Source organism: Sedimentitalea xiamensis (assembly GCF_030164465.1).
Classification (GTDB): Bacteria; Pseudomonadota; Alphaproteobacteria; order Rhodobacterales; family Rhodobacteraceae; genus Sedimentitalea; species Sedimentitalea xiamensis.
Window position 1 is genome coordinate 1 of sequence record NZ_JASNJE010000001.1, and the last position, 115,343, is coordinate 115,343.

Sequence of the window (115,343 nt, forward strand, 5' to 3'; positions counted from 1 at the left end):
GACGGCAAGATCGAGATCGACCCGATGATCACCCACACCATGGCGCTCGAGGACATCAACAAGGGCTTCGACCTCATGCACGAAGGCAAATCCATCCGCGCCGTCGTCGAGTTTTGAGGCGGCGGCCCTGGGCCGGGATGCCAGCCCGACACGGGTTTCGGCCCGGCCCCCAACTATTCTCCAAGCAGCCGCCGGCCCCTGCGGCGGCTGCAAATCGCGAAATCCGGATTCGGACCCGATACCGCCAACCAACTCCGGTTGAGTTCCTTTTTCCGGTAACGTAGAAAATCCGGGATCAAACGTCGCCTCAAGGAGGTTTCCCATGCCGAACCGCGCAACGCTCACCCTCATGGCGATTGCCCTGGCCTATTTCAGTGCGACCTTTCCGGCGCTCGCCCATACCGGCGAGGGATATGGCGGAGGCTTCGTTGCCGGTTTTACCCATCCCATCCTCGGCTGGGATCATGTCGCGGCGATGGTGGCCGTGGGTCTCTGGGGCGCATTCCTCGGAGCGCCCGCAATCTGGATCCTGCCGGTCGTCTTCCCGCTTGTCATGGCATTCGGCGCCGTCGCCGGTATCATCGGCATTCCCGTGCCCGCGATCGAAACCGGCATCGCGCTGTCCGCCGTCGTGCTGGGTCTGATGATTGTCTTCGCCCTGAAACCGCCGATCTGGATGTCCGCCGTGATCGTCGGCGCGTTCGCAATCTTTCACGGCTATGCCCATGGCACCGAGCTTCCGGCGACGGTCAACCCCTTCGCCTATGCGGTCGGCTTCGTGATATCGACCGGGTTGCTGCATCTTGCCGGTATCGCCTTTGGCCTGCTCATCCGGTGGCCGGCAGGGCGTGTGGCGGTCCGGGGCGCGGGTGGACTGATTGCCTTTGCCGGGATCGCCTTCCTCAGCGGCGTCGCCTGACGTGATCAAAGCCTGGCGTCTGGCCTGGCTTCCATTCGTCCTGGCGGCCGGCCCGGCCCATGCGCATAGCCCGATCCCCGGAATCAAGGGGTTCTATACCGGGCTTCTGCACCCGTTCTCGACGCCCTCGCAAGTGTTGTTGACGATCGGCCTGGGACTTCTCGCAGGCGGATTTGCCACCGAGACGGAAAGATATCGCCTCGTCGTCTTCCCGATCTCCGGCATTGTGGGGCTCGTCGTCGCTCCGGATATCGCGGAGCTTGATGCGGCGATGTTCGCGGCAGCCTTCGCGGCCTGTGCGCTGGCCGCGCTCGTGCCGGGCAGGCTCCATGTCCTGGCGGTCGTCCTGGTTGCGGCAGGAGGCTTTCTGATCGGCGTCGCCTCGATCCCGGACGATGGGCCGGTTCGGGATCGGCTGTTCACCATGTCCGGGTCGATCGTTGGCGCAAGTATCGGTTTGCTGTACCTCGCCGGGATCAGCCTGGCGATCAGAGAGCGCTATACATGGCCCTGGGTCGGAATCGCGTTCAGGGTGCTGTCGGCCTGGCTCGGGGCGATTTCGCTCTTGATGTTCTCTCTGGGGCTTGCCGCCGGGGAAACCTAGCCGCAACCGGAAAACAGGGAGATCGGTCCCGCATCGCGTGACATCCCCGCCTGATTTCACAAACCCCACGAAAGCCCGGCCTTCCCCCGCGATCTGCGGCGCGACCGCCCGCAGGCCGGGGCTTCGGCCTCCACCTGCGGACAAGGCGCGTTCCCGCCATATGATCGACATTCTTGCATCGCGGCGCGCATTGGCGAACACTCGGGCGAAACAGCCAGGGGGCAGGATTGAGCGGCACTCGGAACAAGCTGCGCGGGCTCTACGAGGGAGAGAGCGACCGGGCCTACCGGTTCCGCTACGCGATCCTGATCTTCGGCATCGTGACGATCCTCTTCGTGATGACCGGGCTGGTCCGTGCCACCCAGCATCTCGTCAATCCCGACATCCGGAACTATGCCGACGCGCTCTATTTCACCGTCACCGCGCTGACCACCACCGGGTTCGGCGACATCACCCTGCCGGGCACCACCGGCCGCCTGATCTCGGTGGTGGTGATGATCTTCGGCGTCACCCTGTTCCTGCGGCTGATCCAGGTGCTGTTCCGCCCCGACAAGCTGCGCCAGCCCTGCCTCCATTGCGGGCTGGTGCTGCACGAGGCCGAAGCGGTGCATTGCAAGCATTGCGGCGAGGTGATCCATATCGAGACGGAGGGGCTGAGTTGACCCTGATCCTGCGCCCGGCCCTGCGCGGCGCCGACGACGACGCGCTCTGGGCCATGCTCCGCCCGGTGTTCCGGGCAGGCGACACCTATGCGATCGACCCGGACATCGGCCGCGAGGACGCGCTCGCCTACTGGTGCGGCGCCGATCACGGCACCTTTCTCGCCGGGGAGGACGGCACCCCGCTCGGCAGCTACTACCTCAAGACCAACCAGCCCGGCGGTGGTGCCCATGTCTGCAACTGCGGCTTCGTCACCGCCCCCGCCGCACGCGGCAAGGGCGTGGCGCGGGCGATGCTCGACCACGCCCTGACCACGGCCCGCGCGGCGGGCTTCCGCGCCATGCAGTTCAACTTCGTCGTCGCCACCAACACCCGCGCCATCGACACCTGGACCCGCGCGGGCTTTGCCACCGTGGGCCGCCTGCCGGGCGCCTTCCGCCACCCGCAAAAGGGCTATGTCGACGCGCTGGTGATGTATCGCCGCTTGTGACGCGCCCGCCACTCGGATAGGCAGACTCATGACCAACCCCACCAAACCCCCGCTCCTCGCCGTCCTGATCGACGCAGATAACATCTCGGCCAAATTCGCCGAGGCGATGTTCGAGGAAATCGCCTCCCTCGGCGAGGCCAGCATCCGCCGCATCTACGGCGATTTCGCCGGCGGCGGCCCGCAGGGCTGGAGCAAGGACAAGCTCGCCCAGCTCGCCATCGTGCCGCACCAGCAATTCGCCAACACCACCGGCAAGAACGCGTCCGACATCGCGCTGGTGATCGACGCCATGGACATCCTGCATTCCGGGCGCTTCGACGGCTTCGTGCTGATCTCCTCGGACAGCGATTTCACCCGGCTCGCCAGCCGCATCCGCGAACAGGGGCTCGACGTGTTCGGCATGGGCATGCGCAAGACGCCGGCCGCCTTCGTCAAGGCCTGCAAGCGCTTCATCTATGTCGAGAACCTGGTCGCCGAGCCGCAGAAACAGAAGCCGAAACCGGCCAGACCCGATGAGTCCGGCGACGCCCCCGCCCCGCTCGAAGACCCGTCCAAGCTGGTGATCCGCGCCATGGACGCGATCGAGCAGGACGACGAATGGTTCACCTTGGGCCAGATCGGCCAGTACATCACCGCCGCCAACCCCGATTTCGACACGCGCAGCTACGGCAAACGCAAGCTCAGCGACCTGATCGGTACCCTGAAACTCTTCGAAACCAAGCGCGGCGAAGGCAACCAGATCCTCGTCCGCCGGTTGGATTAGGCCACGATCCAACCATCCCAGCGCCGCACCAGCCACTCACTCCAAAGGCACGGAATCAAGGGCCGCCGTTCCGGCGCTGGCACGGCTCGGATGGGCGGATTATCGTCGTTCGCCGCAGGTGCGACAGCACGTTCGGACCACTGCGGAAGCGGACATTCAGCCGGGAATCCACAGCGTCACCCGCTTGACCTACGGGAGAACACGCACCAGCTGGCTCGATAAAGCACTACTCCCGACGGCCTTGCTACTCGCCCCAATTAGAAGTTACATCCAAGGAATGTAGCGGGATTGCTGCGGCTTAGGGATTAGGGCTCAGGTGCTACGTGCACAGACACAGGGTCGGCCAGACGCTGCGGAATTGTCGCTTCAGTTCGAATAGTCTCTAATCAAGAAAGAATCAGGATCGACAGATGCGTGTTCCCTCGGCGATTGAAGAGCAGCTTGGCAGCAGCAATATTTTCGATACCATTTTCTTGGCAGTGGTAGCAATTATTGTTATCTTTGGCATATATCGTGCGTTCGCCTCGCGAAATCGGTAATGCGCAAATGGTGCATACACTGCAAATGGCCCGAGGGCATCGGAGCATGAGCGCAGCAGACAGTATTCGTGAAATCGCTCAGAGGCGTGGTATCACGAAGCTCCTTCACTTCACAGCATTGGAGAACGTAGAATCAATCGTCCAGCATGGGCTTCTGTCGCGAGCTGACATGGCTATCCGGAGCATAGCGACTCGAATAAGCGCTTCAGAGAGGATTGATAGACTTCGTGAGGCTATTTCATTGTCTATCGAGCAGCCCAACTTCGAGATGATGAAAGCCAAATATCGCCGTCTATCAGGGGATGTTGCATGGGTCCTGCTTCATTTGAGTCCAGAGATACTTTGGAACAATCGTTGTCGGTTTGCATACACCAACGCTGCCAAGACCGAAATTCTTCGGGGTGGAGCGCTGTCTGATGATCAGGCTTTTGAGGACATGTTTACCCGCCGTGGGCGTCACGTTCCGTATATCATTAGTGACAACCGGCCGCCGAGCCATCCGCTTGATCCGCACGCTGAGGTGCAGGTCTTGGAACGTATTGCTCCGCATCACATAACCGGAGCCGAAGTCTGGGGTTACAAGATTGCCGTAGTGGTGGACGACGCACTTAAATCCCTGCCTGGCGAGGAGCGAAATGTAGAATCTCAGTCAGATCGCATGTGTGACTACCAACCCTACGACTACGACCCTCCTGGCTATATTTGGAGACCCGGCCCGGACGGATCACTCAGTTACTCCAAGATTGATTGACCCGGAATTCGATAAGGCAATATCAGCATTGTCCCGATGGCGCAACCAGCCCGTCATCGTGAGACAGCCGGAAAATTCCAGCTTTCGGCGGCCCAAGGTTGGGGAACAGTGCAATTGTGAAAAAATTATCTGCGCAAGCCGACCCGGAACTAACGGCAACTTGGTTGCATCGGCTGGAAAAAGAATATCAACGCGTTGCCAATACCGGCTGGGGCTATGGCGACGAACTTGGAGGCTACCTTGAAGACCTCAGATCTTCGCAAGCATAGTTCCTATCCGGCCCGCTCAGTGCGGCGTCAATAGTGTCCACCCAGTACGACACAGATTTGTTCACCGCCCGGATTTGTGGCTGAGTTGAATGACCGGAACGACGGGCGGCAGCGCAGCATCAGGGTCGGTGGCAGTTGTCCGGAAAGGGCCGCTTTGACTCCACAAGAAGGCGCGCTACGCCTCCAATCACATTTTGCAACATCAACCCCGCCTCAACCTTTGCACCGCCCCTTGTGTTAACACCCGTCCCACCCACAAGCGGCGTGCATCGTCTGTGCACGGGATGTGTACGGCGTATGTACGCATGGCACACCCCGATTCGCCTGTAATCCAAGGGCGTTAACCTCTCGAATCGGGTCAGTCGAACATCGGGCACAAGATGTCGGGGGCGGCCTCACACCCCGTAGCGGGCGAGGAAGGTGTCCACGGCGTTCTCCACCACGTCGTCGATCTCCGCCTGCGTGAAACGCGTCTGGATGCCGAACACCGCCCGCACCCACAGCTTGGCCTTGCACAGTTCCGAGAACTGCTCCGCCGCCATTTCCAGATCGTCGATCGCCAGTTCGCCCCGCGCCTTCGCCTCGGTCATATAGGCCATCAGGCGGTTGCACCCCATTTCCGGCCCGCTGGCGAAAAAGGCGCGGCCCAGTTCGGGAAACCGTTCCCGTTCGGCCACGCAGATGCGGAACACCTGCTGCGCGAAATCGGACAGCAGGAAGGGGACGATCTGCCCCGCGGCGATGGTCAGCACCTCGCGTGGCGGCTTGCTCTGGTCGATCAGGTCCAGCGCCCGGTCCGCCATCCGGGTGCATTCCGTCGTCGCCACTTCGATGAACAGCAGCCTCTTGTCGGGAAAATAGCTGTAGAGCGTCGCCTTGGACACGCCCGCGGCCTTCGCGATGTCATCGACGCTCGCGCCTTCGAATCCATCCGTCATGAACACTTCGCGCGCACCGACCAGCACCTGGTCGAATTTGCGCCCGGTGCGCAGGATGGTCCCCGGATGGCTCATCTTGTCTCCCTGCGGATTGGTCCGCACCCAACATAAACCGATTGGTTCAGTTTCAACAACACCCGTCATGTCGCCGCTTGTCATTCCCGGCGCCATGGATATGTTTAGAATAGTTCTAAGTGAGGATGCTCATGCGATTCATGGCTCAACGCAAACGCTTTCGGGATCTGTCGGAACAGGAGATCCTTGCCCTGGCGATTTCCTCGGAAGAAGACGACGCCCGCATCTACCGGGGCTACGCGGAAAACCTGCGCGCGGATTATCCGGCCAGCGCGAAACTGTTCGACGGCATGGCCGCCGAGGAAGACGAGCACCGCGCCCGGCTGATCGACCTGCACACGCGCCGCTTCGGCAAGACCATCCCCCTGATCCGCCGCGAACACGTGGCCGGGTATTACAACCGCAGGCCGGTCTGGCTGGTGGAAAACCTCGGGCTGGACAGGATTCGCGAGGAGGCCGAGGCGATGGAGCGCGACGCGGAACGGTTCTACCTGTCGGCCGCCGCCCGCACGTCAGACGCGGCGACGCGCAAGCTGCTGGGCGATCTGGCCGCCGCCGAGGCGGGTCATCAGGCCACCGCCGGCGAACTGGCGGATGCGCATCTCGACGCGGCCACGCGCGACGACGAGGACATGGCCGCCCATCGCCAGTTCGTCCTGACCTGGGTCCAGCCGGGGCTTGCCGGGCTGATGGACGGGTCGGTTTCGACGCTGGCGCCGATCTTCGCCACGGCCTTTGCCACGCAGGACACCTGGACCACCTTTCTGGTCGGCGTCGCCGCCTCGGTCGGGGCCGGTATCTCGATGGGGTTCACCGAAGCGGCATCGGACGACGGCGAACTGTCGGGGCGCGGCTCGCCGGTCAAGCGCGGTCTGGCTTCGGGCGTGATGACCACGCTGGGCGGGCTGGGCCATGCCCTGCCCTACCTGATCCCCGAATTCTGGACCGCCACCGCCATCGCCTTCGCCATCGTGTTCTTCGAACTCTGGGCGATCGCGTGGATCCAGAACAGATACATGGACACCCCGTTCTTTCGCGCCGTCTTTCAGGTGGTTCTGGGCGGGTCTCTGGTTCTTGCCGCCGGCATCCTGATCGGCAGCGGCTAGGGCGTGAGGCCGCACATCCGGTCGAATCCCCGGCTCGGCGGCCCGATTCCCGGTCCCGCTCGATCTCTCCGGTTCCCGGCAAGAATCTGGCAGGACTGCAACGAACCCCGACATCGCCGCCGCGCCATCTTGCGGCCCGCCACGCGGCCCGTTAACCCTGCCCCATGCTCGAAATCTTCCTGCGAACGCTGCCGTTCTTTGCCATCATCGGACTGGGGTATTGGGCCGGTCGCACACGGTTCTTCAGCGAAGAGGCGACCGCCTACCTGACCAAGTTCGTCTTCTATTTCGCCTTGTCGGCGATGCTGTTCCGCTTTGCCGCGAACCTCCGGTTGGCCGAGGTCTTCGACGGCCGGCTGATCGCCGGCTATCTCTGGGGCACCGCCTTCGTCTACGGGATCGCCACCATCGTCGGCTTCCTGCGCAGGCTCGACCTGTCCACCGCCGCGATCGAGGCGCAATGCGCGGTGATCGGCAATGTCGGATTCCTGGGCCTGCCGATGTTCGTGCTGCTGTTCGGAGAGGACTCCATCGGCCCGCTGATGCTGGTTCTGGCCACCGACCTGATCGTGTTCTCCAGCCTGATCGTGATCCTGATCAGCGGCGCGCGCGACGGGCGCATCAGCTGGTCGATCGGGCGCACCATCGCGCTGGGCCTGGTGAAGAACCCGATGATCGTCTCGGTCGTTCTGGGCCTCTCGTGGTCGGCCCTGGCCCTGCCGATCCCGGACCCGATGAACGATTTCCTCGCCATCCTGGGCGGCGCGGCCACCCCCGGCGCGCTTTTCGCCATCGGCGCGTCGCTGGCCAGCAAATCCGCCGAGCGGCTCTATATCGCGGGCTGGCTCACCTTCTGCAAACTCATCCTGCACCCGCTTTTCGTCGGCGCCGCCGTCCTGTTCCTGTTCCCGCTGGACCCGTTTTCCGCGACCGTCGTGATCGCCGCCGCCGCCATGCCCGTGGCCGGAAACGTCTACATGCTGGCGCAGCATTACGGCATCGCCCCGCACCGGGTGTCCGCGGCCATTCTCGTATCCACCGCCGTCAGCATCCTGACCTTCCCGGCCATCGTGGCCTGGGTCACGGGGTCCTGATGCCGCCGCATCGGGCTCCCGGCCTTTACGCCGGGCCAAACCGCCGCTAGCTGACATGGAAACCCGGCAGAAAGGACTTGCCCATCATGAAAACGATCTCGGAAAACACCTGTTTTGACGGCGTTCAGGGCGTCTACAGCCATGCCTCAGCCGCCTGCCAGTGCGACATGACCTTCGGCCTGTTCCTCCCGCGCGAGGCCAGGGACGGCCCGGTGCCGCTGCTCTGGTATCTCTCGGGCCTCACCTGCACCCATGAAAACGCCATGACCAAGGCGGGCGCGCAGGCCTGGGCCGCGGATCAGGGCATCGCCCTCGTCTTTCCCGACACTTCGCCGCGCGGTCCGGGCGTGGCCGATGACGAGGCCTACGATCTCGGGCAGGGCGCCGGTTTCTACGTCAACGCGACGCAGGACCCCTGGTCGCCGCATTTCCGCATGTGGGACTACGTCAGCCGGGACCTGCCCGACCTGCTGACCGAAAACTTCGCCATCGACCCCGACCGCCAGTCGATCACCGGCCATTCCATGGGCGGGCATGGCGCCCTGACGCTGGCGATGAACCTGCCGGGCCGCTTCCGGTCCGTCTCGGCCTTCTCGCCGATCTGCAATCCGACCGGGGCCGACTGGGGCCGCAAGCAGCTTTCGGCCTATCTGGGCGACGACGAAACGGCCTGGGAAAAACACGACGCCAGCCTGATGATGTGCAAGGCCGGGTTTGACGGTCCGATCCTGATCGACACCGGCAGCGACGACCAGTTCATCGACCTGCTGCGCCCGGAAACGCTCGCCGCCGCCATCGCCGAACGCCGCCAGCCCGCGACATTCCGCCTGCAGCCGGGCTACGATCACAGCTATTTCTTCGTCTCCTCCTTCATGGAAGACCACATCGCCTTTCACGCCCAGGCGCTCTGGGCCTGATCCCTTGGCGGCGCTTTACATCGACGCCGACGCCTGCCCGGTCAAGACAGAGGCCGAGCGCGTCGCGACCCGTCACGGGTTGCGCATGTTCGTCGTGTCCAACGGCGGGTTGCGCCCCTCGGCCAATCCGCTGGTCGAGACCGTGATCGTGCCCGACGGCCCGGACGTGGCCGACATGTGGATCGCCGACCGCTGCGGGCCGGGGGACGTGGTGGTGACAGGAGACATCCCGCTGGCCGCGAAATGCGTCGCCGCCGGCGCGCAGGTGCTGCGCCACAATGGCGAGGCTTTCACGGCCGCGAATATCGGCCAGCAGCTTGCGATGCGGGACCTCATGGCCGACCTGCGCGCCGCCAATCCGCTGGGCGCGGGCGGGTCGGGCAAGGGCTTTACAAAGGCGGACCGCTCCCGTTTCCTTGACGCGCTGGAACGCGCAATCCGGGCCGCGGCCCGAAACGGATAGGACCAATCACCATGCCCACGCAGGCCGTCGTTTTCGACATCGGCAATGTTCTCATCGAATGGCAACCTGAACGGTTCTATGATCGCGCCATCGGCGCGGAGCGCCGCCGCGCCATGTTCGACAGGGTCGACCTGCACGGCATGAACGACCGCGTCGACCTGGGCGGGCATTTCACCGACACGATCTATGCCACCGCCGACGCCTATCCCGATTGGCGGGCCGAGATCCGCATGTGGCACGATCACTGGATCGAACTGGCGCAACCGGAGATCGCGCGGTCGGTCCGCCTGCTGCGGGCCCTGCGCGCCAGGGGCGTGCCGGTCTATTCGCTCACGAATTTCGGCGTCCAGAGCTTTGACTACGCCGCCACCCACTATCCGTTCCTGCGCGAATTCGACCGGCAGTATATTTCCGGCCACCTGAAGGTCATCAAGCCCGACCCGAAAATCTACGAGATCGTCGAAACCGACAGCGGCATCGCGCCGGACGCGCTGCTGTTCACCGACGACCGGCCCGACAATATCGCCATGGCCGCCAGCCGCGGCTGGCAGACCCACCTCTTCGAAGGCCCCGATGGTCTGGCCGCGCGGCTGGTGGCCGAAGGCCTGCTGAACGAAAAGGAAGCCGCATGACCGTTCCATTCATCCCTTTCGACGAGGGCGAGGCCCTGCTGGACTGGACCGGGCTGGCCGAAGCGATCGCCCGCGGCCACGATCTTCCCAAGGCCGCGATCGGCGACACGTTTCTCTACCGGGACCCGGACACGCTCCTGTCGCGCGCCGCCTGGATCGACGGCATGGGCATGGCCGTCAAGACGGCGACGATCTTTCCGGGCAATCCCGAACGCGGCGACCCGATGGTCAACGGCGCCGTCTGCCTCTATTCCGACCGCGACGGCACCATCGAAGCACTTGTCGACTTTCACCTCGTCACGAAATGGAAGACCGTGGGCGACAGCCTGCTGGCCGCGACACGGCTGGCCCGGCCCGACAGCGGGCGCATCCTGATCGTCGGCGCCGGAACCGTCGGCACCGGTCTCTGCGACGCCTTTTCCGCCGGGTTCCCCGATGCCGGGATCACGCTCTGGAACCGCACCCGCGCCAAGGCGGATGAACTGGCCGCAACCCTGCCGGGCGTCGCCGTCGCGGAGGATCTGGAACAGGCGGTGCGGGCCAGCGACATCATCGTGACCGCGACCATGTCCTCGACCCCGGTGATCCGGGGCGACTGGCTGCGCCCCGGCCAGCATCTCAACCTGATCGGGGCCTACCGCCCCGACATGCGCGAAGCGGACGACACCGCATTGACGCGCGGGCGGATCTTCGTGGACAGTTTCGACACCACCATCGGCCATATCGGCGAAATCCAGATCCCGTTGGATCAGGGAGTCATCTCGAAAGACGACCTGGTCGCCGATTTCTACGACCTCGCCGCCTTCACCCGGAACGGTCCTGACGACATCACGGTGTTCAAGAACGGCGGCGGCGCGCATCTGGACCTGATGACCAGCCGCTACATCCTTGAAAGATGGCAAGCGGCGCTGTGATCTGGGCGATCCTTCTGGCGGGCGTGGCCTTGCTCGCCGCATTGCCGGTCTGGCGGGAAACCCGGCGTCGGAAAATCGACGCCGCGGCCCGCACGGACGCGCCGGGCCGGTTCGCGGTTCTGTCGCAGGGCGTGACCCACTATCGCTGGACCGGGCCGGAAAAGGGACCGGTCGTCGTCTGCGTGCACGGGCTGACCACCCCGTCCTTCGTGTGGAACGGGTGCGCGGCGGCGCTGGCGGAACTCGGCTACCGGGTTCTGACCTTCGACCTTTACGGTCGCGGCTATTCCGACAATGCGCCGGGGGTTCAGGATGCCGCGTTCTTTCTGCGGCAAGTGCAGGATCTGCTGGACGACCAGAAGATCACCAGCGATTTCGTGCTCGTCGGCCATTCCATGGGCGGAGCCATCGCGGCCTGTTATGCCGCCGCGCATCCGGATCGGGTTCGTCATCTGGTACTGATCACGCCGGCGGGAATGGCGTTGCAAGCCAATGCCCTCACCCGCTTCATCGCCAAGACGCCGATCATCGGCGACTGGCTGATGCTGGCCTTCTATCCGCGCCAGCACCGTCTCCACACCAAAACCGAACGCGCCCTGCCGACATCGGTTCCGGGAATCGTCGATCTGCAACAGCGCGAACTGGACCGCCGCGGGTTCATCCCGGCGGTTCTGTCCAGCCTGCGCGGCATCCTGCGCGGGACATCGCGGGGCGAACACGAGCGCCTGCGCGACGCGGGCGTTCCCGTGCTGGCGATCTGGGGCGGCCGCGACCCGGTCATCCCCGCATCGGCCGGGGAAAGGCTGGCCGCATGGAATCCCGAGACCCGCCAGGAGGTGATCGCCACTGGCGGTCACGGCCTGCCCTACACCGACACCGGCGCGGTCGTCGCCCTTGTCCGGGACGCGCTCGGGCGGTGATCAGGCCATCGCCGCCGTCATCGGGCGCTCGCGGATCGGCAGATGGACCAGCGCGCTGAACGCGCCGACCGCCACCCCGATCCACCAGACCAGCGTGTAGTCGCCATGGATGTCATAGAGCCGCCCGCCGAGCCAGACGCCGAGGAAACTGCCGACCTGGTGGCTGAAGAACACCAGCCCATAGAGCGTGCCCATGTAGCGCAGCCCGTAGATATGGGCGACCAGACCCGAGGTCAGCGGAACCGTCGCCAGCCACAGCGCCCCCATTGACACCGAAAACAGCACCACCGACAGGGGGGTGATCGGCAGCAGGATGAACGCCGCCGCGACAATCGTGCGGCCGGTATAGATGCCCGCCAGCAGGTATTTCTTGGAGTACCGGTTGCCGGCCCAGCCGGCGATCAGGGTGCCGGCGACATTGGCGGCCCCGATCAGGGATATCGCCACTGCGCCCAGGGCCGAGGTGGTGGTGATGCCGATGCCGTGCAGGAGGCCGCCGGGCTGGATCGGGCCGCAGAGCTCGGTCACGAAGGCGGGGAAATGCGCGGTGATGAAGCCGAGCTGGTAGCCGCAGCTGAAGAAGCCGAGAAAGATCATCATGAAGGACGGGTCGCGCAGCGCCTGAACCAGGGCCTGGCCCATGCGCTGATCGATCTGCCCGGTATCGGGGCGGGCCGGGGCGCGCATCAGGGGCAGGGTGAAGATCATCGCGAGGATGGCGACGGCGAAGACCACGAAGACCTGTTGCCAGGGCAGGAAGGTCAGCATCCATTCGGCCAGCGGCGCCCCGACGATCTGCCCGCCGCTGCCGGCCGCGGTGACAAGCGCCAGCGACATCGAGCGGTTCTCGTCGCTGGCGGCCCGCGCCACCACCGCGAGGATGACCCCGAACCCGGTGCCGGCGATGCCGAATCCCACCAGCCAGGAATAGGCCTGGTGCTCGAACGGCGTGACCGACTGCGCCGACAACAGCAGCCCGAGAGCGTAGATGACCGCGCCCGCGATGATGGATTTGCGATCCCCGATCTTTTCGGCCAGCGCCCCGAAGATCGGCTGCCCGATGCCCCAGGCCAGGTTCTGGATCGCGATGGCCAGCGAGAATTCGGTGCGCAGCCAGCCGAACTCCTCGGCGATCGGGATCTGGAACACACCGTAGGAGCCGCGAATCGCGAAATTGACCAGGATGATGGCACAGCCAACAAGCAGGACCGGGGTGAAAAGGCGCGCATTCTGATCCATCGTGACCCTCCGGTGGAAATGGTTCACTGGTTAAGATATTTTCGACCGACGTCAATTCAGAAGATTTGTCCCGTCGCTTCACCGGCACTGATGCAATCCCGCCGGGGGCGCTTTCCAAGCCTTTCCGCCCGCGCTATGGCTTGCCAATGTCAAACGCCACGGCCCTCTATACCGCGCGGATCGCAGACGGCGCATTGCACCACGACCCGGTCCAGGAAGCGGTCCTTCCCGAATTCGACCGGATCTCGGCGGCGCTGGAAGCGCCGCGGAAACGCAAGCTGTTCCGCAAGACCAGCGGCCCGGTGATACCCGGTCTCTATCTCTGGGGCGGCGTGGGACGCGGGAAATCCATGCTGATGGATCTGTTCGTGGAGTCCCTGGGAGACATCCCGAACCGGCGTGTCCATTTCCACGCCTTCATGCAGGAAATCCATGCCGGGTTGCACGCCGCCCGCAAGGCCGGCCACGAAGACGCGCTGGGTCCGGTGGCGGAAGACGTGATCGCCTCGTCCCGCGTTCTGGCCTTCGACGAGATGCAGATCACCGACATCACCGACGCGATGATCGTCGGCCGTCTCTTCGAAAAACTCTTCGACGCCGGGATCGTCGTCGTCACGACTTCCAACCGGGTGCCGGACGATCTCTACAGGAACGGGCTGAACAGGCAGCTTTTCCTGCCCTTCATCGACCTCATCAAGACCCGCATGGTCGTGCACGAACTCGCCAGCCCGACGGATTACCGGCAGAACCGTTTGCAGGGCGCGCAGGTCTATTTCACCCCCATCGGCCCCGAAGCCCGGTCCGAAATCGGCGCGATATGGCAGGATCTCGGGGGCGACGATGCGGAACCGCTGACCCTGCACGTCAACAAGCGCGAGGTCACGATCCCGCGGTTCGTCAACGGCGTCGCCCGCGCCACGTTCTACGATCTGTGCGGCGCGGCGCTCGGCCCCGCGGACTACCTTGCACTCGCCGCCGCGGTCCGGGTCCTGATCCTCGAAGACATCCCGCGCCTGTCCCGTCAGAACTTCAACGAAGCCAAACGCTTCGTCACCCTGATCGACGCGCTTTACGAAGCGCGCGTGCGCCTGATCGCCTCCGCCGCCGATCAGCCGGAAATGCTCTATGTCGAAGGCGAAGGCACTTTCGAATTCGAACGCACCGCATCCCGGTTGCGGGAAATGCAATCCGCCGGCTGGGCGCTCTGAACCGGCGGTTCAGCCGTTGTCGCGCAGCACCCCGCCCGCCAGATAGAGCGACCCGCAGATCAGCACCCGCGCCTGCGGCGCCTGTTCCGCGATCCGCCGCAGCGCCTCGGCCACGCTCTCCGCCTCGTCGGCGCGCATCCCCACCGAACGGGCCGCGCGGGCCGTCGCCTCTGACGGCAGTGTGTTGGACTCGCCCGGAATGGATACCGCGGTCAGGCCCTCGACCTCTGCCGCGAGCGGGCGCAGATAGCCGGTGACATCCTTGGTGTTGAGCATGCCGCAGATCAGGTAGGTCGGCCGTTTCGGAAGCTCGGACAGGACCTTTTGCAGGGCGATGCCGGCAGCGGCGTTGTGCCCGCCATCCAGCCAGAGTTCCACCTCCGGCGCCGACCGGGCCAGCGGCCCGCGCACGATCCGCTGCATCCGCGCGGGCCACTCGGCCCGTGTGACCGCCGCCTCGTAGGCGTCATCGCCAAGGCCGAGATGCCGCAGCGCCGCCAGCGCGGCCCCGGCATTGAAAACCTGATGCTCCCCCAGCAGGTTCGGCAACGGCAGGTCGCGCAATCCGGTTTCGTCCTGATACACCAGCCGCCCGCGTTCCCGCGCGACATGCCAGTGCTGTCCATGGCACAGGAGCGGCGCACCGACCCGCGCGGCCACGTCCTCGATCGCGTCCTGCGCTTCCGGCTCCTGCGGCCCGACGATGCAGGGAACGCCGCGCTTGAGAATACCGGCCTTTTCGAACGCGATCCTTGCCAGCGTGTCGCCGAGGTATTGTTCGTGGTCCATGGACACCGGCGTGATCACCGTGAGCGCCGGGACCGGACAGACATTGGTCGCATCCAGCCGCCCGCCCAGCCCGACCTCCAGCAGGGTGAAATCCGCCGGCGTCCGGGTAAAGGCCAGCAGGGCGGCGCAGGTCGTGATCTCGAAATAGGTGATCGGATCGCCGCCATTGGCGGTGTAGCATTCATCTAGGACCGCCGTCAGTTCCGCTTCGCCGATCAGCGTTCCGGCCACCCGGATCCGTTCGTGAAACCGGGCCAGATGCGGGCTGGTATAGGCATGGGCGGACAGGCCCGCCCCTTCGATCCCGGCCCGGATCATCGCCAGCGTCGATCCCTTGCCGTTGGTGCCCGCGACATGGATGACCGGCGGCATCGCGTCCTGCGGGTTGCCCAGGGCCGCGAGCAGACGCCAGACCCGATCCAGCGTCAGGTCGATGATCTTGGGGTGCAGGGCCATCATCCGTTCGAGGATGACGTCCGATCCGGCCGCGGTCATGGCGTCTTGTCGGACTTTGGAGACGCGGGCGGAACGGATTCGGGCGCCGCCTGCTTCGTTTCCGGTTCGGGCGCGGGGGCGGCGGGGGCCGGCAGATCGCCGCGCACCGCCGGCGGCAGCCCCATCAGCAGGCGAACGATCTGGATCAGTTCGTCGCGCATCCTGGTGCGCGGCGTCACGCGGTCGAGCATGCCGTGATCCAGCAGGTATTCCGCGCGCTGGAACCCGTCCGGCAGGCGCTCTCCCAGCGTCTGCTCGATCACCCGCGGCCCGGCGAAACAGATCAGCGCATTGGGTTCGGCGATCTGCACGTCGCCGAGCATCGCGTAGCTGGCCGTCACCCCGCCGGTGGTCGGATGGGTCAGCACGACGATATAGGGCAGACCGGCTTCCTTCAGCATCTGCACCGCGACCGTGGTGCGCGGCATCTGCATCAGCGACAGGATTCCTTCCTGCATCCGCGCGCCCCCGGCGGCGGAAAACAGGATGAGCGGCCGTTTCAGTTTCACCGCCTCCTGCGCCGCGGCGATGATGGCGTTGCCGACATACATGCCCATCGACCCGCCCATGAAACTGAAATCCTGCGCCACGGCGATGATCGGCGTGCGCCCGAGTTCCCCGGAGGCGACCAGCATCGCCTCTTTTTCGCCGGTCGATTTCTGCGCCGCCTTCAGGCGCTCGGGATATTTCTTCTGGTCACGAAACAGCAGCGGGTCGGCGATCGGATCGGGCACGGGGATTTCCGCGAACACGCCGCCGTCGAACAGGTTCTGGAACCTGGCCCGCGGCGCAATCACCATGTGATGCCCGCAGCTTGTGCAGACGTTCAGGTTGTCGCTCAGTTCCCGATGGAACAGCATGGTGCCGCATTCATCGCATTTCTGCCACAGGTTCTCCGGCATTTCGCGCCGCGAAAAGATCGAATTGATCCTCGGGCGGACGTAGTTGGTGATCCAGTTCATCGCGTTGCCCCTGCTGGCGGATACTCGCGCCCAGATAAGCGCCCTGTCAGTGAAATGCAATCAGCGCCGGATCGCAACCCGTGCCGCCAGCCAGCCGACGATCAGCAGGGCGAAATCCACCGCCAGCCAGCTGCGCAGGGCTCCGGTGTCCGACATGGAATACGGCAGGGTGTAAAGCGCAAGCCCGCTCAGGCTGTCCGGCAGGGCAACGAACAGCAGCGCCGTGACATTGTTGAAGAGATGCAGCGCGATGGCCGGCCCCAGCGTGCCGGACCGGGCCGTCAGATCCGCCGCGAAAAGCCCGAAGGCACCGGACCACAGCGCGATCAGAACCGCGTTTTCCCCGGCTTCGGCAGGCAGGTAGTGGCCCAGCGCGAAAAGCGCCGACGGCAGCGCCATCCAGACCAGCGGGCTCTTGAAACGCGCGGCAAGGCTCTGCTGCACATAGCCCCGGAACAGGATCTCCTCCGCCGAGGTCTGGATGAGAACCGCCGCCAGCGACAGCGGCAGGAGCTGGACCCAGACCTGCGGCGGCAGGTTCGTCCGCAGTTCCGCCCCCATGTCGTAGGGCGGCAGCAGGGCGACGGTCAGGGCCAGGAGCAGCAGCCAGCGCGACACCTGCCAGAACTGCCGCAGGGCCAGCGGAAACGGCCCGATGACGCCCAGCGGCGGGCGACGCTGCACGATCCGCGCGGCGATCATCACGCCAAGGCTCACGAACCCGAAACTGCCCAGAAGCACCAGCAGCGACACCGGCGTGTTGCCGTCCTGAAACGCCTGCGGGGATTGCATCAGCCCCGGCGCCAGACCGAACAGGACCGCCTGCGCGCCCCGGCTGAAGGCGATGGCGACCGCCGCCACCAGCAACAATCCGACGATCAGCCGCCAGACCTCCGGGTGCCGCCGCGCCGGCGCGACCAGCCGTTCATGCGGTGCGTAGGGCGATCTATCCATCCAGTTCATCCATGACCTGATCCAGCGCCTCCGGGATGTCTCCGCCGCTGACCAGGTCGCGATAATCGATCTTGGCGTTGGACAGAACCTCGGACACTTTCACCAGGTTCCCGGCGACCGCTTCCAGAAGGCGCAGCGCCACCGAAGCATCGCTTTCGATCACATCGCGGAATTCATCGGCGCCGATACGCAGGAAGCGGGACTTGCCGACGGAAACGAGATCGAGCTGCCGGGTCTGGTGGGTGATGATCGACAGGTCGCCGATCAGCCTGCCCGGCTCCACGATCGAGATCGGCGGTTCGTCCCTGGGCCGGCCCGGCCAGCGCAGTTCGGCGGTGCCTTCCAGGCAAAGATAGGCGGCGTCGGGCGGCTGGCCATGGGCAAAGATCACCTGCCCCGGCCGGGATTCGAACCACTGTGCGCCGAAGGCCAGCAGACGCTGGTTGCGCGCATCCAGACCGGCGAACAGATCGGCAGAGGCGATGGCCTTCTGCTTGCGGCGCAGGTCTTTCGTTCCGGCACCGTCGGGATCGTCCGCCACCGACCGGGCGACGCCGTCGATCCGGCCGCCCTTGATCTCGACGAACATGTCATAGGAATCCGGATGGCTGAACCGGTCTTCCATGAAGATCATGGTCGTATCGGGCAACAGGTTGCGCAGGCTCATCCGGGTCTTGTGACGGCTTTCGCTGTCATGGCTCGCCAGGATCTTGTCGAGGATCAGGATATCCGGCCGCTTGATCGACGCCCGGCTGAACGCGGCGCGTTCCTGAAAGACGGTCGGCAGATTGGCCCCGCCCAGCCCCGTGGGCAGGTCGTACATGATCGCCGTGACCTTCTGGCGCAAACCGTGCCCGGCGAATATCTCGGCCACCACGTTCTCGATCTCTTCGGCCCTGGCCCCGGCCATCATGGCGACGCGCCCGTAAAGGGCGTTTTCCAACACCGTCAGACGCGGCACATAGACATCCGGCGTCACCGCCACGAACATGTCGCCCACGTGGCTGCGCAATTCCTCGGCCTTGGTCTTGCGCAGCGCCACGATCTCTTCCTTGAACCGGTCCGGGAAGCTCGGCCCGATCTGTTCCGCGGTCAGCAGGAACGGCACCGTCAGCAGCAGCGCCAGTTCCTCCTCGTTCAGGGCCTCGTCGCCGCGGTCACGGCGCTTGCGGGCGATATCGGACAGACGCAGGTACATCTCGTCCTCCATGCCCAGACGCCGGAACAGGGGGTGGTCGATCCCGTCGCGGCCAAAGGTCTGATCCAGGATGTCCATCACCGCCTGGCTGATCGTCAGGCCTTCCTTGGCCAGGCCCTGTTCATGCAGCATGCGGATGAACGCCCGGTTTCCGGCCAGCACCTCCTGGCTGATCCTGCGCGCGGGGGCCGCGAACAAAAGGTTGCCGCCCAGCGGGATCGACGGGTTGAACCGGTCCGGTTCAAAGCGGTGCACGCACTCGTCAAGTCCCTTTTCCTTCAGCTTCTCGTGCACCTCTTCGCGCAGGTCCACGATCTCGCCGGCCAGCCTGGGATGCTGAAGCGGGTCGAACCGCGACCGAAGGGTGCGGCGGAACATCGCCTCGTCGATCCCCATCGCGCCGACAAGCTGGAACCACCAGTCGCGAATGTCCTCGCCATCCTTCAGCCCGGCCAGTCCCGGATCGACCCAGTCGGCGTCCAGCACATCAAGGCTGTTGCCGGATTTCCGGGCCTCTCTCGCGGCCCGGTTCCGCTCCTTCGGGTCGCAGGATACCGGCTGAGGCTTGATCTTGAGCGGCATCAGAAGATTGTCGCCCAGCGTCCCGCCAAACAGGTAGGGGCGGGAATGGGCATAGCCGATCCGCGCCGCGATCACCGCCTGGTGCATCTCCGCCAGATCCTGCCCTGCCAGCGTCACATGGCCCCGGACCGGCAGGACCTCGCGGATCAGCAGATGCGCAAAGGCGGCACGTTCGACGGTGCTGGAACATTGGATCGCCACGCGGGCCCCCGGCGGAATCGTCAGGTCGATGTCTTCCAGAACGGTGTTGCCTTCGGCATCGCGCACCGTCACGTTCTTCAGTTCGATTTCACCCTTCAGATGCGGGATCTCCGCCGGCTCGCCTTCGAACAGCCCTTCGTCGATCATGCCCCGCGGCGCGAACCGTTCGGTCACGACCTCCCAGCGCAGGCTCATGTCCTGCACCTGGTTGTAATAGGTCAGAAGCTCTTTCCACGGGCTCGACAGGTCCTTGTAGGCCGCGATCGCCGCCACCAGCGCCCCGACCGTGATGTCGCCCCGGATCGCGAGATAGCCGCCCACCAGATAGAACGCGAAGGGCGTCATCTGCGTGATCGTGTTGTTCAGGAACTTCATGAAGAATTTCTTCTGATAGATCTGAAAGCGGATCTCGAACAGCCGCCCCAGCCGGTCGGTCAGCATCGCCAGCCGGTAACGCCAGCCGCCGTTCGCCCGCAGATCGCTGATGCCGGCGGCGCTTTCGCCGATCTCGCTGGACAGGTGGCGGATCTCCTGAATGCGGTCCTTGTTCAGCAGGTTGATCTGGCGTTGCAGCTTCGGGATCAGCCAGGCCTGCAACGGGATCAGGGCAATGGACGCCAGCCCGAACCAGAAGCTCTGCATGAACAGGAAGAACACGATGGTCATCATCTGGCCGAACTGGAACGCGGGCTGCGCCACCGCGTCGCCCATCAACCCGCCCATCGGCTCCGCTTCGGAGGTGATCATCGACACCAGTTCGCCCTGGCTGGTGTTCTGGAAATAAGGGCGCGGAAACCGCATCATCCGGCTGATCAGAAGATAGCGCAGCCGCCGGAGCAAGCGTTCGCTCAGCACGCCCTTCATCGTGTTGACCCGCATCTTCAACAGACCGGCGGCGAGCACCGTGCCGAGAAAGGCCAGGCACAGGACGAGCAGATACTGCACCTGCGATATCTCGTATCCCCACAGCCCGACCGTCGGCAACGTGGATCCGATCGCGTCGTTGATGATCATCTTCGGCAGTTCGAGCGACGCGTAGATGAACGGGAAGGTGATCAGCGTCATCAGCAACAGGACAAGTTGCTGGCGCTTCGAATACTTCCAGATAAAGGAAAACAGTGTGGGTTCCATCACCCGGTCCTCGGCGCTGCGCTACATCTCTTCGTCACAGGAACGCCCGGTCCCGGCGGCTGACTGACTGACGGTATACACGCGCCCGGCCGATTTCAAGGATTGGTCCTGCGCGGTCCGCCTTCGCTCTTGTGCCTTTACGGGTGCGCAGCTATTCCCGAGGGCAGCCAATCTTACCGGAGACCCGCCATGCTCAAGCGTCCGTTCGACAAGACGAAACTGCCCAGCCGCCACGTGACCGAAGGCCCCGAGCGCGCGCCGCACCGGTCCTATCTCTATGCGATGGGCATCAGCGACGAGGAAATCCACCAGCCGCTGGTCGGCGTCGCCACCTGCTGGAACGAGGCCGCGCCCTGCAACATCTCGCTGAACCGGCAGGCCCAGGCGGTCAAGCTGGGGGTCAAGGCGGCAGCGGGCACGCCGCGCGAATTCACCACCATCACCGTCACCGACGGCATCGCCATGGGCCACGAGGGCATGCGCAGCAGCCTCGCCAGCCGCGAGGCCATCGCCGACACCGTCGAACTCACCATGCGCGGGCATTGCTATGACGCGCTGGTCGGGCTGGCGGGCTGCGACAAATCCCTGCCCGGCATGATGATGGCGATGGTGCGGCTGAACACGCCCTCCGTGTTCATCTACGGCGGCTCGATCCTGCCGGGCAAGGCGCCGCAGGTCGCTGAAATCCCCGAAGATTTCCGCACCCGCGACCTCACCGTGCAGGACATGTTCGAAGCCGTGGGCCGGCACCAGAACGGCACCCTGTCCGACGCCGCGCTCGACATGCTGGAACGGGTCGCCTGCCCCAGCGCCGGCGCCTGCGGCGGCCAGTTCACCGCCAACACCATGGCCTGCGTCTCCGAGGCGATCGGCCTCGCTCTGATGAACAGCTCGGGCATGCCCGCGCCCTATGAATCCCGCGATCAATATGCCGAAGCCTCGGGCCAGGCGGTGATGAACCTCCTGGAAAAGAACATCCGCGCCCGCGACGTGGTCACCCGCCAGAGCCTTGAAAACGCCGCCCGTGTGGTGGCCTGCACCGGCGGCTCCACCAACGCCGGGCTGCACCTGCCCGCCATCGCGCACGAGGCCGGGATCAATTTCTTCCTGGAAGACGTCTGCGACATCTTCCGCGACACCCCCTATTTCGTCGACCTGAAACCGGGCGGCCAGTTCGTCGCCAAGGATCTCTACGACGCCGGCGGCATCCCCGTCGTGATGAAGGAACTGCGCAAGGCGGGCCTGATCCACGAAGACTGCATGACCGCGACGGGCCGCTCCATCGGCGAGGAACTCGACCGGATCGACCGCGAGGCCGACGGGCGCGTGATCTACCCGATCGACACGCCGATCACCAAGACTGGTGGCGTCGTCGGCCTCAAGGGCAACCTCGCCCCCGAAGGCGCCATCGTCAAGGTCGCGGGCATCGCCCCGGAAAACCAGGTCTTCACCGGTCCGGCGCGCGTCTTCGAATGCGAGGAAGACGCCTTCGAAGCCGTGAAGGCCCGCGCCTACAAGGAAGGCGAGGTCATCGTCATCCGCAACGAAGGCCCCGCCGGCGGCCCCGGCATGCGCGAGATGCTGGCCACCACCGCCGCGCTCTCGGGCCAAGGCATGGGCAAGAAACTGGCGCTGATCACCGATGGCCGGTTCTCCGGCGCGACCCGCGGCTTCTGCGTCGGCCATGTCGGCCCCGAAGCGGCGCAGGGCGGCCCCATCGCCCTGCTGAAGGATGGCGACATCATCACCATCGACGCGCCAAACGGCGAGATCAGCGTCAATCTGACCGACGAGGAACTCGCCGCCCGCAAGGCCCACTGGAAAGGCCCGCGCGACACGATCTACGCTTCCGGCGCGCTGTGGAAATACGCCCAGCTGGTCGGCGCCACCTACAAGGGCGCGGTGACCCATCCCGGCGGCGACGAGGAAAAGCACATCTACATGGACCTGTAGAACCATCGCGGCCAGGGCGCGACGCCCTGGCCGCCACCGGCACCGCGATGGCCGCACCACGGCAGGGAAATGCCCGCCGCCCGGACTTCCGGGTTTAACTGTCGATCAACCTTTCGCTACATACTGACCAGACGCCGACGCTTCGCGGACCGCGATGGGATGACTGATGGGCAAAACCTGGGATCGACTGTTGCAGACACTGGCCTTGCGCCGGTGGAAACGCCTGGCCGGGACCGCGGAACAGGCATCGCTTCCGGATCTGCGCGCACATCGGACAGAGGCCCGCGCCCTGCGCAACAGTCTTGACCGGCTGATCCACGCGGCGGACGGGCGGCTGGCATTGCCGGCCATCGGCTCTTCGCATTTTTTCCGCCCGCACGGCACCGACTGGTCCTGGCGTCCGGCCCCCTGGCGGGGTCCCTTGCCGATACCGGGGATTTCCCCGATCCCGGACAAGTTCAGCCTGAGCGATGACGTCAAGCTGTTCCACGACTCCGCTAACCCGGAACTGACCCTGCGCCAGGTGCGGAACCGGAGCGAACGGGACCTCGCCCCCTTCGGCCTGCGGCTCGACGCGTTTCACTTTGACGGATCGTTCCTCTCGCTGGTGGTCGATCTTCCGAAGGAAGCATGCGACGGGCTGAGCCTGTTCCATCTCGTCCGCGTGGACACGGTCATCGAACAGGAACGGCCCTCGGCGGTTCTCGCCCGCCTCAACATCGCGCACGGCCCGAACGTCGAACAGCTGGTTCTCGGAATTCCCGAAAGGAAACGGGACGCCTCGCTCGAATTCGACCTCGCCTGTTCGCGGATCAACGACAGGCGCATCAATGGCATCTGGCTCGACCTGATCCTCGAAACACCGCGGATGAACCAGATCATCCTGCGCGATCTGACCTTCGCCCGGTATCCGCGCGCCGCTCTCTGACAGGAAACAGCCATGACCCTGACGAAAATTCGATTTCTCAACGGCGTCTGGCACGGCCGCCTCGCCAGTGGCCGGAGCGCAGGCACCCCGCCGGAGGTGCGGGTCCGTTACAGGGACGGGCCGCTTCCGGGCGTGACCGTTTCCCCCGCCGATGCCTCGGGACAATGGGACATCTTCATTCCGGTCCCATCCGACGCCATCGCGGACGGGGTTCATACCTTCGTCGTTCAGGATGCGGAAACCGGCGGGAAGCTGGGGGACTTCACCCTGATCGCCGGTGACGCCGCGGCGGACGACCTGCGGGCCGAACTCGATCTGCTGCGGGCCGAACTCGATCTGCTGAAGCGCGCCTTTCGCCAGCATTGCCGGGATACCGGCGCCTCTTGACGGGCGCGGCCCGCGCCCCTATCTGGCGCGCAGGGTCATGGGCACCCGCCGCTCGCAGGCACAGCCACGGTGAAGCTCATACAGACAGGATCAACCGACTTCAGTTCTGCGGTCCGTTGGCAACGCGAGCACCAGCACAATTCCGCATCAGAACATGAAAGAGGTTTTTGATGTCCCATCCCACGCTCTCCCTCGCCGATCTCAAGATCCAGGCGAAAGCGCTGCGAACCGCGCTCGCCGGGTCCGGCCACGCGGTGTCGCACAGCCAGTCGCTCGAACTCCTGGCCCGCCAGCTGGGACACCGCGACTGGAACACCCTGCACGCCAGCATCGGCAACGCGCCGCCGGTTCCGTTCCATCTCGACCAGCGGGTCAGCGGCACCTATCTTGGCCAGCGGTTCCAGGGCGACATCATCGGCCTGCGCGAAATGGCGGGCGGGACTCACTACCGGATCACCCTCCGGTTCGAAACCCCGGTCGATGTGATCCGGTTCGAAGGCATGTCCAACTTCCGCACCCAGGTCTCGGCGGTCATCGACCGCAGAGGCCGGACAGTGGAAAAGACCTCGGACGGCCAGCCGCATCTGGTGCTCGACCCGGCCTGACACCGGGACCCGCGGCGCGCGTTCATCCTTTGGTGACGAAAGGCCGCGCGCGCGCCGTTAACCCGGCCTCGGGGCCGGATATGAGGCCCCGCGTATGCACGCCGTATGCACGCGGTCTGCACGCCCTGCACAGCCCGGTTTCGCCAGGATCCCCAGGGTTAACGGGCGATTCGCGCCCCCGGCGGGAAAACACCGCGCGCCCCGTTGCGCGACCCGGCCACGAAAAAGGCCGCGCCTCCGGGGGCGCGGCCTTGTCATCCGATCCGTCGCAACGCGCGGCAGGTCAGTCGTTCGGACCCAGTGCCGACAGACCTTTCAGGATGTCGATCGCATAGGCCAGCTGGTAATCCTCTTCCCGCAGTTCCGCGGCCTTCTCCGCCTTGGCGCGGTCTTCCTCGATCTGGCGCACTTCGTCCTCGGACAGGCTGTCGTTGTTCAAACGACCGCGCAGGTCGGCTTCCGAACGCATCCGTGCCGCGGTGGTGGGATCTTCTTCCTCCTCGGCGTCGGGCTTGCGGCGCGGCTGCGCCACGACGATGTCCGGCGACACCCCGAGCGCCTGGATCGACCGGCCCGACGGCGTGTAATAGCGCGCCGTGGTCAGGCGCATCGCGCCGTCGCCGCGCAGCGGCATCACGGTCTGAACAGACCCCTTGCCGAAACTCTTGGTGCCGACGACGATGGCGCGCCGGTGGTCCTGCAACGCCCCGGCCACGATTTCCGAAGCCGATGCGGACCCGCCGTTGACCAGCACCACGATCGGCTTGCCCTGGACGAGATCCCCCGGCGTGGCATTGAACCGCTCGCCATCTTCCACGTTGCGGCCGCGCGTGCTGACGATCTCGCCCTCCTCGAGGAACGCATCCGCAACGCTGATCGCCTGGGTCAGCAGCCCGCCGGGGTTGTTGCGCAGGTCCAGCACGATACCGTTGATGTTGTCTATACCGCCGGCGGCGTCGATCTGTTCCTTCAGGCCCGCTTCGAGGTTCGGCGTCGTCTGGTCGTTGAAGGTCGTGATCCGCAGAACGACGCTTTCGCCTTCCGTCCGTGTCCGCACGGCGGTCAGCTTGATCGTATCGCGGACGATGGACACGTCGAAAGGTTCGGTTTCGCCTTCGCGCACGACGGTGATGACGATCTCGGATCCGACCGGCCCGCGCATCATCTCGACCGCCTTGTCCAGCGTCAGGCCCAGCAGGCTTTCGCCGTCCACATGGGTGATGAAATCCCCGGCTTCCATGCCGGCTTCGTCCGCCGGGGTCCCGTCGATGGGCGAAACGACCTTGACGAAACCTTCCTCCTGCGTCACCTCGATGCCGAGACCGCCGAATTCGCCCCGCGTCTGCACCCGCATCTGCTCTGCGTCATCCGGAGACAGGTAGCTGGAATGCGGATCCAGCGACGTCAGCATGCCGTCGATCGCCGCCTCGATCAGTTCCGACGCTTCGACCTCTTCGACGTATTGCGCCCGGATGCGTTCGAAAATGTCACCGAACAGATCCAGCTGTTCATAGACATTCCCGCCTTTGGAGCCTTCCTGAGCCAGCAAGGGTCCGGCAATCTGAGTCGTCGCCACGATCCCCGCCACCGTGCCGCCCAACGCAGCCATCACGAATTTCTTCATTTTCGTTTATCCATCCTTTTCGGTTCGGAACCAGGTTTCCGGGTCCACCGGGCGTCCGCTCTCTCTCACTTCCATATAGAGCGTTTCTGAACGGTCAGTTCCAGTGCCATCACCGCTTGTTGACAGAATTGCCCCTATTTCAGGCGTTTCACCCCCCATCAGACCGACCGGAGAGCCAGCGGGAACCACCTGCCCGGCTTCGCCAAAGACGGTGTCCAGACCCGACAGCACGAAAAGCACGTCGGGCTGGGGTTCGAGAATCATCACGATACCCATGTCCAGCAGCGGCCCGCGGTAGCGAACCGTGGCCGCGACGGGCGTGGTGACGAGCGCGCGGGGCCGGGTCGCAAGGACCAGTCCGCCGCGCCGGATCCCCGCGGCGTCCGGTTCGCCGGCGCGCCGCAGAACGACGCCCTGCACCGGCAGGTCCAACTTGCCTTTCAGGTCGGTGACATCCGCCGACATCGGTGCGATTTCGTCTTCGGTCATCTTGGACAGGTCTTTGGCAAACCCTTCCAGCGTTTCCACCGAAGAGGTCAGGATCGCCGTGCGCACCGGATCCTCGGTGAAACGGCGCGGCAGATCGGTGCGCTCGGCGATGGCCTGTCCGAGATCGGCGCGGGCCTGCCGGACCCCGTCCAACCCGTTTTCCAGCACGGCGACAGCCGCTTCGCGGGCGCTTCGCAACTCCCGAACCTCGGTCAGATCCGCCCGCAACTGGTCGGCCCCTGCCTGAAGGGCGGGTGTGATCCCGACCAGCAACATGGCGGATCGGGCGGTTCCCAACGGACCGGCCGGATGCACGAGCAGGACCGGCGGCGAAGCCGTTTCCATGACTTGCAGCACGCCAAGAAGGTCGGAAATCTCGTCCTCGCGGGCCTTCAGGCTGCGGGACAGTTGCGCCTCGCGCTCTGAAATCCCGCGCAATCCGTCGCGCATCGCCTCCAGCCCGGACTCATGGGCCAATATGGTCGCGGTCAGGGCCTGCACGCGATCCCGCGCGCCATCGGCCCGTTGCAGGGACTCCGTCGCCGCCTGCATCTGGCGGACCGCAGCGGCCGCCATCTCGGCCGGCGTGGCCTGGGCCAGGGCCGCAGCGCCAGCAGACAGCCAAAACAGAACCGCAAGGCGCAGGATCATGAGATCAGGCTTTCCCCCGTCATTTCCGGCGGCTTGGGAAGCCCCATGAGGTCCAGCAGGGTGGGCGCCAGGTCCGACAGCCTGCCCTCGCGCAGCGTCGCGCCCTCGGGGCCGCCGACCAGGGCCACCGGCACCGGATTGAGCGTATGGGCCGTGTGCGGCCCGCCGGTTTCCGGGTCGGTCATCATCTCGCAATTGCCGTGATCGGCGGTGACGATCATGGCCCCGCCAACCTCGCGCAGGGCCGCGACCACGCGCGTCAGCCCACGGTCCACCGCCTCGCAGGCCTTGATCGCCGCGCCCAGGTCGCCGGTATGGCCCACCATGTCCGGGTTGGCGTAATTGACCACGATCAGATCGTACCCGGCCCCGATCGCCTCGACGAACCTGTCCGTCACCGCGTCGGCGGACATTTCCGGTTGCAGATCATAGGTCGCCACCTTGGGGGATTGCGGCATGAACCGGTCTTCGCCCGGTTCCGGGTCTTCCTTGCCACCGTTCAGGAAGAACGTGACATGCGGGTATTTTTCCGTCTCGGCAAGGCGGAACTGACGCTTTCCATGCGCCGCGACCCAGCCACCCAGCGTGTTGACGATCTCGGCCTTGGGATAGGCCGTGGTCATGTAGGTCGAATGGAGGTCGGAATAATTCACCATCCCCAGGAGTCCGGACAGCCGCGGCCGCGCCCCGGTATCGAACCCGTCGAAATCCGGCTGCCCGATCGCCGCCAGGATTTCGCGGGCGCGGTCTGCACGGAAATTCAGGCAGAAGACACCGTCCCCATCCCGAACCCCTGCAAAATCCCCGATGACCGTGGGGGTTATGAACTCATCCGTCTCGCTGCGATTGTAGGCGGCGGTGATCGCCGCATGCGCGGTGCCCGCCCGCTGGCCCCGGCCCCGTATCATCGCGTCATAGGCTTCGCCGATCCGGTCCCAGCGGTTGTCGCGGTCCATCGCGAAATAGCGCCCCGACAGTGTCGCGATCACGACGCCATCGGGCAGCTGGTCCCGCATCTCTTCGAGATAGCCGTAGGCCGATTGGGGCGCGACATCGCGGCCGTCGGTTATGACGTGCAGGGCCACCGGCACGCCGGCCCCGGCGATGGCGGTGGCCGCGGCGACGATATGATTCATGTGGCCATGGACGCCGCCGTCCGACATCAGCCCGATCAGATGCGCGGTGCCGCCGCTGCCCCTGAGCTTGTCAATGAAGTCCAGAAAGGCCGGGTTCTCGAAAAAGCTGCCGTCCTCGATCGCCAGATCGATCTGCCCGAGATCCATGGCCACGACGCGGCCCGCGCCGATGTTGGTGTGCCCGACCTCGGAATTGCCCATCTGCCCGCTGGGAAGCCCCACATCCGGACCGTGAGTGATCAGCCGGGCATGGGGTCCGGCCTGCATGATCGCATCGAAGGTCGGGGTCGCGGCCAGAAAGGGCGCGTTTGCGCTGGTGTCGTCGGACAGTCCCCACCCATCTAGAATGCACAGAACGACTGGTTTGGGGACGGTCATTGTCGGATTCCTTGGGCGGATTGGCCGCCTTCTAACCGCTGCACCCGCCGGGGTGAACCGGTTTCGCTCGGTCCGTGGCGTCTTTTGGCCGAAAAAGCGAAGTCCCGGCCCACGAACCCGCGCGAACAGTGGCAACGGGACCGCCCCCGCAATCGCCTTGGCCCGCCACAGCGCATCGCGGCGGGTCAGGCCAAGGCCGGCGAAGGCGTCCGCTGCGGTCAGGCGTTCGATCACCGCCGCACCCAGCCCGGCAATCTTGCGGAACCCGGCGCGCTCCAAGAAGAAGAGTCAGGTTCTGTTGTCGGCGTGAGACCTGGTCAGAGCCAGGAACACGTCCTCGAGATCAGCCTCTTCGGTGCGGACATCGCGAATCGTGATGCCCGCCCGGCGCACGGCCGACAGGACCTGATCGGCGCTGGTCTGACGGCTGCGGTAACGCAACACGAGCGCGCCGTCCGCGCGCAGCTGCGCTTCGACCCCATCGACGTCAGGCGGCAGATCGCGGATCGGCGTTTCGGGCAAGATCACCATGCTGCGCGCATCCAGCCGCCCAAGCAGGTTCGCGGTGCTGTCGCGCGCCACGACCTGCCCCTGATCCACGATTGCGATTTCATCGCACATTTCCTGCGCTTCTTCCAGGTAATGCGTCGTGAGGATGATCGTCATGCCATTCCGGTTGAGCTTGCGCACGTTGGCCCAGAGCATCTGCCGCAGTTCGATATCGACCCCGGCGGTGGGTTCGTCCAGCACCAGCACATGCGGATGGTGAACCAGAGCCTTGCCCAGCAGCAACCGGCGCCGCATCCCGCCCGACAGCGACCGCGCATAGGCGTCTGCCTTGTCGGTGAGACCGACCATCGCGAGGATGTCATCGCTCCTCCGGAGGGATTTCGGCACACCGTAGAGGCCGGCCTGCACTTCGAGAGCCCCCCGCGGGGTGAAAAACGGATCGAGATTCAGTTCCTGCGGCATCACCCCGATGGCGGCACGGGACTGGCGCGGATTGCGGTCCTGATCGAAGCCCCAGATCGTCACCTGTCCCGCCGTCTTTGTCACCAGCCCCGCCAGGATATTGATCAGGGTCGATTTTCCGGCGCCGTTCGGGCCCAGCAGCCCGAAGACGGCGCCACGCGGAACGGTGAGATCGACACCCTTCAAGGCCTGTTTCTCCGGTTGCCTGCGGACGCCGCGATAGGTTTTTTCAAGACCTTTCAGTTCGATCGCGAATTCGGACATTGCACCCCTGCCAGCCAGACATTGTTCCCTGCAAGCCGCGCGAGATCGCGGCCCGGCATCCGACCCGGATACGCGCAGAGAGCGATATGGGCAAGACATCCCAGCTGGCAGGCCGGGCGGCGCTCGCATCCGGCATGCGGGTCAGGCCCTGTCACAGCCGGGCTTCCGTCGCCGCCATGGGCCGAAAAAGATTTGTGGAACATGGGGTTAAGCTGTGATACTTTTGACTGATCACAATTGCCCTTTCTGTTCCTACCGGTTTGCAAACAGCTTTTTGATTTCCCATTTCGAAAAGGAGTCATCTTGTGAATGTTGTGACGCGCGGGATTTCGACGATAGAGCGTCTGATCGGCACATTGATCTCGAGCGCCTATCTTTTTTTCCTCTATGCGGTGACGCTTTGGCTCGTCGTCGGCTCGCTCAGCGCCATTCAGGTGCGCGACAGCTACAGCGACAGGCAACTGCCCTTCACCTTCGGACCGGAAGATACCGCAACGGCGCAGGATTACCTGTTCAAGGCAAAAACGCGCATTTCGGATGCGCTCTATTTCGGCGAGTTCTCCGATCGCGAACGCCGGATGTGGGTTCTGATCGACAGTATCACCTCGGCGTTTCCGGAAGTGATCGGACCGAACCAGGAATTCGGCCTGTCCGACTTTGTAAGTTCGTTCCGGTTCCGGGAACTCGAAAACGCCTGTGGCACAACCGAAGCCAAACGCGAATGCTCCGACGTGCGGCAGTTGCGGCAGGAATTCTCCGAATTCGAACGCATGAAGCAAAGCGGCGACATTCCGACCGAAGCGGAGTCGGAAGCCGCAGCGTTGAAGGAACTCGAAAGCCTGCGCAGATTTACCGAATTCGTCGAGTTGAACTATTTCTTCGAGAACCTGAACTACACCGTTTTCCTGAATGCCCCGCGCGAAGTCCTGGTCATGATCCTGACCATGGTGATGGGCGTTCTCGGCAGCGTCGTCACGATGACCTGGTCCTTTGTCCGCCAGGATACCGGATATTCGCTAAGGCGCATGCTGCTGTTGCCCTTTGTCGGCGGCATGAGCGCCTTTGTCATCCTCGTGTTCCTGAAGGCCGGCCAACTGACACTGACAGCGGGTGAATCCAACGATCCGCTCAGCCCGTTCGTCCTGTCCTTCGTCGGCATCGTATCGGGTCTGCTGTCAGAACGCGCCTATGCGCGCATGTCCGAAGTCGGCAGCAACTTTTTCGCGGTGAACGAGGACGTGCCGCGCTGGGGCATTCGCCTGGAGAGCGTGCTGGCAGCGCAGGACATGCAATATCAGGATGTTGCGCGATACTTGCAGACCGATGCGGTCAAGGCCAAGGACATCATCGACGGAAATGCGCCGGCCACACTGGCCGAGCAAAGGCTGATCGCCGCTTGCCTGCGGGCCGATCCGAGGGAAATTTTCACGGACCAGCCGCCCCGCGCCGGCCTTGCGGGCGACCATCCCGCCACGCCGGGCTGATATTTCGCACCACCGCGACGTGCTGGTCACTTGCCCCGGAAATGACCATGTCCCATAAACGCGTCGGGGCCATGGGGCCGAGGCCGAAAAGCAGAAGGACCGCACGACAATGACCATTCACGCGCCGGAAAGCAAGATCGTGGACACCTATCGCGTTGCCTGCGACGGCGGCGAAGGCGCGCTGGGGCATCCGCGGGTCTGGCTGCAGATTCCCAGGGACACCGGCTGGGTCGAATGCGGGTATTGCGATTGCAGGTTCATCCACAAGGATCACCAGACGGCAGAGTGACGGCGAGGCGCGCTGCCGTCGAAACCAAGCAGCCCCTGCCGATCGGCGCGGACATCGGCGGCACCCGGATCTTCAGGGTCCGGCTGGCATAAGACGGGTATGCGTTCATTCCCCGGTGCAATGCGTGACTTTGCGGGCAGACCGTTCCGAGCGTGAACGGATAGCCCCTAATGCGCCTCGGCCCAGTTCGCGCCCTGTCCGGCGTCCACGGTCAGCTTGACGTCCAGGCGCACTGCCGGATGGGCGGCGCCCTCCATCACCTCGCGGGCGCGGGCGATTACCTCGTCCACGGTGTCCTCGGCGACCTCGAACAGCAGTTCGTCATGCACCTGCAACAGCATCTTCGCGTTCAGGTCTTCGATGACGGGCGGCATCCGCACCATCGCGCGTCGGATCACATCCGCCGCTGTGCCCTGGATCGGCGCGTTGATCGCGGCACGCTGGGCGAAACCGGCGCGCGGTCCCTTGGCGCTGATCTCGGGCGTGTGGATGCGCCGCCCGAACAGGGTCTCGACATAGCCGTGTTCCCTGGCAAAACCCTTGGTATCGTCCATATAGGCGCGGATGCCGGGGAAGCGTTCGAAATAGCGGTCGATGAAGCCCTGCGCCTCGGCCCGCGGAATGCGCAGGTTGCGCGCGAGTCCGAAGCCTGAAATCCCGTAGATCACGCCGAAATTGATCGCCTTGGCCTTGCGCCGCACATCGGGCGTCATCTTGTCCATCGGCACGTCGAACATTTCACTCGCAGTCATCGCGTGGATGTCCAGCCCCTCGGCAAAGGCTTGTTTCAACGCCGGAATATCCGCGATATGGGCGAGAATGCGCAATTCGATCTGGGAATAGTCCAGACTGACCAGCAGATTGCCCGGTTCGGCGACAAAGGCTTCGCGGATGCGGCGGCCTTCCTCGGTGCGTACCGGGATATTTTGCAGGTTGGGATCGGTCGAAGCGAGCCGCCCGGTGCTTGCCCCGGCGATGGAATAGGAGGTGTGCACCCGCCCCGTGTCCGGGTTGATATGGGTTTGAAGTGCATCCGTATAGGTCGACTTCAGCTTGCTGACCTGCCGCCAGTCCAGCACGCGGGCAGGCAGGTCATGTTCGGTCGCGAGGTCTTCCAGCACGTCGACCCCGGTGGCATAGGCCCCGGTCTTGCCGCGCTTGCCGCCTTCGAGCCCCATCTTGTCAAACAGGATCTCGCCCAGTTGCTTGGGGCTGCCGACGTTGAAACTTTCCCCGGCCAACTCGTGGATTTCGGCCTCAAGTCCGGCCATCTTCTGCGCAAACGCGTTGGACATCCGGCTCAGCGTGTCGCGGTCCACCTTGATTCCGTTGCGTTCCATCTGCGCCAGCACCGGCACCAGCGGCCGCTCCAGCGTTTCATAGACCGTGGTCACGCGGCTCCGGTGCAGGAGCGGTTTGAACGTCTGCCACAGCCGCAGGGTGACGTCGGCGTCTTCCGCCGCATAGGGCACCGCGTCGTCGATCGGCACCCGGTCGAAGGTGATCGCCGATTTTCCGGTGCCCAGCAGCGGCTTGATCGGAATCGGCGTATGCGCGAGATAACGTTCGCTCAGCGTGTCCATGCCGTGCCCGTGAAGCCCGCCATGCAGCGCATAGGACATCAGCATCGTGTCGTCGATCGGGGCCACATCGATGCCGTAGCGGGCAAAGATCTTGGCATCGTATTTCATGTTCTGCCCGATCTTCAGGATCGCCGGGTCTTCCAGCACCGGTTTCAGCAGGTCCAGCGCATCCTGCACCGCCATCTGCCCCTCGGCCAGATCGTCGCTGCCGAAAAGGTCGCCGGTCGCGCCGGCCTTGTGGATCAGCGGGATGTAGCAGGCATGCCCCGGCTCCACGCACAGCGATATGCCGACGAGATCGGCGGTCATCTCGTTCAGCCCGGTGGTTTCGGTGTCCACCGCCACCCAGCCGCGTTCCTCGATCTGCGCGATCCAGCTTCGCAGGCTGTCGGCATCGCGCACGCACTCGTGGACCGCCGCATCAAACGACGGCATCTCCGGTGTCTCCACGGCGGTATCGGCGGGTGCGGGGACATCTGCGATCACCGGGGCCTCGACGCCCAGTTTCTCGGCAATCCGCCTGGACAGGGTGCGGAACTCCATCTCGGCGAGAAACGGCATCAGCACCTCGGGGTCCGGGTCGCGCACCTCGAGGTCGTCCAGACTGAAATCCAGCGGCGTGTCGCAATCCAGTTGCACCAGCTTCTTGCTCAGCTCGATCTGCTCGCGCATGTCGATCAGGGTCTGCCGCCGCTTGGGTTGCTTGATCTCTTCGGCCCGGTCCAGCAGGTTTTCGAGATCGCCGAATTCGTTGATGAGCAGCGCCGCCGTCTTGATCCCGATCCCCGGCGCGCCCGGCACGTTGTCGACGGAATCGCCCGCCAGCGCCTGCACATCGACCACGCGCTCGGGCGGCACGCCGAACTTCTCCATCACGCCCTCTCGGTCGATCCGGCGGTTCTTCATCGCGTCGAGCATTTCGACGCCGCCGCCCACCAGCTGCATCAGGTCCTTGTCGGAACTGATGATCGTCACCCGCCCCCCGGCCTCGCGCGCCTGGCAGGCGAGCGTCGCGATGATGTCGTCAGCCTCGTAGCCTTCCAGTTCCTTGCAGGCGATGTTGAACGCTTCGGTCGCCACGCGGGTCAGCGGGATCTGCGGGCGCAGTTCCTCGGGCATTGCCTCGCGGTTGGCCTTGTACTGGTCGTAAAGATCGTTGCGGAACGTGTGGCTGCCCTTGTCGAAGATCACCGCCACATGGGTCGGCGCATCCGGGCCGTGGTTGTCTTCCACATAGCGCTGAATCATGTTGCAGAACCCCGCGACCGCGCCGATCGGCAGGCCATCCGATTTCCGCGTCAGCGGCGGCAGCGCGTGGAAGGCCCGGAAGATATAGGCCGACCCGTCGATCAGGTGCAGGTGACACCCTTTTCCGAATGTGCTCATGGCCCGCTCTCCCTGTTTCCGGCTCTGCCCCGTCCTGCCATGAACCGGGGCCGGTTTCCAGTGGCTGCGCGCGCCGGGTGCCACGCACCGCGTCGCGCGGTCACTTCGGCGATGGTGCTTAACATGGCAATCAGGTAGGACGGCGACAGTCCGGCGAGTCGCACCGGAGGGAACCTGTCATGTCGTCAACCAACCAAGATACCGGGCGCGGATTTGCCTTCGCCGTCACCGCCTATGTCCTGTGGGGGTTCCTGCCGATCTACATGAAGGCGCTGGCGCATATGACGCCGACCGAGGTGATCGCGCACCGGGTGATCTGGTCGGTGCCGGTCGCCGGTCTCGTGCTTTGGGCGACGGGGCGCACGGCGGACCTTCGGGTTGCACTGTGCACGCCCCGGATGCTGGGCATGGCGGCGGTGACGGCGGCGCTGATCTCGGTGAACTGGGGCATCTACGTCTGGTCGATCGCATCCGGTCATGCGCTGGATGCGGCGCTCGGATACTACATCAATCCGCTGTTCAGCGTCTTCCTCGGGGCGGTGCTCTTGGGCGAACGGATGAACCGGGCGCAGATGGCGGCCGTCGCGCTCGCGGCGGCGGCGGTGGTGATCCTGACCTGGCAGGCGGGGCAGCTGCCGGTGGCGGCGATCGGGCTGACCTTGACCTGGGGCGCCTATGCGTTCCTGAAGAAGTCCCTGCCCATCGGCCCCAACCAGGGCTTCACGCTGGAAGTGCTGCTGCTTTTGCCCTTCGCGCTGGCCTATGTCGGCTGGCTGGTCGCGACCGGCGGGAACCATCTGTTCGCGGGCGACGCCTCCGACACCTGGCTGTTGCTCGGCAGCGGCCTGATCACCGCCGCGCCGCTGATGATCTATGCGAACGGAGCCAAGCTGTTGCGCCTGTCGACCATCGGCATCCTGCAATATATCGCGCCGACGATGATCTTCCTGACCGCCGTTTTCGTGTTCGGGGAAGACTTCGGGCGGGCGCGGATGATCGCCTTTCCGATGATCTGGCTGGCGCTGGTGATCTACACCGTGTCTCTTGTGAACCATGCCAGGCGGCTGCGGCGCGCCACCAGGATGCCCGACATCGTCTGACCGGCGATCAGGCGTCGGATTTCACCAGCACCGAAACCATGCGCCGCGTCACCGGGGCCACCACGAGAACGACCGGAAAGGCGATGGCCCAGCTGAAGGCCCAGGACGACATCCATTCGCCGAAGAACCCTTCGACCGCACCGAGAGCGCGCGCGGTGGCGATGCCCGAAACCATGCAGGACATCAGGCCCGACAGGATGAAGCCGAAAGCGACGGGGGCGAAACGGGAGGGAATCATGGCGCTGGCTCCAATCTTGGTCGCGCCTCATATGCACAACTATGAAACGGACATCCAGTGCAGGCTGTCTTCGGTGCGCCGGGTGGTCGGGTTGTATTCGGCGCTGACCCAACCGGCATAGCCATCGGCATCCAGGGTCCGGAACAGGGCCGGAAAATCAATCGGCCCCTCAGCGGGTTCGCTGCGGCCGGGCGCAGCGCCGATCTGGACATGGACGGCCCGCGCGCCGTGATCCTTCCAGACCTGCGCCGCGTCGCCATGGATCACCTGCGCATGGTAGGTGTCGTATTGCAGCCCGACATTGGGCCGGTCCACCGCGTCCAGAACCTCGGCCGCCAGATCGTAGTCGTCCATGAAATAGCCGGGCTGATCGCCGGGGTTCAGCGGTTCGATGGTGAATGTCTGTGCCGGAGCCAGATCGGCGGCCCATTGCAGGTTGCGCACGAACGTGGCCTTGGCGGCAGGATCCTTGGTGTAGCCGGACATCACATGCAGCAGACCGGGCTTCAGGCTCTCCGCATAGCGCAAGGACCGGCGGATATCGTGTTCGAACCGCCCCTCGCCGCCGGGAACCGCGCCGTAGCCGGGGGTGCCGCCGGTGTAGTTGGGCGGCGGCGCGTTCATCAAAACCAGTTCCAGACCGTTGCTCAGCAGGGCGCGATGGGTCTGTTTGGCGGGCACGTCATAGGGAAACAGGATTTCAACCGCCGCAAACCCGGCCCGAGCCGCGGCGTCAAAGCGGTCGAGATAAGGCAGTTCGGCAAAAAGCAGGGAAATATTCGCGGCAAATCTTGGCATCGGGATACTCGGAAAACGGGTCCGGCAAGTTTAGACCGCAATGCGGCGCGCTGCCAAGGCATGGAAATCCGTTGCGATTGTAAAAGTTTAGGGAATTCGCCCGCGCCGGTCAGGCGTCGCGCAGTTCGTCAGAGGGCGCCAAGCGAAAGAATGCCCCGGAGGACCAGAGCCCGAACCAGCCATCATGATGAACCCCCAGGTCGGCAACGCGGTAAAAGCTCTTGCGGTCGATCAACGCTTCGAGATTGGCGCGGATCAGCACATAGGGCAAAGGTTCACCGGTGTCCGGGTCGCGTTCCACGCGGATCGGGTGCTCCGGCCCCGCAACCGCCCTGTCGCCAACATGCGTGACGAAGGTCAGGACCTGTTCCGTCCCGTCACCGGCTGCATCAAAATCCACCGCGACGAAGGGGGCGTCTTCCACCGTGATTCCGACCTTTTCCACCGGCGTGACGAGGAAATACCTTCCCTCTTCCTTCTTGATGATCGACGAGAACAGCTTGACAAGCCCGACCCGTTCAATCGGCGAGCCAAGATAGAACCAGGTTCCGTCCCGCGCGATCCGCATGTCCAGATCCCCGGAAAACGGCGGATTCCACAGGTGAACCGGGGGCAGACCCTTGTCTTTCGCCACCTTGACCGACGCCGCGATGCTTTCCGGAGAAGGAGTAACAGCTTTTTGTCCGCTCATAGCTTTTGCCATTTCATCCGCGCGCGATACACTTACAGTCGGAACTATAAGCCCTGTGAAAGGAAAGTCATGTCCGACGCTGCCGATCTGGTCGCCGAAATCGAGGCGCTGGAGGTCAAACTGGCCGAAGCCAAGAGTTCGATCACACGCCGTTTCATCGGGCAGGAACGGGTGGTGGACCTGACCCTAACCGCGCTTCTCTGCGGCGGGCACGGTCTCCTGATCGGCCTGCCGGGGCTGGGCAAGACACGGCTGATCGAAACCCTGTCCACGGTGATGGGGCTGCATGGCAACCGCATCCAGTTCACCCCGGACCTGATGCCGGCCGACATCCTTGGCTCGGAGGTGCTGGACACGGCAGCGGATGGGAGCCGCACGTTCCGGTTCATTCCGGGGCCGATTTTCTGCCAGCTTCTGATGGCGGACGAGATCAACCGCGCCAGTCCGCGCACGCAATCGGCGCTTTTGCAGGCGATGCAGGAACGCACCGTGACCGTCGCGGGCGAAGACCGCCCGCTGGACGCGCCGTTCCACGTGCTCGCCACGCAGAACCCGATCGAACAGGAAGGCACCTATCCCCTGCCCGAAGCGCAACTGGACCGGTTCCTCGTGCAGATCGACGTGAATTACCCCGACCGCGCCACCGAACGCGACATCCTGATCGCCACCACGGGCGTCCAGGAAGATCAGGCGACACAGGTGTTCACGCGCGAGTCGCTGCTTGCGGCACAGACCCTGCTGCGGCGGATGCCGGTGGGCGAATCGGTGGTCGAGATGATTCTCGATCTTGTGCGCGCATTCCGGCCCGATGAACCCGAAGCCTCCGACCGGGTCCGGGAGACCGTCGCCTGGGGACCCGGACCGCGGGCCGCGCAGGCGCTGATGCTCACGGTGCGGGCACGGGCCTTGCTGGAGGGCCGACTGGCGCCCAATGCCGATGACGTGATAGATATGGCGCGCCCGGTGCTGAGTCACCGGATGGCGCTGAATTTCGCCGCCAGGGCGCGCGGCGACAGCCTTGCGGACCTGATCGAAACCACCGCCGCGGGCCTGACCCGAAGTCAGGCCGCCGCGTGAACCAACCCAACGCCCTTCGCGAACGTTCCGAAAACGAAGCCAGCCGGTTGCCGCCGCTGCTGGCGCGGGCGGAGCACCTGGCGGGAACGGTTCTCCTGGGAGATCACGGACGGCGCCGCGCGGGGCTTGGCGACGATTTCTGGCAATACCGCCCTGCGCAGTCGGGGGACAGCCGGCGCATGATCGACCACCGGCGTTCGGCCCGCGGCGACCAGCAGTTCGTGCGCGAACGCGAATGGCAGATCGCGCAGTCGGTCATGTTCTGGGTCGATCAGGGCGCTTCGATGCGCTTTGCTTCGCATGACAACCTCCCGACCAAGGCCGACCGGGCGCGGCTGCTGGTGCTGGCCACCGCGATCGTGCTGGTGCGCGGGGGCGAACGTGTCGGGCTGACCGGAACGGCACTGCCGCCCCGGCGCGGAAACCCGCAGATCCTGCGGCTGGCCGAAGCGTTTTCGAAAGATGCACCGCAGGACTACGCCGCCCCGGAACACCGGGCGATGATCCCGCACGCGCGGGCGGTGTTCATTTCCGATTTCCTGGGAGACATGGCCGAGGTCGAACTCGCCTTGACCAAGGCCGCCGACCGCGGTGTGCGCGGCGTGGTCTTGCAGGTGCTCGACCCCAGCGAGGAACTGTTTCCGTTCCGGGGCCGCACCATTTTCGAAAGCGTCGGCGGCACACTACGCCACGAAACGCTCAAGGCGGGCGACCTGCGGGACCGCTATCTGGATCGGCTGGCCGAACGCAAGGAACGGCTGGCGCAGCTCTGCCGCACGACCGGCTGGCATCTGGGGCTGCATCACACCGGCGACAGCGCGCAGTCGGCGCTGCTGTGGCTTTATCGCGCACTGGATCGGGGCACCGCATGACCATTCTGGCGGGCATCGGCTTCACGTCGCCCTGGCTCTTGCTGGGCCTGCTGGCGCTGCCGATCCTGTGGCTGATCCTGCGCGCGATTCCGCCCGCGCCGATCCGGCGCCGGTTTCCCGGCGTCGCGTTGTTGCTGGGCCTGACGGACGACGAAAGCGTCACCGATCGCACGCCCTTGTGGCTCCTGCTGTTGCGAATGCTGGCGGTGGCCGCCGTGATCGCGGGACTGGCCGGTCCGGTGCTGAACCCGCAGCAGGACCGCGGCGGCAGCGGTCCGCTTCTCATCCTGCTGGACGCAAGCTGGGCCGGGGCGACACGATGGCCCGAAAAGATCGACCTGATCGACGCACAGCTGACCGATGCGGGGCGCACCGGGCGCCCGGTGTCGATCCTGCGGCTGACCGCCCCGGAAGAGCCGGCGTTCCAGTCGGCGGATATCTGGGCCAGCCGCCTCGCCGGCCTTGCGCCGGCGCCCTGGCAGCCGGACTCCCGCCAGATCGACGCGACGCTGGCCGCGATCTCGACCGTCGATGGCGGCTTTGAGACGCTGTGGCTGAGCGACGGCCTGGCCCACGACGGGCGCGAGACCCTGCTGGCGGCGCTGGAGGACCGGGGCGCGGTGCGCGTGTTCGAGACCGGCCGCGAGGTCCTGGGACTCGCCCCGGCACGGTTCGAGGACGGCGCGGTGCAACTGACCCTGCGCCGCTCGCTCGGCGGGCCGGAACGGGAAGTGACCGTTCTGGCGCAGGGTCTGGACCCGGCGGGCACCGCGCGGATTCTGGCCACTGCAACCGCCGGGTTCGCCGAAGGCGGGACAGAAGCCCAGGCGGCCCTGTCGCTGCCGTCCGAATTGCGCGCCCGCATCACCCGGTTCGAGATACAGGGACAGCGGTCCGCCGGGGCGCTGACCCTGACCGACGACAGCCTGCGGCGGCGCGAGGTCGCGCTGATCGCCGGGCGGGAAGACCGCGAAGGACTCGAACTGCTGTCACCGCTCCACTATCTCAACCAGGCGCTGGCGCCGACGGCGGATCTGCTGGATGGCGCACTGCTCGACATCCTGCCCGCCAATCCGGATGCCATCGTCCTGGCCGACGTGGCCACCCTGTCCACCGCCGAGGAAGAAGCCCTGACCGACTGGATCGACGGCGGCGGGATGCTCCTGCGCTTCGCCGGGCCACGGCTGGCGGCCAGCGACATCAGCCGCGCGGACGAACACCCGCTGATGCCGGTGCGGCTGCGCGCGGGCGGGCGCAGCGTCGGCGGCGCGATGAGCTGGGGCGAGCCCAAGGCGCTGGCGCCCTTCGCCGAAGGTTCGCCGTTCTTCGGCCTGGCGGTGCCCGAGGATGTCACCGTTTCGGCGCAGGTCATGGCACAACCGGATCCGACGCTGGCGGATCGGGTGATCGCTGCGCTCAGCGATGGCACGCCTCTTGTCACGCGCAAGCCGCTGGGACAGGGCCAGGTGATTCTGTTCCACGTCACTGCGAATGCCGAATGGTCGAGCCTGCCGCTGTCCGGTCTCTTCGTCGAGATGCTGGAGCGTCTCGCCGTCTCGTCGTCGTCCAGAACGCCGCAGGCGGAGGATCTTGAAGGCACGACCTGGAGACCCCTTCAGGTGATGGACGGGTTCGGCAAGCTTTCGGATGCCGGCACCCTGCCCGGCGTTGACGGTGCCGAACTGGTTTCGGCCCCTGTCGGACCGGATCTCAGGCCGGGGCTCTATGCCAGCGAGGACCGGCGTCTGGCCCGCAATGTCCTCGCCGACGACAGCATGCTGACCGCGGCGGTCTGGCCCGACCGTATCCCGGTCGAAGGCCTGTCGGTGCGGAAGGAACTGCCGCTGGGCGGCGGCCTTCTGGGACTCGCCGTCGTGCTTCTGGCGCTGGATGCGATTGCTTCGCTGGCCCTGTCCGGACGGCTGGTCGCGACGCGGGCGACCGCAGCCATTCTGCTGACCGCCTTGTGGCTGGCGCAGCCGCAGCCGCTGCACGCCCAAGACGAATCCCGGACCCAGGAGCAGGCCGAAGCCGATGCCTTTGCCCTGGCCGCGACGGCGGAACTGGTTCTGGCGCATGTTCTGACCGGGGACGAGGATCTGGACCAGATCGCGCAGGCCGGGCTGCGCGGCCTGTCGGACACGCTGTTCTACCGCACCTCGGTGGAACCCGCCGCGCCGGTCGGGATCGACCTGGAACGGGATGAACTGGCGTTTTTCCCGATGCTCTACTGGCCGATCACGCCGAACCAGCCGACCCCGTCGGCGGAAGCCTATGGCAAGCTGAACGCCTATCTCCGGTCCGGAGGGTTGATCCTCTTCGACACAAGGGACGCCGATATCGCCCGTCTCGGCGGCACCAGCCCCAACGGCCGCAAGCTTCAGCAACTGGCGGCGCCGCTGGACATTCCGCCGCTGGAGCCGCTCCCGGCGGACCATGTCCTGACCCGCACCTTCTACCTGTTGCAGGACTTTCCCGGCCGCCACACCGCGCGCGAAATCTGGGTCGAAGCCGCGCCGCCCGATGCCCAGCAGATCGAAGGGATGCCGTTCCGCAACCTGAACGACGGCGTGACGCCGGTGGTGATCGGCGGCAACGATTGGGCCGGGGCATGGGCCGTGGACGGCAATGGCCGTCCGCTGCTGCCTGTCGGACGCGGCTTTGCCGGGGAACGGCAGCGCGAACTTGCCTATCGGTTCGGCATCAACCTTGTGATGCATGTGCTGACCGGGAACTACAAATCCGACCAGGTGCATGTTCCCGCCCTGCTGGACAGGCTCGGCCAATGACCGGAACCGTGATCTTCGATCCGCTGATCCCCTGGCCGCTGATCGGCGGGCTCGCAGCCGTCGCCGCGGCGGGCGTCGGCCTGGCGCTGTGGCGCGGTCTGTCGGGATGGGCGCTGCGCGGCCTTGCGGCGCTGGTGCTGCTGGGCGCGCTGAGCGGACCCGCCTACCAGGTCGAGAACCGATCGCCGCTCAGCGATATCGTGGTCCTGCTGGAAGACCGAAGCGCCAGCCAGTCCCTATCGGATCGTCCGGGGCAGATGGCGCAGGCGGCGGAAGCCCTGGCCGCCGAGATCGGCGCGCGCCCGAACACCGAATTGCGGCGCGTCACCGTGCCCGATGGCGCGGGCGACGCCGGCACGGAACTGATGACCGCGCTGGCCGCCGCGCTGGCCGAGGAACCCCGCGCCCGCATCGCCGGGATCATCGCGCTCAGCGACGGGCAGGTGCATGACATGGCCCGCGCCCAGGATCTGCCCGCACCCATGCATCTGCTGATGACCGGACGCGAAACCGACTGGGACCGCCGCCTGATCGTGCGCAATGCGCCGGCCTTCGCGATCATCGGCGAGCCCGTCACCCTGACCCTGCGCATCGAGGACAGTGGCGCGGCCCCTGAAACCGGCCCGCGCGCACCGCTGGAAATATCCGTCGACGGAGGCGAGCCGCAGAGTTTCGACGTGCCGATCGGACAGGACATCGAACTGCCGGTGTCGCTGCCCCATGGCGGACGCAACGTGATCCAGTTCACGGTTCCGATGGCGGCCGGCGAAATCACCGACCGCAACAACACCGCGCTAATCCAGATGAATGGCGTGCGCGACCGTCTGCGGGTTCTGCTGGTGTCAGGCGAACCGCATCCCGGCGGGCGCACCTGGCGCAACCTGCTGAAGTCGGACAGCTCGGTGGACCTCGTGCATTTCACCATCCTGCGCCCGCCTGAAAAGCAGGACGGGGTTCCGGTCGGCGAACTGTCCCTGATCGCCTTTCCGACGCGCGAACTGTTCCTGGAGAAGATCGAGGATTTCGATCTCATCATCTTCGACCGCTACAAGCGGCGGGGCATCCTGCCGGCGATCTATCTCGACAACGTGGCCAATTATGTTGACAACGGCGGCGCGGTGCTGGTGGCGGCCGGGCCCGATTTCGCGGGGGCCGACAGCATCTACCGTTCGCCGCTGGCGCGAATTCTGCCAGCCGAACCCAGCGCGCGGGTGATCGACCGGAAATACCGGCCGATCGTGACGGACCTTGGCCAGCGCCACCCGGTGACGGCGGATTTCCCGCGGGCCGAAACATGGGGATCGTGGCTGCGTCAGATCGACGTGGAAGCCCAGTCCGGGTCCGTCGTGATGACCGGCTATGACGAACGCCCGCTGCTGATCCTTGACCGGGTCGGGGAAGGCCGGGTCGCGCTGCTGGCCTCGGACCATGCCTGGCTCTGGAACCGGGGCTACGAGGGCGGCGGACCACAGCTTGAACTGCTGCGGCGCCTCGCCCACTGGACGATGAAGGAACCGGAACTGGAAGAAGAAGCGCTCTGGGCCGAAGCGACCGGGCAGACGATGCGGATCATCCGCCGCTCCCTGAGCGACGACATGGGGCCTGTCACCGTGACCCGGCCCGACGGGTCCAGCCTGGATCTCGAACTGACCGAAGTCTCGCCAGGCCGGTTCGAAGCGCTCTATGACGGGCCGGAGATCGGGCTTTACCGGCTGACCGAAGGCACTCACCAGGCCGTGATCGGCCTCGGCCCCGCGGCGCCGCGCGAGTTCGAGCAGACCATCGCTTCGCCTGACGTACTGGAGCCGGTCCTGACGGCGACACGCGGTGGCGCACTGCGGCTGGAAGACGGGCTGCCGGACATCCGCGACGTGCGCGAAGGCCGCCCGGCCGCCGGGCGCGGCTGGATCGGCCTGACCCCGCGCGACGCTTACGAGACCCTTGATGTCCGGCAATCGCCCCTGCTTCCGGCCTGGCTGGTGCTGCTGATGGCCACCGCGCTGATCGTTGGCGGCTGGCTGCGCGAGGGCCGCCGCTAGGTCCGGAAACGCTGCCTGCGACCCGTCAGTCCAGACGCACGGTGACACGATCCGACAGACCGTTGCGATCCACGATGACGAAGGTCGAAAAACCGGGGCCGGGGCTGGGCACCTGAATTTCCGCGTCGCGCACCTGCCGCGCCACGGGAACGCCGTTTGCCATCACCAGGAACGGGGCCTGTCCGCCCGCCAGCTTCAGTGGAACGGATCCCTCCAAGGCCGGCAGAACCGCACCTTCAGGCGGAAAAACCAATCGTGGCGCCTGCCCCGGACCGGCCGTCCGGGCGTCCTGCGGGCGGAACCTTTTCAGCGGTTCCGGCAGGTCCGCCGCGGCGACGATCAGGGTTGCGGGCGGCGGCGGGGGCAGAGGATCGAAGGCCGTTTTCAACCGGCCGAAGGCTTCGAACAGGACCGGCGCGGCAAGATCGCCGCCAAAAGCGCCCGGCACCGGCGTGCCGTCCGCACGTCCCATCCAGACACCGATCACATGCCGCCCGTCGAACCCGACGGCCCAGGCATCCCTGTGGCCGTAGGATGTTCCGGTCTTGTAGGCAAGCACCCGGTCGGGTGCGCCCGGCGGCGGCGCAAGGCCCGAGAGGATATCCCCCACCTGCCAGCTGGCCACGTCCGACATCAGCCGCTCCCCCGTCCGCGGCGCATCAGAAAGCGACGATCTCAGCAACATGCCCTGCCCGCCCCGCGCCAGCGCCCCGTAGCCTTGAACAAGGTCGTGCAGGCTGATCCCGACTCCGCCGAGGGCGATGGCCAGACCCGGCGCGCCGCCCGGCAGCTGCACTTCGGCGCCGGACCGTTCCAGAGCCGCCATCACCCGCGCCGGTCCAAGCGCCTGCGCCAGCTTTACGACCGGAATGTTCAGAGACAGCTGCAATGCCGCGCGGATACGGACATCGCCGCGGAACTGGCCGTCGAAGTTCCGCGGCGCATAGGTGCCGAAACTGACCGGCCCGTCATGGATCAGGGTTTCCGGGTGCACCAGCCCCCGATCGAAAGCAAGGCCGTAGATCAACGGTTTCAGGGTCGATCCGGGCGAACGGATCGCGCGGGTCATATCGACGAAGCCCTGGCGTCCGTCGCCGGCGTCATAGGCGGGCGAGCCGACCGATGCGACGATCTCTCCGGTCCGATGATCCACCGCGACCAGCGCTGCCGACAGGTTCCGTCCGGCCTGCCGCGCCGCCGCGCCGACCAGCCGCTCCATGGCGGCCTGGACACGGGCGTCCAGCGTCAGGTCATGGCGGCGGGCTTCGGGACGATCCGCCACCACCCGGTCGGCCAGATGCGGCGCGAGGCGGGGAAACGGCTGCATCCGCGTCGGCAGGGCCACGGTGCTCGCGGAGGCGGCTTCGGAACCTGCCAGCACCCCCTGCGCCCGCAGACGGCTCAGAACCCTGTCGCGCACGACCCGCGCCTGTTCCGGATGGCGGTCCGGCCTGCGGGTTTCCGGCGATTGCGGCAGCGCGACCAGCAGCGCGGATTCCGCCGGAGTCAGGCGGCGGGGCTCCTTCCCGAACCAGGCCAGGGCCGCGGCGCGGATGCCTTCGAGATTGCCGCCATAGGGTGCATGGGTCAGGTAGATCGTCAGGATCTCCTGCTTGTCCAGGTGCCGTTCCAATGCCAGCGCAAGGCGGATCTGGCGCAGCTTTCCAGCCCATTTGCCGGTGCTGCCATCTTCCAGCAACCGCGCCACCTGCATGGTGAGGGTGGACCCGCCGGACACCGCCCGCCCGTTGCCGACCGCCTGCCCGGCCGCGCGCAGCATCGCCAGCGGGTCGATGCCCGCATGGCTCCAGAACCGTTTGTCCTCGTAGCGCACCAGCATCCGGACGAACTCCGGATCGACGTCCGGCAGGCGCGGGCGCAACCGCCAGATGCCGTTCCCGACCATGAAGACCCGCAGCATGCCGCCATTGCGGTCCCGCACTTCGACCGAGGTCTCCGCCAGCGTCGGCGGCAGAACCGTCGCATCGATCCAGCGGTCCACGCCGTCCCGCGCCATGGCCCCCAGAAACAGGGACACGGCGAGGAACAGGATGGGCATTCGCCTCATCGGGTGACGACCAGCCGCCCGCTGTCCGTGCGCGCGCGGAACGCGGGGCGGTACATGTCCTCGACCGACGCCGCCGGGTGATGGAATCCGCCCGGTGTCACCGCGCGCGCCACATAGGCAAGCGTCACCGGCGCGCCCGCCCGCATGTCGACGGCGGCCAGGAAACGGTCGGAGCGGAATTCGACATGTTCCGCCTCGGACGGTTTCAGCCAGTCCAGCGCCCTTATGTCGCCGCTGCGCAACAGGCTCGGATTGTCGATCTCGACACCCGCGGGCAGCGGATCGTTCACCATCAGCCGGGCACCGGAGCGTTCAAAGGCCGTCACCTGCAACACGGTCACGAACCGGTCTCCGACGGCCAGGTCAGGCCGTTCGATCCGGGTTCCGTCCATCGTGTAAAGGCTGCGCGTGATGGCATAGCCCGTGCCGCCGGCCGCTGGCGGCGTTTCCGGCACACCGGTCGTGGTCAGGGTCACGTCGACGGCGCGACCCTCGGCGGCGGTAAGCCTCACCTCGCGCATGGCGTCATCGTCGTCGATCACTTCGACGAACGGTCCCTGCGCCGGAACGCCGTCGACAAGCAACCCGGCGGCTTCGGGGTTCTTGATCAGCGCCTGTGCGGCCAGGAGGCTCCAGGCCGATTCCTGGGTCGAGAACGGTGCGTCGGCCCGCGTTATCCGGGCGGCGAGCCCTTCCGCGTTCACGGCGGCGCTGCCAGCCTCTGTCGCCAGCGCCAGGACGCCGGCGGCATCGCGCAACGCAGTGCCGTAATCCGCCCGCCATTCCAACGGGTCGGGCGTGGCGGTGTCGGCCATCCGCGCGGCGCGGGCGAACATGGCGTCGGCGCGGGTCTGATCGCCATAGGCGGCCAGCGCCGCGCCCACTTGCGCTGCGGCCAGCGGGGTCGCGAAATCCGCGCCCTTGACATCCGCGTAATAGCGCAGATCGCCGATATCCGCCGTGCCGTCGCGGGCCAGCACCATCAGTGCATATGCGATGTCCTCGCCGCCGTTCTCGAAGTCGGGGGCATAGTTGATCCGGTTGCGAAGGTTGTCCATCGCCAGACGGAAGGCACGGTCCGGCACCGGATACCCCTGCGTCCGCGCGCGGCTCAGGACATCGGAAACATAGGCGTCGAGCCAGAAATCCCCGGTGTCTGCCCGCCACAGGCCGAAGGCCCCGTTGCCCGCCTGGCGCGTCAGGATGCGGGTGATCGCCGCCTCGACCTGCGCCCGGATCGCCGCGCCGTCGCCGAGTCCCGCGGATTGCGCCACGGAGGACAGGTAGAGCAGCGGCAGCACCTGCGACGCCACCTGTTCGGTGCAGCCATACGGGTAGCGGTTCAGAGACGACAGCAACCCCGGCACATCGAATGCCGCGAGCGGCCCCGCAGACAGGATTGCCCGGCCGGTGCCCGCGCGGAAGTCCGAGAATATGTCCGACGTGACCGCAAGCTCCTGCCCCGCGTCCAGCGTCAGCCGGCGGGTGCGGGCCACAACGGGATCGTTGGCGCGCACCGGCAGTGTCAGGGACTGGCGCAGATCCTGCCCGTCCGGCGTGGTCAGGACCATGTCGATCCGGGCATCGCCAGCGGTGAGCGCAGCAAGCGGAACCTCGAACGTGGCCTTGCCCTCCGGCGCCAGATCGAACGCACCGGGGGCCGGACCCGGTTTCAGCGAGGACCCTGCGGCGGTCAGTTCCAGCATCATCTGTCCCGCCGGTCCGTCGGCATGCGCCACGTCCAGACGGATCCGGCTTTCATCTCCCGGCGCGAGAAAGTTCGGCAGGCTGGCCGTGACGACCACCGGGTCGCGCACATGCATGTCTGCCGCGTCCTGGCCGACGGCCGTTCGCGACCAGGCCACGGCCATCAGCCGCACCGTCCCGTCGAAAGCGGGAAGATCGATGTTCACCGTTGCCGTCCCGTCCGGTCCGACCTGAACCGGACCGCTGAACGCGGCCATCAGGTCCTGGGTCGGCGGCGGAGACTGCATCCGCATGCCGGCGCCGTTGTCGCCTCCGGACCGGACCGTGCCCAGCGCGCCGTTCATGCCGTCGATCAGCCGACCATAGAGGTCGCGCATCTCGACGCCAAGCCGCCGCTGCCCGAAGTAATAGGTTTCCGGATCAGGAGACTTGAATCCGGTCAGATTCAGGATGCCCAGGTCGACCGCCGCCAGCGACAGCCAGACCGTTTCCCCCTGCGCCGCGCCATCAACTGTCACGCGCACGGGCTGTTCCTGCCGGGGCCGGACCACGTCCGGAACGTCGATGGCGACCTGAAGCACCTTGCCCGCCGGTTCGACCATGGCATGAGCCAGACCAAGCGCCCGCGCGGGGTTCTGCCCGGCGGCCACGTCCATCGGCCGGATCACGGTGGCGCTGACATAGGCGCCTGCGCCCCAATCCTCGGTCACGGTCAGCGGAATGATTGTTTCCCCGGCATCGACGGCAATCGTTTCCCTGTGAATGACGCGATCCGACAGGACCGCGATCTCGGCCAAACCGGCGGCGTTCGGAACGATGCGCAGACGGGCGGTGTCACCGGGCCGGTAACTGCCCCGGTCAAGCGACAGTTCCAGCCGGTCTGGCGTCTCCACGGCGTCTCCGGACCCATACCAGCCGGCCTTGAACCCGACAGACGCGGCGGCGTAGTCGCCTTCCGTGCGTTCCACCACCAGTTCATAATCGCCCCACGCGACCGGTTGCGAAATCGTCAGCGGGCCGTCCAGCATGGCGTCGCCGGTGGCGATGCGGGTGCGCCGCGTTGTGGGCTCCCAGTTCCAGTTGCCGTAAAGTTGATACCACTGGTAGCGCGTTTCGACCCGGTTCAGGGTCCAGCGCACCGGCATCGGCATCGGGGTCAGGTCAGGGGCGAGTCCGACCACGTCGAACATGGCGGTGCCGTCTTCGGCGATCACATCGTCGAACAGGGGTTTGATCCCGATGACCGGCGTGCCGGGTTGCACCGGCGCGCTGATCCGGCGTTCCACCGGACGGGCCGAACCATCGGCAAGCCGGGCGGTGACGGTCAGGTCGAGCGGCTGCCCCGAGACGGCGGGAACCGGCAGGTCAAACGCGATCGTCGCCTGCCCCTGCGCATCGGTCCGTCCGCCGCCGATCACCTCGCTGACGGGCTGGGGCCGCGCCGTATGGCGGCCAAAGCGATATCCGGGCCAGGCGGCCACCGTTTCCGCCGGCGCCAGCGTGGTCTGCCCATCTATGATCAGATCCGATCCCGGCGCACCGAACAGATAGCGTGCGTCGATCCTCAGGGTCGGACTGCTGCCGATGCGGATGGGTGCGTCCGGCAAGGCCAGATCGAAGTCGATCCGCTCCGGCAGGAAATCCTCGACCAGCAGCGTCTGGCTGGCCAGCGCGGGCGCGTCCGGATCGCCCAGGATGTCGAGCCGCCAGGTACCGCGCGGGGCGCTGGCCGCGACCGGCAGGGAAAACACATGGCCGCCCATGACTCCGCCATCCGAAACAAGCCGCGTGTATTCCACGCCATCGGGGCGTCTGAGCACGGCGATCAGCGGCAGGCCCTCGATCGCCTCGGCGGTGGGAGTCCGCGACAGAACCGTCGCATGAACCGTTTCCCCCGCCCGATAGGCGCCGCGCTCCGTGGTCAGGAACACATCGACCGGACCGGCGGCGGCCCGACCTTCGACTCCGCGGTCCGACAGGTCGAAGGCCGGATCGGACAGCGACAGGAACGCCGCGTCGGTTTCTCCCTGTTCCGCCAGGATCAGCGCCGGAGCCGCTCCGCCGCCGCCCCGCAGAAGGCCCGGATCGAACCTTGTCCGTCCATCGGCATCGGTCACGCGACGGGCCAGAACCACGTTCGCCCGCGATACCAGCGTCACCTCGACATTGGCGCGCGGCGCGGCATCCGACAGGCTCCGGACCGTGACGTCCAGCCCCCCGGTGCCCGACAGAGTCGCGATGCCCAGATCGGAGAGCACGAACCACTGCGTCGCGCCCGGATCGTCATAGGGGTCCGCACCCGGCACCCGCGCGGTCAGCGCATAGATTCCGGCAGGCTGGTCCGCGATCGCCGCCCCCATCGGCAGGCGGGTGGTCATGTCGCGGTTCAGCGTGTTTGCCACCTCGGCGGTGCCGGACCAGATATCCTCGGCGATCTCGCCGGCAAAGGTTTCGTCCTGCCATTGCGTCAAGGGACGGCCGAAATAGCCGTCCTGCATCGCGCGCAGCAGGTTGCGCTCGCTGATCCGGCGCAGTTGCAGATCCACGGTGCCCAGGTTGACCGTCTCGATCGGCAAGGCTGAATCGGCGGATTTCGGCAGGACGTAGGACCGCCCCGGAAACCGCAGGCCGGGGCTGCGGTCACGCACGTAATGCGTCAGTTCCACGTCCTTTTGCAGCAACTCGCCGTCAGCCGCAGGCAGCCCGGCCCGGAACGTCACGCGGTAGCGTTCGCCGTGACGGACCCCGTCGACGCAGAGTTGCGATCCTTCGGGCTGCACCACCAGCGCCGGGTCCGGCAGGCGCACGAAAGTGTCGTAATCGACGCCGGCAGGCACGAGCGGGCTGGAAAATTCGGCGCAGATGCGCGGTGCGGCGGAGTCGCTTTCCACCGTGCTGTCGACGATGCGGAATCCGAACATGCCGATCACGCGATCGAGGGCCCTGTCGATCTCCGCGCCCGGCAGCAGGCCTTGCGCCAGACGCAGCGCGGGGATCGCGACCGCGCCCTGCCCGGTGCGTTCGAGCGCCTCGGCCAGAGCGCCGAGAGCCGCCGCCCGGTCCGCGACCGTATCCGCGCGCAGGTAGCCGTTGATCGCGGCGCTGCGCGCCCGCTCCGCGAAGTCCCGCTTCGCGGTGCTGTTCTTGGCCTCGATACCGAGCAGCTGGCGGGCATAGTCCACCCAAAGGTCGGCGCGGTCGCTCAGCGATACGGCAAGCCCGGTCCAGGCCATCGCCTGCACCCGATCGCCCGAGTCGCGGCGCGCCTGGGCCGCGGACAGCACCGAATCGAGATCAAGCTCGGCATCGCTGCCGGCAGGGTGACGCAGGCCAAGATCCCGCGCATTGGCCGCCGCCTGCGTCAGATCCGCCCCGGACAGGAAACCGAGGCTTCCCCGCCGATCCGCCGCGCCGGACAGCACCGACGGTTCCGTCAGCATCTTGATCGCGGAAACAGCGCCGTCATAAGGCGTTTTCCGGCTGACCGCGCTTTTGGGGAAACAGGCGTTCGACCGGCGGTTGAAGGTGAAAGCGGCACAAGCCTTCTGAGCGGCGCAGGCCCGCACGCAACTGTCCAGATCGCTGTCAAACAGCGGTTCCAGGTCCGATCCATAGAAATCGACGCCCTGGGTGGCCACGAAGCGGAATTCCGGCACCGCCTCCTGCGCTGTCGCAGGTGCCGCAAGGACCGTCATTGCCGCAATGAAAGCTCGTGCCAAATTCCGCATATCTTTCTCCTGTTTTGCATTCAGGGTGGCACGTCCGGACCCCGGCTTGCAAGGATTCCGCCGAAGGGTTTCGCAGAGTCGCCTTTAAGGTCTTATTCACCGGGTTGTCCGATGCTGGCGACTTGAAATGCCCGTCCGGGCCAGTTGCGGAGCCTGCAAGCATGAGCCTTGCCAACAAACTCGCCGAAGAACGGCGCTCGCGCCTTGCCGCGGAGCGATTGCTGGAACTCAAGCAGGCCGAACTGTCCGCCGCGAATCGCAAACTGGGGCGCCACGCGCTGGCCCTGACCAAACAGATCGACGAAACCCAAGCCGAGGTGGCGACGGTCCGCGACGAGAACGAGAAGGTCAAATCCGACCTCACCGTCGCCAACGCGAAGATCGAAGTCGCGGAACGGCGCCTCTGGCATTCGATCCAGACGATCCAGGACGGATTCGCCTTCTTTGACGGCGACAGCAACCTGATCGGGGCCAATACCGCCTACCTGAACGCCTTTGACGGGCTGGAAGAGGTCGCGCCCGGCGTCAACTACATCCGAATCCTTCAGATCCTGACCGACGAAGGGCTGGTGAATACTGGCCGCCAGACCCCCGACGAATGGCGCGCCATGATGACGGAGCGGTGGTTGCAGCCCAATCCCGAACCTGTGGTCATGCGGATGTGGAACAATGTCTATGTCAAGCTGATCGACCAGCGGGGCCTGGGCGGCGATGTGGTCAGCCTGGCCCTGAACATCACCTCGACCGTCCAGTACGAGGCGCAGCTGAAGAAAGCGAGATCCAAGGCAGAGGCCGCCAGCCGCGCGAAATCCGCATTCCTCGCTAACATGAGTCACGAGATCCGGACCCCGATGAACGGCGTCGTGGGGATGGCGGACCTGCTGAACGACACGCCGCTGGACGAAGAACAACGGCTCTATGTCAACACCATCAAGAGTTCGGGCGAAGCGCTTCTCGTCATCATCAACGATGTGCTGGATTATTCCAAGATCGAAGCGGAAAAGGTGGTGCTGCACCCGGAACCCTTCGATCTGGAACGCTGCGTGCAGGAAATCGTCCTTCTGCTTCAGCCCATCGCGCGCGACAAGGGCTTGCCGCTGATCGTCGACTACGACGTCTTCCTACCGACCCGCTTCGTCGGCGATCCGGGGCGGATCAGGCAGGTGCTGACCAACCTCGTCGGCAATGCGCTGAAATTCACGCTGAAAGGCCACGTGATGATCCGCGTCACTGGTGTGCCCGACGATGGGGAGGGCGCCAGTTCCGTGTATATCTCGATCGAAGATACCGGCATCGGGATTCCGGCGGACAAGATCGATCACATTTTCGGCGAATTCAACCAGGTCGAAGACGAACAGAACCGGCAGTTCGAAGGCACCGGGCTGGGGCTGGCGATCACGAAGCGGCTGGTCGAGATGATGGGCGGCAGCATCTGGGTGGAAAGCGAGTCCGGCAAGGGGTCATGCTTCGGCCTGCAGGTGAACCTGGACCGGGCCGGCGACGAACGCCCCGGACCGCCGAGCCTGCCCGAAGGGCTGCGCCACGCGCTAGTCGTCGACGATCAGCCCGAAAACCGCGCGGTGCTGGAAAAAAAGTTGATCCAGCTTGGCCTGACAGTCACCAGTTGCGGGTCGGGTGCCGAAGCGCTTGACGCCATGTCCGACGACATCGACCTCGTCCTGAGCGACCACAACATGCCGGAAATGGACGGTCTCGAACTGGTCGGCGCGTTGCGCGCGAAAGGATGGTCAGACGTGCCGTTCCTGCTGCTGACGTCGAATGCCGGATTTGCCCAGAACGCTCCGTCGTTTGCCCTTGTGCAGGGTCTCTTGCAGAAACCGTTTCCCCGGCACGAACTGTTGGCGCGGCTGGCCGAGATCGGAACCCGGATCCGGCAAGGCCCGCGCCCCGGACACGTCGATGCGCCGGAGCCGGGACCGGCAGAGGAGGTCGAAACCGGGGCCCCCGAGTCCCTTGCGCCGGTTGCGTTCCGCCACACGTCCCTGCTCCCCATGAACGCGCCCCCGGACGAGGCCGAGATGGCAAAAGGCGCAAGCGCGCCGGAACCTGAAGCGCCGGTCGAACAGACAGAGATTTCAATCGCGGCGAATTCCCCCGCCTCACCCGCGAAACCGCCTCTGGACACCGATGCGGGGCTTGCCGGTGTTGGAAGCGATACACCGGCAGAGCCGCTGCGCCTGATGCGGGTGCTCGCCGCCGAAGACAACAAGACCAACCAGCTTGTGCTGCGCAAGATGCTGAAGGACCTGAACATCGATCTGCGCTTCGCCAACAACGGGTTCGAAACCGTCGCGGCCTTTTCCGATTTCAAACCCGACATGATCTTCATGGATATCTCCATGCCCAAGATGGACGGCAAGGAAGCCACCCGCGAGATCCGCAAGCTGGAAAAATCAACCGGAGGCCATATCCCGATCGTCGCCCTGACCGCACATGCCATGGACGGAGATTCCGAAGGGATTCTTGCAGCGGGGCTGGATCGCTACATGACCAAACCGTTGCGCAAGGCCGCGATCCATGAGCGGGTCGCCGAATATTGCCCGCCTGGCGTTCAGGATGTGCTGCCTCAGACCGAGGATACCCGCAGTTGAGCGCGTCAGGCCGTGTAGGGGCGCAGGAACACCGGGCGGTCCGGTTCCGACAAGTCGGTCGCGTAGGCATAGCCGCCGCTGTCGAAGTCGGTCAGGCCCGACGGATCGGTCAATCGTTTCTGGACAATGAATCGCGCCATCGCCCCGCGCGCCTTCTTGGCGAAGAAGCTGACGATCCTGGGTGTGCCGCCCTTGTCTTCCATGAAGACCGGGGTAATGACCCTCAGTTTCAGCGTCTTGCGGGCCACGGCGCCGAAATACTCCTGGCTGGCGCAATTCACCAGAATGCCGGTGCCGACGGCCTCTGCCTGTTCATTCAGCGCCTTGGACAGATCGTCCCGCCAATAGTCATAGAGCGACCCGCCGCGGCGCGTCTTCAGCCGGCTTCCCATTTCCAGCCGGTAGGGCTGGATCGCGTCGAGCGGGCGCAGCAATCCATAAAGCCCGGACAGGATGCGCAGGTGATCCTGCGCCCAGCCCAGTTCGTCGCGCTCCAGCGATGCCGCTTCCAGCCCCTGGTAGGTGTCCCCGGCAAAGGCCAGCGCCGCAGGACGGGTGGCTTCGGCATCCGGCGCGCCGGAAAAATCGCGGAACCTGTCTCGGTTAAGCCGGGCGAGGTCCGGGCTGATGTCCATCAGCTTCTGAAGATCGCCAAGGGTCAGGTTGCGGGCCGTCCTGGCCAGCCGGATCGCGTCGTCCCGAAATGCGGGTTCGGTCGTCGCCATGTCCCGCTCCGCCCAGTCCAGCCTCTTGGCCGGAGAAATCACCACCAGCATGTCACCCTCGCCTTGATCGTTCCATCGGGTCTATCCCGCGCTGCGCAGAACGTCCAGAAACGCGGCGCCGAAGCGCTCGGCCCGCCGGTCGCCCAGAAGCCGGTTCAGCCCCTGCGCGTCGTCGGGGCGAAGCTGCGCCACCCTGGCCAGTTGCGACGCCGAACAGCTCAGCGGCTTGTCGATACCGTCGCTTCCCCGCGCCAGGTCGGCCTGAACCGCGAGCAGCCGGTCATAGACACCGCCCGCATCGCGCCCCGCCAGCTTGCGGCGCACCGGGTGCAGGTCTTCCGCCGCACCGGTGATGACTTCGAGAAACGTGGCCCCGTAGCGGTCCAGCTTCTTGGCCCCGACGCCACCGATCCTGGCCATGTCATCCAGTGTCGCAGGTCGTGATTCCGCCATTTCGATCAGCGTCTTGTCGGTGAAGATCACATAGGCCGGAACACGCGCCGCCTCGGCCAAGGCGCGGCGCTTGGCTTTCAGCGCGCTCAGCAGCGGCGCGTCTTCGTCGGAGACCAGCGCCCGGACCGCCGGTCCGCGGACCGCCTTGCGGATGGTATCGCGGCGCAACTCGATGCTGGCTTCGCCGCGCAGGATCGGGCGCGCGGCCTCGGTCATGCGGAGCGCCCCGTGCCGGTCCGGGTCCGGGCGTACGAGGTCGCGGCCCATCATCTGCCGGAACACCGCCTGCCACTGGCGCTTGTCGTATTCCGTGCCGACGCCATAGGTCGGCAACCGGTCGTGGCCGCGCGCCCTGATCTTGTCGGTATCGGCCCCCAGCAAGATGTCGATCAGGTGGCCGGATCCGAACCATTCCTCGGTGCGCAGGATCGCCGACAGCGCCTTGCGTACCGCGGTCGTGGCGTCAAACACATCCGGCGGGGTGTCGCAGAGATCGCAATTGCCGCAATCCTCCGCGTCCTCTCCGAAATAACCCAGGAGCGCCTTGCGGCGGCAGCCCAGCGACTCCGCCAGCCCCAGCAGCGCGTTCAGGCGGGCGTGATCCGCCACCCGCCGCTCCGGCGGCGCCAGACCCTCGTCGATCTGGCTGCGGCGCAGGCGGATATCTTCGGGGCCGAACAGGGTCAGGGTTTCGGCCGGGGCGCCATCGCGTCCGGCGCGCCCGATCTCCTGGTAATAGCTTTCGATGCTCTTGGGCAGGTCGGCATGGGCGACCCAGCGCACGTCGGGCTTGTCGATCCCCATGCCAAAGGCCACCGTCGCGACCACGATCAGGCCGTCCTCGCGGCTGAACCGGGTTTCGACGATGCGTCGGTCCTCGGCCTCCATCCCGCCGTGATAGTGGCAGGCGCTGTGACCATCGTCCTGCAACGCCCTGGACAGCGTTTCCGTCTTGGCGCGGGTGCCGCAGTAGACGATGCCGGACTGTCCCCGCCGCGCGCCAGCGAAATCGAGGATCTGGCGGCGCGGGCCGTCCTTGGCCGCAAAGGCCAGATGGATGTTGGGCCGGTCGAACCCGTGCAGAAAGCTGCGCGGCACCATACCGTCGAAAAGCTTCTGGACGATTTCCTCGCGTGTTTCCTGATCCGCGGTGGCGGTGAAGGCGGCCAGCGGCACGTTCAGCGCCTTTCGCAGAGCCCCGATGCGCAGGTAGTCCGGGCGGAAATCGTGCCCCCACTGGCTGACGCAATGGGCTTCGTCCACGGCGATCAGACGGACGCCGACGCGCCGCAGCATCCCAATGGCGGACCCGGCGGCCAGCCGTTCCGGCGCCATGTAGAGCAGTTTCAGTTCGCCCCGCTCCAGGGCGGCCCAGACCGCATCGGTTTCTTCGGGCGTGTTGCCCGATGTCAGCGCGCCGGCGCAGACGCCGGCCTCCTGCAAGGCACGCACCTGGTCGCGCATCAGCGCGATCAGGGGGGAAATCACCACGGTCACGCCGTCGCGCATCAGTGCCGGCAGCTGGAAACACAGCGATTTGCCGCCGCCGGTCGGCATGATCGCCAGGACGTTCTCGCCGGCAGAGACGGCTTCCACGATCTCGGCCTGTCCGGGCCGGAAGGCGTCAAATCCAAAGATGTCGCGCAATAGCGGCGCAGCGTCCAACATGCCTCGGGCCTCGTGTGTTTCTTGTCTGTCTGCTCTTGCGCAGCACAGTCTCACACTCCGATTCCGTGGACAAGGCTGGCGTCAGTAAAACGCCGCCGCGTTGTTGACGAGGATGATCCGCAGCGCGAAAACGCCCAGCAGGACGACCAGAGGCGCCAGGTCCAGCCCCTGCATCGGCGGCAGGATCCGCCGGACCGGACCATAGAGAGGCTCCAGCAGCCGCTGCAACGTGTTCCAGATCTGCGCCACGAAGGGCTGGCGCAGGTTCAGCACCTGGAAACTGATCAGCCAGCTCATGATCACATGGGCGATGATGAAGAACCATACGACATCCAGGATCAGCATCAGGATTTGAAACAGCGATTGCATGGGAAACCTCGTTTGTGACCGCTTTCACCTAAGCGCCCGCGCAACAAAGGGCAAGACGCGCGGCAAAGGTCAGGCTTGATCGTAAGGGCAATCGCCTGTCTTATCCCGAAAACCCGAAGGCGGAGCAGGCATGGCCGATATTTCAACGCGCAAGCGCATCTGGGGCTGGTATTTCTTCGACTGGGCCAGCCAGCCCTATCACACGCTGCTGGTGACGTTCATCTTCGGGCCCTATTTCGCCGGCGTGGCCGCGCAGTATTACCTGTCCCTGGGCCTGAGCGAAGCCGCGGCCGACGCCAGGGCGCAAAGCGTCTGGGCCCTGTGCCTGACGATCACCGGCCTGATCATCGGATTCGGCGCGCCGTTGATGGGCGCGCTCGCGGACAGTTCGGGGCGGCGCGTTCCCTGGGTTTTCGGATTTTCCTGCATGTATGTGCTGGGCTCCGCGGCCCTGTGGTTCACCCTGCCCGATGGGTCGAACATGTGGGCGATGCTGATCGCCTTCGGGTTCGGGTTCATCGGGGCCGAATACGCGCTGATCTTCACCAATTCGCAACTGCCCGGCCTTGGCAGCGACGAGGAAATCGGCAGCATATCCGGATCGGGCTTTGCGTTCGGCTATGCCGGCGGGTTCGTCGCGCTTGCGATCCTTTTGCTGTTCTTCGCCGAACAGGGCAACGGCAAGACGCTGATCGGACTCGATCCGGCCTTTGGACTCGACCCGTCGCTGATGGAAGGGACCCGCGCCGTCGGACCGATCTGCGCGATCTGGTTCGCGGTCTTCATGGTGCCCTATTTCCTTTGGGTGCGCGACGAGCCGATGTCGGGAAAGCGCGCCAGCTTCGGCGGCGCGGTCGCCATGCTGCGCGATCTTGTCAAAAGCCTGTGGAAACGCCTGAGCCTGTCGGCCTATCTCGGGTCCTCGATGTTCTACCGGGACGCGCTGAACGGGCTTTACGGCTTTGGCGGGGTCTATGCGGGGCTGGTCCTGAACTGGGAGATCACCCAGATCGGCATTTTCGGAATAGTCGCGCTGATCTCCTCCGTCATCTTCAGCTGGCTTGGCGGCCGGGTTGACCGCCGGATCGGTCCCAAGCCGGTGATCAAGGGGGCGATCTGGGTTCTGATGGCGGTCTGCATCGTGATCGTTTCAATGTCGCGCACCCAGATCATGGGTATCCCGCTTGCGCCGGGATCGACGCTGCCCGATCTGGTGTTCTTTGGCTGCGGCGTTCTGATCGGCGGCATGGGCGGCGTCGTGCAATCGGCCAGCCGCAGCCTGATGGTGCGCCATTCGGACCCGGCCTCGCCCACGGAATATTTCGGACTCTACGGTCTTTCGGGCCGCGCGACCGCGTTTATCGCGCCGTCGCTGATCGGCGCGGTCACGGCGGCCACCGGCAGCGCCCGGCTGGGAATTTCTCCGGTGATCGGGCTTTTCGCGCTCGGTCTCTTTCTGCTAATCTGGGTGAAACCAGAAGGAGACCGGTCCTGATGAACCCCATGCGCCTTGTCCTTGTCCTGATTGGCCTCGCCCTCGCGGCGCCCGCCCCCGCCGAGCCGCTAGCAAAGTCGCTTTTCGGCGCGGAATCCACCGCGTCGCCCCATGCTCCGTCCCCCTTCGGCAGCTACTCCAAGGGATGCGTGGCCGGGGCCCGGCAGCTGCCCGAAACCGGCCCGACATGGCAGGCGATGCGCCTGTCGCGGAACCGGAACTGGGGCCATCCGGATACCATCGACTTCATCAAGGACCTGAGCGCCTTCGCCGCACGGCAGCCGGGCTGGAACGGGCTTTACATCGGCGACATCAGCCAGCCGCGCGGTGGGCCGATGCTGTCCGGACATGCCAGCCACCAGATCGGTCTTGATGTGGACATCTGGATGCTTCCCACATCCCGGATCAACCTGTCCCGCAACCAGCGCGAGAGTATCTCGTCGATATCGACCCGCCGGGCAGAGGGCGCTTTCGTCAATGGCAACTGGAGCCGGGCGCATCACGAGATCATCCGCGAGGCCGCCAAGGACCGGCGCGTCGCGCGGATTTTCGTGTTTCCCGGCGCCAAGGTGCAGATGTGCAAAGATGAGAAAGGCAATCGGAAATACCTGCGCAAGATCCGCCCCTGGTATGGGCATCACTATCATTTCCACGTGAGGCTGGCCTGTCCGCACGGTGAAAAAGGCTGCATCAACCAGGACGCCCCGCCTCGTGGCGACGGCTGCGCCGAGGCCCAACAATGGGTCAACAACATCCTGAACCCGCCGCCGCCGAAGAAAGCCGATCCCAACGCCCCGAAACCGAAGCCGCGCCGGGAATACGTGCTGGCGGACCTGCCCAGCCAATGCGCCTCGGTTCTGCGCTCCAACTGATCCTCGCCCTGACCTTCGGTTCGACCGCGGCCCTTGCGGAAAACACCCAGGCCCGGTTCCTGGGCAGTTTTCACTGGCAGATGCCGCAGCGCTGGTTCGGAGGCTTCTCGGGGTTGGAACTGTCCGCCGACGGGCGGCAGATGACTGCGATCACCGACCGCGGGCGCCTTGTTCTTGCGCGCATCCGGCGCGCGGGCGGTGCGATCGAGGGCATCGACGTTCGGCGCTCCTTTCCCTTGCGCGGTCACGGCGGCGCGCCGCTGATCGGCCAGATCGTCGATGCCGAAGGACTGGCAGAAGCGTCGGGCGGAACCGTCTTCGTTTCCTTTGAACGCATTCACCGCGTGGCCGGGTATCCGGAACCGTCAGCGCCGGCACAGGCGTTGCCCCGTCCGCAGTCGTTTCGCGACTTGCCCTGGAACGGCGGTTTCGAGGCGCTTGCCATCGACGGGTCCGGGCGTTTGTTCGCCCTGCCGGAAGACGTCCTGAGCCCTGACGGCGAAATCCCGGTTCATCGCTGGGCCGACGGATCTTGGTCGCAGCCCTTCGGGCTGCCCGGCGACGGCGATTTTCTGCCGGTGGGCGCGGATTTCGGCCCGGACGGGCGGTTCTATCTTCTGGAGCGCGCGGTCGGCCTTCTGGGGTTTCGGTCCCGCGTTCGCAGCTGGATCCTGACCGATACCGGCGGTCTGGACGAACGCCTGCATCTGCAGACCGACCGCCGCGACCACGACAATCTCGAAGGTCTCGCCGTCTGGCGCGATCCGGAGGGACGTATCCGCCTGACCATGATTTCGGATGATAATTTCCTGTTCTTCCAGCGCACGGAAGTGGTGGAATACGCGATCCCCTGACGAAAATCCGCCAAAAGGCTTGCGCGGCCGGTCCCGAACCGCTAGCAGCACGCTGCCCGTCCGAACGGCGGGACAAGTCGCCGCAACCTTGCAAAAAACGGGCACCCGAAATGACACGCGCACATCTTCCCGGCATTGTCGCGATGGCCGCCATCGTCGTGACGTCGAACATCCTCGTCCAGTTCCTGTTCGGCCAATGGCTGACCTGGGGCGCGTTCACCTATCCGCTGGCGTTCCTGGTCACGGACCTGATGAACCGGATCTATGGCGCCGGACCGGCCCGCACGGTCGTCTTCACGGGTTTCCTCGTCGGGGTCTTCTGTTCGCTCGTCGGCACGCAGATCATGGGAGAGTTCGGGCCGTTGGTGACGCTGCGGATCGCCATCGGGTCCGGGGTCGCGTTCCTGACCGCGCAATTGCTGGATGTCGCAATCTTTTCCCTGCTGCGCCGCGAAACCTGGTGGAAAGCGCCGCTGGCGTCGACCCTGATCGGATCGTCGGTGGACACGGTGCTGTTCTTTTCCATCGCCTTTTCGGCCAGCCTCGCCTGGCTGGAGCCGGCCAATGACACCGGCTGGGCCAACGAAGCCCTGCCGCTTCTCGGGATCGGACCGGTTGTTCCGCTTTGGGTCTCGCTTGCGATAGCGGATTGGAGCGTCAAGCTGGGCCTCGCCCTGATCGCCCTGATTCCGTTTCGCCTGATTGTCGGGCACTTGGATCCCCGATCTGTCCGGTAGTGAAGATTTTTCTTGGCGAAATCCGAAACCCGTGCGAGTCTGTGGATAACGTCAACAACGGAAAAGGAGGTGATCCAGTGTCGAGAAAGGTGTTGGAGCGAGGTGTCGGAACAACTTGGGAGGTTGCCCGCTAAGGCAGCCCTTGGCGGACAAGCCGCCCAAGGCGATCAGGTGATGGTCTGACCGACCCAGCCTCCGAATGACTTTCGAAGGGCCGTCCGGGCAATCGGGCGGCCCTTTCTGATCCCGCCGTCAGGCTGTATGGAACGCCCATGTTGCGCATCACCCAAGATATCGCCCTTCAGGACTGGGAACTGACCGAAAGCTTCGTCCGCGCCTCCGGCCCCGGCGGGCAGAACGTGAACAAGGTGGCGACGGCGGTGGAACTGCGTTTTGAAGCGGCCCGTTCGCCATCCTTGCCGGCGCCGGTCAAGACCCGGTTGAAACGCCTGGCCGGACGGCGCTGGACAAAGGACGGCGCGGTCGTGATCCAGTGCGACGAGACCCGCAGCCAGGCGCGCAACCGCGACATCGCCCGCCACCGGCTGGCGGAACTGGTCGCAAAGGCGCTCATCGCGCCCAAACGCCGGATCGCCACCAAGCCCACGAAAGGTTCGGTGCGCCGCAGGCTGGAGGCCAAGAAGGTGCGCGGCGAAATCAAGTCCCTGCGCGGTGCCGTCCGCGACGATTGAACCGCCCCTCGCGGCGGACCGTCCCGTCGGGCGATAAGACCCGTCATTTCGATTCAATTCCGAAACAAAGTGTCCTAACCTGCCCCGGATACAGAGCGCTTCGAGGGGGATTTTCATGCGACTGGACGGCAAGACGGCAATCGTGACAGGCGGTGCCTCCGGATTCGGGGCCGGCATCGTGCGCAAGTTCGTCGCCGAAGGCGCGCGCGTGATGATCGCCGACATCAACGGCGATGCGGCCCGCGCCATGGCGTCGGACATGGGCGATGGCGTCTTGGCGCAGACCGTGGACGTGGGCGATGGCGCATCGGTTCAGGCGATGGCCGACGCCGCTCTGTCGGCCTTCGGCGGGCTGGACATCCTCGTCAACAATGCCGGCGTCACCCATCTGCCAACGCCGATGGAAGAGGTCAGCGAAGACGAATTCGACCGGGTTGTCCGGGTCAACATGAAGTCGGTCTATCTCACCGCGCGCGCCCTGGTGCCGCATATGAAATCCCGTGGGACCGGGGCGATCCTGAACATCGCCTCCACGGCCGGCGTGTCCCCGCGGCCGCGGCTGAACTGGTATAACGCGTCAAAGGGCTGGATGATCACCGCCACCCGGACCATGGCGGTGGAACTCGCCCCGGACGGCGTCCGCGTCAACGCATTGAACCCGGTGGCCGGAGAAACGCCGCTGCTGAAATCCTTCCTCGGCGAAGACACCCCGGAGATGCGCGCCAAGTTCCTTGCCACGATCCCGCTGGGCCGGTTTTCCCAGCCCGAAGATCTCGGCAACGCGGCCTGCTTCCTCTGCTCGGACGAGGCCAGCATGATCACCGGCGTCGCGATGGAGGTCGATGGCGGCCGTTGCATCTGAGCGCGCGACCCGTTGCTTTCCGGTTCCACATACCGGCGTGCGCCCGGACCGGGTGCAAGCCGAACCGACTGCGTGCAAGGCACGCTCCATTAAACAGGACTGGCGCATGAGACCCGGCCCCCGCAACCTGATCACCGACGTGCCCGGCCTGCTGGTCGGCAATGCCCAGGACACAAGACTCAAATCCGGCACCACCGTGCTGCTCGGGCAGGACCGGCTCACCGCGTCCTATTCGGTGATGGGCGGTGCGCCGGGCACCCGCGAAACCGATCTGATGGAACCCGACAAGTCCGTTGCCCAGATCGACGCGCTGGTGCTGTCCGGCGGTTCGACCTACGGGCTCGACGCGGCCTCGGGCGTGGTGGCGGGCCTGCGCGACCGGGGCAGAGGTCTGCCGCTCCTGCACCTGCGCATCCCGCTGGTCCCGGCGGCGATCATCTTCGACCTGCTTAATGGCGGCGAAAAGGATTGGGGCGAAAACCCTTATCCGGCCCTGGGCCGCGCCGCGCTGGAAAACGCCCGCGCCGATTTCGAGATCGGCAGCGTTGGCGCCGGGACGGGGGCGCTGACCGGCATGCAAAAGGGCGGGCTGGGATCGGCGTCGCTGGTGCTCGAAAGCGGCGTGACGGTCGGGGCGCTGATCGCCGCGAACCCGGTGGGCAGCGTCACCACCCCTGGCGAGCGGCATTTCTGGGCCGCGCCGCTCGAGATCGACGCCGAATTCGGCGGCCTCGGTCCTGATCCGCGCGCTGGACTTGGCCGGACGTTCGAAAGCCGCAAGGCCGGGGCCTTCGCGCAGATGGCCAACACCGCCATCGGAATCGTGGCCACCGACGCCGGACTGACCAAGGCCCAGGCGAAACGGGTGGCGACCGTGGCGCATGACGGTATCGCCCGCGCGATCGTGCCGTCGCACATGCCCAATGACGGCGACCTGATATTTGCGGTCTCGACCAACGGCCGCCAGATGCGCGCACCCGAAAGCGACATCCGTGACATCGGCCATGCCGCCGCGCTCTGTATCGCCCGCGCGGTCGCCCGCGCGGTTTACCACGCCCGCCCGGCCCCCGGCGATCTGTTGCCCTGCTGGGCGGATACGGCGCCATGACCGGCAAGATCCCCGCATGGGTGGACGGCGTGCTGACCCCGGTGGACAAGCTCGCTGTCCACAGGACCGGCCTGCGGCACAAGGCGGTTTCGGTTTTCGTGATCCGCGACCGGTCGATCCTGATGCAACGCCGCGCGCTGGGAAAATACCATACGCCGGGGCTTTGGGCGAACAGCTGTTGCACCCACCCGGACTGGGATGAAACCGCCGCCGATTGCGCGGTCCGGCGGCTGCGCGAGGAACTGGGTATCTCGGGGCTGAGTCCCGAACACCGGCAATTGCTGGAATACCGGGCCGAGGTGGGCGGCGGCATGGTCGAACACGAAGTGGTGGATGTCTTCGTCGCCACCGCGCCGACGGAACTGACGATAACACCCGATCCCGGCGAGGTGATGGACACCCGCTGGACCGCCTATGCCGATTTGCTGGAAGACGTAGCCCGGCGCCCGGACCGATACACGCCATGGCTCAGGATCTATCTCGGGCAGCATTCCGATGCGATCTTCGGCAAGGACTGGACGGAAAAATGACGGGACAGCGCATATGACCGTTCTCATCGCCGGAGCCGGCATCGCCGGTCTTTCGCTTGGCCTGACGCTGCACCAGATCGGGGTGCCTTTCCGCATTTTCGAGGCGACCCGCGCGATCAGGCCGCTGGGCGTCGGTATCAACCTGCAACCCAATGCGGTGCGCGAGCTGTTCGACCTGGGGCTGGAACAGGACCTTGAAACCATCGGAATCAGAACCCGGCAATACGGGTTCTACAGCAAGCACGGGCTGCGCATATGGGAAGAACCGCGCGGAACATGGGCCGGTTACAACTGGCCACAGTATTCCGTGCATCGCGGCAGGCTTCAGATGCTGCTCTACGATGCGCTGGTGGCCCGCGCGAGCGCGGAATGCGTCGTCACCGGCGCGCGCGCCGCCGGGTTCGAAACCCACAAGGATCATGCGGTTCTGATCCTCGACTCCGGCGACAGGATCACCGGCGACCTCGTCATCGCCGCCGATGGCATCCACTCCGCCCTGCGCGCCCGGATGTATCCGGACGAAGGCGCTCCGATCTGGAATGGCCGGGTTCTCTGGCGCGCCACGACGCAAGCCGAAGCCTTTTTCGGGGGCGGCGCGATGGTGATGATCGGCCACGACGACCTGCGCATCGTCGCCTATCCGATTTCCGACCCGGACCCGGACACCGGCCAGGTCACGATGAACTGGATCGCCGAGAAGCGCTTTGACCCGGCGATCGGCTGGAAACGCGAAGACTGGAACAGGCCCGCGAACATCGAGGATTTCCTGCCTGATTTTGCCGGCTGGACCTTTGACTGGATCGACGTTCCGGCCCTGATCACCGGGGCCGCGCAGGTGTTCGAATATCCGATGGTCGATCGCGACCCGCTGCCGGGCTGGACCGTCGGTCGCGTGACCCTCATGGGCGATGCCGCGCATCCGACCTATCCGGTCGGATCCAACGGGGCGAGCCAGGCCATCATCGACGCCCGCATGATCGGAGCGGCCCTGGTGAGACATGGCATCGGCCCGGACGCGCTGACGGCATACGAAGCGGAGGTGCGCCCGGTCACGACAGGCGTCGGGCTGGCCAACCGCGGCAGCGGACCGGACGCGATTCTCCAGCGGGTCGAAGATCTCTGCGGCGGCCGGTTCGACGACATCACCGAGGTGATCCCGTTGGCCGATCTCGCCGCCCATTCCGAGCGCTACAAGACGCTGGCCGGATTCTCGGTCGAAGCGCTGAACGCCAAGCCCCCGATCCTGCCGCGAGACGCACGGATCGGCTGACAAAATCTCCTTGTATAACCCGGCGTCTCTGACAAGACTGAGGCCGGACCGAACCGTCAAACGGCATGATCTGACCGACAGGGAGACGCAACATGATCGATCTGAAGAAACTGGCGTTCGCCAGCACCATCGCGCTTGCCGCCGGGATCGGGGCCGCGCAGGCGCAGGGCGACCTGACCGTCGCGGTGCAACTGGAACCGCCGCATCTGGACCCGACCAGTGCCGCGGCGGGTGCCATTGACGATGTGGTCTATTCGAACATCTTCGAGGGTCTCACCCGGTTCATGAGCGATGGCACCGTCGTGCCCGGACTGGCGGAAAGCTGGGAAATTTCGGATGACGGATTGGTCTATACGTTCAAGCTGCGCGAAGGCGTGACCTTCCACGACGGCACCGCGATGGACGCCGAAGACGTCAAGTTCAGCCTGGACCGCGCGCGGGCCGAGGACAGCGTGAATGCGCAGAAGGCGCTGTTCACCAGCATTTCCGACGTTGCCATCATCGATCCGCTGACCGTGCGGGTCACGCTCAGCGAACCCAACGGGCTGTTCCTCTTCAACATGGCCTGGGGTGACGCGGTGATCGTCGCGCCCGAAAGCATCGACACCATCAAGACCAACCCCATCGGCACCGGCGCGTTCAGGTTCGTGAACTGGGTGCAGGGCGACCGGATCGACATCGAGAAGAACCCCGAATACTGGGGCACGCCGGCCAGGCTCGACAATGCCACGTTCAAGTTCATCAGCGACCCGACCGCCGCCTTCGCCGCGGTCATGGCCGAAGATGTGGATATGTTCAGCACCTTCCCGTCGCCCGAGAACCTGCCACAATTCGAAGCCGATCCGCGGTTCCAGGTTCTCGTCGGGTCCACCGAAGGCGAAACCATCCTGGCCATCAACAACAAGCTCCCGCCGTTTGACAACGTGAAGGTGCGCGAGGCGGTAGCCCATGCGATCGACCGCCAGGCGATCATCGACGGGGCCATGTTCGGACTGGGCACGCCCATCGGCACCCATTTCGCGCCGCATCACCCGGCCTATGTCGATCTGACCGCGAATTCCGCCCACGACCCGGACAAAGCCAGGGCGCTGCTGGCCGAGGCGGGATTCCCCGACGGGTTTGAAACCACGCTGCACCTGCCGCCGCCCTCTTATGCCCGTCGGGGCGGCGAGATCATCGCCGCGCAACTGGCCGCGGTCGGCATCAAGGCGGAAATCACCAACGTCGAATGGGCACAGTGGCTGGAAACCGTTTTCAAGGGCAAGAATTTCGGCCTCACCATCGTGAGCCACACCGAGCCGATGGATATCGGCATCTACGCAAGGCCCGACTATTATTTCCAGTATGACAACAAGGCATTCCAGGATCTGATCGCCGAGTTAAACAAGACGACGGACCCGAACGAGCGCACGGCATTGCTGCAACAGGCGCAAACCGTCATCGCCAACGACTTCGTCAACGGCTTTCTGTTCCAGCTTGCCAAACCTGTCGTCGCCAAGATCGGGCTCGAGGGATTCTGGGTCAATGCGCCCACCCAGGCCGTGGATCTGACCGCCGTAGGCTGGACCGAATGATCGGCCCAAGACATTCACCTGAGAGGAGACATTCGATGAGATCCCTAATCCTGAGCGCCGGTCTTCTGGCGCTCGCAGGCAGTGCGCAGGCCCGCGACGCGGCAGAATGCGAAGCGCTGCACAACACGGCCCTGCAAGGCGGTTTCGTGAGTTCGGCCCGCGTGGTCGAGGCGAGCGAGTCCCTGCCCGCCTATTGCGAGGTGCGCGCCACGGCGCTGCCGGCCATTTCCATCGAGGTGCGCCTGCCGATGGAGAACTGGAACGGCAAATACTACCAGGCCGGCTGCGGCGGTTTCTGCGGCATCCTGGGCCGGGCCGATGCGGCGGCGGGCTGGGTCAACGCGATGAAACCCGGTCTGGAACGCGGCTATGCCACGGCCACGTCCGACAGCGGCCACCATGCCCTGTCGGTGGTCGATGCGGGCTGGGCCGACGCCAACCCCCATGCGGAACGTGACTGGGGCTGGCGGTCGATCGGGGAAACCCACCGGGTTGCGCAGGCAATGATCGAACGGTTCTATGGCGGCGGGTCCGAACAGGCGATCTTCCAGGGCTGTTCCACCGGCGGGCGCATGGCGCATGTGGCGGCGCTGCGCTATCCGGATATGTTCGACGGGATCATCTCCGGCGCCCCGGCGATGGATTATCCCGGCCTCGTGGCCACCGCCTCCTCCTGGCTCGTCCAGTCAAACACCGATGCCGATGGCAACACCATTCTCAAACCCGGCAAGGACAAGCTGATCGGCGATGCGGTGATGGCGCAATGCGACGGGCTCGACGGGGCCGAGGACGGGCTGATCTCGGACCCGCGGCAATGTCCGGCCGATCTTGCGGCGCTGCAATGCGACGGCACGCAGGCCGAAGACACCTGCCTGACCCCGGACGAACTCGGCGTCATCGCCAAATGGCGCCAGGGTCCGGTCAACAAGGCGGGCGAACAACTCTACCCAGGCGGCATCCCGGCGGGCTCCGAACCGTTCTGGTGGCTCTGGCTGACCGGCAAGGATGAAAACTCCGGCGGCCTTATCCCGGCCTTCGCCACCGGCTTTGGCCGCTACATGGCGTTCGATGACGATCCGGGCGAAAACTGGACTCCGCTCGATTTCGATTTCGACCGCGATCCGGACCGGATGAGCTTCGCCTATGCCAATTACAACGGCGACAACCCGGACATCTCCGCCTTCCGCGAGGCGGGCGGCAAGATGATCGTCTGGCACGGCTGGGCCGACGCGATCGTGCCGCCCTTGAAGACCGTGGACTGGTATGAAAAGGCCGCGGAAACAGCCGGCGGCGAAGACGCGCTGAAGGAAGACGTCGCGCTGTTCATGATCCCCGGACTCGATCATTGTGGCCTGCTGCCGGGGCCGGGCGGCGTCTCGCAGAACAGCCTGGACCCGATGACCCCGCTCGAAGCCTGGCTGAACGACGGGGTCCGGCCGGAGTCGATCGCGGTCTCCCAATGATCCGGCGCGGGGTGGCCCGACGGGCCGCCCCGCACGACCCATTCAAGCGCGGGTTGGAAATGGCTTCCGGATTCGCGTTGGATTCGAATTCGTTGCCTGAATCCGTTCAGATCGGCATGATCCCTGTCACGGATACCCAAGCGGGACATGCCGGCTGAAAGGACATTCCATGGACCTGAAAAATTACGACGCGCCTTCGATCATATTGAAAAAATGCACAGGCGAAACCAAGATCGAGTCTTTCAAGAAGATATCGGAGCGGATGGACAAGGCCGCGGACGAGATCGACCGCGAGGCCGACAAGCTGGACAAGGCGATCAAACAGATCAATCCGCATACCGACAAGTTGCAGGCGCAGTTCAACAAGTTCTACATGCAGATGAGCAAAGCTGCCAATGCCGGATCGGATACTGCCAAGGCTATGGCGACCGCGGCCTCCACATTACGCGACGTGACCAAAACCTATACAAGGGAGCTTCGCGATGCCACCGAGACGTTGAGCGCCTTGCAGAACATGTACACGACGCTCGCCAAGGCCATCGCCAAGGCTGACAAATCCGGGAGTTCTGCTGACAAGATGAAAGCGGAAATCGCGGCCAAGGCCTATGAAAAGGCCTGCAAGGCCGGGGAAAAGAAGCTCTATATTCTCTCGTCGACGAACAAGTTTGCGCAGAAAGGCCAGGAAAAGTCGGCGAAATTTCTGAAGAACAATTATCTGAGTTCGGCCGAGACGATGGATCGGATCCTGACCCGCATGAAGGATTACCTCCTGAAGGATGAAGGGCTGGCCGGTAGCACCAGAGGCGAATTGGAAAACGCCCAGCGGGAATTGGCCTGGGTCAAGGACCTGTCGAAATAGCTTTCCCGCCGGTTTCTTCCCGATTGTGAACGGGCCTGACCGACCGTCCGGCCTGCTGTCCGGGAATGATCGGCAGGAGTCGATGGGTCCAGGCAAATGGCAGGACGCATGGCCCTCGCGGGGCGGTCTGACCCGCGCTCCCGCGCGATGGGCGCTGGACGCTGTCAACGGCCCGCCCTAACGTGGCCGCGATGCTGCGCTATGCTCTCAAACGTCTCCTGTCCTTGCTCCTCAGCCTGGCCGTGGCCTCGCTGGTCATCTTCTTCGTCATCGAAGTCGCGCCGGGGGATCCGGCGAGCTTCATGCTCGGCATTAACGCCCAGCCTGAAACGGTCGCCGCCCTGCGCTCCGAACTCGGACTCGATGTTGCGAAATGGCAAAGGTATCTCGATTGGACCGGCGGCATGCTCACCGGGGATTTCGGCACCTCCTATACCTACCGCACCCCGGTCGCCGAGATGATCCGAGACAGGCTCTGGGTGTCCCTGCCGCTGGCGCTCTATGCGCTGACCCTGTCGACGGCCATCGCCTTTCCGGCCGGGATCTACGCCGCGTCGCGCCGGGGCAAGCCGGGCGATATCGCGGTCATGGGGGCGACGCAGATTGGCGTCGCCGTGCCGAATTTCTGGTTCGCGATGATGCTGGTCCTGATTTTCGCCGTCAACCTGCGCTGGTTCAGCGCCGGAGGCTTCGCCGGGTGGGACACGGGCGTCTGGACCGGCATCAGATCCCTGACGCTGCCGGCGATTTCCCTGGCCTTGCCGCAGGCGGCGATCCTTGCGCGGGTCATGCGATCGTCGCTGCTCGACATCCTGGGCGAAGATTTCATGCGCACCGCCCGCGCCAAGGGACTGTCGCGCCGCCAGGCCCTTTGGCGGCACGGGATGCGCAACGCCCTGATCCCCGTCCTGACCATCATCGGATTGCAATTTTCCTTCTTGCTGGCCGGATCGATCATCATCGAACAGGTGTTCTACCTGCCGGGGCTCGGACGCCTCGTATTCCAGTCGATCAGTTCACGGGACCTGATCGTCGTGGAAAGCGTCGTCATGCTGCTGGTGTTCTCGGTAATCCTTGTGAACTTTCTGGTCGATCTCGCCTATGCGCTGGTCGATCCGCGGCTGAGGGCGCGGACATGAACCGCAACCTGATCATCGGCGGGTTGCTGTCCTCGCTCTTCGTGCTGGCGGCGCTCCTGTCTTTTGTCTGGACGCCGTTCGACCACGCCGCGATGGATATCCCGGCCAAGCTGAAACTACCGGGCGCACCGCACTGGTTCGGAACCGATCATTTCGGGCGCGACATGTTCAGCATGATCATGGTCGGCGCGCGCACATCCATCGCCGTCGCCCTGGTCGCGGTCGGTATCGGAATGGCCTTGGGCGTACCCCTGGGTCTGACCGCGGCGGCCCGCAAGGGCAGTTGGCTGGACGAACTGATCATGCGCGGCAACGACCTGGTTTTCGCCTTCCCGTCGCTGGTGATCGCCATTCTCATCACCGCGGTGTTCGGCGCCGGCGCGCTCAACGCGATCATCGCCATAGGCATCTTCAACATTCCCGTCTTCGCCCGGATCACCCGCAGCGCCGCGCTTTCGCTATGGGAACGCGATTTCATCCTGACTGCCCGCGTCTCGGGCAAATCCAGCGCCCGCATATCCTTCGAACATATCCTGCCCAACGTCATGAACCTCCTGATCGTGCAGGGCACGATCCAGTTCAGCCTCGGCATTCTGGCCGAAGCCGGCCTGTCCTATGTCGGGCTGGGCGCGCAACCGCCGACGCCAAGCTGGGGGCGAATGCTGGCGGATGCCCAGACGATGGTCAGCTTTGCGCCGCATCTGGCGCTGGTTCCGGGCATGGCGATCATCCTGACCGTTCTCGGGCTGAACCTGATGGGCGACGGGCTTCGGGACTATCTGGATCCGCGCCTGCGGGTGGTGCGAACATGAGCTTGCTGACGATTTCCGACCTGTCGCTGTCGATCCACAAAATCCGGATTCTCAGCGACGTGTCGCTGACCGTCGAACCCGGCGAAATCGTGGCCGTGACCGGGGAAAGCGGATCGGGCAAATCCATGACCGCGCTGGCCGTGATGCAGCTTTTGCCGGATCGCGCCAGGACGACCGGCTCCATCCGCCTGAACCGGACGGAACTGACCGCCTTGCCGGAACCTAACCTCTGCGCCATCCGGGGCAGCGACATCGGCATGGTCTTCCAGGAACCGATGACGGCGCTCAACCCGGTGAAGACCATCGGCGACCAGGTGATCGAAACGATCCTGGTGCACAAGGCCATGCCGCCGGCAGAGGCGCGCGCCCGCGCCCGCGACGTGCTGGACCGGGTCGGGCTGCCCGCCGACCGCTTCCCGCTGTCGCGCTATCCGCACGAACTGTCCGGGGGCCAGCGCCAGCGCGTCGTTATCGCCATGGCCATCGCCCTGCGACCGAAACTGCTGATCGCCGATGAACCCACGACGGCGCTGGACGTGACCACCCAGGCGCAGATCCTCGACCTGCTCAAGGGACTCGTCGCAGACTATGGCATGGGGCTGCTGATGATCACCCACGACCTTGCGGTTGTGGCGGAAATGGCGGACCGTATCGTCGTGATGCGCAATGGCGTCGTCGTCGAGACCGGGCAGACCCGGTCACTGCTGACCCATATGCAGCACCCCTATACCCGGATGCTGTTCGAAGCCTCGGGGCATCGCGTCAAACTTCCCCCGGCGCCGGAACCGCAGGCCTTGTTGCAGGTCCGGAACGTCAGCCGGGATTACAGGCTGCCGCGCACCCGGCTGCTTGCCGATCCCGGCAGGTTCCGCGCGCTCGATGACGTCAGCTTTACCCTGAACCGGGGCGAACGGCTCGGCCTCGTGGGCGAAAGCGGTTGCGGAAAGTCGACGCTGACCCGCGCCATCCTTGGCCTGGATCCGGTTCAGGAAGGGCAGATCCTTCTGGACGAAACGCCTGTCTTTTCGGGGCATCGGGCCAATTCCGCCGTGCGGCGCAAGATGCAGGTGGTGTTTCAGGATCCTTTCGGATCGTTCAACCCGCGCCACCGGGTCGAACGGCTGATCACCGAACCGTTCTTTCTGCTGCAATCTCCCCCGACCGGCGCAGAGCGGCAAGCGGCGATTGCCGAATCCCTTGTGGCCGTGGGCCTGAAGCCGGAAGACGGCGGGAAATACATCCACGAATTTTCCGGCGGGCAGCGTCAGCGGATCGCCATCGCCCGCGCCCTGATCATCCGGCCCGAACTGATCGTTTTCGACGAAGCCGTCAGCGCGCTGGACGTGTCGGTGCGGGCGCAGATTCTCGACCTGCTCGCCGATCTCTGCGTCGCCTACAATCTCAGCTACCTGTTCATCAGCCACGACCTGAGCGTCGTGCGCACCGTGACCGACCGGGTGCTGGTCATGAAATCGGGGCGGATCGTGGAACAGGGCGACACGGAAACCGTGTTCACCGCGCCCAGACATCCCTATACCCAATCGCTGATCGCCGCAGCCCCGCGCCTGCCCGATCTGGAAAGCCTGAAACGGAGTCCACACCATGCCTGATCTTCTCTGGTTCGATCCAGCCCTCTGCCTGATCGGCGGCCAATGGCTGCCCGCCGGAAGCGGCGAGACCTTGCCGCTGACGAACCCGTCCGATGGCAGCGAGATCTGCCGCATCGCCCGCGGCGGCGCCGGCGACATCGACGCCGCGGTCGGGGCGGCCCAGGCAGCCATCGCGGGCGAATGGGGCCGGATGAGCGCCCTGGAACGCGGCCGCATCCTGACCCGGATCGGGCAGCTTGTTCTCGACCGGGCCGACGACCTCGCCCGGATCGAGGCGGCAGATGTCGGCAAACCCCTGACCCAGGCGCGCGCGGATGCGGTGGCGCTGGCCCGCTACATGGAATTCTACGGCGGGGCCGCCGACAAGGTGCATGGCGAAACCATACCCTATCTTGACGGCTACACGGTCTACACCCTGCGCGAGCCGCATGGCGTCACCGGCCATATCGTGCCGTGGAACTATCCGATGCAGATCATCGGGCGGTCCGTCGGAGCAGCGCTGGCGATGGGCAATGCGGCGGTTCTGAAACCGGCGGAAGAAGCCTGCCTCACGGCGCTCGCCTTCGCCCATATCGCGCAGGAAGCCGGTCTGCCGGACGGCGCGCTGAATGTCGTGCCGGGGCTGGGTCGGGAAGCCGGGGCCGCGCTGTCGAGGCATCCGGGCGTGCAGCATCTGAGCTTTACCGGATCGGTGGCGACCGGCGCCCTGGTGCAGGCGGCCGCCGCGCGCAACGTGGTTCCCGTGACCCTGGAGCTGGGCGGGAAGTCGCCGCAGATCGTGTTCGACGATGCGGATATAGATGCCGCCCTGCCGTTTCTCGTCAATGCCGGGGTTCAGAACGCGGGCCAGACCTGTTCCGCCTCCTCCCGCATCCTGGTGCAGCGCGGCGTATACGACGCGGTCAGGGACCGCATGGCGGCGGCCTATGCCGACCTGACGGTGGGGCCGGCGGTCGATGACCTCAGGGTCGGGCCGCTGATCTCGACGCGCCAGAAAGAGATCGTCACCGGCTTTCTCGCCCGTGGCGCGGACCTGACCGTGGCCGCACGGGGCCGGATCGTCGATCATGCGCCCGCAAGCGGCGCTTTTGTCGCCCCGACCCTGTTCGCGGACGTGCCGCCCGACCATCCTCTGGCCCAGCAGGAGATTTTCGGGCCTGTGCAGGTCATGATTCCCTTCGACACGGAAGACGAGGCGCTGCGGATCGCCAACGGCACGGACTACGGCCTGGTGGCGAGCGTCTGGACCCGTGACGGCGCACGTCAGATGCGCCTGGCCAGGGCGCTGAAATCCGGCCAGGTGTTCCTGAACAACTACGGCGCGGGCGGCGGGGTCGAACTGCCGTTTGGGGGGGTCGGAAAATCCGGCCATGGCCGCGAGAAGGGATTCGAGGCGCTTTACGGTTTCTCGCAACTAAAGACGGTGGCGGCCTTTCATGGCTGACCCGCGTTGACCGCCCGTCCCGGCGACCGCGTCGGGCAAGCCATTCTTCTGTCGCTCACGGCGCTGGCCCTGTTCGATTTCATGGGGCTGATCATCAAGCACCTTTCGCCACGTTACGGGGCGGCGGAGCTGTCCGCCTATCGCAACGTCTTTGGCATCATTCCGGCCCTGATCGCGCTCTGGTCATCCGGACTCTGGCATTCGGGGGGCCGCAACCTGCGGCTCCGGCAGTGGAAAATCGCCATGTCCCGCGGGGCCTATGTCGCGCTTGCGCAGTTCCTGTTCTACTATTCGCTCGGCACGATGGCCTTTGCCACCGCGACCACCATCACCTATTCCAACGCGGTCTTCATGACGGCGCTCGCCGTTCCGATTCTCGGCGAAAAAGTGGGGGCCTTGCGGTGGAGCGCCGTGATCATGGGGTTCGTCGGCGTTCTCATGGTCGTCGGCCCGACGCGGGACAGCTTTGACTGGGTCGCCATCGCGCCGCTTGGCGCCGCTTTTCTCTACGCGCTCGCCGGAGTCTCCGCCCGGCTGTTCGACCCCGACGTTCCGAGCCCCCTGGTCAACCTGTATTCCGTAATCGTGGCGACGGTCGGCTCGGTCGGGCTTGCCCTTTTCGCCGGCGGGTTCTCCCCGATCCGGTCGGCGGCCGACCTGGTCATGATCGTCGCCATGGGCGGTTTCGGCGGCTCCGCCGTCCTGTGCCTCGTGGTGTCCTACCGGATGACCGAACAAAGCAACCTCGCGCCATTCAGCTACTTCGGCATCCCGATGGCATTCCTGTTCGGCTGGGTCTTTTTCGGCGAAGCCCCATTTGGCGACCTGTTTCCCGGCGCGATCCTGATCGTGGCCGGCGGGTTGCTGGTGATCTGGCGCGAAAGGCGTATCGCGCGGCGCTGATCAGACGACCACGGGTTGCCGCTGCTGCTGGCCGACCCCGAACACGCGCTTGTAGCGTTCGATCTCGTCCGGCGGTCCCATCGCCTTTTCCGGATTGTCCGACAGCTTGACTGTCGGTCGTCCATTGGCCGACACCGCCTTGCAGACCAGCGAGAAGGGCGCCAGCGCATCGTCGGGAACAAGCGACCTGAAATCGTTTGTCAAAAGCGTTCCCCAGCCAAAGGAAACGTTCACGCGGCCATCGAACTGCCTGTGCAGTTCGATGATCTTGTCCACGTCCAGCCCGTCGGAAAAGATGACGCGTTTTCGGGTCGGGTCCTCGCCGCGCGCACGCCACCAGTCGATGGCGATTGCGGCCCCCCTGGCCGGGTCGCCGCTGTCGATCCTGATCCCGGTCCAGCTTGCCAGCCAGTCCGGAGCGTTTTCCAGAAATCCCTTGGAGCCGTAGGTATCCGGCAGGATAATGTGCAGGTTGCCTTCGTGCTCGTCGTGCCAGTCCGACAGCACATCATAAGGCGCACGGGCCAGTTCCGCGTCGGATTTCGCCAGCGCCGCATAGACCATCGGCAATTCATGGGCGTTGGTCCCGATCGCCTCCACCTCGCGCCGCATGGCGATCAGGCAGTTGGACGTGCCGGTGAAGCTGTCGCCCAGCCCCTCGCGCATCGCCTGCACGCACCAGTCCTGCCAGAGAAACGAATGCCGCCTCCGGGTGCCGAAATCGGCAATGCTGAGCGTTTCCAGCGCCCGCAGCCGTTCGATCTTTTCCCAGACCCGCGTCATCGCCCGCGCATAGAGCACCTGCAATTCGAACCGGCCCATCCGGTTCAGCACCGCCCGTCCGCGCAGTTCCATCAGAACCGCGAGCGCCGGGATCTCCCAGAGCATCACTTCGGGCCAGCTGCCCTCGAACGTCAGTTCATACTGGTCGCCGCGCCGCTCCAGGTGGTAGGGCGGCAAGCGAAGCGCCTCGAACCATTCCATGAAATCCGGGCGGAACATCTGCCGTTTGCCATAAAACGTGTTGCCCCGCAGCCAGGTGCTTTCCCCCCGGCTCAGGCTGAGCGACCGGATATGATCCAGCTGTTCGCGCAGTTCACCCTCGTCGATCAGATCCGCCAACGGAATTTGGGTGGACCGGTTGATCAGCGAAAATGTGACCTGCGTATCCGGCTTGTTGCGGAACACCGACTGGCACATCAGCAGCTTGTAGAAATCGGTATCGATCAGCGACCTGACGATGGGATCGATCTTCCACTTGTGGTTATAGACGCGGGTCGCGATATCCAAGGCCGTCTCCTCCGGTTTGCCCCGTTAGATCAAGAGGCACGGGCTATGTCCAGAAGGCCCGGTCAGTCCAGCAGCCGAACGCCGGAGGACGTCATCTCGGCCACGGCGTCGGTCAGCGACCCGTCGAGATCGATCGCCCGGCAGGCCGCCAGATCGACCGTGACGGCAAATCCCAGTTTCGCCGCATCGACAGCGGAATAGCGGACACAGAAGTCCGTCGCCAGCCCGACCAGCGTCAGATCCGAAATCCCGCGTGTCCTCAGATACCCGTCGAGTCCGGTCGCGGTCGTCCGGTCGTTTTCGAAAAACGCGGAATAGCTGTCGATGTCCGGACGGAACCCCTTGCGCAGGATAAGGTCGCCATCAGCGCGCAGCCCGCGATGAAACGCCGCCCCGTCCGTTCCTTGAACGCAATGATCCGGCCACAGCACCTGTGGGCCGTAGGGCATGTCGATCATGTCATAGGGCGACGCGCCGGCGTGGCTGGACGCAAAGGACGAATGCCCCGCCGGATGCCAGTCCTGCGTCAGGATGACCGCGTCGAACCGATCCATCATGCCGTTGATGACCGGCACGACCGCGTCACCACCCGGAACCGCCAGCGCCCCGCCGGGACAGAAATCGTTCTGGACATCGATGACGATCAGGGCGTGGGTCATGCTTTGCTCTCCTGTCATGGCAAGGCATGGTTAGGCACCCTGCCGCATCGCGTCAATGCGGACCCTTGCACGGTCAGGGCCGCGCGTCTAAATCGGCGCGCATGTATGTCATCGCCGCACTCTATCATTTCACCCGGTTCTCCGATCCAGCCGCGCTGAAACCGGACCTTCTGGCCCTGTGCCTCGATCAGCAGGTCAAAGGCACCTTGCTGCTCGCCCCCGAAGGCATCAACGGCACGATCGCCGGGCCGCGCGCCGGCGTCGATCGCGTGCTCGATCATATCCGGGGACTGCCCGGCTGCCGTGACCTGGAATGGAAGGAAGCGGCCAGCGCAGAGCCGCCGTTCGGCAAGATGAAAGTCCGCCTCAAGAAAGAGATCGTGACCATGGGTCAGGCGGATGTCGACCCCCGCGCCCGCGTCGGCCACTATGTCGAAGCCGCCGCCTGGAACGACCTGATCCGCAGTCCGGACGTGGCCGTGATCGACACCCGGAACGATTACGAGGTGGCGATCGGCAGTTTCGAAGGCGCAATCGACCCGAAAACCCGGTCCTTCGGGGAATTCCCCGCCTGGTGGCAGGCCAACAAGCACCTGTTTCACAACAAGCGCATCGCGATGTTCTGCACCGGCGGTATCCGGTGCGAGAAATCGACCAACTATCTCCTTGGGCAGGGCGTTGATGACGTGTTCCATCTGAAGGGCGGCATTCTGAAATATCTCGAGGACGTGCCTGCGGACGAAAGCGCCTGGCGCGGGGAATGTTTCGTCTTTGACAACCGTGTCAGCGTCGGTCACGGGCTGGAGATCGGCCCGCATGACCTGTGCCACGGGTGCCGACGTCCGATTCTGCCGGAAGACAAGAAGCGCCCGGAGTTCGAAGCGGGGGTGTCCTGCCACCATTGCATTGACGAAACCGCCGAAACCGACAAGGTCCGGTTCCGTGAGCGGCAAAAACAGATGCGGTTGTCCAAGACCCGTAAGGAACGGAAAACCGGCTGACCGTCCGTCTCGGCGGCGGCTCAGGCCGCGACGGCGCGAGGACGGCGCGGTCTCGTGCGCATCAGAAGCATCAGCATGATCCCGATGTTCAGGCCGTTCCAGACGATCCCGTTGAGAAAAGCCATCCTGTAGCTGCCGGTCAGATCAAAGATCCAGCCGGACATCCAGCCGCCCAGCGCCATGCCCAGAATGGTCATCATCAGGACGAAACCGACCCGTGCCCCCGCCTCTTTCGCCGGCATGTATTCCCGCACGATCAAGGCATAACTGGGAACGATCCCGCCTTGGGACAGGCCGAAAATCGCACTGACGATGTAAAGCGACGCCATGCCATCGTAAGGCAGGTATAAAAACAGGGCGATGCATTGCAGCACCGACCCGATGAGCAGGGTCAGAACCCCGCCGAGACGATCCGCCGCAAGGCCGGAAATCACCCGGCTGACAACCCCGCCGAGCAGCATCAGGGACAGCATTTCCGCGCCCGCCGCCGGTCCATAGCCCAGTCCGACGCAATAGGCGACGATATGGACCTGCGGCATCGACATCGCGACACAACATGCGATTCCGGCCAGTCCCAGAATGTATTGCAGGGTGCGAGGCGAAAACCCCGCGGTTTGCGCGCGAAAGGAAGAGGCCGCTTCGGCAGCCGAATGCGCCTCGATCGGCACGCGCCGCCGCAACAGGAAGGACAACGGGATGAGGGCCGCCAGCGTGATCAGCGCCAGCGTGAGATAGACCTGCCGCCAGCCACCGTCGGCGAGCATCCCCGCGAGCAGGGTCGGCCATATCGCGCCGGACAGGTAGTTGCCGCTGGCGACCAGGGCCACCGCGATCCCGCGGCGTCGCAAGAACCAATGGGAAATGTCGGCGATCAGGGGACCGAACCCGACCGCGGTTCCCAACCCCAGGACCAGATGCGCCGCCGACAGCGTGAGTATGGATGGCGACAGAACGGACAGAAGATACCCCGCCGCGATCCCGAAGGCCGCGCCGGTCAGCGCAACGACGACTCCGAACCGGTCGACGACACGCCCGATCAGCAAGTTGCCGGCCGCGAACCCGATCATCGTCATGGTATATGGAAGCGACGCTTCCGCCCGCCCGATCCCGAACTCCGCCTCGACGGCCGGCATGATGACGATGATCGCCCACATGCCCACATTCGCAACGGTCGCGATCACGAGAGTTACGATCAATCGCATCCACGAATAGCGGCTGTCATGTATTTCGTCACCGGTCATGGCGCCACGCTAGGCTTGAGCGGTGCGTTTGCAAAGCCGCAAAACGCCTGAGCGGATCGGCTCGGACTGGTCTGCTGCGGGCCGTCCCCTCCCCTCCAAGCGCTCCAGGATTGCGTCGCGGAGGCAGCATCGCCCGTCGTGGACCGCAAGACCCCAAAGCCGCGCTCTTCCGGCGAAGCGATCGCCGATTTCCGGTTCTGGCCCCGGCAAATGCCGCGAGGCCCTGGACCCGTCGAAACCCGCGAGGTCCGATGGCCTACCTGACAACGAACTCGGCGTGGAGAGCGCCGGCGGCCTTCAGGCTCTTGAGGATATCGATCATGTCGCGCGGCGATACTCCCAGCGCGTTCAATCCGGCAACGACTTCGGACAGGGACGTGCTTTCCGGGACTTCCGCCAGCGACACGCCCTCGTCCTCTTCGATGGATGCCCCGGTCCGGGGAACGACGACCGTTTGACCGTCCGAGAACGGGTTTGGCTGGACGACTGCCGGGGTTTCCTCGATTCTCAGGGTCAGGTTTCCTTGCGATACGGCGACGCGGGACAGTCTTACATCGTCGCCCATGACAATCGTTCCGGACCGCTGGTCGATCACGACACGCGCCTTGCGCTGCGGTTCCACAAGAATGTTTTCTATGCGCCCGATGGCATGCGCGGTCGATGCGGATTGCGTCGCCGCGATGTTCAGTTCGATCGTTCCGGAGTCGCGCATGACCGCCACGGCACGGCGGTACTCTCCGTTGATTGCTCTTTCGATTCTTCCCGCCGTGGTGAAATCCGGTTCTCGAAGAGCCAGTCGCATCGTCGTCAGCGTCGCGAGATCGAATTCGATCTCCCGTTCCACGCGGGCTCCTGAGGGGATGATGCCCGACGTCGGCACGCCTTGCGTCACAGAGGCCGCTTCGCCTTGCGCGACGACGCCGCCGGCCAGGATCGTTCCCTGGGCGACCGCGTATATCTGCCCGTCCGCCGCGTTCAGAGGCGTCATCACCAGGGTCCCGCCCAGCAAGCTGTCTGAGTCACCGATCGCGGAGACCGTGACATCGATCTGGCTGCCGACCCGCGCGAACGGCGGAAGGCTGGCGGTCACGATGACCGCCGCGACGTTCTTCGGACGAAGCTGCTCTCCGTTGACGTTGACGCCCAGCCTTTCCAGGATGTTCTGCATGATCTCTTCGGTGAAAGGCGAGTTTCGCAAACCGTCTCCGGTGCCATTCAGTCCGACGACCAGCCCATAGCCGACCAGATCGTTCCCCCGGACCCCGTCGAATTCGACCAGGTCTTTCAGTCGGATCGCCCCGGCCTGCGCAGCCATCGGCAGCATGAGGCAAAGCAAGAGTGTCCTGAGCATGATCACCTCATGAAATTCAGCAGGGAAAGCTGCGAAGACCGCACCGTCACGGTATAGAGCGTTTCCAGTTGGAACTGGGCCTCTTCCAGCTTCGTGGCGGTCTCGAACGGATCGGCCTGAAGCAGCGTGTTTCTTGCGTATTCGAGGCCCGTGCGGGCCGTCGCGTTGCGGATGCCGGCCTCTTCGATGCGGGCTTCGGCGAAACCGAGGTCCGCCCGGATCCCCGTCAGTTGATCCTGGCTGCCCAGCAGACCGGCGCCCGCGGAACGGAACAGTTCGGTCTGCGTCGCCTTGTCCAGCCCGACCGCCGGGTCGCCCGCCAGAGCGGCGATCGCCATATTGCTCATCATGGCGCGGAACGCCGGGTCGTCCGCCTTCAGGCTGAGAGCGACTTCCTGACCCGAACCGATCTGAATAGGCGCCAGGGTGTCATCCGAACCCGCATACATGACCGCCTTGAAACCGGCGGGATCCGCAAACCAGTCCTTGACCGCGGCTTCCACAGCCGCTGCCGATCCAAGTCCGGCCACAAGGGTCTTCAGTTCCGACATCATGACATCCGCCGATGCCAGAGGTTGCCGATCGGTCGCGGTCCCCGCAAACAGGCTGCGGCCGCCTGCCGATCCATTCAGGGCCGAAATGGCCGATTCAAGATCGCTCATGGCTTGCGTGCCGATATTCCGGCTCACCGGATGCAGGCCGGACGGCGTGTTCGCCAGCAGCGCATTGCTCAGCGACGCCGACAGGTCTTGCAGCCGCTCCAGGCCCAGCTGCGACGCGTTGGTGAAGAATGCCGCTTCGCTTGCGGCGACCGAATAGCCGTCAAGACGCGCAAGGTTGCGTTCGATGTCGGAGAGGTATGAAAAATCGCCCCCCAACCGCGAAGACACGTCGCCGACCTGTCCGGTACCGAGTTCTTGCGACAGGTTGGAAATCGTCTGCTTTAACTCGACGCTGCGGTGCCGGAGCATCAGGGACTGGGCCAGATCGCCGATGGATGTCATGTTCATGTCTCAGAGCCTCAGCAAGGTGTTCATCATTTCATCGACCGCTTCGATCATCCGCGCATTGGCGGCATAGGCCTGCTCGATGATCATCAGGTTCTGCAGTTCGGCGTCCGTATCGACGCCTTGCGCCAGTTCCATTCGCGTCAGTTCGGTCTTGCTCGCGGTGGCGAAACTCAGAGCCTGGTCCGCGAAATGGCTATGTTGCGCGGCGCGGGACATCAGGCGCGAACTCAGTCCGGCGGCGGAGGTCCCGCCCGTGCCGAAAACCGATGTGGCCGGAACTCTCGTTTCGCTCAGGATGCCCGAGAACGCCTGCAACAGGCGGGCTTCGCCGGGCATGCCGGGCGAGGCCGCGCCCAGGCCTGCCCGAAGCCGCCAGCTTTCCCCTCCCTGCGCGGGATCGACAACACTGTTCAGACCGAGCCGTCCGGCAAGACCGACTTCCAGCAAGGGATCGAAAGCCGCGCCGTCGTCGGTGAACAGGCCGGGAGATCCCGGTGCCACGGTCGGATCCAGCGACGCGGTTTCGAAACGTTCGATCAGATCGCGCGCAACGGCGTCGAGGTCGGCCTGCGCCGAGACAGCGAGCGAATCGCGAATTTCGAAGTTCGCCGCCAGGGTGCCTCCGGCGATCGCCCTTGCGCTGGCAGGAATCCCATTTATCTGAAGCCCGGACAATCCTCCGTTCCCGATCGTCATGTCGGGCGTCACGCCATTGGCCTTGGAAAACGCGATCGTCGCAGGCTGTCCGTCCAGCAGGATCGCCCCGCCGTCCGTATAGAGCGCGATCTGCCCATGGTCCCGGTCGGCCTGATTGATCGGAACGATCTCGTTGATCTGGTCGACCATGGCCTGGCGTTGGTCCAGCAGACTTGCCGTATCGCTACCGGAAGACAGGGCGGCGGTGATCCGGAGATTGAGCTTCTGCACGTTCTGCAAAGCCTGGTTCAGGCGCTCGACCTGCAAGCTGATGGACGAATCCGCCTGTGATCGCATCTGGGCAAGGCCGCTGGCAGCCGTGTTTATCGCGTCCGAAAGCGCTGTGGCGGCGTGGACGACGCCGTCCAGGCGCTGGGTGGAATCCGGATTGCTGGCCGCCGTGATCAGGCTCGATTCGAATTCCGCCAGATGCACGCCGATCGATTGGGAATCCGTCGGCGCCCCCACGAGGGATTCGAAACGCGCATGAAAATCGGCAAGAAGCTTCGCGTTGGCGTATTCCGAATCCGCGCTGCGCCGCTCCGAAACCAGAACCGGGTCGGAATGCCGGTGCACGCCCACGATCTTGACACCCGGACCGGTGTCCGTCGAACTCGTCACCTCCAGCGTGCGCCGCGAATATCCCGGCGTCATGACGTTGGCGATGTTGTCCGAAACGACCCCGGACGCCCGGCCAGCGGCCGTCAGTCCGGACATCGCGCTGCTGAGTGCCGAAGATAGGCTCATGAATGCATCTCCTGAGTGGAAAACCCGGCCGACCGCTTTCTAGGTGGATCAGCGCTTGATGTTCGTGGTTTCCTGCAACATCTCGTCGACGGTCTGGATGACCTTCGCGTTCGAGGAATAGGCGCGCTGAGTCCGGATCATCGACGTCAGTTCACTTGCGACGTCGGTCGAGGATTCCTCGCGAGCGTAGGACACCACTTCACCCGTCGGACCATCCCCCGCGTTCCACATGAAAAACGACCCGCTTTCCGGCGATGGCATGTAGGTCTGATTGTCCAGGGCGATCATCCCGTTGGGATTGGGCAGATCGACCAGGGGAATCTGGAAGATGGTGCGCGTGGCTCCGTTGTCGAAAAAGGCGCGCACCATACCGTTGGCGTCCACTTCGACGCTCGTCATGGTGCCGACCGGAAAACCGTCCTTCTCGATAGAGATGGGGGCGAAGGTGTCGGAAAGCTGCGACAGCCCGCCTTCCAGCCCCGGTCCACCGATGGAGATTTCGATCGGCCCGCCGGCGACGTTGGCGATCAGGCTGCCGGTCGCGGGATCATATGCTCCGCCCGAGACGGTCGACACCGACGCCAGCGTCCCGCCGGCGCCGCGGGTGTCGTCAAAGGTCATCACGTATTCGCCGACGATCGCATTGCCGGACGCGCCGTCCCGCAGAACCATCGTCCACTCATTCGACGTTCCGGAAGCCGGAACGGTTGGCGTCATTTGCATCGACAGGTTCTGGGACATTCCGGTATTGTCGAAATATTCGATCGAAACAGACTGCATGTCCCCGCCCGAGGTCGACTTCGTGTCCGTCGCGGGGAGGTTCAGGCTGACAGCGATCGATGTCGTCGGTTCCGCCGTGACCCTGTTCACCTTGAGCTGCACCGGCGCAAGCCCGTCGGAGGTGTCGCGCGGGTAGCTTGGGATCGTGCCGTCGGCGAGCGCCGGCCAGCCGAGCAGAACCAGACCGGATTCGCTGGTCAGATACCCGTCCTTGTCGGTGCGGAAGGACCCTGTCGTGGACAGCATCATCGTTTGTCCGCCATCGCCGCTGACGACGTCGGAATAGGCGGCGACCGGCAACATGCCCCGTCCGCGAACCGCCAGGTCCGTCGCGTTGGAGGTGGAGACGAGCGGGCCGCGTTCGTCAATCAGGCGTTGTGACGTCGCCCTGACGCCACCGGCGGAATAGGACCCGCCCGACCCGGAAATCACCATCGAGTGAAAATCCGTCTCGACGCGTTTGTATCCGTAGGTGGAAGAGTTCGCGATATTGTCGGAAATCGACGCCAATCGCGTGGAGTTTGCGGACAGACCGGAAATTCCCGCGTTGAGCGAGGAGGAAATCGTCATGGACACGCCTTTCTGCTGCATCAGTCAATCTTGACGCAACAGCTAGCGCACGCGGACTTAACATCGCGCTAACGGCTAAAATCGCCCCTATCTCATCGTTTCGAGCGCAGGAGAATGATCTCGATCCGGTTGTTCCGATTCGCCATCGGGTCGCGCACCACCGGTTTCCTGTCCGCATGACCGGTCACGCGCTGAAGCCGTTTCGATTCGATTCCAGCCGCTTCCAGAAGGCTTCGGGTGCGGTCGGCCCGTGCCGTCGACAGTTCCCATACCGGATTGCTGGCTAGGACGACCGGATGGGCGCGGATATGGCCTTCGACGGCCATGTCGTTCGTCACCAGGCGCGACACCCGTGAAACCATCCCGATCAGATCGCGGAACATCGGCGTCGGATTGTTGGTGCCTTCCTCGAACAGCGGCGCGCCATCCAGCGCGAAGAGTTCGATGATCAGCCCTTCGTCGGTAACACGGGTCACGATATGCTTCAACGCATCTTCTGATACCATGCTCTCGCCGCTTCGCGCCGAAAGCGCTTCCTCGACCAGATCGAACTGCGCCTTGTCGTCCGCGTCCAGACCGGTCTTGTCCGATCCGATCTCGCCCGGAGTCTTGAACTTGTTGTCCGGAAACTTCTGCGACGCGCCGGTGCCGTCTTCCAGCAACTCCGCCTCCGAGAACATGTTTGTCCCCCCGAACGCACCGTCGCCGCCCCCGGACACCCGACTGATCGGGACGGATGGCGCGAAGTAGTCGGCCAGACCCTTGCGTTGCTTTTCAGTCGTCGCGTTCAAAAGCCACATCAACATGAAAAACGCCATCATCGCCGTCACGAAGTCCGCATAAGCGACCTTCCAGGCACCACCGTGGTGTCCACCCGCGACTACAACCTTTTTCCGTTTGATGATGACCGGCGCGACATTTGTCGACGCTCTCATCTCCACCACCTTTTCTCACCCGCAACCGGGATAGCAGCCGAGACATTAAGACAGAGCTAACAGGTAAAGTTGTCCGGGAATTGCCACCCGTCCGCGTCAGACCTTGTCATCCCACAGGACGTCGCCGAACTGCTCGCGCAGCTTGTTCTTGAGCACCTTGCCGGTGCCGCCGATCGGCAGAGCATCCACGAAAATGACCTTGTCGGGAACCTGCCAGCGGGCCACCTTGCCGTCATACCCCCGCAGGATATCCTGTTCCGAAAGCCTGACGCCCGGTTGCGGCACCACGATCAGGACCGGTCGTTCGTCCCATTTCCGGTGTCGCGCGGCGATGGCGGCGGCATTCGCGACACCGTCCTGGGCGATCGCGATATCCTCCAGTTCCACGGTTGAGATCCATTCGCCGCCGGTCTTGATGATGTCCTTGGACCGGTCGCGAATGATCATATAGCCATCCGGGTCGATGGTCGCGACATCGCCGGTGTCGAACCAGCCATCCCCGGTCGTGGCGGAACTGTCGGCCCGGAAATACGTGTCCACCACCCAGTATCCGCGCACTTGCAGATCGCCCTGTGTCTTGCCGTCCTCGGGCAGCACCCGGCCCGCGTCGTCCACGATCCGCAGTTCGACGCCGTAAAGCGGGCGACCCTGCCCCTTGCGGAGCTCCGCCTTTTGCGCATCGCTCAGTCCGGCATGTTTCTGCAGCAGCTGGTTCATTGTTCCGAGAGGGCTGGTTTCCGTCATGCCCCACCCATGGATCAGTTCGACGCCATACCTGTCCCGGAAGGCGGGGATCATCGAAGACGGCAAGGCCGAGCCGCCGACGATGGAGCGTTTCAGGCTGTCGATCCTGCTGCCGGTATTTTCCAGCGCCTCCAGCAGTCCCATCCAGATCGTCGGCACGCCCATGGCCAGCGTCACCCGTTCTTCGTCGATCAGCCGCACGAGGCTTTCACCATCCAGATGCGGACCCGGAAGGACGAATTTCGCCCCCACCGCCGCGGCCACATAGGGAACGCCCCAGGCGTTGGCATGAAACATCGGAACAACCGCCAGAACCGTGTCCTTCGCGGACAAGGCGATACCGTCGGGCTGGTTTGCGCCCAGCGTGTGAAGCACCGTGCTGCGGTGGGAATACAGAACCCCCTTTGGATGGCCCGTCGTTCCAGACGTGTAGCACAGGCTGGACGGCAGGTTCTCTTCGATCTCGGGCCACCGGAAATCATCGGATTCGGCAGCCAGAAGGTCGTCGTAGAACAGCAGGCCGGGGATCATCCCTTCCGCGGCGGCGTCCCCGGGACCCATCAGGATCACATGCTTCACCGTCTCCAGTTCGCCCAGCAACGGGGCCACCACGGGCAGAAAGGTCGCGTCCAGGAACAGCGCCTGGTCCTGCGCGTGGTTGATGATGTAGACCAGTTGTTCGGAAAACAGACGCGGATTGATCGTGTGGCAGACGAATCCGGCACCCGCGATGCCGAAATAGATCTCCAGATGGCGGCGGTTGTTCCAGGCGATGGTCGCGCACCGGTCGCCCTGTTTGATCCCGAGCCGCGACAGGGCTGCCGCGAGCTTTCGCGCGTTGGCTTCGATTCCGGCCCAATCGGTCCGCGACACGGGGGCTCCGGTTTCGACGGAAACGATTTCGGTCGCCCCATGATAGCGTGCGGCATGCGCGATCAGCGAACTGATCGTCAGGGGTTTGTCCATCATCTTGCCAAGCATGCGTGTCGTCTCCTCACCATTGCGGAGCAGGCACATGCGCCGCCCTTGCGCCAGCATGACCCGGCAGCGGCCCGGCGCGCAATTCCAATCGGACGGAGTGCGAACCGATTTTCGAACGAACCTCACAAGGTCCGATTCGTCGGCGCTGTAGACCATTCCGGCCGGTGAGACCACGGACTCCCGCACCCATGCTGAAACACCGTCCAAATGAAGTAATGCGGTCGGTCAGCGCGGTCGCGCTGGCGCACCTTCCGGGCAAGTGGCGATTCCGGCACGGTGTTTTTCCATTGAACAAATGGCTTGCATGTTTCGCGCCACCGCGACGCCGATCACGAGCGGGTCCGCGAAACACTAGCGTTTGACGCACTGTCTCCACCATGAGTAGAGTTAATCATTGATTAATACATTCCATGGCGTCGGCGTGCAGGCCGACAAGGAGCAACGCAATGGCGAACATTTTCCTTCCCGGTCAGCCCGTGTCGTTTTCCAAGGAAGAACAGGTCTGGCCCCCGGCCTCCGACGCGACGGGAGATTCCGACAAGTCGGCGGTTCTGAAAGTCAAGGTCATCGGGGCGGGCCGCCTGCCGCACGCGCGTGGCGGGGATGCCAAGGCGACCGCGTTCGAAGTGCCAAATGTCCGGCCCACGGATATCGTGGAAATCGAACTGAAGGACGGCCTCAAGATCTGGCAGTCGGTCGAAAGCACCGAAACCGATTTTCAGGGCGCCGAAAGCCGGTCCGGCGCCGATCAGGCCCTGCTCGTGCCGCGGCAACTGGCCTTCAAGGGCCAGGGCGCCGACAGCCGCGGGCTCGTCAGCCATGTCGTGCGCGCCATCCGCGTTCTGCGCGGCGATCCGGTGCAGACCGCGGGCAAGCTGAGCGCGGTGGCGCTGGCGCGAAAGATCGAGAACACCATAGATCCCGGCTTTCGCAAATGCGAACGACTGGTCAAGGATGGCGAAGGCACGATCAGGCTCTCGCCGGTCAAGACTGGCGACGTTCCCGCCGACCAGAAGATCCTGGTCTTTCTGCACGGCACGTTTTCCAGCACCGAAGGCAGCTTTGGCGATCTGGCGCTCGCACCCTATGGCGAGGTCTGGCAGAAACTCGAAGCCGCCCATCCCGGCGGCATCTATGCCTTGCAGCACAAGTCCGTGACGGAAAGCCCGGTCCGGAACGCCATCGACCTCGTTGAAGCGCTGCCCAAGGGTGCCTCTGTCAGCCTGATGTCCCATTCCCGCGGCGGCATGATCGCGGAACTCGTCAGCCGCGCGGCGCGAAAGGACGTGGCCGAAGCCGGCGCGATCGACGACATGGATATCGAGATATTTCAAAAGCTGAAAGACCGCGCGGCGCAATTGAACGAATTGAAGAAGCTGCGCGAGGTGCTGGACGAAAAACAGCTTCGGGTCGACCGGGTGGTGCGGGTGGCGGGTCCGATCGCGGGCACGACGCTCGCGTCCGAACGCCTGGACAGATACCTGTCGATCGCGCTGAACGTCTTTGAACTGATCCCGGTTCTCAAGCGGACCGGCGCCGCCGATCTGATGAAGGCGTTCCTGATGGCGCTGATCCGCACCAAGGCCGATCCGGCATCCTTGCCGGGGCTGGAGGCGATGATGCCCACAAGCCCCCTGACGCGGATGCTGAACCGCGAAGACGTCCGATACGGCAACGGGCTCTGGGTGATCGGTGGCGACACGCAGGGCGCCGGCGTGTTGCAGCGCCTGGGCGTACTGGCGGCCGATCTGTTCTTTCGGGCGGACCACGATTTCGTCGTCGATACCGCGTCGATGACCCGGGGCGCGGCGCGGGACCGGCAGGCCAAGCCGTTCCTGTTCAAGGGCCCGGAAGTGTCCCATTTCAGCTATTTCCACGAACCCGCCTCGCAGCGCGAGATCGTCGGCGCGGCGATCCAGGACGACACCAGCTTTGTGTTCCTGCCGGCGTCGCGCGGCGTTGCCTCCGGTGAGATTCCGGAATCCGAGAAATTCCCGGACCTGGCGTCGCGCGCCGGCAACAACGATCCGGTCTGCTTCGTCCTGCCCGGCGTGATGGGCAGCCATCTGTCGCAGGCCGGCGACTGGATCTGGACCAATCCGCTGAAAATTCCGTTCGGCGGGCTGGACAGGCTGCGCATCGAACAGCCGAAGGTGACGTCGAGCGGGTCGCTCAAGACCCACTACTGGGATCTCGCGCGATACCTGTCCCGGACCCACAAGGTCATCCCGTTCGACTACGACTGGCGTCTGTCCATCCTCGAACAGGGTCACAGCAATGTCGTGCGAAAGCTGGGCAACCTGGTCGAAGCCGAACTGAAACGCACCGGATCCACCAACCAGCCGATCCGGTTCATGGCCCATTCCATGGGCGGTCTGCTCGTCCGGGCGCTGTTTCAGACGCGGCCGGATCTCTGGGCGCGGGTCAAGCAACGGCCCGGCAGCCGGTTCGTCATGCTGGGCACGCCCAACGGCGGCGCGTTCTCCATGATGCGCACGCTGCTGGGCCGGGACAGCGCCATCCGCAAGCTGGAAATGGTGGACATCAAGCACGACCTGCCCGCCCTACTGTCGATTGTCGCCGGCATGCACGGCGCCCTGCAATTGCTGCCCAGCGACGAGGATGGGCGCTATCTCAGCGACCAGTTCTGGGATCAGCTGCACAGCCTGCACGGTGAAGACTGGGTCAAACCGACACGCGAAGCGCTGGAAATCGCGCGGAAAGGCCACCGGGCGCTGGCCGAACACGAACTGGACCCGGAGCTGACCTGCTACGTGGCCGGGTTCGGCGCCAGCAATACGCCGTCCTCGGTGCAACTCGACCCGGCCGCCGAAGGTGCTGACCGGATCAAGTTCTTCGCGACGCCGCAGGGCGATGGCACCGTGACCTGGAAGACCGGGATTCCGAAGAATATCCCGACCTGGTATCTCGATGCGATCCACGGCGATCTGCCACGAACCGAAAGCGCGTTTCCCGCCTATCTGGAACTTCTGCGGACCGGCACGACGGAAAAGCTCACCCGGCAACCGCTTTTCCTGAGCCGCGCGGATGGCGAAGCCGAAACCGAAGTCGTGGATACGCCGATCGAGATCTATCCGGATACGGACGAGATCCTGGACGATTTCCTCGGGTCCTCGTCGGTCAGCCAGGCGCCCTTGAAGAAGGAACAGAAACCGGTCCATGTCTCGCTGCTGCACGGCAATCTCCGCTTTGCCAGCTATCCGCTCGCGGTCGGCCATTACATCGATGCGCCGATGATGGGCGCGGAAGAGGCGCTGGACGAAAGCCTTGACCGGGAACTGTCCAAGGTGCGCGATCTCGGACTCTATCCCGGTGAAATCGAAACCTGCGAGGTCATCCTGCGCGAAGACCAGTCCCCGAAAGGGGCGGTCGTCATCGGGCTCGGCACGCTGGGCACGTTGTCGCCCGGCGGGCTTAAGGACAGCTTCAGGCAGGCCGTGCTGCGATACTGTCTGATCGTGCGCGAGCGCCGCAAGGAAAAGCTCGTCGCCGGATCGGACGAGGATCCGATCGAGCTATCGACGCTGCTGATCGGTCATCAGGGCACGAACATGTCGATCCAGCAAAGCGTCGAGGCCATCCTGCAGGCCGTCAGCGAGGCCAACCGGATTCTCGGGGACGGTCCGCGCATCGGACATCTCCAGTTCGTCGAACTTTATGACGACACGGCGCATGAAGCGGCGAGCGCCCTTGACAACGTGCGGTCGCTTGGCCGGGTCGGCAGGATCTTCGAATTCGACGGGCAGGTCCGCAAGATCCAGGATGCGCGGGTGCGCACCTACCTCGGCCGGCAGACCGACTGGTGGCGCCGCATCACCGTGACGCAGGCCGATGCGGAATCAAACACGTTGAAATACGTGGCGGTCAGCGGAACCGCGAAATCCGAACATACCGGGACGGTCATCCAGCCCAGGGTGTTCCAGGACCTGCTGAACCAGAGAGACACCGGAACCGCGACGAACCGGGAAGTGGGCAAGCTGCTGTTCGAACTGTTGGTCCCGAGCCAGCTCAAGACCTTCGCCCGCGAGAACCAGAACATCACGCTGGAACTGGACGAACACACCGCCGTCTACCCCTGGGAACTGATGGAGGACGATTTCAGAACCTACGAGTTCGTCGGCGCCCGCCGGACCGCAGAAGACGACGACGAGGCCGGTGAAGAAAACAAGCCGATGGTGATCCGCGCCCCGGTGATCCGGAAATTGATCACCAGCGGTCCGCGTATTCCGCGGGCCAGCGGAACACGGGCGCTCGTCGTCGGAGATCCAAAAAGCAATCTCTCGCCGCTGGACGGGGCGCGGCGCGAGGCGCTTGGCGTGGCGCAGTTGCTCAAGGAAAACAACTGGACCGTCGAGGATATCATCCGGCCGGAAAACGGTTTTGACATCATCAAGTCGATCATGCTGCGCCCGTCCCGACTGATCCACCTGGCCGGGCATGGGGTCTATGGTAGCGGCGCCCATGAACAGACCGGCATGGTGCTTGGGGAAGGACTCTACCTGACGGTCGCTGAAATCGAACAGATGCGGTATGTGCCCGAACTTGTCTTCCTGAATTGCTGTCACCTGGGGCATTCGGGCAGAAACGTGAGCGAAATCGCCGCCAGCCTGTCGGTCGCCTTCATCAAGCGGGGCGTGCGGGCGGTTATCGCCGCCGGTTGGGAAGTCGATGACAAGGCGGCCATGCTCTTTGCCGAAACCTTCTACACCGCGATGTTGGATGGCGTGCGGTTCGGCCGGGCGATCCATCTCGCCCGCCGCCGCGTGTTTGAAGAACATCCGGACAAGAACACCTGGGGCGCCTATCAGTGCTATGGCGATCCCAGCTACAAGTTCGACGAGACCGCGGATGACTCGGCCCATGAAACCGACGAGATAAAGTATTATTCCGTCTATCAGGCGTTGCGGGCGGCGCAGAATATCGCCGAATCCGCCGCGTCGGCGCGGGAAAAGCGCGCCTTGCTGATGGCACGTCTGGAAGCCATCGAAGAAAGCTCCCGGCCGTCCTGGTATGCCGCAAGCGACTGGTGTCACGCCATGGGCCGCGCCTATGCGCGGCTCGATGCATTCGACCGCGCGATCTCCTATTTCGAGAAATCGATCGACTACCCGGACGCCTGCGGATCGTTCGACGCCTTCGAAATGCGCGAGGATCTGCGGGTGCAACAGGCCACCCGCGCATGGCTGTCCAGCGCGCCCGGCGACGACCGCAAGGCCGCGGCCGATGTGCTGGTTGATGTCGTTCAGAAGGCCCTGGAATGTTATGACAGGCTGGATCAACTCACCGAGGGCAGGAAAACCACGCACCGGGAATGCCTGAAAGGCACCGCGCTGAAGCGGCTGATGCAGACCAAGCCCGAAGGATCGCGCAAGACCGCGCTGAAAAACATGACGGATCAGTACAAGTCGGCGATGGAAATGGCCTTCCAGAGTGATCCGGACCGGATTCACCTTGATGCCGGTATCAACTGGCTTGTCGGTGTCATGCTGTCGGATGTGGCCCTGCGCGGGCAGGACGGAAAATCGTCCGCGACGGAAAGCTCCGGTGTTTCGGTGGACGTCTGGCTGGATAGAATATTTGCCGAAAGCGTGTTTCAGGACAGGGCCGAACCCTGTTTCAAGCACGGCATCGTCCAGGCACAGACCGAAGTTCTGCGCGGATTGAACGACGCCAGTCACGCGACGGACCAGTCGTTGTCGCACATCCTGTCCACGATCGACAAGATATGGCGGCGCGGCGGTTCGTTCCAGCAGGCGCAGTCGCTGCGGGATCAGATCACCTTCATCAAGATGATGATGGGGCAGATCGATCCCCAAAGATCGGAATGGCTGAACAGGATCGAACGCCACGTGTGCGAGTTGACCGAGGGTTTCGGAATATAGGCGCTTGCGTTCCGCCCGGCGGAACGCGACCATTGTTCCTGGTCGGCTCGGGCGCAAGATCCGGGCGGCCGATCCCTGCCCCAAGAGACAGCCCGCGTGACCCGATACAAAGCCATCATATTCGACCTGGACGGCACGCTGGTGCACAGCGCGCCCGACCTGCACAGCGCCGCGAACGCGGCATTGACCGCATCGGGCCGCAAAACGCTCGATCTCGCGACGATCACGTCTTTCATCGGCAACGGAGTCGAGAAACTGGTCGAACGCTGTCTGCGGGCGACGGGGCCGTATTCGCAGGCCCTGCACGGGACCGCGATGACGGCGTTCATGGACAGCTACGACGCCAACATGACGACGCTGACACGGCCCTATCCGGGGGTTCCGGATTGCCTGACGCGGCTGAAGGACAATGCGGTTCCGCTCGGGATCTGCACCAACAAGCCCACCGAACCGGCCCGCAAGGTCTGCGACGGGCTGGACCTGTCCCGGTTCTTCACCGTGATCATCGGCGCGGAACGGGATCAGGCCCGAAAACCCGACCCGCAGCCGCTGCTGCGCTGCGCCGCCGAACTTCGGGCAGACCCGCGGGACATTCTTTATGTCGGCGACAGCGGCGTCGATCATGCCACGGCGCAGAATGCCGGCGTCGCCTTCCGGCTGTTTTCCGGCGGGTACCTGAAATCCCCGATCCCCGATCTGCGGGCGGATCAGATATTCGAACGCTGGTCCGAGAGCGGCCTGCGGACGGATCAGGCCGGTTTTGTAACCGTGGCCGCACATTAGCGCTTTGGGTTCTTCCCGTTCTGCTCTAGTTTCGCGAGAGGGAGGACATAAGATGAATACACTGAACGCTCTGATTTCCGGGGCCGCTCTGGCGGCCGGCCTGTCTATAGCGGCACCCGCGATGGCCCAGGATTGTCCGCGCGGCACGCTGGATGAACGGTTCTGCGACGTGGACGGCGATCTGATCGCAGACACCCCGACGGATGAAAGCCAGCTGATCGATCCGGACACGCTGATTTTCGCCTATACGCCGGTCGAGGACCCCGCCGTCTACAAGACCGCCTGGGCCGATTTCCTTGCGCATCTCGAAAAGGAAACCGGCAAGTCCGTCGTGTTCTTCCCCGTGCAGTCCAACGCCGCGCAGATCGAAGCGATGCGGTCAGGCCGCCTGCATATCGCCGGTTTCAACACCGGATCGAACCCGTTGGCGGTGAACTGCGCCGGATTCAGCCCGTTCACCATCATGGCCGCGCCGGACGGGTCTTTCGGCTACGAGATGGAGATCATCACCTATCCGGGATCGGGCATCGAAACGATAGAGGACATCAAGGGCAAGCAGTTGGCCTTTACCGCGCCCACATCCAATTCCGGCTTCAAGGCGCCATCGGCGATCCTCAAGGCGGATTACAACATGGTGCCCGACACCGATTTCGAACCGGTCTTTTCAGGCAAGCATGACAATTCGGTCCTGGGCGTCGCCAACAAGGATTATCCCGCCGCCGCCGTCGCCAATTCGGTCATGACGCGGATGATCGAACGCGACGTGGTCAGCAAGGACCAGATCGTGTCGATCTACAAATCCCAGACCTTCCCGACCACCGGCTATGGCGTCGTCTACAACCTCAAGCCGGAACTTCAGGAAAAGATCCGCAACGCCTTCTTCAACTTCGAATGGGAAGGCAGCAGCCTGAAGGAAGAGTTCCAAAAGAACGGCGAAGGTCAGTTTCTGGAAATGAACTACAAGGATTTCTGGGAGGTGATCCGCAAGATCGATACCGCCAACGGCGTCAGCTACGCCTGCGAATAAGACCCGACGGGGCGGTCGTCAAACACCGCCCCGTTCAATAACAAGGGGGCGGGCATGTTACGGCTGGAAAAGCTGACCAAGACCTACAAGACCGGCGACCAGGCATTGAAATCCGTCGATCTGGACATTCCCGAAGGCCAGGTTCTGGCCCTGATCGGCCCGTCCGGCGCGGGCAAGTCGACCCTGATCCGGTGCATCAACCGCCTGGTTGAACCGACGTCCGGCCAGGTTTTTCTCGGCGGCACCGAGTTGACGCATCTGTCCGCCGGCGCCCTGCGCCGCGAACGCCGGCGGATGGGCATGATCTTTCAGGAATATGCGCTGGTCGAACGGCTGACGGTGATGGAAAACGTGCTGTCGGGGCGGCTTGGCTATGTCGGGTTCTGGCGCAGCTTCCTGCGGCGGTTTCCGCAGCCGGACGTGGACGAGGCGTTCCGGCTTCTCGACCGCGTCGGGCTGCTTGCAATGGCGGACAAACGCGCCGACGAACTGTCCGGCGGGCAACGCCAGCGCGTCGGCATCTGCCGGGCGCTGATCCAGAACCCCGCAGTCCTGCTGGTGGACGAACCCACCGCGTCGCTGGATCCGAAGACCAGCCGCCAGATCATGCGGCTGATCTGCGAACTGTGCAGGGAACGCGGGCTGGCGGCGATCATCAACATCCATGACGTGGCTCTGGCACAGATGTTCGTGCAGCGGGTGATCGGCCTGCGCTTTGGCGCCATCGAATTCGACGGCCCGCCGAAAGACCTGACGCCGGATGTTCTGACCACGATCTATGGCGAGGAAGACTGGGAAGCGACCATCGAAACCGTAGAGGACGACGAGGACATCGAGGCCGCGGAATGAACACGGAACTGCAAGCCATCCTGGGCCGCGGCTGGAAAAAGCCACCTCTCATAAAACGCCCCTGGCTGCGCTGGCTGCTGCTGGCGGGCTTCGTCGCCTATCTCGTCGCCGCCTTCCTCACCATCGACGTCAACTGGGCGCGCGTCTACGAGGGCCTGGAACGCGGCAAGCAGTTCGTCCTCGCCTTCACCAGTCCGGACTTCGTCTCACGCTCCGGCGACATATGGGACGGCATGGTCGAAAGCATCATCATGACCGTCGCCGCCTCGGTCGTCGGCATCGCGATTTCCATTCCCATCGCTCTGGGCGCAGCCCGCAACGTGGCCCCCCTGCCGGTCTACCTGGCCTGCCGCGGCATCATCGCGATCAGCCGCGCCTTGCAGGAGATCATCGTCGCGATCCTGCTGGTCGCGATTTTCGGCTTCGGCCCACTGGCCGGCTTCCTGACGCTCAGCTTCGCCACCATCGGGTTCCTGTCCAAGCTTCTGGCGGAAGACATCGAAAGCATGGACCGGGTGCAGGCCGAAGCCATCAGGGCCTCGGGCGCGCGCTGGTCGCAATGGATCAATTACGGGGTGCAGCCGCAGGTCATGCCCCGCCTGATCGGACTATCGATGTATCGGCTGGACATCAATTTCCGCGAGAGCGCGATTCTCGGCCTGGTCGGCGCCGGAGGCATCGGCGCCACGCTGAACACCTCGTTCGACCGCTATGAATACGACACGGCGGCGGCGATCCTGATCCTGATCATCCTGATCGTCATGGCGCTGGAATACCTGTCCGGCATCATCCGGGCGCGGGTGCAGTAATGCCGGTCGGCGATAGGAACGGCGCAAAGGTCTGGCGGCGGCGCACCCAGACGGAAAGCCTGTCGCACTGGGCGCTCTGGCTGACCGGGGTCGCGATCTTCGCTTATTGCTGGCAGCAGATATCGGGCGCGACCACGTGGTTCTTCGTCTGGGACGCGCCGCGCATCGCCGAAGACATCTGGACCCGCGCGACCCCGCCGAAATGGGACTATATCACGCAGCTCGGAAAGCCGATCTGGGATACGATCAACATCGCCACCATGGGTACGCTGATCGCGCTCTGTCTCGCCGTTCCGGTGGCATTTCTCGCGGCGCGCAACACCACGCCTTCGGCGCTGCTCGTCCGGCCCATCGCGCTTCTGATCATCGTGTCCACCCGGTCGATCAATTCGCTGATCTGGGCGCTCCTGCTCATCGCGATCATCGGCCCCGGCGTTTTCGCGGGCGTCATCGCCATCGCCATCCGGTCCATCGGGTTCTGCGCCAAGCTGCTCTACGAGGCGATCGAGGAAATCGACAACACCCAGGTCGAGGCGATCACCGCCACCGGTGCCAGCCGCTGGCAGATCATGGCCTATGGGATCGTGCCGCAGATCCTGCCCGCCTTCGCCGGAATCGCGGTGTTCCGATGGGACATCAACATCCGCGAATCCACCGTGCTCGGACTGGTCGGCGCGGGCGGCATCGGCCTGCAACTGTCGGCCTCTCTCAATGTCCTGGCCTGGCCGCAGGTGTCGCTGATCCTGCTGGTGATCCTGGCCGCCGTGGTCATTTCCGAATGGGTGTCGGCCAAGGTGCGCGGCGCGATCATCTGACACGCAGCCGCCGGAACGGATGCCGATCAGAAATCCACTTCGATCGCAACGCCTTTCTCGACCGCCAGATCGACCACCGCCGAGGCGACCGCGAGATCCTGCAAGCCGACTCCGGTTCCGTCGAACAAGGTGATCTCCTCCGCCGACCGGCGTCCGGGATGGTCGCCATTCACGACCGCGCCGATCTGGGCGATGTCGCTCTCCCCGATCAGGCCTTGCGCTATCGCATGCTGCGCTTCGCCGATGCTGATGGATTGCGCGACCTCATCGGTGAAAACCGTCGCCTGCGCCAGAAGGCGCGGATCGACCTCCTGCTTGCCTTTCGTGTCCGTGCCCATGCAGGCGATATGGGTGCCCGGCTTCACATGCTCCGGCTTCAGGATCGCTTCAAAGGAAGACGTGATCGAAATCAGCACATCCGCGGCACGCAGCCCGTCGAGCTCCACCGCCTCGAAGGGCAGCCCGGCCTCGTCGGCAACCGCCTTCAGGTTCGGCAGCATCTCGGGATGGAAATTCCACCCGATCACCTTCTCGAACCGGCGCTGCTCCAGCGCCGCGCGCAACTGAAACGTCGCCTGATGTCCGGCCCCGACCATGCCGATAACCTTGGCATCGTCCCGCGCGAGATGCCTGATCGACACCGATGACGCCGCGGCCGTGCGCAATGCCGTCAACAGGTTCCCGCCGACCATCGCGACCGCGCGCCCGGTATCCGGATCGAAAAGGAACACCGTGGACTGGTGATTGATGATGCCGTGTTTCTCGAGATTGTTCGGCCAGTATCCCCCCGCCTTCAGACCCAGCGTCATGCCCGCCCGGTCGAACCCGCCCTTGAAACCGTAAAGCGCGTCCTCATGCCCGATCGCCTCGCGGATGACGGGGAAATTGTAAGCATCCGCCGACGCCATCGCGGCAAACACCTTTTCGACGGCGTCATAGGCCGCGTGCCGCGTCATCAGATCCGCTATGTCGCGTTCGGGTACGATCAGCATGGTCTTTCTCCTTTGCGGACCGGCACATGACCTCGTCCGCTCTTCCTCTTGCGCAAAATACTCTCAGGGGGTCCGGGGGCAGAATGCCCCCGGCCGGGGGGGGGGGGGGGGCGCGCCCCCCCCCACTCCCCGGAGTATTTTCGGCAAGAGGAAAACAGCGGCATGGGGTCAGACGATCCCGTGGCTTGCAGCGCGCGAACGGAAGGCGAATTCCGCATAGGTCGCGGGATCGAGGTCGGAGCGATTTCCGCCGGAAGCGCGCCGGCCGGGCGGGACGGCGGCGGCGCGACGAACGCCGCCGGAACCCCCGAGGCAGATCCGGTATTTCGCGAGCGTCATCCGCGCAGTCTTTCGTTTTCGGGATCCCAAAGTGGACGATCCGGCTGCACGATGGCGCGGCAACGGGTGCCGTAGATGTCCACTTCGATTTCGGTGCCGGGAATCGCCAGGTCGGCCCGCAGCATGCCAAGAGCGATGGACGCGTTGACGCGATACCCCCAGGCGCCGGAAGTGGTTTCCCCCACCACCTTTCCGTCCCGCCAGAGCGTCGACATATAGGGAGCGTCGGCCTCGCCCGCGTCGACCAGAAGGGTGACGAACCGTTTCGCGACCCCCTGCTGACGTTCATGCAGGAGCGCCGCCTTGCCCGGAAAGCCCTGCGGCTTGCCGAACCGGATGAACCGGCCAAGGCCGCCCTGCAGCAGCGAATAGTCGGTTGACAGGTCGCCCTTCCAGGCACGGTAGCCCTTTTCGATGCGCAAGGCGTTCAGCGCCCACATGCCGAAGGGTTTCGCGCCCGCGTCCAGCACCGTATCGTAGATCGCGGGCATGTCGGCCTTCGCAGCGTGGATTTCCCAGCCGAGTTCGCCGGCGAAGGACACCCGCGCGAGCACCGCCCCCTTGCCCGCGACCGTGGCCGGCTGATGCGTCAGCCAGGGCAGGGTCAGGTCGGCCTCGGCGATACGCGCGAAGAGTTCGCGCGATTTCGGCCCGGTGACGATCAGGGTGGAATAGTCCGCCGTGTGGTCGGTCAGGGTCAGGCCCGCATCGCGCGCCGGGCGCAGCACATCGAGGTCGTGCCATTGCGCGGTGGCGGCGGTGATCAGGGTAAAGGCGTCTTCGCCGTGACGCAGCACGCTCATCTCAGTGAGGATGCGGCCGCGGTTGTCGGCGAAATAGGCGAGGTTCAGGCGTCCGACCGCTGGCAAGGCGCCGGCGATGCGGGCATCGAGCCAGTCCGCCGCCCCCGCACCCGTCAGATCGAAGCGCGAGAAACCCGGCAGGTCGAGCACACCGACACCGTCGCGCACAGCGAGACATTCCTCGCGAATACGGGGCTCCCAGGGGCCGGCACGGTTCCAGGTGCGGGTGGCGTCGGACGAGGTGTCGTCCCCTTCCTGCGCAAACCAGTTGGCCCGTTCCCAGCCATTATACGCGCCCATCTGCCCGCCAAGCTGTTTCACCCGCTCATGCACCGGCGACAGTTTTCTGTCGCGCCCGGCGGGCCAGGCATGCCAGGGGAAATGCATGGCGTATTCGTGGCCATAGGTCTCCATGCCCTTGGCCACGCAATAGTCGCTGTCGGTATAGTCGGTGTAGCGGCGCGGATCGACCGCCCACATGTCCCATTCGGTCGCGCCTTCGGTGATCCATTCGGCCAGCACCTTGCCCGCCCCCCCCGCCTGGGCGATGCCGAAGGTGAAAACGCAAGCCTCAAAAGCGTTGGGTACGCCCGGCATCGGCCCCAGGAGCGGCAGGCCGTCGGGCGCGTAGGGGATCGGGCCGTTGATGACCTTGTTGACGCCGGCCTTGCCCAGCAGCGGCACGCGGGCCATGGCGTCTTCGATATACCATTCCAGCCGCTCCAGATCGTCGGGATAGAGCTGGAAGCTGAAGTCGTCCGGCATCGGGTCGTCCGGCGTGACCCAGTGGGCGCGGCAGTTGCGTTCATAGGGACCAAGATTCAGCCCGGTCTTTTCCTGCCGCAGATAATAGGACGTATCGACATCGCGCAGCAGCGGCAGCTTGCCGTTCTCGCGGGTATAGGCTTCGATCTCGGGGATCTCGTCGGTCAGCATGTATTGATGGCTCATCACCATCATCGGCACGGTGCGCCCGCCATGGGGCCGGAACCATTCGCCGACCCTTTGCGCATAGTATCCCGCCGCGTTGACCACGTATTCGCAGCGGATGTCACCCCTGGCCGTGTGGACGATCCATTCACCGTTTTGCCGGCTGACCCCCGTTGCCGGGCAGAACCGTTCGATCCGTGCGCCCATGTCGCGCGCGCCCTTGGCCAGCGCCTGGGTCAGCTGGCTCGGATCGATATCGCCGTCGTTGGGGTCATAGAGAACGCCGTGAAGGTCATGCAGTTCCATGAACGGATACAGATCCCGCGCCTCTTGCGGAGACATCGTGTCGATGTCCATGCCCTGGTAGCGGCCCATGCCGCGGGCGCGTTCGAACTCCTGCATCCGTTCCTTGCTGTGCCCAAGGCGGATCGATCCCGTGACATGATAGTTCATCGGGTAATCGACCTCGGCCCCGAGCCGGCGGTACAGCTCTGTCGAATAGCGCTGCATGTTCATGATCGACCAGCTTGTCGAGAAAGTCGGCACGTTGCCCGCCGCATGCCATGTGGATCCGGCGGTCAGTTCGTTCTTTTCCAGCAGCACGCAATCCGTCCACCCGGCCTTGGCAAGATGATAGAGTCCGGACGCGCCGACGGCACCGCCGCCGATGATGACCACGCGGGCCGTTGTCGGGAAATCGCCCATGGGTCAGTCCTCGCGCTGCGGAACGTTGTCCGCGATGTCGTAATAGTCGCCCTTGAAGGCGGTGAAGATGTGTTTCTGCAGGCGCAGACCGGTCGGCCCGTCGATAGCGCCGAGCGAGAAGGACATCCCGTCTTCGGCATGGGCCTTCCAGAACAGGAAACAGCCGCAGACCCCGCAGAACCCGCGCTTGGCGACCGGGCTGGTGTGATACCAGCGCGGGTCGCCTTCGATGTGGAAATTCCTGTCCGGTGCATAGCCCGACGCCCAGTGATGGCCGGATTGCTTGCGGCATTGGCCGCAGTGGCAGGCCGTCACACTCCGTCCGCCGTCCTTCACGGTGAATCGCACCGCCCCGCAGTTGCAGCTTCCCCTGAGCATCATACCCTCCCCTGTGGCGTGGCGCTGGTGCCCAGCAGGACACCGTAGACGATGAAGCAGGCGGCCATCACCCGGCGCACCCAGACGTTGAACACTGCACCCAGCGCCGCGCGTCCGAGAATGGCGCCAAGCGCCGTGAACCCGGTATAGCTGACTGCGGTGATGGTCAGGGCCGTGGGCAGGATGACACCCATCTGCTGACCGATGGGCACATCCGGCTGCACGAATTGCGAGAAGGTCGCCAGGTATCCGGCGACGCTTTTCGGGTTGATCGTGGCGATGGCGAGCGCGTGCAGGTAGACACAGCGGGCCGGGCGGCCGCCCGCCGGCACCGGCATCGCGGCCCGCATCCATCCGCGCACGCCCAGCCAGATCAGAAATCCTGCTCCGATCAGCCTGGCGATGAAGAAACCGGTGGGGGACGCGGCGATCAGCGCGGTGACCCCCGCCGCGGACAGGAGCAGGAAGCAGGTCGCCTGCGTCAGGATCGCCAGCACGCCGATCATGGCGCGCGGGAACGGCAACGTCATGCCATTGGTGATGCAGTTGACCGCGTTCGGTCCGGGCGTGGTGACGAAGACCACCCAGAACAGCGCGAAAAGGGTCCATGCCTGAAAGCTCATCGCGTCAATAGACCGGCGGCGCGATGACCCAGATCGCGACGGCGGGTTCGTCATGGGGGTTGGCCCAGCGGAACGGTTCGCCTCGAATGCGAAAGCTGTCTCCGGGATGGATCGTGAACGCGCGCGCACCAATGGTCAGTTCCAGCCGTCCGGAGACCAGAAAGCCGACCTCCTGCGTCGGGCGGGTCACGGTTTCCCCGATCTCGCTGTGCGGCTGAAAGGTGGAATGCACCATCTCGAAATCGTCCGTCAGGTCGGGCGACAGAAGTTCTTCAACCAGACCGGCTCTCGCACTGCCGATGGCGCGGCGCGCGCCCTGCCGCACGATATATCCGGACTCGGCCGCCGGCGCGGCATGGTTGCTGAACAGCATGGAAACCGGCACGTCCAGCGCGGCCGCAATGTGGCGCAGGTCGGTGACGGACGGATCCGACAGGTCGCGTTCGACCTGGCTGAGCCATCCGACGGACCGCCCCAGCGCCACGGACAGATCGGTCAGGGTCATGCCCCGCGCCTTGCGCAGGGCGCGCAGGTCGGCGCCGAGCGATGTGGACAGGCGGGGGTTCGATTGCAACATGCAATTTCCATGAAATTTTCTGCCTCATTTTCATTATTGACTGAGTTTATGAAATTTTCAAGGTTTTTTTCACGTCTCGCCGTGCAGCGCGAATTCCGGCCGGGCGGATGGGGCGCTGCCCCCTCTTGGCCTTTGGCCAATTCACCCCCGGAGTATTTTCCGGCAAGAGGAAGATCAGATGCGTTCGATCGCGATCGCCGTGCCTTCGCCGCCACCGATGCAGATCGCCGCCACACCTCTTTTCAGGTTGCGCTTTTCCAGGGCGTTGAGCAATGTGACCATGATCCGCGCCCCCGAGGCCCCGATCGGATGGCCGAGCGCACAAGCGCCGCCGTTGACGTTCACAATATCCCGCGGCAGGCCGATTTCCCGCATGAAAGCCATCGGCACGACGGCAAAGGCTTCGTTGATTTCCCAGAGATCCACATCGTCCTTGTGCCAGCCGATACGGTCCAGAAGTTTGCGCGCCGCAGGCACCGGGGCGGTCGGGAACAGCGCCGGAGCCTGGGCATGGCTCGCATGGCCCAGGATGCGGGCGCGGACCGACAGGCCGCGCGCTTCCGCCGTTTCCGCCGACGCAAGCACAAGCGCCGCGGCGCCATCGGAGATCGACGAGGAATTGGCCGCAGTGACGGTGCCGTCCTTGCGGAAGGCGGGTTTCAGCATCGGGATCTTTTCCGGCCGCGCCTTGCCGGGCTGTTCATCGGTGGTGATGATCGCTTCGCCGGATCTCGTGTGCAGGGTGATCGGGGTGATTTCATCGGCGAACGCCCCGCTGCGTTCCGCGTCGAGCGCATTGGACAGCGAGGCCAGCGCATATTGATCCTGCGCATCGCGGGTGAACTGGAACGCCTCCGCGCAGTCTTCGGCAAAGGTGCCCATGAGGCGGCCCTTGTCATAGGCGTCCTCGAGACCGTCGAGGAACATGTGGTCGATCACCTGGGCGTGGCCGATGCGGGCGCCGCCGCGCATCTTGGGCAGCAGATAGGGCGCGCCGGACATGCTTTCCATGCCGCCGACGGCCATGACGTCGCTTTGGCCGAGGGCGATCTGATCGAAACCGATCATCGCCGCTTTCATGCCGGAGCCGCACATCTTGTTCAGGGTCGTTGCGGGCACATCCTCGCCCAGTCCGGCGGCGAAGCCGGCCTGCCTCGCCGGGGCCTGGCCCTGCCCGGCGGGAAGGACGCAACCCATCAGCAGCTCATCGACCGTCTTTGCCCCGGCATCCCGCAATGCGGCCCTGACCGCGTGACCGCCCAGGTCGGCGGCGACGACGCCATCGAACACGCCCTGAAACCCGCCCATCGGCGTGCGGGCCGCTCCGGCTATGACAACTTCCTTCATGTCGATTTCTCCCCAGTCTCACGCCTGCATACCGAATGGTAAGGATTGCCGTCTAGCCTTGCCAATCAAATATTCACCGATAGAGGAGCACGCCGGTGACACTGACCAGCACCTTGACCGGCACGGCCAAGATCGTGACCGTCAACAGCAACCGTATCGACGCCGCGATGGCCATCCAGTTCAAGGAAGCGATGCGCGAACACACGGATGGCGGCCCGAGCCGCGTCATCCTCGACCTGTCGAGCGTCGATTTCATCGATTCCAGCGGCCTCGGGGCGATTGTCGCCGCCATGAAACAGCTCGGCGATGGCCGGAAACTGGATCTGGCCGGGCTGACGCCCACGGTCGACAAGGTGTTCCGACTGACCCGGATGGACACGGTGTTCAAGCTGTTTCCGTCGCTGGACGACGCCGTGACCGCGCAGGTCGGCTGAACAGGTGTTTACGTCGCGCCGGGGGCAATTCAGGTGACGGACGCAGCGACCGGCTTTTCGCACAGGTTCAGGGCGACGGAACTGGATGCGCGGGCCGCCCTCTGCGAGATCATCGGAACGTTGCAGGCCAGAGGCCTGGTGCAGGAACAGATCGGCGCCGTCGAGATCGCCTTGGCGGAGGTGATCAACAACATCGTGGAACACGCTTACGCCGGAACCGCGCCGGGCGACATCGTCGTCGATGTCGCCTTCCGGGAGGCGATCCTGAAACTGACCACGACCGACGGCGGCAAGCCGCTGCCGGACGGACGACTGCCAGAGGGCAGACCAGCGGATGTGACGGGCGCCGTCGATGACCTTCCGGAAGGCGGGTTCGGCTGGTTCATGATCCGGACGCTGGCGCGCGATATCAGCTATGCGCGCGAAAACGATCGCAACCGCCTGGAACTGACGTTCGACGTGGTTCCCGCGGTGGATCGCCATTGACTGACGCCGCCGCAAAACAGCCCCATTCATTCCCTACTGCTGCCGGAAATCACCGGCATCAAGACAGTGTAGCTGCAAATGGCTTCCCTCGGCGCCCTGCGCATCATAGCCCCCACCCAATGCATGGCGCCGAGGACCTTTCGCTTCCCGAACCCGGCAACCGTCTGGACCCTGCTTGGCAATCGCCGCAGCAGAGCCTAGTGTCCCGAGGAAACTACGGGAGACGCAAGATGCGGGATTTTCAGATACCAGGGCGATCGGCCGTTCTGACCACCAACGGGATGTGTGCGACCTCTCATCCCCTTGCGGCGCAGACGGCGATCGACATCCTGAAACGCGGTGGAAACGCCATGGACGCGGCGATCGCGGGCGCGGTCCTGCTCGGGATCTGCGAACCGCAGATGACGGGAATCGGCGGCGATTGCTTCGTCCTTTATTCTCCGGCCGGCAGCGATGACATCCATGCCATGAACGGATCCGGCCGCGCGCCCGCCGCTTCGGATGCGGACGCGCTGAGAGCCGGCGGGCTGACCTCCATCGCGCAGGACAGCCCCTACGCCGTCACGATTCCCGGCGCGATGGATGCGTTCTGCACCCTTTCCGACACCGTGGGCGTCCTGGGTATCGACGATCTGCTGGCCCCCGCGATCCACTATGCGGATGAAGGCGTTCCGGTCGCGCCGCGGGTCGCCTTCGACTGGGCCAAGGATGCGCCGATCCTGAACAGCCGGGCGCGCGACGTCTATCTGATTGACGGAAAGGTTCCAGAGACCGGCGCCCGCTTCCGCGTTCCCGGCCAGGCCGAAGTGCTGCGCCGCGTCGCCAAGTTCGGGCGGGATGCGTTCTACACCGGCGAGGTCGCAGAAGACATGGTGAACACCCTGGCCCGGATGGGCGGGGTGCACACGCTCGGGGATTTCGCCGATACGAGATGCGAGGCCACGACCCCGGTCAGCGGCCACTACAACGGCGTCGAACTGGTCGAGCATCCGCCCAACGGCCAGGGCGCGACGGCGATCCTGATGCTGAACATCCTGTCGCAGTTCGACATCCCGGACATGGATCCGTTCGGCGCGCAGCGGGCGCATATCGAGGCCGAGGCCGCCAAGCTGGCCTATGACGCCCGGAACCGGTTCATCGCCGATGCCGGCCACACGACCCGGCTGGACTACATGCTGGCCCCGGAAACCGCCGCGAAACTCGCCGCGCTGATCGACCCGAAAAAGGCGATGGCCGCCGCCGCGCCGCTCAGCGAGGCGGTGCACAAGGACACGATCTATATCACCGTGGTCGACAAGGACCGCATGGCGGTGTCCCTGATCTATTCGGTATTCCACGGGTTCGGCTCGGGCATCGCAACCGAGAAGTTCGGCATCCTCTTCCAGTGCCGGGGCATGGGGTTCAACCTGACGCCCGGTCACCCGAACGAACTGGGGGGCGGCAAGCGCCCGATGCACACGATCATACCCGGCATGCTGCGGGAGAACGGCCGCGTCCTGATGCCCTTCGGCGTGATGGGCGGCGCCTATCAGCCCAACGGGCATGCCCGCGTGGTCAGCAATATCCAGGATTTCGGCATGGACGGGCAATCGGCGCTCGACGCCCCCCGGTCCTTTTCGGATGCGGGCGACATGAAGGTCGAGCGCGGCTATTCCGATGCGGTGCGCCAGGAACTGGCCAACATGGGCCACGATGTGTCCATCCCGGAAACGGCGATCGGCGGCGCGCAGGCGATCAGGATCGACGAGTCCGGTGTGCTGATCGGCGCCAGCGATCCGCGCAAGGACGGCTGCGCGCTGGGATACTGACGCGGAATCAGGCGCTCATCCCGGCAACGGGGTGGGCGCAGCCTAGTTGAGCTGGAAGTGCAGCGGGTAGGATCCATCCTGAAACGGGCCGAACATGTCCGGGATATCGGGGTGGTCCACCGGTTCGCCCGAATAGTCCGCGACCAGATTCTGTTCCGAGACATAGGCGACATAGTAGGACTGGTCGTTTTCCGCCAGCAGGTGATAGAATGGCTGGTCCCGCACCGGACGGCTGTCTTCGGGAATCGCCTGATACCATTCCTCGGTGTTGGCGAATTGCGGATCGACATCGAACACGACGCCGCGAAACGGGTGCTTCCTGTGACGGACCACTTGTCCCAGATGATATTTCGCGCGTGTTTTCAACATAATTTCCGGCCCCTAACGGTAATTATTAGCTGGTTCAAGCCCTGCTTGTCCAACAAATGCGTTTAAAATTGGGGAAACAGTCTGTGAACTTCGGCTTGACAGTCGCATCGACTAAACCATGGCGAGAGTCGCGGGAAAGCCTTCCCCACAAAGTGGTTTCGCAATTGTCATTTCATCCAAAAGCGAGATGCGATAAACTGGGACGAAAAAGGCAAGAGGCACATGAGCAGAACGCTTCGCGCAATGATGGCAATGCTGATTCTGGCATCCTGCGGAGGTGGCTTTCAATCGCCGCCCCGCAATCTGAACGATGCTTGCAGCATTGCGGAACAGCGCCCGAAATATATCAAGGCCTTCAAGGCCACCGAACGCAAATGGGGCGTGCCCGTGCATGTCCAGATGGCGACGATCTACCAAGAAAGCCGGTTCCGCGGCGATGCCCGCACGCCCTACCGCTATGCGCTCGGCGTGATCCCGATGGGCCGCCAGAGCAGCGCCTACGGCTATGGGCAGGCGCTAGACGGCACATGGGACGAATACCGCGCCGACACCGGCCGGCGCGGCGCCAAGCGGGACAAGATCAGGGACGCGTCCGATTTCATGGGCTGGTACATGAACCAGAGCCGGGAAAAGAACGGCATCGCCCTCACCGACGCGCGCAATCAGTATCTGGCCTATCACGAGGGCAACAACGGCTATGCGCGCGGCAGCCACAACGACAAGAGCTGGCTGTTGCGGGTCGCCGGAGAAGTCGATGCGCGGGCGAACCTCTACCAGGCGCAGCTCGCCGGGTGCCGGTCCTACCGCTAACGGTTAGAATTGGTGCCGCCGCCGCCGGCCTGGGTGTCGAACAGGGAACGCGCCAGTCGGCCGCCCTTCTGCATATTGCCCAGAACGACGCGCGTCTGCCCGCCCGCGTCGTCATGAACGATCCATTCGCGCAGTTCCAGCGGAGCGCCCCCGAACATCAGGTCGATCCTGCCGTATTCCGGGTTCTCCGGATCCTGCGCGGTCACGACCGTCATGCCGTTGCGGGACTCATGCCCGACCACCATGTTCGCCCGCCCCAGATCCACCCGTGGCGACAGGATGATCGACAGCGGTGTTCGCTTGAGCGGATAGCTCTCCGGCGGCTGGTTCGATTTCGGATCGAAGATTACCACCGCCCCGGTTCCGGCGATAACAACCGGCGCATCCCGCCCGTCGTATTCGAACCGCATCCGGCCCGGCCGATGCACATAGAGCGTTCCGGAGGACCGCGACCCGTCGTCGTTGAACTGGGTGAACGGGGCCGACAAGGTGGTCAACCCGTTCAGGTAGGTCGATATGGTCGACAACGGAACCTTGCCCTGCGCCCAGGAGGCAGTGGCAAGCAGGCTCAGGGCCATGGCGAGGAAGACATGTCTCATGGCACCTACATAAGCACTCTGACGCCGAAGAAAAGCCGCCCCTACTGAGGTTCCGGCACCAGGATTTCGCGCTTGCCGACGTGGTTCGCGGGTGACACGAGACCTTCCTCCTCCATCTGCTCCACGAGGCGGGCCGCCTTATTGTAGCCGATCGCCAGCTTGCGCTGGATGTAGCTGGTCGAACATTTGCGGTCCTTGATCACGATCTGCACCGCGGTATCGTAAAGCGCATCCTCGCTGTCGGTATTGCCGCCAAGGCCGAGCACAAGGTCGATGTTGCTTTCCTTGTCCTCGTCGGGGCCTTCGACAACGCCGCTCATGTATTTGGGCGGGCCGAATCCCTTGAGGTGGTTCACGACTTCCTCGACCTCCTCGTCCGACACGAAGGGGCCGTGGCAGCGGGTGATCTTGGCGCCGCCGGCCATGTAGAGCATGTCGCCCATGCCCAGGAGCTGTTCGGCGCCCATTTCGCCCAGGATCGTGCGGCTGTCGATCTTGGATGTGACCTGGAAGCTGATCCGGGTCGGGAAGTTGGCCTTGATCGTTCCGGTGATCACATCGACCGACGGGCGCTGCGTCGCCATGATGAGATGGATGCCCGAGGCCCGCGCCATCTGGGCAAGACGCTGAATACAGGCTTCGATCTCCTTGCCCGCGACCATCATCAGATCGGCCATCTCGTCGACGATGACAACGATGAAGGGCATGGATTCGGGGGCGAATTCTTCGGTTTCAAAGATCGGATCGCCGGTTTCGTCGTCAAAGCCGGTCTGCACCGTGCGGCTGAACATCTCGCCCCTGGACAGGGCTTCGCGCACGCGTCCGTTGTAGCCCTCGATGTTGCGCACGCCCATCTTGGACATCTTGCGATAGCGGTCCTCCATCTCGCCGACAACCCATTTCAGGGCGACGACCGCCTTCTTCGGGTCCGTCACCACCGGCGACAGCAGGTGGGGGATTCCGTCATAGACCGACAGTTCCAGCATCTTGGGGTCGATCATGATGAGGCGGCATTCCTCGGGCGTCAGCTTGTAGAGCAGGCTCAGGATCATCGTGTTGATCGCCACCGACTTCCCCGACCCGGTGGTCCCCGCGATCAGCAGGTGAGGCATCTTGGCGAGGTTGGCGACCACGCTGCCACCGCCGATATCCTTGCCAAGCGCCAACGGCAGGCTCTGGTTGGTGTCGCCAAAATCGCGGCTCGCGAGGATCTCGCGCAGCACCACCTTTTCCCGGTTCTCGTTCGGAAGCTCGATGCCGATGACGGACCGTCCCGGGACGGTAGAGACCCGCGCCGACAGCGCCATCATCGACCGCGCGATATCGTCGGACAGGCCGATCACGCGGCTGGCCTTCAACCCGGGCGCCGGTTCGAGCTCATACATGGTGACGACGGGGCCGGGGCGCACCGACACGATCTCGCCTTTGACGCCATAGTCATCCAGCACGTTTTCCAGCATCCGGGCGTTTTCCTCCAACGCCTCGTCGCTGAGATGGTGGCGCTTGATTGTTGCCGGGCTCGACAACAGGCTGAGTGGCGGAAGTTCGAACGCCGCCGCGTCGTCGTCGAACGCCAGCGCAGGCTGGGCTTCGGCCTGGGCGCGGCGCGACGGGGCCGGCGTCTTGCGCGCCGGATTCTGCACGACCTTTCGCGGCTCCGGCACAGGGATCGGGATCGCGCCGGCCTCCGGTTCCGGTTCGCTCAGGGGCAGGCTGGCCTCCAGGACCGTGTCGGCGGCGGGCTCGGGATCGGTTGCCGCCATCACCTCTGCGGCGGCGGCCGTCAGCGGCGGCTCGCGGCGCAATCCGGCGGCGTTCAGGATGAGCGGGTCCGGACCGCGTCCGCGCCCTTTGGTCAACGGGCGGTCTGGGTCGGGCTGGGGCTCGTCCGGGCGCAAACGCGCACGGACAGCATCGGCGATCCGGGTGCGGATGCGGTCGTCGCCCGGCATGTCGTCATAACCCTCGATCTCGGCGGATTCGATCAGTTCGGATTCCGGCATCGCCTCGGGCCGCCGGATCAGCGAGGGCAGCCGCGACAGCAGGCCGCCCCGTTCCGATGCCGGATCCACGCCGAATCCATCGATCTTTCCGAAATCCGATGGCAAGGAAACGGCGGGCTCCGCATGGACCACGGGATCGATCAGCCCGCTGTCTTCAGCCGCCAGCCGCGCGGCATCGCGGCGCTCCGCGATCCTGTCCTTCTGGGCGCGCGCCGCCGCCATCGCGGATTCGGCACCCCGTCCCAGCAGGGTCATCAGCGCCGCATAGGACATGATGACCCCGATCAGGACCATCCGGGCGCCGCGCGCGATTTCCGCGCGGGTGAAACCGAGCACGAAGGCGGACAGGGCAACCATGCCCAGGCCGGTCAGGAACGACATCAACTTCAGCGCCAGGTGCGAGCCGATCGGAACCAGGGTCAGCAGGAAGCCCATGACCGTGTCTCCGAACAGACCGCCCAGCCCGAAACTGTGAGTGGACCGCCAATCCGCGCCCGGAACCAGCGTCGCGGCATAGATCGAGGTCAGCGCAATCGCGATCGGCGCAAATGTCAGGCGGGCGATGGCGCGGTCTTCGCCCCAATGCAGCGCGAACCGCAGACCCCAGACGAGGCAGACCAGGGCGAAGCCCCAGCTTCCCCAGCCCACGATCATGAACAGGGGGGCCGCCAGCGACGCGCCGAAATGGCCCATCCAGTTCTGAACCGGCGCGTCAGTCGATACCATCCAGTTCGGATCGTCAGGGGTGTAAGAGGCGATCATCGCCGCGACGGCAAGGCCGACACAGATCAGGAGGATCCCGAAAAGCTCTTTGCCGCGTTTTTCGATTGCAGCCTGCATGTTGCTATCCAGCAAAGGATCCCGTCCGCGTGAATGATATGCCATGCCTGCCCTCGTTTACCTGTACAAGCAGTCGCGCAGCCTGATCAGCCCGCTCTGCATTTCCGTTTTTGGGGCCACCATCGCGACCCGGATGTATCCCTCGCCGGGATTCGCCCCGGTTTCGCCCTGCGCCAGATAGGCCCCCGGAAGAACCCGGACGCCGGTGTCCTGCCACAGCTTCAGGGCGGCGGCTTCTCCGTTCTCGACCGGCAGCCAGAGAAAGAACCCGGCCTGCGGGGCCTGATACCCCTGCACCGATCCCAACACCTCATCTGCGATGGCGTATTTCTCGCGGTAGAGCGCGCGGTTTTCTTCCACATGAGTTTCATCCGCCCAGACGGCGGCCGCGGCCGCCTGCAAGGGGCCGGGCAGCGGCGCCCCGGAATAATTGCGCAATTGCCTGATCTGACGGATGGTTTCCGGCCCGCCAGCGACGAAACCGGAGCGCAGGCCGGGCAGGTTCGATCGCTTGGACAGAGAATGAAAGATCGTGACCCGTTCCGGGTCGGCATTCAAGTCCCGCGCGACCTGCAATGCCCCGGTCGGCGGCGCGTCCCGGTAGATTTCGGAATAGCATTCATCGGCGAAGATGCGGAAATCATACTGCTCTGCCAATGCGATCAGGTTGGCCCAGTAGTCGCGATCCGCCACCGCGCCCTGCGGATTGGCGGGGGAACAGACATAGACGATGGCGGTGCGGTTCAGCACCTCCGCCCCGACGCCGGCGTAATCCGGCAGGTGCCCGGTGGCCGCAGTGGCCGGCACGAAAATCGGCTCGGCTCCGACTGAAAGCGCCGCCACCATGTAGACCTGATAGAACGGGTTCGGCGTCAGCACGACCGGCTTTCGGCCATTCCTGGTTTCCGGGCAAAGCGCCATCGCGGCATTGTAGAGCCCTTCGCGTGTGCCGTTCAGCGCCATGACCTGAGTCGCCGGATCGAGCGCCACGCCATAGCGGCGGCCGACCCAATCGGCAACTGCGCCAAGCAGCGCCGGGCTGCCTTCGTTGACCGGATAGGAATTGAAGCCGGCGGCGTTCTGAACGATCACGTCCGTCACCCAAGCCGGAAAGGCGTGTTTCGGCTCTCCTATGGTCATGTGAACGACGTCGCCGCCCGGCGCATGCACGTCCAGCAACGCGCGCAGACGCGGGAATGCATATTCCGGTAGGTTCGAAAACCGCTCGGGTAAATTCATACTGGTGCCTCAAGGTCGGGATCGTTTTCGCCCCGTTTGGCAAGAGGTTACAGACCGGATGCGGCTCCGTCCAGAGTTTGCGGGCAGTCGACCCGCAGTTGTGGCTTTCAGGCCAAAGCTCTTTCCGCCGCCACCCCGAGACGCAAAAGCGCCTCTTCAGAGTTCGGCGCGGCCATCAGCGAAATGCCGCAGCTTGCGGTTCCCGTGGGCAGGGTCAGGGCGCAAAGCCCCATCAGATTTCCGATCCTGGTATTGCGCAGCGTCAGCAGGTTTTCCGTGACATAGTAGTCGCCGTCGCTGGCCAGCCGGTCCACGTTCGGCGGCAGATTGGGCGCGGTCGGGCAGAGCACGGCATCATAGCGAGCCGTGGCCCGATCCCAGGCCCTGCGCGCATCGCGCAGCTTTGCCCAGGCCGCCACGTAGTCCGGCCCGGAGAACTTTGCGCCAAGCCGGAACCGTTCCAGAACCTGTTCATACATGAGATGCGGATTGGCCTCGATCACGTCGCGCCAAAGACCGTAGGCTTCCGCGGTGTAGAGCACCCCGCTGAGGGGCATCACCTCGGCCAGTTCGGGAACATCGACCGTGTCGATGATGGCCCCGGCATTCGCCAGACGATCCACCGCGCCGTAAAAGGCCGCACGCGGGCCGTCACGCACGTCATCCAGAGCGACGGTTTGCAGCACCGCGAACCGACGTCCGGCCAGGGTTGCGCCGCGCAGATCCGGTGCGGCGCCGCCTTCCAGGAGCGACAGCACCAGCGCCGCATCTTCGACCGTGCGGGCCAAGGGCCCGATGGTGTCGAATTCCAGACACAGGGGCACGACGCCTTCCAGCGTCACCCGCCCGGCCGTGGTCTTGAGCCCCACAAGGTCGTTCCAGGCAGAGGGGATTCGCACCGAACCGCCGGTGTCGGACCCGATGCCGCAGGCGGCCAAACCGAATGCGACCGAGGCCGCCGCGCCCGAAGAAGAGCCGCCCGGCACCGCGTCCGCGTCGTTCACGCAGGGCGGCGTCGCGGTGGACGGGTTCAGGCCAAGACCGGAAAAGGCCAGTTCGCTCATATGGGTCTTGCCGAGACAGACGGCGCCCATCGCGGTGGCATTGCGCAACACGATCGAATCGGCTTCGGGCACCCTGTCCTTCAGCAGGGCGGAGCCGGCCTCGGTCGCGACACCCGCGCTGTCGAAAAGGTCCTTCCAACTGATCGGAACCCCATCCAGCAGAGACCGGCGACGGCCGGCCCTGGCCCGCGCGCGCGCCGCCTCCGCCTCCGCCAGGGCGCGGTCATGGGTGAGCCGCGCATAGATGCGGTCCCGCAACGGGTGCGATTCGATAGCTTCCAGGTAGGTTGCGGTCAGGTCCACCGGGTCGATGTCGCCCGCCGCGATGCCCCGCCCAAGATCCCCCGCGCTCGTCCACAGCCAGTTTTCCATGTCACCCCCGATCCGTTGTCGGGCGAAGCCTAGCGACAGGACCGCGCATGGACAATCCTGTCCGCAGCCCCATAGTGCAGGGCATGACACCAGAGACCGACATCATCATCGTGGGCGGCGGGCTGAACGGTCCGGCGCTGGCGCTCGCACTGGCACAGACCGGCCATCGCGTGACGGTGATCGACGCGCTGCCGGAGGCGGCGCTGGCCGATCCCGCGTTCGACGGGCGTGCCTATGCCCTTGCGCTGACGTCGCAAAAGCTGCTGCGCGCCATCGGCGTCTGGGAGCGGACGGAAGACCACGCCCAGCCCATGTTCGAGATAAAGGTGACGGA

94 protein-coding genes and 2 pseudogenes (1 of these 96 running past the window's edge) are annotated in these 115,343 nt (G+C 64.8%); 56 read left to right on the forward strand and 40 right to left on the reverse strand.

Annotation, left to right across the window (positions count from 1 at the left end):
• The 7 genes and pseudogenes from QO034_RS00005 to QO034_RS00035 all read left to right on the forward strand — a co-directional run.
• Positions 1-117, forward strand: a pseudogene (locus tag QO034_RS00005) (S-(hydroxymethyl)glutathione dehydrogenase); the annotation flags it as partial.
• A 205-nt stretch (positions 118-322) separates the two neighbouring features.
• On the forward strand, positions 323-919 hold the full coding sequence (locus QO034_RS00010; protein WP_284483439.1) for a HupE/UreJ family protein: 597 nt from the start codon (positions 323-325) through the stop codon (positions 917-919).
• 1 nt (position 920) lies between these two features.
• Entirely contained in the window at positions 921-1,523 is a 603-nt protein-coding gene (locus tag QO034_RS00015) for a HupE/UreJ family protein (RefSeq protein WP_284483440.1), read from the forward strand.
• Positions 1,524-1,852: 329 nt separating this feature from the next.
• Positions 1,853-2,185 (forward strand): annotated as a pseudogene (locus QO034_RS00020) (potassium channel family protein); the annotation flags it as partial.
• A 53-nt stretch (positions 2,186-2,238) separates the two neighbouring features.
• A complete protein-coding gene (locus QO034_RS00025; RefSeq protein ID WP_284483790.1) occupies positions 2,239-2,673 on the forward strand; it encodes a GNAT family N-acetyltransferase in 435 nt (144 codons plus the stop codon).
• 28 nt (positions 2,674-2,701) lie between these two features.
• Positions 2,702-3,436: an NYN domain-containing protein gene (locus QO034_RS00030; protein ID WP_284483441.1), complete on the forward strand. Its 735-nt coding sequence runs from the start codon at positions 2,702-2,704 to the stop codon at positions 3,434-3,436.
• Positions 3,437-4,021: 585 nt separating this feature from the next.
• Positions 4,022-4,726 (forward strand): DarT ssDNA thymidine ADP-ribosyltransferase family protein, encoded by a 705-nt coding sequence (locus QO034_RS00035; RefSeq protein ID WP_284483442.1) that lies wholly within the window; start codon positions 4,022-4,024, stop codon positions 4,724-4,726.
• A 664-nt stretch (positions 4,727-5,390) separates the two neighbouring features.
• Here QO034_RS00035 and QO034_RS00040 read toward each other — a convergent pair.
• Entirely contained in the window at positions 5,391-6,008 is a 618-nt protein-coding gene (locus tag QO034_RS00040) for a TetR/AcrR family transcriptional regulator (RefSeq protein WP_284483443.1), read from the reverse strand.
• Positions 6,009-6,139: 131 nt separating this feature from the next.
• On the opposite strand from QO034_RS00040, the gene mbfA reads away from it, so the two are divergent.
• The 7 genes from mbfA (at position 6,140) to QO034_RS00075 (ending at position 12,054) form a co-directional block, all read left to right on the forward strand.
• Complete coding sequence (mbfA, locus tag QO034_RS00045; RefSeq protein WP_284483444.1) at positions 6,140-7,114, forward strand: iron exporter MbfA; 975 nt, start codon at positions 6,140-6,142, stop codon at positions 7,112-7,114.
• Between the two features lie 164 nt (positions 7,115-7,278).
• Positions 7,279-8,208 carry an AEC family transporter gene (locus tag QO034_RS00050; RefSeq protein ID WP_284483445.1) on the forward strand — a complete coding sequence of 310 codons (930 nt, stop codon included), beginning with the start codon at positions 7,279-7,281 and terminating at the stop codon, positions 8,206-8,208.
• Between the two features lie 86 nt (positions 8,209-8,294).
• Positions 8,295-9,125: an S-formylglutathione hydrolase gene (fghA, locus tag QO034_RS00055; protein ID WP_284483446.1), complete on the forward strand. Its 831-nt coding sequence runs from the start codon at positions 8,295-8,297 to the stop codon at positions 9,123-9,125.
• 4 nt (positions 9,126-9,129) lie between these two features.
• The gene (locus QO034_RS00060) at positions 9,130-9,588 is read left to right on the forward strand and encodes a YaiI/YqxD family protein (protein WP_284483447.1); all 459 of its coding nucleotides are present in this window, start codon (positions 9,130-9,132) and stop codon (positions 9,586-9,588) included.
• An 11-nt stretch (positions 9,589-9,599) separates the two neighbouring features.
• Entirely contained in the window at positions 9,600-10,220 is a 621-nt protein-coding gene (locus QO034_RS00065) for an HAD family hydrolase (protein ID WP_284483448.1), read from the forward strand.
• Positions 10,217-11,134, forward strand: a complete 918-nt coding sequence (locus QO034_RS00070; RefSeq protein WP_284483449.1) for an ornithine cyclodeaminase family protein — start codon at positions 10,217-10,219, stop codon at positions 11,132-11,134. The genes QO034_RS00065 and QO034_RS00070 overlap by 4 nt, the downstream gene beginning before the upstream one ends.
• Positions 11,116-12,054, forward strand: coding sequence for an alpha/beta fold hydrolase (locus QO034_RS00075; RefSeq protein ID WP_284483450.1), 939 nt, complete (start codon positions 11,116-11,118; stop codon positions 12,052-12,054). The genes QO034_RS00070 and QO034_RS00075 overlap by 19 nt, the downstream gene beginning before the upstream one ends.
• Here QO034_RS00075 and QO034_RS00080 read toward each other — a convergent pair whose 3' ends face one another.
• Positions 12,055-13,293, reverse strand: a complete 1,239-nt coding sequence (locus tag QO034_RS00080; RefSeq protein WP_284483451.1) for an MFS transporter — start codon at positions 13,291-13,293, stop codon at positions 12,055-12,057.
• Between the two features lie 146 nt (positions 13,294-13,439).
• Here QO034_RS00080 and zapE point away from each other — a divergent pair, with 146 nt between their 5' ends.
• The gene (gene zapE, locus QO034_RS00085; protein WP_284483452.1) at positions 13,440-14,501 is read left to right on the forward strand and encodes a cell division protein ZapE; all 1,062 of its coding nucleotides are present in this window, start codon (positions 13,440-13,442) and stop codon (positions 14,499-14,501) included.
• A 9-nt stretch (positions 14,502-14,510) separates the two neighbouring features.
• Here zapE and QO034_RS00090 read toward each other — a convergent pair whose 3' ends face one another.
• The 4 genes from QO034_RS00090 to QO034_RS00105 are packed head-to-tail and all read right to left on the reverse strand — an operon-like array spanning position 14,511 to position 20,813.
• The gene (locus tag QO034_RS00090) at positions 14,511-15,785 is read right to left on the reverse strand and encodes a bifunctional folylpolyglutamate synthase/dihydrofolate synthase (RefSeq protein WP_284483453.1); all 1,275 of its coding nucleotides are present in this window, start codon (positions 15,783-15,785) and stop codon (positions 14,511-14,513) included.
• The gene (accD, locus tag QO034_RS00095; RefSeq protein WP_284483454.1) at positions 15,782-16,747 is read right to left on the reverse strand and encodes an acetyl-CoA carboxylase, carboxyltransferase subunit beta; all 966 of its coding nucleotides are present in this window, start codon (positions 16,745-16,747) and stop codon (positions 15,782-15,784) included. Before accD ends, QO034_RS00090 begins: the two co-directional genes overlap by 4 nt.
• A 60-nt stretch (positions 16,748-16,807) precedes the next feature.
• Positions 16,808-17,701 (reverse strand): CPBP family intramembrane glutamic endopeptidase, encoded by an 894-nt coding sequence (locus QO034_RS00100; protein WP_284483455.1) that lies wholly within the window; start codon positions 17,699-17,701, stop codon positions 16,808-16,810.
• Positions 17,694-20,813 carry an ABC transporter transmembrane domain-containing protein gene (locus QO034_RS00105; RefSeq protein ID WP_284483456.1) on the reverse strand — a complete coding sequence of 1,040 codons (3,120 nt, stop codon included), beginning with the start codon at positions 20,811-20,813 and terminating at the stop codon, positions 17,694-17,696. Before QO034_RS00105 ends, QO034_RS00100 begins: the two co-directional genes overlap by 8 nt.
• A gap of 189 nt (positions 20,814-21,002) precedes the next feature.
• On the opposite strand from QO034_RS00105, the gene ilvD reads away from it, so the two are divergent.
• The 4 genes from ilvD to QO034_RS00125 all read left to right on the forward strand — a co-directional run bounded on the left by ilvD (position 21,003) and on the right by QO034_RS00125 (position 24,686).
• Positions 21,003-22,766 carry a dihydroxy-acid dehydratase gene (gene ilvD, locus QO034_RS00110; protein WP_284483457.1) on the forward strand — a complete coding sequence of 588 codons (1,764 nt, stop codon included), beginning with the start codon at positions 21,003-21,005 and terminating at the stop codon, positions 22,764-22,766.
• Positions 22,767-22,932: 166 nt separating this feature from the next.
• Entirely contained in the window at positions 22,933-23,694 is a 762-nt protein-coding gene (locus tag QO034_RS00115) for a DUF6478 family protein (protein ID WP_284483458.1), read from the forward strand.
• A gap of 12 nt (positions 23,695-23,706) precedes the next feature.
• Positions 23,707-24,081, forward strand: coding sequence for a hypothetical protein (locus QO034_RS00120; RefSeq protein ID WP_284483459.1), 375 nt, complete (start codon positions 23,707-23,709; stop codon positions 24,079-24,081).
• Positions 24,082-24,251: 170 nt separating this feature from the next.
• A complete protein-coding gene (locus tag QO034_RS00125; protein ID WP_284483460.1) occupies positions 24,252-24,686 on the forward strand; it encodes a glyoxalase superfamily protein in 435 nt (144 codons plus the stop codon).
• 283 nt (positions 24,687-24,969) lie between these two features.
• Here QO034_RS00125 and QO034_RS00130 read toward each other — a convergent pair whose 3' ends face one another.
• The 4 genes from QO034_RS00130 to QO034_RS00145 form a co-directional block, all read right to left on the reverse strand.
• The gene (locus QO034_RS00130; RefSeq protein WP_284483461.1) at positions 24,970-26,310 is read right to left on the reverse strand and encodes a S41 family peptidase; all 1,341 of its coding nucleotides are present in this window, start codon (positions 26,308-26,310) and stop codon (positions 24,970-24,972) included.
• A 6-nt stretch (positions 26,311-26,316) separates the two neighbouring features.
• Positions 26,317-27,450 (reverse strand): murein hydrolase activator EnvC family protein, encoded by a 1,134-nt coding sequence (locus QO034_RS00135; protein ID WP_284483462.1) that lies wholly within the window; start codon positions 27,448-27,450, stop codon positions 26,317-26,319.
• A complete protein-coding gene (gene gpmI / locus QO034_RS00140) occupies positions 27,447-28,964 on the reverse strand; it encodes a 2,3-bisphosphoglycerate-independent phosphoglycerate mutase (protein WP_284483463.1) in 1,518 nt (505 codons plus the stop codon). The genes QO034_RS00135 and gpmI overlap by 4 nt, the downstream gene beginning before the upstream one ends.
• Positions 28,965-29,252: 288 nt before the next feature.
• Positions 29,253-30,200 carry an ABC transporter ATP-binding protein gene (locus QO034_RS00145; RefSeq protein WP_284483464.1) on the reverse strand — a complete coding sequence of 316 codons (948 nt, stop codon included), beginning with the start codon at positions 30,198-30,200 and terminating at the stop codon, positions 29,253-29,255.
• 305 nt (positions 30,201-30,505) lie between these two features.
• Here QO034_RS00145 and QO034_RS00150 point away from each other — a divergent pair, with 305 nt between their 5' ends.
• Together QO034_RS00150 and QO034_RS00155 are read left to right on the forward strand one after the other, a co-directional pair.
• Entirely contained in the window at positions 30,506-31,684 is a 1,179-nt protein-coding gene (locus tag QO034_RS00150; RefSeq protein WP_284483465.1) for a hypothetical protein, read from the forward strand.
• Between the two features lie 109 nt (positions 31,685-31,793).
• Positions 31,794-31,973 (forward strand): zinc-finger domain-containing protein, encoded by a 180-nt coding sequence (locus QO034_RS00155; RefSeq protein WP_284483466.1) that lies wholly within the window; start codon positions 31,794-31,796, stop codon positions 31,971-31,973.
• Positions 31,974-32,140: 167 nt separating this feature from the next.
• On the opposite strand, the gene polA is transcribed toward QO034_RS00155, so the two are convergent.
• A complete protein-coding gene (polA, locus tag QO034_RS00160) occupies positions 32,141-34,942 on the reverse strand; it encodes a DNA polymerase I (protein ID WP_284483467.1) in 2,802 nt (933 codons plus the stop codon).
• A 179-nt stretch (positions 34,943-35,121) separates the two neighbouring features.
• On the opposite strand from polA, the gene rarD reads away from it, so the two are divergent.
• A complete protein-coding gene (rarD, locus tag QO034_RS00165; RefSeq protein WP_284483468.1) occupies positions 35,122-36,042 on the forward strand; it encodes an EamA family transporter RarD in 921 nt (306 codons plus the stop codon).
• Positions 36,043-36,049: 7 nt separating this feature from the next.
• Here rarD and QO034_RS00170 read toward each other — a convergent pair whose 3' ends face one another.
• The 3 genes from QO034_RS00170 to QO034_RS00180 all read right to left on the reverse strand — a co-directional run bounded on the left by QO034_RS00170 (position 36,050) and on the right by QO034_RS00180 (position 37,769).
• Positions 36,050-36,280 carry a DUF2798 domain-containing protein gene (locus QO034_RS00170; protein ID WP_284483469.1) on the reverse strand — a complete coding sequence of 77 codons (231 nt, stop codon included), beginning with the start codon at positions 36,278-36,280 and terminating at the stop codon, positions 36,050-36,052.
• Between the two features lie 39 nt (positions 36,281-36,319).
• A complete protein-coding gene (locus QO034_RS00175; RefSeq protein WP_284483470.1) occupies positions 36,320-37,078 on the reverse strand; it encodes a hydroxypyruvate isomerase family protein in 759 nt (252 codons plus the stop codon).
• A 109-nt stretch (positions 37,079-37,187) separates the two neighbouring features.
• The gene (locus QO034_RS00180) at positions 37,188-37,769 is read right to left on the reverse strand and encodes a DUF1285 domain-containing protein (protein WP_284483471.1); all 582 of its coding nucleotides are present in this window, start codon (positions 37,767-37,769) and stop codon (positions 37,188-37,190) included.
• A gap of 69 nt (positions 37,770-37,838) precedes the next feature.
• Between QO034_RS00180 and QO034_RS00185 the strand changes: the two genes are divergently transcribed.
• From QO034_RS00185 to QO034_RS00200, 4 genes are read left to right on the forward strand one after another with little or no spacing between them, the layout of a single operon-like run.
• Positions 37,839-38,846, forward strand: a complete 1,008-nt coding sequence (locus QO034_RS00185) for an AAA family ATPase (protein ID WP_284483472.1) — start codon at positions 37,839-37,841, stop codon at positions 38,844-38,846.
• Positions 38,843-39,718, forward strand: coding sequence for a DUF58 domain-containing protein (locus QO034_RS00190; RefSeq protein WP_284483473.1), 876 nt, complete (start codon positions 38,843-38,845; stop codon positions 39,716-39,718). The genes QO034_RS00185 and QO034_RS00190 overlap by 4 nt, the downstream gene beginning before the upstream one ends.
• Positions 39,715-42,507 (forward strand): DUF4159 domain-containing protein, encoded by a 2,793-nt coding sequence (locus QO034_RS00195; protein WP_284483474.1) that lies wholly within the window; start codon positions 39,715-39,717, stop codon positions 42,505-42,507. The genes QO034_RS00190 and QO034_RS00195 overlap by 4 nt, the downstream gene beginning before the upstream one ends.
• The gene (locus QO034_RS00200) at positions 42,504-44,546 is read left to right on the forward strand and encodes a hypothetical protein (protein ID WP_284483475.1); all 2,043 of its coding nucleotides are present in this window, start codon (positions 42,504-42,506) and stop codon (positions 44,544-44,546) included. The genes QO034_RS00195 and QO034_RS00200 overlap by 4 nt, the downstream gene beginning before the upstream one ends.
• A gap of 25 nt (positions 44,547-44,571) precedes the next feature.
• On the opposite strand, the gene pbpC is transcribed toward QO034_RS00200, so the two are convergent.
• Entirely contained in the window at positions 44,572-46,605 is a 2,034-nt protein-coding gene (pbpC, locus tag QO034_RS00205) for a penicillin-binding protein 1C (protein ID WP_284483476.1), read from the reverse strand.
• 5 nt (positions 46,606-46,610) lie between these two features.
• On the reverse strand, positions 46,611-52,049 hold the full coding sequence (locus QO034_RS00210) for an alpha-2-macroglobulin family protein (RefSeq protein ID WP_284483477.1): 5,439 nt from the start codon (positions 52,047-52,049) through the stop codon (positions 46,611-46,613).
• A 161-nt stretch (positions 52,050-52,210) separates the two neighbouring features.
• On the opposite strand from QO034_RS00210, the gene QO034_RS00215 reads away from it, so the two are divergent.
• Positions 52,211-54,661 carry a response regulator gene (locus QO034_RS00215; protein WP_284483478.1) on the forward strand — a complete coding sequence of 817 codons (2,451 nt, stop codon included), beginning with the start codon at positions 52,211-52,213 and terminating at the stop codon, positions 54,659-54,661.
• A gap of 5 nt (positions 54,662-54,666) precedes the next feature.
• Here QO034_RS00215 and yaaA read toward each other — a convergent pair whose 3' ends face one another.
• The 3 genes from yaaA to QO034_RS00230 all read right to left on the reverse strand — a co-directional run bounded on the left by yaaA (position 54,667) and on the right by QO034_RS00230 (position 57,876).
• Entirely contained in the window at positions 54,667-55,437 is a 771-nt protein-coding gene (gene yaaA, locus QO034_RS00220; RefSeq protein WP_284483479.1) for a peroxide stress protein YaaA, read from the reverse strand.
• A 30-nt stretch (positions 55,438-55,467) separates the two neighbouring features.
• The gene (gene recQ / locus QO034_RS00225) at positions 55,468-57,507 is read right to left on the reverse strand and encodes a DNA helicase RecQ (RefSeq protein WP_284483480.1); all 2,040 of its coding nucleotides are present in this window, start codon (positions 57,505-57,507) and stop codon (positions 55,468-55,470) included.
• Between the two features lie 81 nt (positions 57,508-57,588).
• Complete coding sequence (locus tag QO034_RS00230; protein ID WP_284483481.1) at positions 57,589-57,876, reverse strand: YggT family protein; 288 nt, start codon at positions 57,874-57,876, stop codon at positions 57,589-57,591.
• Positions 57,877-58,006: 130 nt separating this feature from the next.
• Between QO034_RS00230 and QO034_RS00235 the strand changes: the two genes are divergently transcribed.
• From QO034_RS00235 to QO034_RS00315, 17 genes are all read left to right on the forward strand, one after another.
• A complete protein-coding gene (locus tag QO034_RS00235; protein ID WP_284483482.1) occupies positions 58,007-59,371 on the forward strand; it encodes an MFS transporter in 1,365 nt (454 codons plus the stop codon).
• Positions 59,372-59,379: 8 nt separating this feature from the next.
• Positions 59,380-60,243 (forward strand): penicillin-insensitive murein endopeptidase, encoded by an 864-nt coding sequence (gene mepA / locus QO034_RS00240; protein WP_284483791.1) that lies wholly within the window; start codon positions 59,380-59,382, stop codon positions 60,241-60,243.
• Complete coding sequence (locus QO034_RS00245) at positions 60,216-61,097, forward strand: esterase-like activity of phytase family protein (protein WP_284483483.1); 882 nt, start codon at positions 60,216-60,218, stop codon at positions 61,095-61,097. Before mepA ends, QO034_RS00245 begins: the two co-directional genes overlap by 28 nt.
• A 110-nt stretch (positions 61,098-61,207) precedes the next feature.
• Positions 61,208-61,834, forward strand: coding sequence for a queuosine precursor transporter (locus tag QO034_RS00250; RefSeq protein WP_284483484.1), 627 nt, complete (start codon positions 61,208-61,210; stop codon positions 61,832-61,834).
• Between the two features lie 272 nt (positions 61,835-62,106).
• Complete coding sequence (gene arfB, locus QO034_RS00255) at positions 62,107-62,526, forward strand: alternative ribosome rescue aminoacyl-tRNA hydrolase ArfB (protein WP_284483485.1); 420 nt, start codon at positions 62,107-62,109, stop codon at positions 62,524-62,526.
• A gap of 115 nt (positions 62,527-62,641) precedes the next feature.
• Positions 62,642-63,388, forward strand: coding sequence for an SDR family oxidoreductase (locus QO034_RS00260; protein ID WP_284483486.1), 747 nt, complete (start codon positions 62,642-62,644; stop codon positions 63,386-63,388).
• A 106-nt stretch (positions 63,389-63,494) separates the two neighbouring features.
• A complete protein-coding gene (locus tag QO034_RS00265; RefSeq protein ID WP_284483487.1) occupies positions 63,495-64,496 on the forward strand; it encodes a P1 family peptidase in 1,002 nt (333 codons plus the stop codon).
• Entirely contained in the window at positions 64,493-65,026 is a 534-nt protein-coding gene (gene idi, locus QO034_RS00270) for an isopentenyl-diphosphate Delta-isomerase (RefSeq protein ID WP_284483488.1), read from the forward strand. Before QO034_RS00265 ends, idi begins: the two co-directional genes overlap by 4 nt.
• Positions 65,027-65,039: 13 nt before the next feature.
• Positions 65,040-66,296: a flavin-dependent oxidoreductase gene (locus QO034_RS00275; RefSeq protein ID WP_284483489.1), complete on the forward strand. Its 1,257-nt coding sequence runs from the start codon at positions 65,040-65,042 to the stop codon at positions 66,294-66,296.
• 92 nt (positions 66,297-66,388) lie between these two features.
• On the forward strand, positions 66,389-67,870 hold the full coding sequence (locus tag QO034_RS00280; protein ID WP_284483490.1) for an ABC transporter substrate-binding protein: 1,482 nt from the start codon (positions 66,389-66,391) through the stop codon (positions 67,868-67,870).
• 35 nt (positions 67,871-67,905) lie between these two features.
• Positions 67,906-69,333: a tannase/feruloyl esterase family alpha/beta hydrolase gene (locus QO034_RS00285; RefSeq protein WP_284483491.1), complete on the forward strand. Its 1,428-nt coding sequence runs from the start codon at positions 67,906-67,908 to the stop codon at positions 69,331-69,333.
• A gap of 169 nt (positions 69,334-69,502) precedes the next feature.
• Positions 69,503-70,192 carry a hypothetical protein gene (locus tag QO034_RS00290; protein WP_284483492.1) on the forward strand — a complete coding sequence of 230 codons (690 nt, stop codon included), beginning with the start codon at positions 69,503-69,505 and terminating at the stop codon, positions 70,190-70,192.
• Positions 70,193-70,383: 191 nt separating this feature from the next.
• Complete coding sequence (locus QO034_RS00295) at positions 70,384-71,331, forward strand: ABC transporter permease (protein ID WP_284483493.1); 948 nt, start codon at positions 70,384-70,386, stop codon at positions 71,329-71,331.
• Entirely contained in the window at positions 71,328-72,143 is an 816-nt protein-coding gene (locus QO034_RS00300) for an ABC transporter permease (protein ID WP_284483494.1), read from the forward strand. The genes QO034_RS00295 and QO034_RS00300 overlap by 4 nt, the downstream gene beginning before the upstream one ends.
• Entirely contained in the window at positions 72,140-73,753 is a 1,614-nt protein-coding gene (locus QO034_RS00305; RefSeq protein ID WP_284483495.1) for an ABC transporter ATP-binding protein, read from the forward strand. The genes QO034_RS00300 and QO034_RS00305 overlap by 4 nt, the downstream gene beginning before the upstream one ends.
• On the forward strand, positions 73,746-75,197 hold the full coding sequence (locus QO034_RS00310; RefSeq protein WP_284483496.1) for an aldehyde dehydrogenase family protein: 1,452 nt from the start codon (positions 73,746-73,748) through the stop codon (positions 75,195-75,197). The genes QO034_RS00305 and QO034_RS00310 overlap by 8 nt, the downstream gene beginning before the upstream one ends.
• Positions 75,198-75,203: 6 nt before the next feature.
• Complete coding sequence (locus tag QO034_RS00315) at positions 75,204-76,100, forward strand: DMT family transporter (protein WP_284483497.1); 897 nt, start codon at positions 75,204-75,206, stop codon at positions 76,098-76,100.
• Here QO034_RS00315 and pncB read toward each other — a convergent pair whose 3' ends face one another.
• Positions 76,101-77,390 carry a nicotinate phosphoribosyltransferase gene (gene pncB, locus QO034_RS00320; RefSeq protein WP_284483498.1) on the reverse strand — a complete coding sequence of 430 codons (1,290 nt, stop codon included), beginning with the start codon at positions 77,388-77,390 and terminating at the stop codon, positions 76,101-76,103.
• A 62-nt stretch (positions 77,391-77,452) separates the two neighbouring features.
• Entirely contained in the window at positions 77,453-78,049 is a 597-nt protein-coding gene (gene pncA / locus QO034_RS00325) for a bifunctional nicotinamidase/pyrazinamidase (protein ID WP_284483499.1), read from the reverse strand.
• A gap of 101 nt (positions 78,050-78,150) precedes the next feature.
• On the opposite strand from pncA, the gene trhO reads away from it, so the two are divergent.
• Complete coding sequence (trhO, locus tag QO034_RS00330; protein WP_284483500.1) at positions 78,151-79,050, forward strand: oxygen-dependent tRNA uridine(34) hydroxylase TrhO; 900 nt, start codon at positions 78,151-78,153, stop codon at positions 79,048-79,050.
• Positions 79,051-79,070: 20 nt separating this feature from the next.
• On the opposite strand, the gene QO034_RS00335 is transcribed toward trhO, so the two are convergent.
• From QO034_RS00335 to QO034_RS00365, 7 genes are all read right to left on the reverse strand, one after another.
• A complete protein-coding gene (locus QO034_RS00335) occupies positions 79,071-80,291 on the reverse strand; it encodes an MFS transporter (protein ID WP_284483501.1) in 1,221 nt (406 codons plus the stop codon).
• 256 nt (positions 80,292-80,547) lie between these two features.
• Entirely contained in the window at positions 80,548-81,642 is a 1,095-nt protein-coding gene (locus tag QO034_RS00340) for a flagellar basal body P-ring protein FlgI (RefSeq protein WP_284483502.1), read from the reverse strand.
• Positions 81,643-81,644: 2 nt separating this feature from the next.
• Entirely contained in the window at positions 81,645-82,652 is a 1,008-nt protein-coding gene (locus tag QO034_RS00345; RefSeq protein WP_284483503.1) for a flagellin, read from the reverse strand.
• A gap of 3 nt (positions 82,653-82,655) precedes the next feature.
• Positions 82,656-84,095, reverse strand: coding sequence for a flagellar hook-associated protein FlgK (gene flgK / locus QO034_RS00350; protein WP_284483504.1), 1,440 nt, complete (start codon positions 84,093-84,095; stop codon positions 82,656-82,658).
• Positions 84,096-84,143: 48 nt separating this feature from the next.
• Positions 84,144-85,466, reverse strand: coding sequence for a flagellar hook protein FlgE (locus QO034_RS00355; RefSeq protein WP_284483505.1), 1,323 nt, complete (start codon positions 85,464-85,466; stop codon positions 84,144-84,146).
• Between the two features lie 71 nt (positions 85,467-85,537).
• Entirely contained in the window at positions 85,538-86,380 is an 843-nt protein-coding gene (locus QO034_RS00360; RefSeq protein WP_284483506.1) for a flagellar motor protein MotB, read from the reverse strand.
• 96 nt (positions 86,381-86,476) lie between these two features.
• Positions 86,477-88,105, reverse strand: a complete 1,629-nt coding sequence (locus QO034_RS00365) for a long-chain-fatty-acid--CoA ligase (protein ID WP_284483507.1) — start codon at positions 88,103-88,105, stop codon at positions 86,477-86,479.
• A gap of 446 nt (positions 88,106-88,551) precedes the next feature.
• Between QO034_RS00365 and QO034_RS00370 the strand changes: the two genes are divergently transcribed.
• The 6 genes from QO034_RS00370 (at position 88,552) to phnE (QO034_RS00395) (ending at position 98,291) form a co-directional block, all read left to right on the forward strand.
• Positions 88,552-94,008 carry a CHAT domain-containing protein gene (locus QO034_RS00370; RefSeq protein WP_284483508.1) on the forward strand — a complete coding sequence of 1,819 codons (5,457 nt, stop codon included), beginning with the start codon at positions 88,552-88,554 and terminating at the stop codon, positions 94,006-94,008.
• Between the two features lie 96 nt (positions 94,009-94,104).
• Positions 94,105-94,791 (forward strand): phosphoglycolate phosphatase, encoded by a 687-nt coding sequence (gph, locus tag QO034_RS00375; protein ID WP_284483509.1) that lies wholly within the window; start codon positions 94,105-94,107, stop codon positions 94,789-94,791.
• A gap of 52 nt (positions 94,792-94,843) precedes the next feature.
• Positions 94,844-95,818: a phosphate/phosphite/phosphonate ABC transporter substrate-binding protein gene (gene phnD / locus QO034_RS00380; protein ID WP_284483510.1), complete on the forward strand. Its 975-nt coding sequence runs from the start codon at positions 94,844-94,846 to the stop codon at positions 95,816-95,818.
• Between the two features lie 54 nt (positions 95,819-95,872).
• Positions 95,873-96,667 carry a phosphonate ABC transporter ATP-binding protein gene (gene phnC, locus QO034_RS00385; RefSeq protein WP_284483511.1) on the forward strand — a complete coding sequence of 265 codons (795 nt, stop codon included), beginning with the start codon at positions 95,873-95,875 and terminating at the stop codon, positions 96,665-96,667.
• Entirely contained in the window at positions 96,664-97,476 is an 813-nt protein-coding gene (gene phnE, locus QO034_RS00390; RefSeq protein WP_284483512.1) for a phosphonate ABC transporter, permease protein PhnE, read from the forward strand. The genes phnC and phnE (QO034_RS00390) overlap by 4 nt, the downstream gene beginning before the upstream one ends.
• Positions 97,476-98,291 carry a phosphonate ABC transporter, permease protein PhnE gene (gene phnE / locus QO034_RS00395; RefSeq protein WP_284483513.1) on the forward strand — a complete coding sequence of 272 codons (816 nt, stop codon included), beginning with the start codon at positions 97,476-97,478 and terminating at the stop codon, positions 98,289-98,291. The genes phnE (QO034_RS00390) and phnE (QO034_RS00395) overlap by 1 nt, the downstream gene beginning before the upstream one ends.
• 26 nt (positions 98,292-98,317) lie before the next feature.
• Here phnE (QO034_RS00395) and bhcD read toward each other — a convergent pair whose 3' ends face one another.
• From bhcD to QO034_RS00430, 7 genes are all read right to left on the reverse strand, one after another.
• Positions 98,318-99,283, reverse strand: a complete 966-nt coding sequence (gene bhcD, locus QO034_RS00400; protein WP_284483514.1) for an iminosuccinate reductase BhcD — start codon at positions 99,281-99,283, stop codon at positions 98,318-98,320.
• 168 nt (positions 99,284-99,451) lie between these two features.
• Positions 99,452-99,622, reverse strand: a complete 171-nt coding sequence (locus QO034_RS00405; protein WP_284483515.1) for a hypothetical protein — start codon at positions 99,620-99,622, stop codon at positions 99,452-99,454.
• A complete protein-coding gene (locus QO034_RS00410; protein ID WP_284483516.1) occupies positions 99,619-102,060 on the reverse strand; it encodes a GcvT family protein in 2,442 nt (813 codons plus the stop codon). Before QO034_RS00410 ends, QO034_RS00405 begins: the two co-directional genes overlap by 4 nt.
• A 3-nt stretch (positions 102,061-102,063) precedes the next feature.
• Positions 102,064-102,438: a GFA family protein gene (locus tag QO034_RS00415; RefSeq protein ID WP_284483792.1), complete on the reverse strand. Its 375-nt coding sequence runs from the start codon at positions 102,436-102,438 to the stop codon at positions 102,064-102,066.
• Positions 102,438-103,061 (reverse strand): LysE family translocator, encoded by a 624-nt coding sequence (locus QO034_RS00420; protein ID WP_284483517.1) that lies wholly within the window; start codon positions 103,059-103,061, stop codon positions 102,438-102,440. Before QO034_RS00420 ends, QO034_RS00415 begins: the two co-directional genes overlap by 1 nt.
• Positions 103,062-103,065: 4 nt before the next feature.
• Entirely contained in the window at positions 103,066-103,638 is a 573-nt protein-coding gene (locus QO034_RS00425) for a helix-turn-helix domain-containing protein (protein ID WP_284483518.1), read from the reverse strand.
• Between the two features lie 174 nt (positions 103,639-103,812).
• Positions 103,813-104,985 (reverse strand): thiolase family protein, encoded by a 1,173-nt coding sequence (locus QO034_RS00430; protein WP_284483519.1) that lies wholly within the window; start codon positions 104,983-104,985, stop codon positions 103,813-103,815.
• A 95-nt stretch (positions 104,986-105,080) separates the two neighbouring features.
• Here QO034_RS00430 and QO034_RS00435 point away from each other — a divergent pair, with 95 nt between their 5' ends.
• The 3 genes from QO034_RS00435 (at position 105,081) to QO034_RS00445 (ending at position 107,713) form a co-directional block, all read left to right on the forward strand.
• Positions 105,081-105,419 (forward strand): STAS domain-containing protein, encoded by a 339-nt coding sequence (locus QO034_RS00435; protein ID WP_284483520.1) that lies wholly within the window; start codon positions 105,081-105,083, stop codon positions 105,417-105,419.
• Between the two features lie 33 nt (positions 105,420-105,452).
• Complete coding sequence (locus tag QO034_RS00440) at positions 105,453-105,905, forward strand: ATP-binding protein (RefSeq protein WP_284483521.1); 453 nt, start codon at positions 105,453-105,455, stop codon at positions 105,903-105,905.
• Between the two features lie 230 nt (positions 105,906-106,135).
• Entirely contained in the window at positions 106,136-107,713 is a 1,578-nt protein-coding gene (locus QO034_RS00445) for a gamma-glutamyltransferase family protein (RefSeq protein WP_284483522.1), read from the forward strand.
• Positions 107,714-107,755: 42 nt separating this feature from the next.
• On the opposite strand, the gene hspQ is transcribed toward QO034_RS00445, so the two are convergent.
• Complete coding sequence (hspQ, locus tag QO034_RS00450; RefSeq protein ID WP_284483523.1) at positions 107,756-108,082, reverse strand: heat shock protein HspQ; 327 nt, start codon at positions 108,080-108,082, stop codon at positions 107,756-107,758.
• Between the two features lie 222 nt (positions 108,083-108,304).
• Here hspQ and QO034_RS00455 point away from each other — a divergent pair, with 222 nt between their 5' ends.
• Entirely contained in the window at positions 108,305-108,892 is a 588-nt protein-coding gene (locus QO034_RS00455) for a transglycosylase SLT domain-containing protein (RefSeq protein WP_284483524.1), read from the forward strand.
• Here QO034_RS00455 and QO034_RS00460 read toward each other — a convergent pair.
• From QO034_RS00460 to QO034_RS00475, 4 genes are all read right to left on the reverse strand, one after another.
• The gene (locus QO034_RS00460; RefSeq protein ID WP_284483525.1) at positions 108,889-109,491 is read right to left on the reverse strand and encodes a LolA family protein; all 603 of its coding nucleotides are present in this window, start codon (positions 109,489-109,491) and stop codon (positions 108,889-108,891) included. The two genes, QO034_RS00455 and QO034_RS00460, sit on opposite strands and share 4 nt — an antisense overlap.
• Before the next feature lie 41 nt (positions 109,492-109,532).
• Positions 109,533-112,379 (reverse strand): DNA translocase FtsK, encoded by a 2,847-nt coding sequence (locus QO034_RS00465; RefSeq protein ID WP_284483526.1) that lies wholly within the window; start codon positions 112,377-112,379, stop codon positions 109,533-109,535.
• A gap of 12 nt (positions 112,380-112,391) precedes the next feature.
• Positions 112,392-113,573, reverse strand: a complete 1,182-nt coding sequence (locus tag QO034_RS00470; RefSeq protein ID WP_284483527.1) for an aminotransferase class I/II-fold pyridoxal phosphate-dependent enzyme — start codon at positions 113,571-113,573, stop codon at positions 112,392-112,394.
• 107 nt (positions 113,574-113,680) lie between these two features.
• Positions 113,681-115,009: an amidase gene (locus QO034_RS00475; protein ID WP_284483528.1), complete on the reverse strand. Its 1,329-nt coding sequence runs from the start codon at positions 115,007-115,009 to the stop codon at positions 113,681-113,683.
• Positions 115,010-115,056: 47 nt separating this feature from the next.
• Here QO034_RS00475 and QO034_RS00480 point away from each other — a divergent pair, with 47 nt between their 5' ends.
• Positions 115,057-115,343 carry the 5' end (the start) of an FAD-dependent monooxygenase gene (locus QO034_RS00480; protein ID WP_407696699.1) on the forward strand. Its footprint extends 976 nt past the window's final position, so 287 of the gene's 1,263 nt are visible here — the first part of the coding sequence; the start codon lies at positions 115,057-115,059; its stop codon lies off the right edge, out of view.

Excerpts from the sequence above, each read along its gene's own strand:
- QO034_RS00425 (WP_284483518.1), bottom strand. The coding sequence starts at position 103,638 with ATGTTGCAATCGAACCCCCGCCTGTCCACATCGCTCGGCGCCGACCTG.
- QO034_RS00285 (WP_284483491.1), top strand. The coding sequence starts at position 67,906 with ATGAGATCCCTAATCCTGAGCGCCGGTCTTCTGGCGCTCGCAGGCAGT.
- QO034_RS00145 (WP_284483464.1), bottom strand. The coding sequence starts at position 30,200 with ATGTCCGAATTCGCGATCGAACTGAAAGGTCTTGAAAAAACCTATCGC.
- QO034_RS00310 (WP_284483496.1), top strand. The coding sequence starts at position 73,746 with ATGCCTGATCTTCTCTGGTTCGATCCAGCCCTCTGCCTGATCGGCGGC.
- QO034_RS00210 (WP_284483477.1), bottom strand. The coding sequence starts at position 52,049 with ATGCGGAATTTGGCACGAGCTTTCATTGCGGCAATGACGGTCCTTGCG.
- mepA (WP_284483791.1), top strand. The coding sequence starts at position 59,380 with ATGCGCCTTGTCCTTGTCCTGATTGGCCTCGCCCTCGCGGCGCCCGCC.
- polA (WP_284483467.1), bottom strand. The coding sequence starts at position 34,942 with ATGAGCACATTCGGAAAAGGGTGTCACCTGCACCTGATCGACGGGTCG.
- QO034_RS00430 (WP_284483519.1), bottom strand. The coding sequence starts at position 104,985 with ATGAAGGAAGTTGTCATAGCCGGAGCGGCCCGCACGCCGATGGGCGGG.
- QO034_RS00135 (WP_284483462.1), bottom strand. The coding sequence starts at position 27,450 with ATGATCCTGCGCCTTGCGGTTCTGTTTTGGCTGTCTGCTGGCGCTGCG.
- QO034_RS00235 (WP_284483482.1), top strand. The coding sequence starts at position 58,007 with ATGGCCGATATTTCAACGCGCAAGCGCATCTGGGGCTGGTATTTCTTC.
- QO034_RS00465 (WP_284483526.1), bottom strand. The coding sequence starts at position 112,379 with ATGGCATATCATTCACGCGGACGGGATCCTTTGCTGGATAGCAACATG.
- QO034_RS00345 (WP_284483503.1), bottom strand. The coding sequence starts at position 82,652 with ATGAACATGACATCCATCGGCGATCTGGCCCAGTCCCTGATGCTCCGG.
- yaaA (WP_284483479.1), bottom strand. The coding sequence starts at position 55,437 with ATGCTGGTGGTGATTTCTCCGGCCAAGAGGCTGGACTGGGCGGAGCGG.
- QO034_RS00365 (WP_284483507.1), bottom strand. The coding sequence starts at position 88,105 with ATGCTTGGCAAGATGATGGACAAACCCCTGACGATCAGTTCGCTGATC.
- QO034_RS00445 (WP_284483522.1), top strand. The coding sequence starts at position 106,136 with ATGCGGGATTTTCAGATACCAGGGCGATCGGCCGTTCTGACCACCAAC.
- QO034_RS00410 (WP_284483516.1), bottom strand. The coding sequence starts at position 102,060 with ATGGGCGATTTCCCGACAACGGCCCGCGTGGTCATCATCGGCGGCGGT.
- QO034_RS00305 (WP_284483495.1), top strand. The coding sequence starts at position 72,140 with ATGAGCTTGCTGACGATTTCCGACCTGTCGCTGTCGATCCACAAAATC.
- QO034_RS00475 (WP_284483528.1), bottom strand. The coding sequence starts at position 115,009 with ATGGAAAACTGGCTGTGGACGAGCGCGGGGGATCTTGGGCGGGGCATC.
- bhcD (WP_284483514.1), bottom strand. The coding sequence starts at position 99,283 with ATGCTGATCGTACCCGAACGCGACATAGCGGATCTGATGACGCGGCAC.
- QO034_RS00130 (WP_284483461.1), bottom strand. The coding sequence starts at position 26,310 with ATGAAGAAATTCGTGATGGCTGCGTTGGGCGGCACGGTGGCGGGGATC.
- arfB (WP_284483485.1), top strand. The coding sequence starts at position 62,107 with ATGTTGCGCATCACCCAAGATATCGCCCTTCAGGACTGGGAACTGACC.
- phnE (WP_284483512.1), top strand. The coding sequence starts at position 96,664 with ATGAACACGGAACTGCAAGCCATCCTGGGCCGCGGCTGGAAAAAGCCA.
- phnC (WP_284483511.1), top strand. The coding sequence starts at position 95,873 with ATGTTACGGCTGGAAAAGCTGACCAAGACCTACAAGACCGGCGACCAG.
- QO034_RS00340 (WP_284483502.1), bottom strand. The coding sequence starts at position 81,642 with ATGCTCAGGACACTCTTGCTTTGCCTCATGCTGCCGATGGCTGCGCAG.
- QO034_RS00250 (WP_284483484.1), top strand. The coding sequence starts at position 61,208 with ATGACACGCGCACATCTTCCCGGCATTGTCGCGATGGCCGCCATCGTC.
- QO034_RS00030 (WP_284483441.1), top strand. The coding sequence starts at position 2,702 with ATGACCAACCCCACCAAACCCCCGCTCCTCGCCGTCCTGATCGACGCA.
- QO034_RS00070 (WP_284483449.1), top strand. The coding sequence starts at position 10,217 with ATGACCGTTCCATTCATCCCTTTCGACGAGGGCGAGGCCCTGCTGGAC.
- QO034_RS00035 (WP_284483442.1), top strand. The coding sequence starts at position 4,022 with ATGAGCGCAGCAGACAGTATTCGTGAAATCGCTCAGAGGCGTGGTATC.
- QO034_RS00460 (WP_284483525.1), bottom strand. The coding sequence starts at position 109,491 with ATGAGACATGTCTTCCTCGCCATGGCCCTGAGCCTGCTTGCCACTGCC.
- QO034_RS00335 (WP_284483501.1), bottom strand. The coding sequence starts at position 80,291 with ATGACCGGTGACGAAATACATGACAGCCGCTATTCGTGGATGCGATTG.
- zapE (WP_284483452.1), top strand. The coding sequence starts at position 13,440 with ATGTCAAACGCCACGGCCCTCTATACCGCGCGGATCGCAGACGGCGCA.
- QO034_RS00075 (WP_284483450.1), top strand. The coding sequence starts at position 11,116 with ATGGCAAGCGGCGCTGTGATCTGGGCGATCCTTCTGGCGGGCGTGGCC.
- QO034_RS00415 (WP_284483792.1), bottom strand. The coding sequence starts at position 102,438 with ATGCTCAGGGGAAGCTGCAACTGCGGGGCGGTGCGATTCACCGTGAAG.
- QO034_RS00295 (WP_284483493.1), top strand. The coding sequence starts at position 70,384 with ATGCTGCGCTATGCTCTCAAACGTCTCCTGTCCTTGCTCCTCAGCCTG.
- QO034_RS00185 (WP_284483472.1), top strand. The coding sequence starts at position 37,839 with ATGTCCGACGCTGCCGATCTGGTCGCCGAAATCGAGGCGCTGGAGGTC.
- QO034_RS00025 (WP_284483790.1), top strand. The coding sequence starts at position 2,239 with ATGCTCCGCCCGGTGTTCCGGGCAGGCGACACCTATGCGATCGACCCG.
- QO034_RS00010 (WP_284483439.1), top strand. The coding sequence starts at position 323 with ATGCCGAACCGCGCAACGCTCACCCTCATGGCGATTGCCCTGGCCTAT.
- QO034_RS00355 (WP_284483505.1), bottom strand. The coding sequence starts at position 85,466 with ATGCAGCAGAAAGGCGTGTCCATGACGATTTCCTCCTCGCTCAACGCG.
- flgK (WP_284483504.1), bottom strand. The coding sequence starts at position 84,095 with ATGAGCCTATCTTCGGCACTCAGCAGCGCGATGTCCGGACTGACGGCC.
- gpmI (WP_284483463.1), bottom strand. The coding sequence starts at position 28,964 with ATGACCGTCCCCAAACCAGTCGTTCTGTGCATTCTAGATGGGTGGGGA.
- hspQ (WP_284483523.1), bottom strand. The coding sequence starts at position 108,082 with ATGTTGAAAACACGCGCGAAATATCATCTGGGACAAGTGGTCCGTCAC.
- idi (WP_284483488.1), top strand. The coding sequence starts at position 64,493 with ATGACCGGCAAGATCCCCGCATGGGTGGACGGCGTGCTGACCCCGGTG.
- QO034_RS00105 (WP_284483456.1), bottom strand. The coding sequence starts at position 20,813 with ATGGAACCCACACTGTTTTCCTTTATCTGGAAGTATTCGAAGCGCCAG.
- accD (WP_284483454.1), bottom strand. The coding sequence starts at position 16,747 with ATGAACTGGATCACCAACTACGTCCGCCCGAGGATCAATTCGATCTTT.
- pbpC (WP_284483476.1), bottom strand. The coding sequence starts at position 46,605 with ATGCCCATCCTGTTCCTCGCCGTGTCCCTGTTTCTGGGGGCCATGGCG.
- QO034_RS00050 (WP_284483445.1), top strand. The coding sequence starts at position 7,279 with ATGCTCGAAATCTTCCTGCGAACGCTGCCGTTCTTTGCCATCATCGGA.
- QO034_RS00455 (WP_284483524.1), top strand. The coding sequence starts at position 108,305 with ATGAGCAGAACGCTTCGCGCAATGATGGCAATGCTGATTCTGGCATCC.
- trhO (WP_284483500.1), top strand. The coding sequence starts at position 78,151 with ATGTATGTCATCGCCGCACTCTATCATTTCACCCGGTTCTCCGATCCA.
- QO034_RS00470 (WP_284483527.1), bottom strand. The coding sequence starts at position 113,573 with ATGAATTTACCCGAGCGGTTTTCGAACCTACCGGAATATGCATTCCCG.
- QO034_RS00300 (WP_284483494.1), top strand. The coding sequence starts at position 71,328 with ATGAACCGCAACCTGATCATCGGCGGGTTGCTGTCCTCGCTCTTCGTG.
- phnD (WP_284483510.1), top strand. The coding sequence starts at position 94,844 with ATGAATACACTGAACGCTCTGATTTCCGGGGCCGCTCTGGCGGCCGGC.
- QO034_RS00260 (WP_284483486.1), top strand. The coding sequence starts at position 62,642 with ATGCGACTGGACGGCAAGACGGCAATCGTGACAGGCGGTGCCTCCGGA.
- QO034_RS00040 (WP_284483443.1), bottom strand. The coding sequence starts at position 6,008 with ATGAGCCATCCGGGGACCATCCTGCGCACCGGGCGCAAATTCGACCAG.
- QO034_RS00360 (WP_284483506.1), bottom strand. The coding sequence starts at position 86,380 with ATGAGAGCGTCGACAAATGTCGCGCCGGTCATCATCAAACGGAAAAAG.
- ilvD (WP_284483457.1), top strand. The coding sequence starts at position 21,003 with ATGCTCAAGCGTCCGTTCGACAAGACGAAACTGCCCAGCCGCCACGTG.
- QO034_RS00200 (WP_284483475.1), top strand. The coding sequence starts at position 42,504 with ATGACCGGAACCGTGATCTTCGATCCGCTGATCCCCTGGCCGCTGATC.
- QO034_RS00115 (WP_284483458.1), top strand. The coding sequence starts at position 22,933 with ATGGGCAAAACCTGGGATCGACTGTTGCAGACACTGGCCTTGCGCCGG.
- QO034_RS00155 (WP_284483466.1), top strand. The coding sequence starts at position 31,794 with ATGACCATTCACGCGCCGGAAAGCAAGATCGTGGACACCTATCGCGTT.
- QO034_RS00265 (WP_284483487.1), top strand. The coding sequence starts at position 63,495 with ATGAGACCCGGCCCCCGCAACCTGATCACCGACGTGCCCGGCCTGCTG.
- phnE (WP_284483513.1), top strand. The coding sequence starts at position 97,476 with ATGCCGGTCGGCGATAGGAACGGCGCAAAGGTCTGGCGGCGGCGCACC.
- QO034_RS00290 (WP_284483492.1), top strand. The coding sequence starts at position 69,503 with ATGGACCTGAAAAATTACGACGCGCCTTCGATCATATTGAAAAAATGC.
- QO034_RS00370 (WP_284483508.1), top strand. The coding sequence starts at position 88,552 with ATGGCGAACATTTTCCTTCCCGGTCAGCCCGTGTCGTTTTCCAAGGAA.
- QO034_RS00080 (WP_284483451.1), bottom strand. The coding sequence starts at position 13,293 with ATGGATCAGAATGCGCGCCTTTTCACCCCGGTCCTGCTTGTTGGCTGT.
- recQ (WP_284483480.1), bottom strand. The coding sequence starts at position 57,507 with ATGTTGGACGCTGCGCCGCTATTGCGCGACATCTTTGGATTTGACGCC.
- QO034_RS00420 (WP_284483517.1), bottom strand. The coding sequence starts at position 103,061 with ATGAGCTTTCAGGCATGGACCCTTTTCGCGCTGTTCTGGGTGGTCTTC.
- QO034_RS00120 (WP_284483459.1), top strand. The coding sequence starts at position 23,707 with ATGACCCTGACGAAAATTCGATTTCTCAACGGCGTCTGGCACGGCCGC.
- QO034_RS00090 (WP_284483453.1), bottom strand. The coding sequence starts at position 15,785 with ATGACCGCGGCCGGATCGGACGTCATCCTCGAACGGATGATGGCCCTG.
- QO034_RS00170 (WP_284483469.1), bottom strand. The coding sequence starts at position 36,280 with ATGATTCCCTCCCGTTTCGCCCCCGTCGCTTTCGGCTTCATCCTGTCG.
- QO034_RS00215 (WP_284483478.1), top strand. The coding sequence starts at position 52,211 with ATGAGCCTTGCCAACAAACTCGCCGAAGAACGGCGCTCGCGCCTTGCC.
- mbfA (WP_284483444.1), top strand. The coding sequence starts at position 6,140 with ATGCGATTCATGGCTCAACGCAAACGCTTTCGGGATCTGTCGGAACAG.
- pncA (WP_284483499.1), bottom strand. The coding sequence starts at position 78,049 with ATGACCCACGCCCTGATCGTCATCGATGTCCAGAACGATTTCTGTCCC.
- QO034_RS00100 (WP_284483455.1), bottom strand. The coding sequence starts at position 17,701 with ATGGATAGATCGCCCTACGCACCGCATGAACGGCTGGTCGCGCCGGCG.
- QO034_RS00195 (WP_284483474.1), top strand. The coding sequence starts at position 39,715 with ATGACCATTCTGGCGGGCATCGGCTTCACGTCGCCCTGGCTCTTGCTG.
- QO034_RS00175 (WP_284483470.1), bottom strand. The coding sequence starts at position 37,078 with ATGCCAAGATTTGCCGCGAATATTTCCCTGCTTTTTGCCGAACTGCCT.
- QO034_RS00125 (WP_284483460.1), top strand. The coding sequence starts at position 24,252 with ATGTCCCATCCCACGCTCTCCCTCGCCGATCTCAAGATCCAGGCGAAA.
- QO034_RS00230 (WP_284483481.1), bottom strand. The coding sequence starts at position 57,876 with ATGCAATCGCTGTTTCAAATCCTGATGCTGATCCTGGATGTCGTATGG.
- QO034_RS00275 (WP_284483489.1), top strand. The coding sequence starts at position 65,040 with ATGACCGTTCTCATCGCCGGAGCCGGCATCGCCGGTCTTTCGCTTGGC.
- QO034_RS00245 (WP_284483483.1), top strand. The coding sequence starts at position 60,216 with ATGCGCCTCGGTTCTGCGCTCCAACTGATCCTCGCCCTGACCTTCGGT.
- QO034_RS00180 (WP_284483471.1), bottom strand. The coding sequence starts at position 37,769 with ATGAGCGGACAAAAAGCTGTTACTCCTTCTCCGGAAAGCATCGCGGCG.
- QO034_RS00280 (WP_284483490.1), top strand. The coding sequence starts at position 66,389 with ATGATCGATCTGAAGAAACTGGCGTTCGCCAGCACCATCGCGCTTGCC.
- QO034_RS00405 (WP_284483515.1), bottom strand. The coding sequence starts at position 99,622 with ATGACGCTCGCGAAATACCGGATCTGCCTCGGGGGTTCCGGCGGCGTT.
- rarD (WP_284483468.1), top strand. The coding sequence starts at position 35,122 with ATGTCGTCAACCAACCAAGATACCGGGCGCGGATTTGCCTTCGCCGTC.
- QO034_RS00065 (WP_284483448.1), top strand. The coding sequence starts at position 9,600 with ATGCCCACGCAGGCCGTCGTTTTCGACATCGGCAATGTTCTCATCGAA.
- fghA (WP_284483446.1), top strand. The coding sequence starts at position 8,295 with ATGAAAACGATCTCGGAAAACACCTGTTTTGACGGCGTTCAGGGCGTC.